This window comes from Pseudomonas sp. GW822-FHT02G04, assembly GCF_058802085.1.
In genome coordinates this window covers 1-112,408 of the sequence record NZ_JBXANU010000009.1, presented here as the reverse complement: position 1 = coordinate 112,408, position 112,408 = coordinate 1, and the positions used below count along the sequence as shown (strand labels likewise).

Here is a 112,408-nt window from a genome sequence, read left to right as displayed (position 1 = left end):
GCATTGGAAGCGCTGGGACTGCAGCGGGAAATCGTCACCGTCGTCGGCGGTTTCCCGGCCGCCCTGGCACTGGCTCGCGCCTCGGACCTGATCGCCACCGTGCCCGCCCGACACACCCGAAACCTGCGCACCGGTCTGCACAGTTTCGAGCTGCCGTTCGAGCTGCCGCCGATCACCATTTCGATGCTCTGGCATCCGCGGATGGATGCCGACTCGGCGCATCGGTGGCTGCGTGATTGCTTTCGGGCGGTGTGCGCGCAACCTTAGGGGTTAGGACGTCGGCTCAATCGCCGGTGAAGTCCCCGTCGACCTACACTGAATCATGGACAACGATATCCAGATCAGCGGGTCGGCCTGGTTCACCACGGGCCTGGGTCAGGAACTGCCTCTTTGAGTAATCCAGAATGAAGATAAGAAGAATCGTGACCGGCCACGACGAACAAGGGAATTCCGTGTTCGTTTCCGACGACTATGCCCCAAGGGCGCAATCCTTTGCCTCGATCCCGGGGCAAGCGATGGCGCAGCTGTGGACCACTCCCGCCAATCCGGTACTCCTTGAACAGGAACGCGATCCCACGCTCGATTATGCGTCGCTGATTCCTCCTCAGGGTGGCACCAGCATCGCCGTGTTTGATTTCCCGCCCGACACCGTCATGCAGAATCTCGTCGATGGCGTTAAGGCTTTTGAAGAGCTGAGCGCCGCACTGCCGGGCCTGATCGAAACGTTTGAACCGGAAAATCCGGGCATGCACACCACCGCCACCATTGATTACGGAGTCATTCTGGAGGGTGAGATGTGGCTGGAGCTGGATAACGGTCAGAGCCGTCTGGTAAAGGCAGGCGAGATCGTTATTCAGAATGGCACGCGGCACGCCTGGCGGAACAAAAGTGAGCGGATAGCCCGAGCACTTTTTGTGATGATCGGCACGTCGCGTCCAGAAAAAACCTGATGGGTAACCGAAAAGGGCAACCAGAGGAAGCAGGTAGTGTTGATGTTCAGCCAGACGCCAGTGGGCTCAAGGTTTTACGCCTGAACTGAGCGTTTAATCTGATGCTTGGTACGTGTCCAGACACGCACTCGTTGTAGCAGCCGCCGAACGCTGCGTTCGGCTGCGAAGCAGCCGTAAAACCAGAGTTTGCAGTGCATCAGGCAGATCACATACGGCCTTCAACGGGTATTCCCCTCAAACCTTCCTTTTCTGAAGCCCCTTCAACCGCACACTCGCGCGTTGCGCCGCCGCCATTTTTTCCGGGCGCTTCATGCGTTTCCATTTTCTGATGTCGTCCTTGGTGCGGCCACAACTGACACACAGCTCACCACTCAACTGGCAAACGGAAATACACGGATTTTCGATATCCTTGGCCACGTTTCAACCCCGCGTCGAGCGCTTGGGCGCCAGGCGTTGCTGCCAGTTGCCGGCATTGGCGCGCTGACATTGCTCCTCAGAATCAAACTGCACATGGGCCGCAACCGGGCTGACGAGAACGTCCGCTTCATTTAATGCTACGGCCGTCAGTTCAACCATGCGCTCGCCCTGCCCGCTAGCCAGCGCTTGGTCCTTATGGGCCTGCGTATCGAAGACCCAAATCACCCGCAGGCTGGATGGAAAGGCGTCGTAATCGATTTCGTGGGTCAACCAGCAAAACCCGACTATTTCTGCTTTGGCTGTTTCGCACGCCTCGGTCAGGGTGGCGACCAGGCGACGTTCGATGTGTGCCTGATCGCGTTTGCTTAAAGACATCGGGGGTAGATCCTTGGGTAGCAGTCAACGGAAAAGGCTCATCATACGATACCTTCCATCCCCCGAATCTTTCGCATCTGTATCAGTGCTACACGGCGCCCATCCTGCGACACCCGCTCTTCAACCCCAAACGGCACAAACCCAAGCTGCGGATACAAAAGCAGCCCCGCCGTGTTCTCGTTGAAACACGAAAGCTGCACCTCGCTTGCCCGATGACGTTCAAACGCCAGCCCCACCATCGTTTCCACCAAAAACCTCGCGACACCTTTCCCCCGAGCCCTGGGTGAAACGATCACATTGCCTATCGCGCAAACGCCATCGCGCTCAAACGCATAAAAGTTAGCAAAACCGACAACAGCGTTATCCCCTTCAACTACCGTTGAGTCCGAGCGTTGAGCTATCGATGCAAGCAGCTGAGCTTCCGTCAACGGGTACTGCGCCTTCGGGAACATGAAAAAAAGCTCTTGGGGCGTTTGAGGAAAGTCGCAAATCGTCAACACGTCTTCAGCACTGACGGGGCGGTGGGTTAGCAGCATTGGTTTGGTTCCATCCAAAGATTGATGCGACAGATTACGTTTTGCCGGTGCTGGATAAAAGAGACTCGTAACAGCGGCTCCATCTCGACGACTCAAGTAAAAGACTATTCCTATCACCCCCCAATACTCCCCCTATTAGCTGACTGCTTTATAGACGTCTACCCTTACTGGAGCGCTGGCGTCAGCCGGCCGGTTGAGACCTGAGAAGAGATACGAATGAGTCAGAAAGCGTACTAGGCTTGCCGTGGGCCACCGTGCTGGCAACTCGATTGCCGCTATCCGGATTTCCCGTGTGACCACGACGATCAATTGATCGCACGGCTACAGCCTATGTCATTGATTCCGCTCGTCGCTATTGCGTGCCCAACCCCGGGCCGGATAGCCGGATGAACACGACCAAAGGTAGCGCATACATGGCAAATGAATCGAAATGCCCGTTCAAACACGCCGCCGCTGGCGGTGGTACGACGAACCGCGATTGGTGGCCGAACCAACTGAACCTTAGGATCCTGCACCAGCACTCGCCCCTGTCCGACCCCATGGACGAGGGCTTCAACTACACCGAAGCGTTCAAAAAACTGGACTTTGCGGCGGTCAAGCAAGACCTGCATGCACTGATGACTGATTCGCAAGACTGGTGGCCTGCGGACTTCGGTCACTATGGGCCACTGTTTATTCGCATGGCCTGGCACGCCGCCGGCACATACCGCGTCGGTGACGGCCGTGGCGGTGCCGGCTCCGGTCAGCAGCGCTTTGCACCGCTCAACAGTTGGCCGGACAACGTCAGCCTCGACAAGGCGCGCCGGCTGCTTTGGCCGATCAAGCAAAAGTATGGGGACAACATCTCCTGGGCCGACCTGATCGTCCTCACCGGCAACGTCGCGCTGGAGTCCATGGGCTTCAAGACCTTTGGTTTTTCTGGCGGTCGGCCAGACGTCTGGGAACCGGATGAAGATGTCTACTGGGGCACCGAAAGCACGTGGCTGGGCGGTGACGTCCGCTACGGCAAAGATACAGAAGCCATGCAAGCACCCGGCGAACGCAACCTGGAGAACCCGCTCGCCGCCGTGCAAATGGGCCTGATCTACGTCAACCCGGAAGGCCCGGAAGGCAAGCCGGACCCAGTCGCTGCGGCGATAGACATCCGCGAAACCTTCGGGCGCATGGCGATGAATGACGAAGAAACCGTGGCGCTGATCGCCGGCGGCCACGCCTTCGGTAAAACCCACGGTGCCGGCCCTGCCGAAAACGTCGGCGCCGAACCCGAAGCCGCTGGCCTCGAACAGCAAGGCCTGGGCTGGAAAAGCGCTTTCGGCAGCGGTAAAGGTGGCGACACCATCACCAGCGGCCTGGAAGTGACCTGGACCACCACACCCACGAAGTGGAGCAACAACTACCTGGAAAACCTGTTCGGCTTCGAGTGGGAACTGACCAAGAGCCCGGCGGGTGCCAACCAGTGGACGGCGAAAGGCGGTGCCGGCGCGGGCATCATTCCGGATGCTCACGACCCGTCCAAGCGGCGTAACCCAACCATGCTGACCACGGACCTGTCGCTGCGATTCGACCCGATCTATGAACCGATTTCGCGGCGCTTCCTCGCCAATCCGGACCAGTTGGCCGACGCCTTCGCCCGCGCCTGGTTCAAACTGATCCACCGCGACATGGGCCCCCTCTCCCGCTACCTCGGCCCGGAAATGCCCAACGAAGTACTCCTGTGGCAAGACCCGATCCCGCCGGTCGACCACCCCTTGGTCAACGACAGCGACATCGCCGCGCTCAAAAGCAAGCTCCTGGCCAGCGGTCTGACCGTCTCGCAATTGGTATCAACCGCCTGGGCAGCAGCCTCCACCTTCCGCGGCTCCGACAAACGTGGCGGCGCCAACGGCGGACGCCTGCGCCTGGCCCCGCAGAAATCCTGGCAGGCCAACCAGCCTGAGCAACTGGCGAGCGTGTTGGCGAAACTCGAAAGCATCCAGAACGAGTTCAACAGCGCGCAAACCGGCGGCAAGAAAATCTCCCTGGCCGACCTGATCGTGCTGGCCGGTTGTGCCGGCGTCGAACAAGCGGCAAAAAATGCCGGCCACACTGTGACGGTGCCTTTCACACCGGGACGCATGGACGCCTCGCAAGAGCAAACGGACGTTGAATCCTTCGGCTACCTCGAACCCGCCGCCGATGGCTTCCGCAACTACCTCAAAACCCGCTACCGCGTACCAGCCGAGGCACTGCTGATCGACAAGGCGCAACTGCTGACCCTCACCGCGCCGGAAATGACCGTGCTCATTGGTGGCCTGCGCGTGCTGAACACCAACGTCGGCCAAACCCAACACGGTGTGCTCACGAAGCAGCCGGGAGCGTTGACCAACGACTTCTTCAAAAACCTGCTCGACATGGGCGTGGAATGGAAACCGGTGTCGCAGGCCAATGAAGAGTTCGAAGGGCGCGACCGCAAAACCGGCGATCTCAAATGGACAGGGACGCGTGTTGATCTGGTGTTTGGCTCGAATGCGCAATTGAGGGCGTTGGCTGAGGTTTATGCCTGCAACGACGCGAAGGAGAAGTTTGTGAAAGACTTCGTGGCAGCCTGGGTCAAGGTGATGAATCTGGATCGGTTTGATCTGAGGTGATGCAAGCGCTCAATCCAGCGTGAAAAAAAGCCCACTGACCGTTACTGGTTCAGTGGGCTTTTTATTGCTTGGCCCTCAGGTTCAATCCCAAGTGGAACCAAAGCACTAGCGATATAGGTTTTTCCCAACTAGGGTTCTCAATAGCGCATCACCGACGTAGCGAACCGAAGGAGCCAGATCATTGATGAGGTCTTTTTGTGTCGCGATCGCGTTCGTAGCGCCCATCGTGTTGTCCACCACTGTCACGGCTGAAGTACTTGCGCATAAGACAGCGCTCACGTTTGTTGCTCAAACCCATGTGGGCGACAGCCTGCCAACACTTGCCCTGTTGGCGGCAAAGAAAACACAAACCTTTGCGATGCTCATCGAAAAGTTAGGGAGTGAAAAAGCACACAGTGCCGTATCGAGCGAAATCAATGCGCTACTTCCACAGTACCAGCCGAAATGGAATCAGAATCTTGCTGCGGCTTATGAGAAGTCTTTTACTGAAGAAGAGCTGTCATCGCTCGCTTCTGAAGGCCAGGCATCCAAATACGCTGGCAAAGTGCTGGAGCGGCGAACTGAAATCGGCAGAGACATGCAGTCCAGCTCTACCCCGATACTGATTGCCCTTGTATCCGAGGCACTTAAGGCGGCCTATTCCAAACATATTCGTTGAAGCGCTCTTGTCTCCCCTCTGCTATCAGCTTGTCCGAAGAAAACCAACGCCTCCCTGTGCGGAGGCGTTGTGCTTTTTACTGATCGCAGGACGAGACTAAACGGGAGAGATCGTGGCAAGCGCACCAATCAAAATGGTCAACACCAGAAATCCACCCAGGAAAATTGCCATCTTGCCCATGGGGCCTCCTACGCTATGAGTTTGCGGTGCAGCGGTTACCGCCACTGCTGACCGTGCCGTCATTGTGAGCCGCAGGCTGATCCCATTACAGATGCAGATAGCCCAGAAAAATACGGATCAGATCCGAAGTTCTCGCCCGCGTAGGAGCTGCCGAAGGCTGCGATCTTTTGATCTTTGCTACGACTCTTTAATCGGCGCTCTCTAATCTCTTGTCGAGTGTATGGGTGAGACACAACGCCTCATCTTTCAACGAGCTGCAGAAGGCGTCGACGAAGATTGACGAGGGTCGATAGTCAGGCCTGATCAACATAACGCGATAGGGAATAGACACGTTGATCGGCCGAATGGCCAATCCTCTGCCTGACTCCTCCACGGCAGTCAACGGGTTGATAATCGCTACCCCCAACTGTTGCCTGACCATGGCGCAGACCGATGTGGCGTTGGTTGTTTCGATGACGGTATGCCGATCGACTCCGGCCCGGCGAAAGTGCTCATCGAGCGTCTGACGATAGATATCCAGACCCGAAAAGTTAATGAAATCGACACCGCGAAAGTCTTCCATTACGAGGAGTGACCTGGACAGCAAAGGGTGACCCTCTGGAAGTATGCAGACCATGTCGGCACAAAAGAGCAATTCCCCTTGGGTGCCTCGAGGCACATGCTCACCCTCGGTCAATCCGAGGTCGTAACGCTGGGCGCTGAGTGACTCTTCCAGTAAGGGGGATTCCTGTGCAGCAATGCTCAAGCCTATGCCGACATGCCGTTGCTGAAAGTGCTTACAGGCCTTGGGCAACAAGGTCTGGGACAACATCGGAAGACAGGCAATGCTCAGTTGGCCATGTTCGAAGCGACGAATCGATTGTGCAACGCTGTTGACTCGTTCCAACCCAATGTAGGACTGTTCTACCTCTTCGAACAGCATAATGGCCTGAGCCGTCGGTACCAGTCTCCCTCCCTCTCGGTCAAACAGCCGAAGGCCAGAGATACTTTCAAGCCGCGCCAGTTCTCGGCTGATCGTGGGTTGGGAAGTAAATAGTAAACGCGCTGCGCCGGTGACGCTCCCTGCCTGCATGATGGCGCGGAAGACTTCGATATGCCGTATGGAAATTCCCACATCTGGCCTCCGCCAGTTGATCAAGACCCATATCAAAACTGAATCGACCTGCAAAGAATAGATATTTTATTGAATGTCGAATGGTCGACATGATGGCTTCTCTCCTTACTTCAGATTGAATACCTCCATGCCCGATCATTCCGTTTTCCTGCCATTAGCCGAGTCTGCGAGACAGCACGGCACCCCGTTTTGGTGTTACGACGCCCAGACCATCAGGGCACGCATCGACCAACTGCAAGGCTTCGATGTCATTCGATATGCGCAAAAAGCCTGCTCGAACCTGCATATTCTCCGGTTGATCCGCGAACAAGGCGTGCGGATCGATGCCGTATCACTGGGCGAAATCGAGCGGGCGCTGCTCGCTGGATACAGCCCTGCCGGTGACCCGGCGGGTATTGTTCTGACCTGTGATCTGTTCGATGAAGCGACATTGCGACGTGTCGTCGAACTGAGCATTGAGGTCAATACCGGCTCGATTGATATGCTCCGTCAATTGGGCCAACAGTCTGCGGGCCATCGCGTCTGGCTGCGGATCAATCCTGGGTTCGGCCACGGCCACAGCCGCAAGACCAATACCGGTGGTGAAAACAGCAAGCATGGAATCTGGCATGGTCAGGTTCAGGAAGCCCTCAGCGTGATTCGGCAATTCGGGCTGAAGCTGGTGGGATTGCACATGCATATCGGTTCCGGTGTGGATTACGTACACCTTGAGCAAGTGGGCTGCGCAATGCTCTCGGCTGTGAAGGCACTCGACCACGATATCGAAGCATTCTCCATCGGCGGGGGGCTTTCCACACCTTATCGTGTGGGGGATGAGCCGGTGGATATCCAGCGTTATGCGAACGCCTGGTGCCAGGTCAAACAGGACATCGAGGCTTTTCTCGCTCACCCGGTACGGATGGAGATCGAGCCAGGCCGATTCCTGGTAGCCGAGTCAGGCTATTTGGTCACCGAAGTCCGTGCGGTAAAAAAAGTAGGCAGTCGAAACTTCGTCCTGGTGAATGCCGGCTTTAATGACCTGATGCGGCCAGCCCTCTATGGCGCCTATCACCACATGACCTTGCTGGATTCCCAAGGTGTCCCGGTCAGTCGTCCGGAGCACCTCTGTGTAGTGGGAGGTCCCTTGTGCGAATCCGGTGATATTTTTACGCAGGATGAACAGGGTGTCACACCCCGTTTGCTACCTGAAGCGCAGGTTGGCGACTTGCTGGTCATGCACGATACCGGCGCGTACGGTGCCTCGATGTCATCCAACTACAACAGCCGACCACTGTTGCCGGAAGTGTTGATCGAGCAAGGGCAAGCTAAATTGATTCGACGCCCGCAGCCATTGTCGGATTTGCTGGCCTTGGAGTTGGGGCTTTAAAAGCCATCAATCCACAATGAACAACTTCGCACCGCTGGTGGTAAACGAGCGGTGCCCCTCGGCATCGTTGCCCACCTGATAGCTCATTCCGGCAGTCAGCGTGAACTGGCGGCCATCTTCCAGTTCTGTGTGCAACTCGCCTTCCAGGCACAACAGGATATGGCCTCTCCAGCACCAATGATCGGCCAGATATCCGGGGCTGTATTCAACCATCCGCACACGCGTCGAACCAAACTGGCATGTCCGCCAATAGGCCGTGCCCGTCTGGCCGGCGTGCTCGACCGGTTCGATCTTCGACCAATCGGTAGTCCCAAAGGGGATGGCGGTAAGGTCCATTATTGCCTCATCAACTTGAAGTGAATACGGACCCTATCAATCGGGCCACGCTGCCGATAGACACAGATGGCCCGCATTTACGGAATACAGGCTTGAGAGCAAAAACTAGTTGCCCCGCCCGCCACCAAACGACCACTCATCTGCCGCGGTCGTGGTAATCACCACCATGACATCCTCAGAGTCGATGCCCGGCGCTCGGCCCAGTTTCTCGACCAGATTGCGATAGAAACGCTGTTTCGTCTCGATGTCTCGAGGGCGACCGGCAGTAATCGCGATCAGCACAAAGTCATGGCTGCGCGGACCGCCCAAGTAGTCGGGATCAAATATCAGCTCGCCCACTTCATGCTGGTGAATCACCTGGAACCGGTCGGCCATCGGCACTTCGAAGCTTTCTACCAAGGCGTCGTGCAGCCCTTGTGAAAGGGCCTGTAAATACTCGGCAGACTTTCCCCGGTGCAGTGAAATACGTGCAAACGGCATTAAGACCTACTCCTGAAAAACCAACTGACAGGGGAAAACTATCAAGTCGCGATCATTCCGAATATCAGATTAAATAGCAGCCTTAGTCCTGAATTAGTGGATGATTCGATGCGCCGTCCGACCTTCGATCTTGATGTGCTGCGTACTTTCGTGACCGGCGTGGAGTTCAACAGCTTTGCCAAGGCGGCGGATCGGCTCAATCGCTCGACGTCTGCCGTGAGCGCACAACTCAAGAAGCTTGAGGAACAGGTAGGCACGCCAGTGCTGTCAAAATCCGGTCGAGGGTTGGTGTTGACGCCGGTGGGTGAAACCCTGCTCAGCCATGCCCGCCGACTGCTTGAACTGAACGACAGCATTTTCCAGACCCTGCACGAAAGCCAGACCGCCGCCACGGTACGCCTTGGGCTCCAGGAAGACTTTGGCGAACACTTTCTCAGCGACATTCTGCGACGCTACGTCAAGATGTACCCGATGGTGAGCCTCGAAGTCAGGATCGCACGTAATACCGAACTGCTTGCATTGATCGACAGCGGTGGCCTTGACCTGGCCCTGTCTTGGGACACAGGGCACAAGTCCCCCTACGCCACGCGCCTGGGTGAAACACAGATGCACTGGATCGGGCCTCGTGACACGCCCCCCATCAGCGGTTCTGTCGATTCCCCCCTGCCATTGATCATGTTCGACGCCCCTTGCGTGTTGCGCAGCGCGGCTACCCAGGCACTGGATGAAATGCGGATTCCCTGGCGAATCGCGCTGACCAGCCCCGGCGTTGGTGGAATCTGGGCGGCCGTTGCGGCCGGTTTGGGCCTCACGGTGCGGACCCGCATTGGGCTGCCAGGGCATCTCGCCGTCATTGACGGTCTACCCCCGCTGCCGACCCTCGGCTATGTGCTTTATCGAGGAGCAGAACACTTGGCGCCTGCCACCCGACAATTGGCTGTGTTGATACAAACGAGTCTGGAAGCGCAGGCGTTCAGTATCACTGGCGGAGCCCCCGAGGCGGGTAGCGAATAACTAACGAGCCTGCGGATCAATCTGACCCAACAGTATATTGACGTCAAAAAACAGAAGTCGCGCGATTACAGCTGAGGGGTTGGGCGTGAAATATAGGCATATGATTTATATAGACTTTTAAAAAAGTCGGAATTGGTAGCGCAGAGTTATCTAGAGGCTTCTATTATTTCGTTACCGCCGAATTCGGCCCAATCATTGTTATGCGTCAACGACAACGCAAGCCCTTAATCAATAATTATGGGAGGGTAACATGTCGACAAAAAAAATAACTGCCTTACTCGTGCTGGCTTTTAGCTTTTTCGGAGTGACGAGTTGTGCCAACATAAGACATTATTCAGAAGTCTCAAGCGAAAGAAACAAGAGCATTGTTTCTGATATTGACTATTATGACCTTGCATACAATGTAGATGTTATTGTGCTTCCTGCAGAAATAAAAACCAAAGAAAATGCAGATACAGACAACAACTTTTCAGATGAATTACAAATTTCAAACTGGGGAAACACCATCAAGAATGCGACCCAGAAAGAAATTCATAACAGTGATCGCTTTATCGAATTTGGACATTACAGCGGCCGCATTGAAATAAGTGCAGAAATATCTTCAGTATCTATAAGCAACGCCCGAGGCGGGACCCGATCGAAATGCAATGTTGTTTACACATATAAAGATTTAGCGGCAGGAAAAATTCTCTCCAGGCATGACAGTGCCATTGAATTAATAGCGCCACCCTCTGCCATACCAAAAACCAGCAATAGTTTTTCTTACAGCCTTGACCAACTTACATATGCTATCGCTCGCGAGGCGATTTTTGGCCTCATTCGATTGTCGCCTGTTGCCGATATCCAGCTAACGCAGAAGCAAGTAAAATTTTATAACTCAAACATTAAAAGAAAACCCAACCAAATTATTAGCTATGTGCCGATCGACAGTCTTATTCACAAGAACAAAAAAGAACTAAACTCTGCTTTTTCAATGGCTAAGAAAACGCAAAAAAATAGTAATAAGTCGACGAAGAAAAACAAGCCAACAGTTAAAGCAGACACCGTCTCCGCTCCCGCCACCCTCCCTCTGAAATCTAACACAGCTAGTGATACACCCACCGCAAACACCGTTACATCTAGTGAAAACCCTGTCAGTCAGAATTCAAGCCAGGCTGCGCCTGAAACTAAAACAGACGATAGCAGTTCAAGCGGCATTACTAGCTCATTGGAGCCATTGAAGGATGACACCGTTAAAAACGACGCGCCAAGTTATGACACCAGCGGACCTAAAATCGATGTATCGGCAGAGCAAGAAAGAGCAATGGATGAATGTTTGAAGGCGGAAAAAGCAAAGTTACAGGGAGCGAAAGACAATGCCGCTTCACGCACCGGATATACAACCGTGCCGGGGCTCTATCAACCTCAAAACAAGGTACCGGCAGTGCAAGAAAGAGCAATGGATGAATGTTTGAAGAGGGAAAAAGCAAAGTTACGGTAAGTGACTGGCAATGCTGCTTCACGTACCGGAAATACAGTCGTGCGCCGGGACGCTACCGATCTCAAGACAAGGTAGAGGCAGAGCAAGAAAGAGCAATGGATGAATGGATAAAAAGCCTGGAATTGATGTACGACGATGAGTGAAGCCGTCCTATTCAGGGCTGCTCCGCAGCCCAACGGGAGCAAGCTCCCTCGCCACAAAAGCGTCTCCTTTTGGCGATTCTCGCAAATCATCTGCACTGAATCCCACCCACAAAAAAGCCCACTGACCGTCACCGGTTCAGTGGGCTTTTGACAGGGCCTCTAGTTACAGAGCCATATCCGTCGCAGCATTCTCTTTCACTGCCTTAGGCTTCTCAGCCGGGGCAGCAGGAGCCGCTGCCTGACCGATCACCGGCGGCGGAGTCAGCTCCAGCACCTTGGCGGTGTAAGCCCACTCTTGAGCCACTTTCTCAGGGCTGTTGTTCAGCTGAGTGCCATAGCTAGGCACGATCTGGTGCAGCTTTTCCTGCCAGGCTGGGGTGGCAACCTTGTCCTTGAACACTTTCTGCAACACGGTCAGCATGATCGGTGCGGCAGTCGATGCGCCTGGCGATGCGCCCAGCAGACCGGCGATGGTGCCGTCAGCGGAAGCAACGATTTCGGTACCCAACTTCAGCACGCCACCGGCGGCTTCATCACGCTTGATGATTTGCACGCGTTGGCCGGCTTGCCACAGGCGCCAGTCTTCGGCTTTGGCGTTCGGGAAGTATTCTTTCAGGGCGTTGAGGCGGTCTTCGTCAGACAGCATCAGTTGGCCTGCGAGGTACTCGACCAGCGGGTATTCCTTGATGCCGACGCGGGTCATTGGCCACACGTTGTGCGTGGTGGTGGTGGTCAGCAGGTCCAGGTACGAGCCTTCTTTGAGGAACTTGGTGCTGAAGGTCGCGAATGGGCCAAACAGGATGACGCGCTTGCCGTCCAGAACACGGGTGTCCAGGTGCGGAACCGACATTGGCGGTGCGCCAACGGAGGCTTTGCCGTAGGCCTTGGCCAGGTGTTGTTCAGCGATGGCCGGGTTATCGGTGACCAGGAACGAACCGCCAACCGGGAAGCCTGCGTATTCCTGGGCTTCAGGAATGCCGGACTTCTGCAGCAGGTGCAGTGCACCGCCGCCCGCGCCGATGAACACGAACTTGGCGTCGGTTTCGGTTTTGGTGCCGTCTTTCAGGTTTTTGTAGCTGACGCGCCAGCTGCCGTCTGCGTTCTTGGTGATGTCTTGCACTTCGCTAGACAACTTCAAGTCGAACTTCGGTGTGGTTTGCAGGTGCGCGACGAACTGGCGGGTGATCTCGCCAAAGTTCATGTCGGTGCCGATCGGGCTCCAGGTGGCCGCGACTTTCTGGTTCGGGTCACGCCCTTCCATCATCAGCGGAACCCACTTCTTGATCACAGCCGGGTCTTCGGAGTACTGCATGCCGGCGAACAGCGGGCTTGCTTGCAGGGCTTCGTAGCGCTTCTTCAGGAACTTGATGTTGTCATCGCCCCACACAAAGCTCATGTGCGGAGTGGAGTTGATGAACGAACGCGGGTTCTTCAGCACGCCTTGCTGAACCTGCCAGGCCCAGAACTGACGGGAGATCTGGAAGGCTTCGTTGATTTCAACGGCTTTCGCGATCTGGACGTTGCCCTTGTCGTCTTCCGGGGTGTAGTTCAGCTCGGCCAGGGCGGAGTGACCGGTACCGGCGTTGTTCCAGCCGTTGGAGCTTTCCTGGGCGACGCCGTCGAGGCGCTCAACCATTTCCATCGACAAGTCGGGTTCCAGCTCATTGAGCCATACACCCAGCGTTGCACTCATGATGCCGCCGCCAATGAGCAGCACATCGACTTTCTTTGCCTCCGCGTAAGCGGACGTGATCCCCATCGACAAAGCCAGCCCCAGCAGGGCCGTGTTCAGTTTCTTAAACATCTGTAACACCTATGATAAACGCCATCCGCCTCCAATTCCCGATCATGAGCAACCCAGGTGTACGGGTACGCAGGCAGCGTGCCGTGGGTTCCTGCACTTACAAGAGTTTGAAGGTGGGCACACAAGGCCGACGTGTCTCCATCGACCTCAGTTATATGTCCCTCGTGCACTGACTTCTTATCATTATTGGCTCAGCTACTTGAGCGACATTGATTCTGTCGCACGTCTGTGGACGTACGAACCGAATAAGTCAAACCAAGTTAATGCGACAGAATATCACGCCTCGGCCAGCCTGCGCGCCCGAAAGGACTCAACAGTCTAGACGGGACGAGGCCCGTGCTCGGCGTCCTTGCTCAAACGATCCAGCACAAACGCCTTGGCGTTGCGCGTCATTTGGTCCAGATGCCGGTCGCGCTGCTTCTCTGCATCGATCATTGCCCGCTTGCCGTGTTTATGCAGCAGATACGTATGTATCTGCCGCACCTCCAAAGAACTGTAGATCGATGTGACATCCAACAGGCCCATCAGGCCTTCGGTGCCGTGATCACGGGTGTTCATCAGCACCTGAGTGCCGCGCACGCCCAGTACTTGAAAGCCCATCGACTCGAACCAGGGCACCTTCGCGACGGTGCACGTCAACTCGGCATGCGGGTAGCGGCCGAGCATGCCTTGCAGCATTGTCCGCGCGACGCCCCGCCGCCGATGGCTGGCCTGCACCGCCATGTACGCCACGCCGCAGGCCTCGGGATCGTCCTTGACCGGCAGGTAAAGCAAAAAGCCGATGACCTTCTCAGGGTCTTCGTCGTCGGTGGCGACGATCAATTCGACCGCAATGCCTTTGGTGCCGCCGAGCGCTTCCAGGTACAAATGAACTTCATAGCCCACCGTGTATTGATAGACGTTGTACAACGGGTTGCTCGGTGCGATGCCTACCATGCTGATGTCGGTCAGGTTGTCGACGACCATCTGCAGAATCTGGCTGTTGATGGGCTCCGGGCATGGAGTGGCAAAGTGGGTGAGCTGGGGCATTGCGTTTCTGACTCCGGATCAAGGCTTACTGAGTATCAGCCCCACCATTGTCACAGATCGAGCCCCTCGCAGGAAAATCAACGCTGCGGCGCGACGATGCGGAAACGGATGTCGATGTCGTTGGAGACCACCGTATCGGCCCACTCCCCCTCCCCGATCTTGAAGTCGCTGCGTTTGAGAATGATGTTGCCATCGAAAATCCCGATGGCCTGCTCCGGCTTCAACAGCACCTTCACCTGCAACTCACGCGTCATGCCCCTGAGATTAAGTTTGCCGGTGATCAGGTAGCGTTGATTGCCCAGCGCTTTCACCCGGGTCGATTCAAAAGTCGCCACCGGATAGTCCGCCGTGTTGAACCAGGCAGGCTTTTGCAGCTCGGTATTGGCATCGCTGCTGCCGGCGTCGATGCTGGCAAGGTCGATGGTCAGTCTGGCGTGGGCCGCGGTGGGATTTGCCGTGTCGAAATCGAGCGTGGCGTCGAATTTGCCGAAAGTGCCGTACACCCTCGAACCGAATTGGTTATAGGTGAAGGAGATCTTGCTGGCGGTGGTGTTGACCCGGGTGTATTCGACGGCTTGGGCGCAGGGCAAGGCGCCGATCGTGAGGATCGCGAGCAATGCGGCTAAACGCGGGAATCGAAGATGCATGGAATTCTCCGGGTGGGGCGCCCTTCAGGGATTGAAGTGCCGCACCCGTGTGGCTGCGATAGCTGGACTTAAGCAAATAATCGATGGTTATTCCAGCCAAATGCGCAGCCGAATGCAGCCTCGCGAGCTCGGCTGCTGCTACAAGTCGCATTACAACTTAAGAACTCGTGTGTAGGGGCCGACTATGTATAAGCCCCAACTATCCACTTCACTTTCTCCAGCGCCTCTCGCAGCGCGCCCATCTCCACGGAGCCCAACGCAAGACGAAACGCATGCGGAACGTTGGCCGAAGTGGCAAACGGTTCTGCGGTTGAAACCGACACGTTTTCCCGCATCAACGCCATGGCGATCTGGTCGGCCCGTGCGTCTTCCGACAATGGCAGCCAAAGAAAATACGACGATGGGTGGCGAATACAGCGCAGCCCCGCCAGTACCTCGCCAGCCACGATTTGCCTGGCCTGCGCATCCCGGCGCTTTTCGGCTTCCAGTTGCATGACGGTGCCGTCGTCAAGCCAGGTGGTGGCAATTGCCGTCATCACCCCCGGGGTATTCCAGGTGGTCGCCTTGATCGTGCGCTCCAGCGCGGGCACGTTCTGCAGGGGGGCAGCGACGAAACCTACGCGCAGTCCGGTGGCCACGCTTTTGGACAGCCCTGACACGTAGATCGTCCTCTCGGGGGCGAGTGCCGCCAGCGGTGCGGGGGGATTCTCCGCGAGGAAGGCGTAAGCGGCGTCTTCAATGATCAGCAGCCCATGCTCGCGCGCAATCGTCACCAGATTTTCGCGTTGCTCGGCACTCATCACCCAGCCCAGCGGATTGTGCAGGGTCGGCATCGTGTACACGGCCCGCACGCGTCGATGGCGGCACAGGCTTTCCAGCGCCTGCAGATCAGGCCCGTGATCGAGCACCGGAATGGGCACGATTTCAAGGTGCAGTGTGTCGGCCAGGACTTTGAATCCCGGGTAGGTCAATGCGTCGGCTGCAATCACGTCACCGGGTTGCAACAGCGCCATCATCGTCACCGCCAGCCCTTGCTGGGCGCCGGTGACGATCAGCACTTGTTCAGCCTCAACCGTCAGACCGCGAACGCGTAAATGGCGCGCCACAGCGGCGCGTTCATGAGGGCGCCCGGCGTGTGGCTGATAGCGCAGCAACGCTTCCAGATCGCCGGCAGAGGCGAGTTGGCGCAGGGCATTGCGCAACAATTCGGCCTGCCCGGGAAGCGCTGGATAGTTGAAGTTCAGGTCGGTCATGCCGGCGGCAACGCTGTGTTGGTCGATCGCCTGGTTGGGCGACCACGACGTTTCCCTGACGAACGTCCCCCGCCCCGTCTCCCCGCTGACCAGACCCATGGCTTCCAACTCCGCATAGACCCGGCTTGCCGTCACCAGGGCCAGGCCTTCCGTGGTCGCCAACTGGCGGTGAGTCGGCAGGCGCGTGCCCGGCAACAGGCGCCCTGAACGAATATCCGCGGCAAACGTATCCACCAGTGATTTGTAGCGGGAACGAGGCATGAGCAGATGTATCCATGACAATATTTTGATTGTATTGAGTTTCATCCATACGATGCCTCCCATGCAACCTGAACATCAAGGGGCTCCAGAATGGAACGTACATCGAACCTGCAACACCACACCACGGAAAAGACCGCGAGCGGATGGCTCAACGGGTTCATCGGCGTGCTCATCTTCAGCGGCTCGCTGCCGGCGACACGGGTGGCCGTTCTGGAATTCGATCCGGTCCTCCTGACGGTCGCCCGGGCCAGTATCGCTGCCATTCTGGCGCTGTGCTTGCTGGTGCTCTTCAAGGAAAAACGGCCAGCCAGGAATCAGCTGCTCTCCCTGGCAATCGTGGCCCTGGGCGTTGTATTAGGGTTTCCACTGTTGACCGCACTGGCGCTGCAATATGTAACGTCTGCGCACTCCATCGTCTTCGTTGGCCTGTTGCCGCTCGCCACCGCAGCGTTCGGGGTCTGGCGCGGTGGCGAGCGGCCCCGGCCGGTGTTCTGGTTTTTCTCGGTGCTGGGCAGCCTGCTGGTGGTGGGGTTTGCCGTCTCCCAGGGCCTGACGGCTTCTCCGGCGGGAGACATTCTGATGTTGCTGGCCATCCTGGCGTGCGGGTTGGGCTATGCCGAAGGTGCGAAGCTTTCCAAGACACTGGGAGGCTGGCAGGTGATTTCCTGGGCCTTGGTGCTGTCGCTGCCCGTCATGGTCCCGCTGACCTGGTTGCTGGCCCCGTCTTCGCTCTCGGCAATCACCCCGCCCGCGTGGTTGAGCCTGGCTTATGTCTCGCTGTTCAGCATGCTGATTGGCTTCGTGTTCTGGTATCGCGGCCTGGCTCAGGGCGGAATCGCCGCCGTCGGCCAGCTTCAGCTGCTGCAGCCGTTTTTTGGCCTGGCACTGGCGGCCACGCTACTGCATGAGCAGGTCAGCCTTGGCATGCTGGGGGTGACCGTCGCGGTGATTCTTTGCGTGGCCGGGGCACGCAAATTCTCGAAATAGACAGCTCGGTCAGAAACCGACTGTTGGTCGGCCTTCGGGATCGCAGGAAGACTAATCTTTTAATGTAGGGACTGAATTGTCGTGGTGGACCGGCCTCCGGGATGTTACCGGTCCATCGCAGTACTGGAGAGGAGGAATGAAAATGGCCAACTTCGCGAAAAAATTGCCGGTACACACCGACGAAGACAAAACCAGTCGGCAGCCGACGGTACAAGACCCTTGGCGGCCCCTGGAAAAACTGCGTCAACAGGTCGATCACCTGTTCGAAGACTTCAATCGTGGCTCTATGCTGACGCCCTTCAGACGTGGTCTGTTCGATGTCGAACCGTTCTGGAGCCGGGATTTTATCGGCCGAAGCCTGCCTGCCGTGGACATCACCGAGAAAAATGAAAGCTTCGAAATAACCGCAGAGCTGCCGGGCATGGACCAGGATAATATCGAGCTCACACTGTCCAACGGCAACCTGATCATCAAGGGTGAAAAGAAAGAGGACAAGGAAGAAAAAAGAACAGGCTATCACCTCTCGGAGCGTCACTATGGCTCCTTTCAGCGGGCATTCAGCCTGCCTAAAGGCGTCGACACCGACAAGATCGAAGCCAGTTTCAACAAAGGTGTGTTGAGCATTTCGCTGCCAAAAAGGCCCGAAGCCATCAGCGCAGATAAACGGGTACCCATCAAATCCCGTTAACTCGCCGAGACCGCCCTTGACGCAACCAGAAGCCCCTTGTCGGGAAACCGGCAAGGGGCTTTTTTCTGAGAGGGAGCGGATCAAAAATGTGCAAGTCAGCGCGGCGCCTGGCCGTCGACATGACACTACGCAGCACTGCACGTCGACTAACCCGACATTATGGGGATGACGTTCATGAACACACCTTACCAAAACATGCTGAACCAACTGTATGGCACGCATACCCACATAGACGAGGCCTCCATCGTCCCGCTCCTGCGTCAATACGCCGAGCCCCTGCCGGCACTGAACTCACAAGCCTTTGGTGAAATGTTCGACCGCTACGCGGATGCGCGCGTGGTGATGATCGGTGAAGCCAGCCATGGCACCAGTGATTTCTATCGGACCCGGGCAGCGATTACCCAACGGCTGATCGAGCAGCACGGGTTCAATATCGTGGCCGTTGAAGCAGACTGGCCAGACGCGGGTCATGTGGACCGTTATGCCCGGGGGCTGGCGCGCTCGGCCTGGGCACGACACATTTTCAGCCGGTTCCCGACCTGGATGTGGCGCAACACCGATGTGAGAGCGTTCACCCATTGGCTGCATCGTTACAACCACAAACACGCGCCTGAACATCGCGTCGAGTTTCGCGGTCTGGACGTTTACAGTTTGCGCAATTCCATCCACGAGGTGCTGAGCTACCTGGACCGTGTCGACCCGCCGCTGGCACACGAAGCGCGGCGTCGCTATGGCTGCTTGACCCCGTGGCAGGATGATCCTGCACTGTACGGCCACTTTGTCGAACGCGACGGCATAATGCCCTGCGAGCATGCGGTAGTCGAACAGCTCAATGCCATGCTGGCCGAGCAACTGGCCGGGGCCATCAAGGATGATGAGGCGTTCTTCGATGCGACGCAGAACGCCCGGGTCATCCAGGCGGCGGAACAATATTACCGAGCGATTTATCGAGGTTCGACGACCTCCTGGAACCTGCGTGACAGGCACATGTTCGACACGTTACGCGCGTTGCTCGAACACCGCGGCCCTCAAGCCAAAGCCGTGGTGTGGGCGCACAACTCCCATATCGGCAATGCGGCCGCCACGGAAATGGGCTGGAAGGGTCAGTTCAATATCGGTCAACTGTGCCGCAGTGCCTATGGGCGCGATGTCGTTCTGATCGGCATGAGCACCGACCGTGGCCAGGTGGCCGCGGCCAATGACTGGGATGGCGAGATGCTCATCAAGGAGATCCGGCCGTCTCGGCCAGACAGTTGGGAGCGCCAGTTCCTCAACGCCGGCGTCCCGGCTTCATTGACCGACTGGCGGGATCCACAGCGAAAAGAGCTGCGCCGAGCCCTGTCCAAACCGCTGCTGGAGCGGGCCATCGGTGTGATCTATCGACCCGCGAGCGAGCGTAGCAGCCACTACTTTGAGTCAGTGCTGACCGAACAATTCGACGCCATGGTCTGGATTGAACAGACGCAACCGGTAACAGCGTTGCCCCTGCCGAAAAGCCAGGCGCTGGAACCGGAAGACGAAACCTTTCCATTCGGCATATGACAGGTGCCGATCGACATCAGCCACTCGGGAGTGAGCGGGCAGATCACCGCATCGACTTCGCTACACAGCGCCGCGATCACACCTGTCGGTTTGTATCACACAGCCTTGAGCTCTCCAGACCGCAGGAGCGCTGCAAGGCATCTGAATACTGCAAATGTTCGCGTCCTTACCGGATCCAGCATAAGCTTTCTCTAGGGTCCTCCCTGAAGTCTCCTTGTTGTTGATTTTTATCAAGAGCGCTGACATGTGCGGGAAGATCATGGCGTGTATCGGTGGCAGCGTCGCGTTCCGGCGCCTGATCCGCGTCATGCTGGTATGCGTCTGCGCACTGGCCTGGAGCGCGGACGGCGCCGCACAGAGCGCCGAACCACGCGTCACGATCCTTGTTTACCACCGTTTCTCGGACACGGCGGACGACTCGATGACCGTACGCATGAGCACCTTCGAAACCCAGTTACGCTTCCTGCACGAGCACGGCTATCACATTGTGTCGCTGCGTGAGGTGGTCGACTGGCTGCGGGATCCTGATGCGACGTTGGCGTCAAAGCCGGTGGCGATCACCGTCGACGACGGGCATCGTTCGGTATACGACAAACTGCTGCCCGTCGTCCTGCGCGAGCGTTTTCCGGTGACCCTGTTTATCTATCCATCGGCCATCTCCAACGCGTCCTATGCGCTGACCTGGGAGCAGTTGCGAACCCTGAAACAGACCGGCCTCTTCGACATCCAGTCGCATACGTACTGGCATCCCAATTTCAACGTCGAGCGCAGGCACCGCACGCCCGCGGATTTCCAGCAATTCGTCCGTACCCAACTGCAAAAATCACGTCAACGTATCGAGTCGCAAACCGGTGTACAGCAGGTCGACATGCTCGCGTGGCCGTTCGGTATCTATGACGACGAGTTGATCGCACTCGCCCGCGACGAGGGTTACGCAGTGGCCTTCACACTAGACGCGCGCAAGGCCGACCGGCACGCGCGACTACTCGCCCTGCCGCGTTTTCTGATGAGTGATGCCTACGGCGTACGCGCGTTCGCGCAGTTGCTCGGCGAGCCGAACACCCCGCCGACACCCGCAGTGGGGAACCTGCGATGACCTTCATCCGCGCATTGAGGCGCTATGCGATCCCGGCGCTACTCGTCGTCACTGCCCTGCTGACCGGGCGAGGCGCACTGGCCGTCACCGGTGTCGTGCTCGATTCGAACACGCAGAAACCGCTTGCCGACGCGATCATCACGACCTCGGCCGGCGTGATGCGTACCGACGAAAACGGGCGGTTCGAGACGGCCGAGGCGGTCGAGAGTGTCGCAGCCCGCGCCCCAGGGTATTTGCGCACCGAGGCCAAAGTGAGCGACGAAACGCCCGTGACGCTCGCGCTGACCCCGTTTCGCCCCAAAGCGGTCTATCTGTCGGTGTTCGGTGTGACCAATTCGACCCTGCGCAACAACGTTGTCAGCCTTAGTGAAAACACCGAAATCAATGCATTGGTGATCGACGTCAAGGGTGACCGTGGCCTGACGCCCTATCGCAGTGTGGCGCGCGAAACGATCGGCGCCGCGGCCCATCTGACCACACGGGCACCTCAGATGCGCGACTTTCCGGCGCTGCTTGCCAAGCTGCGCGCGCAACACCCGTACCTGATCGCACGCATCGTGGTGTTCAAGGACGATCCTTTCGCCAGCGCGCATCCAGAGTGGAGCGTGCACACCGCTGACGGCCAGCCGTGGCGGGATCTCGAAAAACTGCAATGGATGGATCCGTTTTCGCACGAGGTCTGGCAGCACAATCTCGATGTCGCCGAGGAGGCCGCGCAGATGGGTTTCGACGAGATCCAGTTCGACTACGTGCGTTTTCCCGACAAGAGCGGGCTACGCTTTGCCCTCCCCAACAACCGCGCCAACCGGACCGCGGCGATCATCGGTTTTCTGCAGGCCGCACGCGCACGGCTCGCCCCCTACAATGTATTCGTCTCCGCGGACATCTTCGGCTACGTCTGCTGGAATCAGGACGATACGGCGATCGGCCAGCAAATCGAACTGCTGGGCGCGGAGCTCGACTACATTTCTCCGATGTTGTACCCGTCCGGTTTCACATGGGGGTTGCCGGGCTTTAGCGACCCGACAGCCGACCCCGGCCAGATTGTCAGGCGTACCCTGGCAGAGGCGATGCAGCGCACCCATCTGCCGGGCGTGCGCTTTCGTCCCTGGTTGCAGGCCTTTCGCGACTATGCCTTCGATCGTCGCCCGTTTGACGAGGCCGCGATCAGTGCGCAGGTTAACGCCGCCGACGCCGCCGACACCGATGGATGGATGTTATGGAACCCACGCAATCACTACGAAGCCGCCGATCTGCCACACCATTGATCGCCGTGCTGAAGCGCTGGGCGATGCTGCTTGGCCTGGCGATGGCGGCGCAAATTGCCTGCGCCACTAATCTCGATGCGCCGGCGCGCCTGCAAGCCGCACAGATCGTCGAAGGCCAGATCGCCGCCAGACGCGTTCCGGGGGCCGTTGTCCTGATCGGTGATTCCACGCAGGTGTTCTATCGCCAGGCCTTTGGACAACGCACAACGACGCCCCCCCGCGAGCCGATGACGCTGGACACCGAGTTCGATCTGGCATCGCTGACCAAGGTCATCGCGACGACCACGGCCATCCTGCAACTGGCCGAAACGGGCCGCATCAACCTGGACGCACCCGCTGCACGGTATTGGCCTGCCTTTGGGTCGCACGGCAAAGAAGCGGTGAAGGTGCGTGACCTGCTTACGCACACGTCCGGGCTGCGGCCAGGTTTGTCTGGGCGGCCACCCCGTGCGGGCCGCAAAGGTGTGTTGAGTGCCATCGCGGCGCAGCAGCTGCGCAACGCGCCGGGTGCCCAAGTCATTTACAGTGATCTGAATTTCGTGGTGCTCGGCGAGCTGGTCGAACGCATCACCCACAGCCCGCTCGACGTCTATTGCCAGGCTCACATCTTCGGACCGCTGGGCATGCGCGACACGGTTTTTCTGCCGGATACCCCGCGAGCGATACGCAGCGCACCGACACTCGCCACCAAGGCAGGCACGCTGCGGGGGCGCGTACACGATCCGACGGCGCAATGGATGGACGGTGTCTCCGGCAACGCCGGGCTGTTTTCCACGGCGGACGATCTCGCGCGTTTCGCACAGATGGTATTGAACCAGGGGCGCGCCGGCACCCGACAAATCCTGCGGCCTGCGAGCATCGCCGCCCTCACGAGCGCCGCTTCGCCGCTCGATACCGTGCCGTGGCGCGGCCTCGGCTGGGAACTGGCCGCACCGTTCGTGCCGAACCATGATCGTCTGCCGCCGATTGGCGTCATCGGCCATACCGGATACACCGGCACGGGGCTGTGGATTGATCTGGTGACCCGCCAATTCATCGTCATCCTGAGCAACCGGGTGTATCCCGATGACAGCGGTGACGCTCGCCCGCTTCGTGCGCAATTGCTTGCACTGATGGCAAGTCGCGCAGCACCTGCGAACGGCGCGCAAATCGGCCGGTTGCTGCCCTCGGCATTGCCGGCGCTGCGTGCCGCCGATCGCCTGCCCTCCTCGACGGGCCCGGTGCAGACAGGCATTGACGTGCTTGAGGCACAGCAATTTGCCCCACTCGCCGGCCTGCGCGTGGGCTTGATCACCAATCGCAGTGGTTTTGACGCCAAAGGCCGACGCACCGTCGACGTCCTCGCACACGCCCCAGGTGTCAGGCTGGCGGCATTGTTCTCACCGGAGCATGGGCTGAACATCGACGTGGACGAGCGGGTCGGCGACACCCGCGATCCGGCGACGGGCCTCACCGTGCACAGTCTCTATGGCGCAACGAAGCGCTTCCCGGCCGGTTCGCTCAAAGGGCTGGATGCGCTGATCTTCGACATTCAGGATGCCGGCGTGCGCTTCTTCACCTATGAAACGACACTCGGCTACGCACTCGAAGCCGCAGCGGCGCAAGGCATTGTGCTGTTCGTACTGGACCGGCCCGACCCGCTCGGCGCGCAGCGCTTCGGCGGGCCGGTAATGGACAGTCGCCGCGAATCGTTTACCGGCTATTTCCCTGCACCGCTACAGCCCGGCATGACAGTCGGCGAGCTGGCGAGTCTATTCAACCGCAACAAGCACATTGGTGCGGATCTGCGTGTTGTGCCGATGCAGGGATACCGGCGCACGATGACCTTTGCCGACACCGGGTTGGGATGGGTGCCGCTCTCGCCGAACCTGCGCACGCTATCCCAGCTGGACCTGTACCCGGACATCGGTTTGCTCGAAGGCGCGAATCTGAGCGTGGGGCGCGGCACACCGCACCCCTTCGAGTGGGTCGGCGCGCCGTGGATCGACGCGACCCGGCTCGCAAACGCGCTGAACGCGTTTGACGTCGGCGCGCATTTCGAGCCGGTCGACTTCGTCCCCACCGAATCAAACTGGCATGGTCGGCTCTGTCATGGTGTGAGCATCACCCGCGTCTCAACGCCTGCGCAGCGTCCTGTAGCCAGCCTGGGGCTGGCCCTGCTCGCCACCCTGCACACGCTCTATCCCCACGTACTCGACCTGGCGGCGACCCGTGATTCGATCGGTTCGCAAAGCGTGTGGCAGGCGATTCACGACGGCGCGACACCTGACGCGGCGCAGGCGCTCGACGCGGTGCCGCTTGCGCACTTCGCGCGGCTACGGCAGGAGAACTTGCTGTATTGACCCTCTGCGCGAGGGAGAAGCTGAAGCAGGCTATCTTTATTAAACGGGTTGGCCGTTGTCTTACCGATACGCGTTCCCACTCTGAGCCAAGGCCATGAAAAAGAACGACCAGTGGAACCTGTCCTACTTGGCGATCGCTTTTATCGTCATGGGCCTCATGCAGGTTTTCTTTGTCGAGCACCAGGCTGTGCAGCCCCTCCCCTACAGCCAGTTCATGCAATTGTTGAACGAGCAGAAAGTCAGTGACTTGCAGATAGACAAGGACCGGATCAGCGGCAAATTGGTGGAGCCCATCGACGGACGCGACCGGTTCTCTACGGTGCGGGTCGATCCGTCGCTGGCGACCGAACTCTCCCAATCGGGCGTCGGTTTTACCGGGGTCAACGAAAACACCTTTATGAACAGCCTGTTGGGCTGGTTGTTGCCGTTCATAATGATCATGGTGTTCTGGAATTTCCTGTTTCGCGGGATGGCGGACAAACAAGGCCTTGGCGGGTTGATGAATGTCGGCAAGTCGCGGGCCAGGATCTTTGTCGAACGTGACACCGGGGTGACCTTCGCCGATGTCGCGGGCATTGACGAAGCCAAGGCCGAGCTGGTGGAGATCGTCTCGTTCCTCAGGGACAAGACCCGATACGCACGCCTGGGCGCACACATCCCCAAAGGCACCCTGCTGGTCGGCCCGCCGGGCACCGGCAAGACCCTGGTGGCCAAGGCCATCGCCGGTGAAGCCGGTGTGCCGTTTTTCTCGATTTCGGGGTCCGAGTTCGTCGAAATGTTCGTCGGGGTCGGTGCGGCCCGGGTCCGCGACCTGTTCGAACAGGCACGCCAGGCGGCGCCCTGCATCATCTTCATCGATGAACTGGACGCGCTGGGCAAGATGCGTGGCGTCGGCGTGTTAGGCGGCAATGATGAAAAAGAACAGACCCTCAACCAGTTACTGGCCGAGCTGGACGGCTTCGATCCCCGTGAGGGCGTGGTATTGCTGGCCGCCACCAACCGGCCGGAAGTCCTCGACCCGGCGCTGCTACGGGCCGGCCGCTTTGACCGGCAGATTGTGATCGACCGCCCCGATCGCAAAGGTCGACTGGCAATCCTTACTGTTCATCTCCAGAAAGTCACCGTGGAGCCAGGGCTCGATATCGCGCGTATCGCCGAAATCACCACCGGTTTCACCGGTGCCGACCTGGCAAACCTGATTAACGAAGCGGCCATCGTCGCCACCCGGCGCGACGCCGCAGCGATCAGCCTCAACGACTTCACTGCCGCGGTAGAACGCCTTATCGCGGGGCTTGAACGCAAAAGCAGCCTGCTCGACCCCGACGAACGCCGGGTGGTGGCCTATCACGAGATGGGGCATGCCCTGGCCGCCAGCAGCCTGCCGGCCATGGACCCGGTTCATAAAGTGTCGATTGTGCCCCGCGCCATCGGCTCGCTGGGCTATACCTTGCAGCGACCGACCGAGGATCATTTCCTGATCAGTTGCCAGACGCTCAAGGATCGGATTGTCGTGCTGATGGCCGGGCGCGCCGCCGAGGACCTGGTCTATGGCCAGATATCCACCGGGGCCGCCGACGATCTGGGCCGAGCGACCGATATCGCCCGGCAACTGATCACCCGCTTCGGCATGAGCCCCGAGCTCGGACAGTCAGTGCTGGAGAAGCAAACCCCAACGTACCTGGGAGATCGCATGGCCACGATGGGCGAAAAGGATTATTCGGAACAGACCGCTCGGGAAATCGACCTGGGTATTCGTGCCCTGCTCGATGAAGCCTACCAACGGGCCAAGGCGCTGCTCCAGAGTCGTCGGGCCGACTTGGACGAAGGTGCCCGCCTGTTGCTGGAAAAGGAAACCCTCACGCCCGAGGAGTTTCCACCGCTGATGCCCTTCAAGCCCACTCCGGCATTACCGCGCCCCTGACGCCACCGATCAATCGTGAGCCGTTCGGTGTTTTTTCCGGCACCGTCCACCAACAACGCTAGGCTTACGGATGACGTGGCGATGACTCGTCATTTTGCAGGGAGCGCAAAAAATGGAATTAATTGACCGTTGGCAGCCTCTCTTTCTCAGGACAGCCTGTATCAGGGAGGAATGCCGCCATGCAGATTTCTAATCATTACAAATGGTCTGCCTTGGCCGCCATTGCTCTGACCCTCTTCAGCGTACTGATATTTTTGCTGATCAAGTCCTACTCGTACGACACATCGACCTACTTCGAATCGCGCGACTTCGTGCGTCAACTCAAACAATACGATGCCAACTGGAACGTGAAGGTCCTGCGGGCCAAAATCGGCATGAACAACAACCTGCTGCTGGCGGCACCTCCTGAAACGGAAGAGCGCTGGGAACAGCTCGATAGCCTCAACGCGGTCGGCCCGCTCTCGACCCTTTGGCAATCTCGACGCCAGGGTTATCTGGATGCGGTAGAAAGCAAAACCCGGTTGGTTGAGCAATTCAAACAGCACAACACGGCCCTGCGAATATCATTCGAGGCCCTGCCTGAGCTGGAAGATGCCATTCGAGTGTTGATGGAAGATTCCAGCCACAAACGCTCGTCGGTGGATGCTGCGGCGGCCTCGGTGGTGTTCGATCTGACCCTGGACACCCTTGAATACGCCCTCTATGTCACCAGCGAAAGGGCTGAGGAAATTTCCGGACATCTGAAATATCTGGATGAATACATCAATCAACTGCCGCTTGAACGGCGCCCGCCTTTCACTGCCCTTGTAGACGCTGTGAATGCCATTGTTCGAGAGCAACCCATCGTCAATGACCTGGTTGATCGCATCAGTGTCATTCCGGTCGCACAGCAACTGGACAGCATCAACGAGTTATTGAACGAGACACAACGGCGCACCGCCGCGACAGATCGCCAATACCACCTTTACCTGGGGATCTGCGCCAGCATCATGGCACTGCTGTTGCTGTACCTGGCCGCCCGTCTGATTCGCAGTTATGCGCTGATCAACAAGATGAACAACCAATTGCAGACGGCAAACGAGCGACTGGAGCAACGCGTCGAGGAGCGCACCCGCGAACTGTTGGAAGCCGAGCGCGAACTGATCAACGCCGCACGGATGGCCGGTATGGCAGAGATCGCGACCAACGTGCTGCACAACGTCGGTAATGTACTGAACAGCGTGAACGTCTCCGCGGAATTGATCACCCGCAAATTGTCGACCAGCAAAACCCTCGGCCTGGGTAAAGCAGTCAAAATGATCAATGAACATGCCGAAGACCTGGGGCAGTTCATGACGCACGATGAAAAAGGCAAACTGCTGCCCCTTTACTTCAATCAACTGGTCGATTCCATCGCGGCCGAGCAATCGAGCATCGTTGACGAGCTGGCGCAACTCACCAAAAGCATCGATCACATCAAGGACATCGTCGCCACCCAACAGGCCTATGCCGGCGCCGCCAGACTGGTCGAGCCGTTGAATGTCGTCGATCTGTTCGAAGATGCATTACGCATGAATTCCGGCGCCTTGAGTCGGCACCATGTCACCGTCATCAAAGACTACCAGGCCACACCGACCATCATCGGCGACAAACATCGACTGCTGCTGATCCTGATCAACCTGATCAGCAATGCCAAGTATGCGATGTCCAGGGTCAGTGATCATGAGCGCCGTATGACGCTGGGCGTCAGGATTATCGATAACGCAACGCTGCGCTTCAGCGTAGAGGATCAGGGCGAAGGGATCGCTGCCGAGAACATGGCCCGCATCTTCAATCACGGCTTTACCACGCGCAAGGAAGGCCATGGTTTTGGCCTGCACAGTTGCGCGCTCGCAGCGGTGGAGATGAACGGACACCTTCGCGTCCATAGCGATGGACCCGGCCAGGGAGCGGTTTTTACCCTGGAGATTCCGCTGGAGACGGCGCAAGTATTGCCTGCTGCCGTAAGCCTGTAGCCGTCAACCCACCAGCGCAATCAGTTGTTGGCGTTGCGCATCCGTGAGCATCGGGCCTCCACCTGCACCGGCGTTTTCCGCCATGCAGCGCGGGTTGCCTGTGCCGGGGATGACGCAGGTCACCGCCGGATGAGCCAGCAGGAACTTGAGCGCCAGTTGCGCCCAGCTATTGATCCCCACTTGCGCAGCCCATCCCGGTAACGGTTTGCCTTTCAAGCGTGCGAGCAAGCCACCGCCGCCAAAGGGCCGATTGCAGATCACCGCCACACCGCGCTCGCGACACAGCGGCAGGATTCGCTTCTCGACAGCGCGGTCGTCCAGGGCATAGTTGATCTGCAAAAAATCCATCGGTTCGGCTTTCAACACCGCCTCCACTTCGTCGTAGGCCGACGCCGTGTAATGGCTGATGCCGATGTAGCGGATGCGCCCTTCTGCCTTCCATTGACGCAAGGTCGGCAAATGGGTTTTCCAGTCCAGCAGGTTGTGAATCTGCATCAGGTCGATCCGGTCGGTCTGCAACAGTTTGAACGAGTGCTCCATCTGCGCGATGCCTTCTTCGCGGCCACGGGTCCAGACCTTGGTGGCCAGGAAGGCCGGCGAGCGCGGCCGATGGATCGACAGCAACTCACCGGTCGTCTGCTCGGCACGACCGTACATGGGTGAACTGTCGATCACCTTTCCACCCTTCTCGAACAAGGCACTGAACACCGCGTGCAGTTGTTTGTAAGCGGCATCGGAAGGCGCGACATCAAAACCGCGATAAGTGCCCAAGCCGACGATGGGCAACGGCTCGTTGCTGGAAGGAATGGCTCGGGTCAACATGTTCTTGCCTCCTGTGTGGCGAGGGGGCTTGCCCCCGTTCGGCTGCGTAGCAGTCGTAAAACCGTTGCATGTGGTGTACCGCGATTGCAGGTTTTGGGGCCGCTTCGCGACCCAACGGGGCGATGCGGCGTTCCGACAAGCCCCCTCGCCACAGAGGTGCTCGCACCCACATGGGCATGGGCGACTCTCCTGCACAGCTGAAATTGCTGGGCTACACTCTGGCAATGCTCCAGCAATAGCTGTCCCAAGGACCGAAGCAGTCCATGTCGTCCACTAAACTTAGCCGAATGTCGCGAACCCTGGTGTCTCTCTTCGCTTTCATTGCCGTTGCATACCTGCTGCTCTGCGCCGCGCTGTTCGTGTTTCAACGGGCCCTCATCTACTATCCGCAACCTCGCGCCATCGACACACCCGAATCGCTTCTTGCCTTGTCAGTCGCCGACGCGCAGGTGCTGGTAACCGTCAGGCCGCACGACGGGCCGAAGGCGTTGATCTACTTTGGTGGCAATGCCGAGGACGTTTCCCGCAGCCTGCCCGGGTTTTCGCAGGCGTTTGCGGATCATGCGATCTATTTGCTTCATTATCGAGGCTACGGTGGCAGTACCGGGTCGCCCTCCGAGGAGGCGATTCAGCGTGATGCCATGACCTTGTTCGACTTTGTCTACAACACCCACCCCGATATCGCCGTGATCGGGCGCAGCCTCGGTTCGGGCGTTGCCGTGCGTCTGGCCAGCCAACGCCCGGCCTCGCAGCTGATCCTGATCACGCCCTACAACAGCCTTGAAGACCTCGCCGCCCGCCAGTTTCCCTGGTTCCCGGTGAAATGGCTGTTGCAGGACAAGTTCGAATCCTGGAAATACGCCGCTCACATCACCGTCCCGACGTTGTTGGTTGCGGCCGAACACGACGAAGTCATACCGCGCGCAAGCACAGACCAGCTCTACACCCATTTCGCCAAGGGTGTGGCCTCGCTGCAGGTCATACCGGAAACCGGCCACAATACGATCTCCGAGAGCCCTAAATACCTTAAGATGCTGGGTGCCGCGTTGTGAGGGCCATCACAACCGCAGGCCTATATGGAGGCGGGCATCAGATCGAAATGAACACTTAACATTTTTTTTACAATTCAACTGGCATGGTATACGGCTGCGAGTTCTGCGGCTCATGATGAGCATTGCGCAGACCTTTAACAGAACAACGGAGCGTGGCATGGAGCCATCGGTGGTATCGACTCAAAAAAATACGTTGATCAGCAAACACTTACAGGGGGTTGTCATGCAAAGGCGTCCTTTGCGCAGGATGGGAATCAGTCGTACGCAGGCGCAGGCCTCATGACGGTTCTGGTTACTGGCGCCGCCGGTTTCATCGGGTATCACACCGTCAAGCGTTTGTGTCGCGAAGGCCTTGAAGTGGTCGGTATCGACAATCTCAACGACTACTACAGCGTAGAACTCAAACACGCGCGGCTCAAAGAGCTGGAATCCTTGCCGGGCTTTCGCTTCCAGGCCATGGACATCGTCGACAAACCGGCCTTGATGGCCCTGTTCGAAACTCACGCTTTTACCGAGGTTGTGCACCTGGCCGCCCAGGCGGGTGTTCGCTATTCACTGGACAACCCGGATGTTTATGCGCAGTCCAATCTGGTGGGCTTTCTGAATGTGCTGGAAGCTTGCCGGCACCATCGCCCCGCGCATCTGATCTATGCCTCGAGCAGCTCGGTGTACGGCACCAACAGCAAAATGCCGTTCAGCGTCGAAGACGCCGTCGATCATCCCATTTCGCTGTACGCCGCCAGCAAACGCGCCAATGAACTGCTGGCGCACAGCTATTGCCATCTCTATGGCCTGAAAGCCAGCGGCCTGCGCTTTTTCACCGTTTACGGACCTTGGGGGCGCCCCGACATGGCGCTGTTCAAGTTTACCGAGGCGATCATCAAAGGCTTGCCGATCGACATCTATAACCATGGCCAGATGTCGCGCGACTTCACCTATGTCGACGACATCGTTGAAAGCGTCGCCCGCCTGCGCACCAAGCCACCGGTGCCGAACGAGCCGGGCGCTGGCGTAAACCGGATTTTCAACATCGGCCGTGGCCAACCCGTGCCACTGCTGGAGTTTGTCGACTGCCTGGAGTCGGCGCTGGGCATCAAGGCCCAACGCAACTTCATGCCACTACAGGCAGGCGATGTGATCAAGACCTGGGCCGATATTTCGGCACTGGCCGAGTGGGTCGACTTCCGTCCTCAAGTGACGGTCGAGACCGGTGTAGCAGAATTTGTGAAGTGGTATCGCCACTTCTATCAGATATGAATCGAGCCCTTGATAAACAAAAGACCAAGGAGCAAGGGGGGACTCTATGAGCCAAGACATTTTTGTATCTGTACTGATTCCAGCAAAGAACGAAGCGAACAACCTCAAACCGTTACTTGAGGAAATCCGCGTCGCATTGGCCGATGAGGCCTACGAAATCATCGTGGTGGACGATGGCAGCACCGATTCCACCTTGCATGAACTGCGGCAGTTGAAAAACAACGGCCTGGACGCGTTGCGTATCCTGCGCCATGAGCGCTCGCTGGGGCAAAGCACCTCGCTCTACCACGCGGCAATCGCCGCCCGGGGGCAATGGCTGGCCACGCTTGATGGCGACGGTCAAAACGACCCTGCGGACATCCCCGGGATGTTGGCGCTGGTGCGTGGTGAAAAGGATCTGGTCGACGTTCAGCTGGTGGCCGGGCACCGGGTCAACCGCCGCGATACCGCGAGCAAACGCTGGGCTTCGCGCTTCGCCAACGGGCTGCGCAGCCGCCTGCTCAATGACTCGACCCCGGACACCGGCTGCGGGCTGAAGCTGATCGAGCGCGCGGCGTTTCTGCGCCTGCCGTACTTCGACCACATGCATCGGTACATTCCCGCGCTGATCCAGCGTCACAACGGCCGAATGATCGTCCACCCGGTCAACCACCGGCCGCGCACCGCCGGGGTGTCCAAATACGGCAACATTGACCGCGCCCTGGTGGGGATTCTCGACCTGTTCGGCGTGTGGTGGCTGATCAAACGCACGCGGTTGAACACCAACGCGCAGGAGATCGAAGGATGAACCTCTCCCGCGAAACCCTGTGGCTGGTGGTCGGCTTTGCTGGCCAGATCGCCTTTACCGGTCGCTTCATCCTGCAGTGGCTGTACAGCGAATACAAAAAACGCAGCGTGATCCCGGTGAGTTTCTGGTACCTGAGCATTGTCGGCAGCGCCCTGCTGCTGGCGTATGCCATTTACCGGGCAGACCCGGTGTTCATCGCTGGCCAGGCCTTTGGTTCCATCGTCTATCTGCGCAATTTGCAATTGATTGCCCGCACCAAACACCTGAAGGACTGAGCCATGCGTAAATCCCTGTCGCCTGGCATTGAATGCCTGGGCCTGGTGCTGCTTGCCTTGCTGTTGATCGGCGCTGGCCTTGGGCTGCGTCAACCGCAAAACGTCGACGAGGAACGCTTCCTCGGCGTAGCGCTGGAAATGCTGCACAACGGCTCGTGGCTCATCCCACACCGTGCTGCGGAGATCTACGGCGATAAACCGCCGGTCTTCATGTGGATGGTAGCGTTCTTCGCGTGGCTCACCGGCCTGCCCGCCCTCGCCCTGTATATTCCGGGGATGTTGTCGGCGGCGACGGTCACGGCCGTGGTCTACGACCTGGGCCGCCGGCTGTGGAATCAGCGCATTGGTCGAATAGCGGCGCTGTTGTACCTGGCCACGTACCAGACTTACAGCATCCTGCGTACCGGCCAGATCGACAGCCTGTTGATTCTGTTCACCTCCCTGGGCCTGTACGGACTGGCGCGGCACCTGCTGCTCGGGCCAGCCTGGCGCTGGTTTTACGTGGGCTGCGCCGCCATGGGCATTGGCATAATCACCAAAGGGGTCGGCTTCGTCCCGGCCTTGATGCTGATTCCGTATGCCTACGCCGTGCGCAAAAACTGGTCCGGCGTGGTGGCCATGCCCGGCCAGAAGCGCAAGTGGTTCCTGGGCTTTTTGGTGGCGCTCGGCGCCATCGCGATCTGGCTGCTGCCCCTGGCACTGTCCATCGTGCTCAATGGCACCGCGGATGAAATCGCCTATGCGCGAGAAATCCTGTTGCGCCAGACAGCGGGACGCTATGCCGCCGCGTGGGACCATCGCGAACCGTTCTGGTACTTCTTCGTCAACGTGATCCCGCAATACTGGCTGCCGTTGGTGCTGACCCTGCCGTGGCTGGTGCCGGCCTGGCGCAAGCAACTGAGCAAGCACGACGGTCGAGTACTGGTGTTGTTGAGCTGGGTCGTGCTGGTGGTGCTGTTTTTCTGCCTGAGCACCGGCAAACGCAAGCTGTACATCTATCCGGCGTTGCCCGGTTTGGTGCTGGTGGCGGCGCCGCTGATTCCCTGGCTGCTCAAGCGCTGGTTCGGTAAACGTCCACGCGCTATGCGGGTATTCCGGGCGATCGTGGTGGCCTGGTTCGTTCTGTGGTTCGCCCGCGGGTTTATCGAGCCGATCAAGGAAGGTCCGAACCCCCATGAAGCGATCATGGCGCAGGCGGCGACCATGACTCACGGCGCCGATCTGGTGTTGGTCAACTGGCGCGAGGGCCACTGGTTATTCGCCCGGCAGCCGATCGTACATTTCGGGATGACCAACTCCACGGTCGAACTAGCGGCGCAGTGGCTGCGCGAGCACCGTGATGCCTATGCCTTGGTCCCGGACGAAGTGCTGAGCCAGTGTTTCAATCCCGAGGCCGCTCATGAGCTCGGCGAAACGTCTCGTGCGCAGTGGTCGATCGTCGGCGCCGATGCCGATAACGGCAAATGCCAGCCCGGACAACCCGCAAAGGTCTATCGCTTCAGCTGGGACAAGGACAAGTAATGAGCAAGAGATGGACGCTGGGAATATTTTTCATTGTTGTACTGCTTGGCGCCTACGCGGTTTCCGCACATTTCATGGTCCACCAGCAGCTGTATGCGTACTGGCAAAACCTCTGGCATGGCAATCAGGCGCCCGATAAAAATATCTGGCTACCGGACTATAAAGCCGTGATCCAGGCCAAGCCCGTAGCGGACATCACCAATTTGTCCGGCATCGCCTATGACCCGGACCACGATCGTCTGCTGGGTATCACCAATGGTGCGCCCATGCAGATTGTGGCAATGAGCCGCAATGGTGATCTGCTCGAACGTTATCCGCTGATCGGCTTCCAGGACACCGAAGGTCTTGCTTACATAGGCAACGGACGCGTAGTGATCGCCGACGAACAGTTGCAGCGACTGTACGTCGTCACCTTGCCGGACAGCCCTGGCCCGATCCATGTCGAGAACGCCCCGTTTGTTGCCATCGAGATCAACCTGAGCGAACACAACAAGGGCTTTGAAGGCGTGACCTATGATGCGGCCAATGATCGTATCTTCGCGATCAAGGAACGCGATCCGCGGCAGCTGTTTACGGTCACGGGCATGCTGGCGTCCATTGGCAGCCCGTTGCAGGTCCGCATCAAGGACTTGACCCACTGGATCGACCGTAGCGTCTTCGGCCTGGATCTTTCCGAGGGTTACTACGACCCGCAGACAGGCCACTTGCTGTTATTGAGCGAGCAGTCCAGCAACCTGACCGAACTGGACCAGGACGGCAACTTCGTCAGCTTCCGCTCTCTGCTCGGCCTGAATGACCTGAAAAAAACCATACCGCAAGCCGAAGGCATGACCATGGACACTTCCGGCGAGCTCTACATTGTGAGCGAGCCCAACCTGTTCTATCGGTTCAGCAAATCAAAGGCTGCTGTGGCGCAGAATCAGCAGAAGCAATAATGGGGTTTGTGCTGGTTTGGCCGGCCCCGACCATCTATCGGACTAGTTTCCAATCTCTGCGCCATTGAGGACATTCCGGGTCTTTAATGGTTGCAGGATTCCAAGCCAGCCCCCCAATCCCGTCCAGAAACACGACGTCCAAGCGGGGCTGACACCTCGCACCCCACTGCGTACGCATCGGGAGACTCGTCATGAAAATCGTCGTGATTGGCGGTACCGGGCTGATCGGCAGGCAGCTCTGCAAAAACCTGCAAGACCTGGGGCATGAAACCCTGGCCGCATCACCGAGCACTGGCGTCAACACCCTCACCGGCGAGGGCCTGCAAAACGCCTTGCAAGGCGCCGACGTGGTGGTCGACGTGGCCAACTCGCCCTCCTTCGAAGACGCTGCCGTGCTCGAGTTCTTCGAAACCTCCGGGCGCAACCTGCTCGCTGCCGAGAAAGCCGCCGGGGTCAAACACCATGTCGCGCTGTCGGTGGTAGGCACCGAGCGCATGCTCGACAGCGGCTATTTCCGGGCAAAAATGGCCCAGGAAACACTCATCAAGGACTCAGGCATTCCTTACACAATCCTGCGGGCCACGCAGTTCTTCGAGTTCATCGGGGCCATTTCGTACTCAGGCGTGCAGGATGGCGACGCAGTGCGCCTGACCTCCGCCGCGTTGCAACCGATTGCCGCGTTCGATGTCGCGACGGCGTTGGCGAAAGTCGCGGTGCAAGCGCCGAGCAATAACACCCTGGAAGTGGCCGGGCCTGAGCGCTGGCCGCTGGTGGAGTTCGTGCGCTTGTTTCTGCAACACACCAACGACCCGCGCCAGGCCCAACCGGACGACACAGTCCCCTACTTCGGCGCGCCGATCGATGACCACTCACTGACGCCGGGCGAGCACCCCATCGTCGGGCCGACACGCTACGAAACCTGGCTCAAGAGCAATACTTGAGGGGCCCCCTAGACCAACCGCTCGATCTTCTGATGCTGCCAGACCATTTTGTAATACAGCGTCTGCAGCATCAGCATGCCCAGATACGCCACCGGAAACGCCATCCATACCCCTTGCAGTCCAAAGTGCGCATCCAGCAAATACGCCATCGGCAACTGCATCCCGACCACGCAAACGATCGACACCACCACCGGCACCAACACCGTGCCGCTGGCGCGCATGATGCCGCCGACAATCGCCTGAAAACCAAACACCAACAGGCTCCAGAGCATGATGTGCAACAAGTGCTCCGCCATTGCCCGGGTGGAATCATCCGTGAGGAACAACCCCAGCAACCAGTGCGACAGCAGATAACCCAACACCACCAGGCCACCGGTCAGGCACACGTTGATCAACAACCCGGTACGCAAAATCGCCCCCATGCGCTCAATGCGCCCTGCCCCGATCGCCTGCGCACCAAGGATCGACGCCGTGATCGCAATCGACAGCGCCGGGAACTGCACGTAGTTGACGATCTGCGTCACCGCCCCGTACGCCGCCGTCGCCTGGGAACCGTGCTGGTTCACCAGCGCCAGAATCACCAACTCCGACAACGACAACACCACCAGCGCCAACAACGGCGACACCGTATCGCTCACTCCACGCAGCAACTGCGTGAACAACACAAACACCAACAGCGACGGCAAGATCCACATCATCACATGTGCATACGCCACCGCATCGTCCAGCACATCCCCCGGCGTGCCCAAGCCCTGCAACGCCGGCCGGGCAAACACACTGCCCAACACCGCCGCCACCAACCCGATCATCGCCCCCAACAGCAACGTCGAACCGGCGATGGCCTTCACCAGATGTGGCTCACGGGCGCCCCAAGCCTGGCCGATCAACACCCCTGCACCGGCGCCGAGGCCGATAACCAGAGCGATGAAGAAAAACACCACGGGGAACATGCCCGATACCGCCGCTAACGCCTGGGTGCCGAGCAATTGGCCGATGTAGATGCTGTTGATGGTGCCGGACATGGACTGGAGGAAGTTGGAGAGGACCATGGGGGCGAGGAATAGGAGGTAGGTTTGCCAGAGGGGGGGTTGGGGTTTGGCTGGGGTTTGCATTGAGGGTCCGTCTCGGGTGAGGGCTGGCATTTTGGAAATTCTACGCTAGGGGACTGGGAATAACGCGCTCCTATTTTGTGGATTTGGATGTGTAATGGCTGCTTCCGGGCTAGGCCGAAAGCGAACGATCGACGGATGAGTGCGTGTTCGTTAAGCTTCTATTTTTCACGGAAGGTCGAGTCAGTGACGAAGGTTTACCAGGGAAGCTGCCTTTGTGCAGCGGTCAGCTACGAGATGCTTGTTCCGCCAAAAGCGGTGAGTCATTGCCATTGCGGTCAGTGTCGGAAAAGCCACGGGGCAGCATTCGCTACTTACGGCAGTGTTCTACACAGTGAGTTTCGGATCTCGAGCGGCGCAGCTGATATCAAGTCCTACCCTTCGTCCGAATCTGTGCTTCGCCAGTTCTGTGCGCACTGTGGCTCGACCTTGTTCTGGTCAAGAATTCAAGGCGAGTACGCCGATTGGATTTCTGTAGCTCTGGCCACGCTGGACACTCCCTTCATACCGCAGAAACAGAAACATATTCATGTTGCCTCCAAGGCACCATGGTATGAGCTTCCCGAATCGTATCCGCCGTGCGAATGAGCGCTAAGCAGATACTCGACGCTGCATGCTCCGGACTCCAACTTTCAACCAAACTAATCACGCCAGCTTTACATACAAGTCCTACACCCACCTCGGAAATCGCCCCTACCCCCTACTGGCGCGAAGAACCTATAGTCACCCCGCCGCCCACGAAGCGACCAGGTTTGGCGACCTGCAGATCGGATCAGTCCCTTTAAATCTGATTCGGAGTTTCACCTATGGATAGATACATGCCCCTAACCGGAATCGACCTGATCCCGGCCTCCCTGCTCATCGACACCCAAGCCCCACTCGACGTCCTGCAAGCCATGGCCGACTACCGCGTCCGCACGGTCACGCAGGTGCTGGAAAACATCGCCTTCCGCGCCGAGATCGGTTGCGACACGGTGGTGCTGTCGGATTTTGCCAAACTGCTGGCCATTCCCCTGCGCGACGGCTGTGATTTGATGGATGTGATCGGTAGACGCTTGCGGGCGCAAGCAGCGGAGTAAATGAAAACGGGCGCCTGACTGGCGCCCGTTTTTTTGTGCCCGCAAATCGTGATGCATCAGCCGCCACCAGACACCTGACCTTTAACCAATCTGCTCGAACCGCCGCCGCTTCATGAACAATCCCATCCCTATCGCCACGGCAAAAACCGACAGCAACCCCAGATCAAACCCCAACAAGCGGATCTGGCTTGCAGCAACGCAGCCGACCGCACCTGCCGCCACCAGCACCACCCCTAGCCACTTGCGTAGCAGATACGGCTTGAGAAACCGATCGAACAGAAAGAACAGCACCAGGGCAATGACCAGTTGGGTAATTTCGGACATGTGTGTCTCCAGTCAGGTCTTGATGATCAGTGTCGAGAGGGTGCGTTGCGGGCCGATACCGCCGTTGACCTGCGCCTCTATGCTGACCAGTACGTCGCCAGCATGGTAGGTGGGCAGGATTTCATTGGCATACATGCGCACACCGGTCCCTACAGGAATACCCACGTAAGAGGAGGCCACGGCGGTGGTGGCGGCAGCGAAGGCCGTGGCTGCAAGGTTGGCGATCTTGGTGCGTTGGGCATTGAGGGCATCGCCCTGTTGCCGGGTCAGCGGTTTGGAGATACCGATCATCATCACGCACGGCAAGCTCTTGGCCTGCATCTTGTCGTACACCTCGACGACCTTGCTGTTGACCTCATAGTGGGCGCTTTTCGCTTCGCCAAAATGCAACTCGCGCAGGCGTCCGCGTTCGCTGTCGGTGAGGGTGATCTGCGAGACGTTGAAGACGATCCCGTGAGTGCCCATGTATTGGAAAGTCCCTTCGAACTTCATCCCGCGCATCCTTTCGAGGCAAAGAGGGCGATTCTCTACAAGGTGCGCATTGGATTCAAATCATTTCACCTTGCTGGCAAGGTGTGTACTCGGTTTGTCAGCACTTGAATGATATCAGCGCCTCGTCAGGCGCCCGTTTTGTTTTTTTCGAACCCGGCCAACACGCAGAGGTCGAAACAAGTGATGGCATCGCCACTGATCACAGGCCGCTGGCCTGCTTCATTCAAGGGCGAAGCCAGTAGCTCACACCACTGTAGGGTGCGCCGGATAATTTCAGCAGGCCCGGATTCTGCCGGGGCAAGTGCTGGCTGCTGCTGACATCCAATGCTCCCGTATTGGAGTACCTGACATGACTCAGTCAATGCGGTTCTTCTTATCGATCGTCCTTGCGACAGCTTCACTGGTATCGGCAAGTTTCCTGAACACCGCAGGTGCGGCAACTGCTGAGGATCTGAATGCCGACTCTCAACAAGCGTTGCAAACTCTTTACAAGTCCACACCGTTGGCCGAATCAATTTCGCACAATGCCAAAGCGATTCTTGTCTTTCCGAATATCGTCAAGGCAGGCCTTGTGTTCGGCGGCAGCTACGGTGAAGGCGTATTGTTGAAGAGCAAGAAAGTAGAGAATTATTACAACTCCGTAACCGGGTCCTGGGGGCTACAGGCAGGCGCACAGTCGTATGCCTATGCGGTATTCCTGATGACCGACAAAGCCGTGGACTATGTACGTAAAACCAAGGGTTGGGAAATCGGCGTAGGCCCCACTGTTGTATTGGTAGATGCGGGGGTAGCGAAAAATCTGTCCAGTACGACGCTGAAGGGCGATGCCTACGCGTTCATTTTCGACCAGCAAGGGTTAATGGCTGGGGTCAGCATCGAAGGCACCAAGATTTCCCTGATCAAGCGTTAGAACCGGTCGTTTGGCGCTTACGCGCGCAAGCGGTGGAGTGAAATGAAGACGGGCACCTGAGGGGCGCCCGTTTTTTGTGCCCGCGATTGGTGATGCATCAGCCACCCTGGAGCGCTACTGCATGCTTTCGATCAAGGCCTTCACCAAAGCCACGGATCATCTCCAGCAACGACTTCACCCGCAGCGGCAGATTCCCGGCCGGGTACACCGCGTGCATCTGCGGGCTCTCACCGCTGCTGGAGGTGAGTTTGTACTCGGGACACACCCGCAGCAGGCGCCCCGCTTCCACTTCGGGCTCCGCCAGCCAGTCCGCCAGACGGGCGATGCCGAGGCCCGCCAGGGCCGCCTGGAAAGCCGCCGAACCGGAGTTGAAGCGAAACTTGGGATCAGCCCGAAAGCTGATGGCCTGCGCCTCACTGCGAAAATTCCACTCCTTGAGAATCCGCGGCGCCGTGTGCAGGATCAGCGAGTGCGCCTCCAGCGCCTCAATGGAGTCGGGCACCCCGCGCCGCTCCAGGTACCCGGGGCTGGCGTACAGGTAACGTGAATAACTCCAGAGCGCATAGCCAATCAGATCACTGGATTGCGGATACCCGCCACGAATCGAGAAGTCCAGTTTGCTCTTGGCCGGGTCGATGGTTTCATCGGTGAAAATCACATCGACGTTCACATCTGGATAACGCTCGCCGTACTGCGCGATCAACCGGGGCAATACGCCATGCCCGAGAAGCTCGGGGGCGGAAAAGCGAACCCAGCCGCAGGCCTGGCCGCTGATTCCTGCCAGGTCTTCATCCGCCTCACGTTGCAGATCCAGCATTTTGTAGGCGTGCGGCAACAAGCGCTCACCCGCCTCGGTCAAGCTCACGGCATTGGAGGAGCGATTGAACAACTTGCCCCCGACACTTTCCTCCAAGGCCTGAACCGCGCGGGTCAGCGCGCTGGGAGAGCGCCCCAGAGTACGTGCTGCCGCGATGAAGCTTCGCTTGCGAGCCACCGTTGCGAAGGCCTCAAGTTCCCCCAACATATTCAATGCCACTCACCCACCTCATTGCACTTTTCACAACGTGGCATTGCAACACAAAAAAGGCCCTTCCGTTAACCTTCCCGTTCAACCCACAAGGATGTAGGCAACAGGAGCAGAAGGACGTGTCGAAGCTGGATGAAATCGTCGGGAAATCCGAGGCTGGTATCGGTGAAGAAGTTCGTGAATGGCTACGGGAAAAATCAGCGACTTCAACCCGACAGGAGATACTGCAAATTCATGTGTCGCTCGAAGAACAGCGCACACTTCAAGCCGGCCTGGCATCGCTGACCGTGACCGACAGCGCCTCGGGTATCCGCCACATGCCGGCCTTGGGGGAGTTGCTGGAGCGTGTACTGTGCGCTGAGAAAATCCAGCAGTTGCGCAACTTTCCTCAGGCCCGAGAGGTGGCGATGATCGTCAGGGGGCTGCCGCTGGGCCCGCAACTGCCCGCCACGCCCTACGACATGGAGCCGGGTATCGAACACCTGTCGGTTCTGGCCGGGGCTATCTTGTCCGTGCTGCAAACCCTGCAAACCCATCCGCTGGCGTACGAGGGTGAAAGCGACGACACGGTGTTCCGCCACGTATCGCCCAAGCACAATCGAGAGAGCGAAAAGAGCTCCTATGGCTCACGCACTGACCTGGACATGCATGTCGACAACCCTCACCTGCCCTTGACTTGCGAACCCGTCTCGCAGCTGTCGGCCTGCCCGGAGTATCTGACCCTGACCGGCCTGCGCTGCGAGCTCGACGTGCCGACGCGCATCGTCGCCATTGAGGACGTACTGGCCATGCTGCCGGCCGGCGTCGAAGAAGAATTGTCACGACCGCACTTCGCCGTTCGCCGACCAGCCTCCTTCGGCAAACAGGGGAATGTGCTGGAAAACGTTCCTCTGCTGTACAGAAGCGCAACCGGTGGCCTGTATTGCCGCTACAACAAGGCAAGTGTCGAAGCGACCTGCGTCGACGCGCAGTTTGCCCTGCAACTGTTCACCGCTGCCGCCAATCATCCCGATGTCGTGCGCCACATACTGCTGCAACCGGGGGACATGCTGATCTTCAAGAACCAGCAAACCCTGCATGCCCGGGACGGTTTTACCCCCCGCTACGACGGCCGCGACCGCTGGATGCTGCGCGTCTTTGGAGTCAACGACCCGGCACGCGTGGTGCCGGTGGCCCCTCACCAACCCTTCATCGGCAGAGCCTGATTTCATGATCGATATTGTCATCCTTTGCGTGTTCGCCTTCTCCGCCGGCCTGATCGATGCGGCGGTGGGCGGCGGCGGACTGATCCAGATACCCGCGCTGTTCAACGTGCTGCCCACGGCACAACCGGCGGCGCTGCTGGGTACCAACAAGGTTGCGGCAGCCTGCGGCACCGCATTCGCGGCCCGGTCCTTCGTGCGCAAGGTGGTGATCAACTGGAGTCTGGTGATCCCCGCCGCCTGTGCGGCGTTTGTCATGTCCTTCTTCGGTGCGGCCACGGTGTCGTTCGTTCCCCAGTCGGTGATCCGGCCAGCGGTACTGGTGTTGATCGTGCTGATGGCGATCTACACCTTCTGGAAAAAGGACTTCGGCGCCCTGCACAAACCCATGCACATCGGCACCAAGGAAAAACTGCTGGCGATCGTCATCGGCGGTGCCATCGGCTTCTACGACGGACTTTTCGGTCCCGGCACTGGCAGCTTCCTGATCTTCCTGTTTATCCGCTGCTTCGCCTTCGACTTCCTGCATGCCTCGGCGTCGGCCAAGCTGGTGAACATCGCGACCAACGTAGCGGCGCTGATGTTCTTCATTCCGACCGGTAACGTGCTCTACCTGATCGCCATCCCCATGGCGGCATTCAACATCCTCGGCGCGCTGACCGGCACCTGGCTGGCGGTTCATAAAGGCGTGCCCTTTGTCCGGGCGCTGTTCCTGGTGTTGCTGGTGATCCTGATCAGCAAACTGTCCTACGACCTGTTCATGTATACCTGAGGAAACCTACATGTATCCCATGTTCGATCGCCTGGTGGCGCTACTCGATGCCCGCGCAGCCTCCTACCGGGTATTGATGCACGATGCCGAGGGCCAGTCGGCGCGGGTCGCCGAGATCCGTGGCACCGAGCCCGGCCAAGGCGCGAAGGCCATGCTCTGCTCGCTCAAGGGGCAGGCCGAACCCTATGCCCTGGTGATATTGCCGGGGGACCAGAAGCTCGACATGAAGAAGGTTGGAGCGGCTCTGGGTGGGAAAAAAGCCGAACTGGTGAAGGCTGAAACCGCTATGGAACTAACCGGGTGCCGGATCGGTGCCATCCCTCCTTTCGTCTTCGATGAGCGGATTCAATTGATCGTCGATCCGGCCCTGACCACAGGCTATAGCGAAATCGCCTTCAACGCCGGTCGGCTGGATGCGTCGATGGTGCTCGATACGCAGGATTATCTGGCGATTGCCAAGCCTCGATTGCTGGATATCAGCCAGGCCTGAGCACATCGCTACTGCGTGGGGGGATGCGGTTTCAACCATTGCTGGCGTCGATAGTCACCATCACGTCAATGAAGTTCTCATAAAAAATCCTCGGCGTAACATCCGCTCCATACCCAACCAATAACACCCCGGAGCACACCATCATGAAACGCCAAACCCTTCTCAGCATCGCTTTCTCGGTTTTTGCAGTAAACGCTTTCGCTGCTTCCCCTGCTCACCCGGTCGTCGCTGAAGGCGGCTCGGATCGATTGATTGAAAGCCGTGTGGCTGAAGGCGGTTCGGATCGTCTGATCGAGAATCGCGTTGCTGAAGGTGGCTCGGATCGTCTGATCGAGAATCGCGTCGCCGAAGGTGGCTCCGATCGCCTGATCGAGAACCGCGTTGCTGAAGGTGGTTCGGATCGTCTGATCGAAAACCGCGTTGCTGAAGGTGGCTCCGATCGCCTGATCGAGAATCGCGTTGCTGAAGGTGGTTCGGATCGTCTGATCGAAAACCGCGTTGCTGAAGGTGGCTCGGATCGTCTGATCGAAAACCGCGCTGCATGAATGAGTGGCTTTAGCGCAACACTCGACCAAAGAACCCGGCCTCATCAGCCGGGTTTTTTCATGCGCTTTTTTTGCCTGACTGAATTAGCCCAGCCATCACGTCCTCACACCCTGTTTGATCCGAATAGCACAGCTTTCTATTGCAGCAGCGTCATTCAGTGCCTGGACATCAGGCCGTGAAGAACGCCCAACCTTAAGCCCGGCTCGGAAGGACTCATGTGCGAGATGCCGAATACCTTGAACGCCGCCAGCATGAGCACCAGACCACCGGGCAAGATACTCAGGCGATGGGGTGGCAAGCCCGCCAATTTGAGTTGTTTAACATGCCCCACCTCCAGCAGACGCAATGACAAGCGCAGCAGACCGCCGTAGGTGATACCGCTTTGACCGTCGTCATTCAAGCCATTGGCCTTGAGCACTTTGGCCAGCATCCGTGCGGTGCCTGAAGAGCCGATAGTCTGCTGCCAACCCATTGCACGATAACGACGGGTAACTTTTTCAAACTGTAGAGTGGCCATTCGCTCAGCCTCCAGGAGTGCTTGGGCCGTGATACAGCCCCCCTGAAAATAACGCGCGCCAAGGGTGCCGCTGCCAATGGCAATGCTCTCGGTCAACAGGGGCTGCGTGCCCTGCCCCAGAATCAATTCAGTGGAGCCGCCGCCGATATCCACGACCAGTCGCATACTCTCTGTATTGGGTATCGTATGGGCAACACCGGCGTACACCAGTCGGGCCTCTTCATGCCCGGAGATGACGTCGATACGAAAACCCAGGTGCTGCTCCGCGCTGGCCAAAAATAATTGCGCATTGTCGGCTTCGCGCACGGCACTGGTCGCCACTGCCCGCACGCGACCCGCCTCAAAGCCGCGCAGTTTTTTGCCAAACCGCGCGAGTGCTTGCCATCCCCGATCCAGCGCCAACTCGTCCAGCGCCCCGCCCTGAAACCCCTCCGCCAAACGGACAGGCTCACGCAGGGTTTTCACTTCCTGGATAACGAACCCCTGATTACGCCTGACCGACTGGCCAATCATCATGCGAAACGCATTGGACCCCAGGTCAATGGCCGCAAACAGGGAGGCGTCTTTCATAGGGGGATTCCTGGCAAATTCATCAGCCCGCAGACGGAGTTCCGCTGAGCGCTCAAGACGGTTTGCGAGGATCTTGCCATCAGGTCGATGACACGAAGATGACACCCTCTGAATAGACTGGTGGTCGAGCTGTCTTAAGGAGCTTTCTTGAGGAGCTTTCTTCGATGCACAAAGAAACCGTCATCGTTCTGTAACCTTCCGACAGCAATACTCAGGCTATTCGCTACGTGCTGTTTTTTTTGCTGCCCCTTCGGCAGCTTTTTTTTGCCTGTTGATTTGGGCAGCAGCTTGGCCAAGCCTTTTCCGGCGGACGCAGGTCGGCTTCGATCAGCGCCTTTTGGCACCTCCAATAAAGTGCCTGCCTGCCCTTTCGCCTCGCCTCTGAATCATCAACAACGACCGTCCGTAACCCCGCCCCGACGGCCTCTCACCCTTCGCTATTCTTAACCACACACACCGCGGGCACGGCTTGCGGCATCAGAACCAGGAGTAAGGATCCGGGTAAGGAGTGCGCCACTTCTAACAGAGTATCGAATGATGAAAATGCTACTGATGGTCGAGTTTCCCCATGAGCCGTTCAACGCGTTTGTCCGGTCGGGGAAGATCGGCGAAATCATGAACCGTATCCTGGACACCATTAAGCCCGAGGCGACTTATTTCACTGAGCAAGATGGCATGCGAAATGGGATTTTTCTGATCGATATCGTGGATCCCTCCGAAATCCCCGGATATGCGGAACCCTTCTTCCTCAACTTCCAGGCCAACTGCAAATTCCGTGTGGTCATGAACCCGCAGGACCTGCAAAACGCCGGTCTGGAGGAACTCGGAAAAGCGTGGGCGTGAGGCTCGATCAATGAGTGAGAAACCTGTGGCGAGGGAGCTTGCTCGCTCGCCACAAAGGCGAAGTACTGACGCTTACTGAACGGTTTTCAGCTTGACCACATCACCGGAGATTTTGGTGGTGTAACCGGTCAGGACCCAGGCCCAGAACCAGTTTTCCTGCACTTGGGTGTTGATCATGGCGTCGCCGCCCTTGGCCTGGATCGCCGCGTTCTGAGCGCGGATGAAACGGTTGTTCTGCTGGATCGGGATGACGCCGAACAGCAGCAGGCCAGTGGCAGTCGCTTCACTGTGGCCGACAACGGTGTACTGGCTGCTGTCGTATTGCTGGGTCTTCATCGGGGTGCCGGTGCAACCCGCCAGAACCAGGCCAAACAGGGCTACGGCAACCACTTTGCTGAGGTAATTCACTGTGTCACTCCATTAGAAATGCCCGGGATCCATCTCTCGGGCGGCGCATACTCTAACGGATGAAGTGGCTCATTGATATCACGCAACACTGAAAAAAACGGATCGATGAGGCACCGATCATTGCGGCTGAAACGTCTGCAGATAGGCCAACAGGTTTTCGATCTTTTCCGGATCGCTGAGGCCCCAGAAAATCATGCGGGTGCCGGGGACCACTTCCTTCGGTGCCTGAATGTAGGCGGTGAGTGTTTCGCGGGTCCAGACGACGCCTGATGATTTCATCGCGTCTGAGTACTGGTAGTCCGTCGTGCTGCCCGCGGGGCGCCCGAAAATCGCATTGAGTTGCGGACCAAAAAAACCTCGCGCCGAACTCCCTACTTGATGGCAGCCGCCGCAGATTCGCTTGAACAGTTTCTCACCCGCCTCAGCATCGCCGGCCGCTGCTGCTTGCGTGCTGAATAACCCCGTATTGAGCATCAAGGCGAAGGTGAGTACGGCGGCGTTTTTCATGTTCGGCTCCAAATCAGGTGTTGCTGACAGCAAAAGCGGGCGGCTATTTCATCATGACTGGCTGCTACGTCGAAACACTGATCTGGACCAGACGTGTCAATCAACCCACACTCGCTTGAAACTTCTTCCGGTAAGCCGCCGGTAACAGGCCCACTCGTTGCTGGAAAAGCCTGCGAAATGAGTTGCTGTCCTCGTAGCCCACTTTGTAGGTGATGCTGTCCAGGGTCATTCGCGTGGACTCGAGCAGTTGCTTTGCCTTCTCCAGACGCAGCGTTTGCAGGTAGGTCAGCGGCGTATAACCGGTGGCTTCCTTGAAACGCCGTTTGAAGTTCCTGACGCCGAATCCGAATCGCTCGGCCATGTCATCGATCAGCAGCGGCTGATGGAAGTGATCTTCCAGCCACGCTTGAACCCGCAGGATTTCGCCATCCCCATGGTTCTTCGGCATCGACCACATGACGTAGACTGATTGCTCGCTGCGTACGTTGTCGGCCAGCAAGTATTTGCCGCACTTCTGCGCCAGCTCCAGTGACGCGAAGCGGCGGATCAGATGCAGCAACAGATCCATGGCGGCCGTCGCGCCACCGCTGGTGATCACACGATTGTCTTCACAGAGTATCTGCGCCTCCTCCAGACAAGCCTCTGAGTACCGACGACGAAAAAGATCGGCGAAGGCCCAGTGCGTGGTGGCACGAATGCCGTTCAGCATGCCCGCTTCGGCGAGCATGAACGCCCCCGTACACATGGAAGCCACGACGGCACTCTGGGCGTGCTGTTGACGCAGCCACGGTCCATAACCGGGAAATGCCGGCAAGGCGTCCTTCAGGGTGAAGAGAAACCCCGGGATCAGCACCAGATCGGTTCGGGAAATGTCGACGATGGATCGGTCCACGCGCAGCACCTGCCCTCCCCATGCGGCGACATCGGCGCCATCCAGGGAGGCGGCAACCACTTCAAACGGCGCGCTGGCGGTGTCGGCGAACAGGTTGGCGGCACTGAGCACCTCCAGCGCCAGGGTGGCGCTGGCGGCGGAACATTGATCAGCCAGTAGCAGGGTGACGTGCATGAATGATCCAGATTGCGCATTTCGCATGAAAAAAGTCATTTGTGCACCTACCTTATCCGATTTCCGCCCCCTAAAGTTCACCGGTCATTCAATCCTCGGCGTACTTATGAATCTCTGGTTCCGACTTATCCTCATGCTGTTCCGTCGCCCGTGGCGCAAACCGGTGGACGGCCTGGCCACCACCGTCATCCGTATGCGCGTCTGGCCGCTCGACCTCGACCTCAACCGGCACGTCACCAATGGCCGCTATTTCACCCTGGCCGATATAGGCCGCATGGATTTCGTACTGCGCAGCGGCGCCTTTCGAGTGGCCTTGCGCAACAAGGCCGTGCCGATCGTTGGCGATACCTGGGGCAAGTTTCGGCGTGAGCTGAAGCTGTTCGAATCGTTCGAGATTCATACCCGCATACTCGGCTGGGACGATAAGTGGAGCTTTATGGAACATCGCTTCGTGAGCAAAGGACGGGTGATTGGCGTCGTTATCATGCGGGGGCTGTTCCGCGCGGCCAAAGGCACGGTTGCACCGGTCGAGTTCGTCCGCGAACTGGGATTGGCCGAACAGTCACCCGAGATGTCGATGTGGCTGACGGCCTGGTCGCAAAGCTGCGACGACATGAGCCGTCAGCTGCGAGGGGAAGAAGGCCTGGTTGCCCAACCGCCCCTCTGATCAAGCGAAATCCCTTGTAGGAGCGGGCTTGTGTGGCGAGGGAGCTTGCTCCCGCTCGGCTGCGAAGCAGTCGTAAACCCTTTGCATGCGGTTCAACTTTGAAATGCCGGGGTCGCTGCGCGACCCAACGGGAGCAAGCTCCCTCGCCACACAAGCCCGCACACACTTTTTGAGCTGCATGGCCCCGGCTACTTGGACTCGAGATATGCCCCTTGTGGGAGCGAGCCTGCTCGTGATGAGGCCATCGCGCTGGCTGGCGTCGATGCAGCAATCGCAATAACGTCCGCCTGAACCACCTCGGGCTTTTCCTCCGCGCCCTCCCCGTTCAGCGCCTTGTTCATCTTTACCGTGTCCAGCGCGCCGACCCATTTGGCAATGGCCATGGTGCCGACGCCGTTGCCAATGGTGTTGGTAATCGCGCGTGCTTCCGACATGAACCGGTCGACGCCCAGCAACAGCACCATGCCCGCCACCGGAATGGTGCCAAGGGAAGACAACGTCGCCGCCAGGATGATGAACCCCGAACCCGTCACCCCCGCCGAGCCTTTGGAGGTGAACATCAGCACCGCCAGCACGATCAACTGGTCCATGAGGGTCAGCGGCGTGTTGGTCGCCTGGGCGATGAAGATCGCGGCGATGGTGTAGTAGATCGCCTGGCCGTCCGGGTTGAAGGTCAAGCCCGAGGGAATGATCATCCCGGCGACGGGTTTGGAAACGCCGGCCTTTTCCATCTTGGAAATCATCTGCGGCAGCACCGACTCCGAAGAGCTGGTGCCCAATACGGTGAACAGTTCTTCTTTGATGAATTTCAAAAACTTCCACAGGCTGAAACCGCTGTAGCGGCAGATCGGCCCGAGCACGAAGATCACGAACAACGCGCAGGTCAGGTACACGCACGCCATCAATTTGCCGAGGGAGAACAGCGAACCGAAGCCGTACTTGCCGATGGTAAAGGCAATCGCCCCGAACGCGCCGATGGGGGCCAGACGCATGACCATGTTGACGATGCGAAACATCCCTTGCATCAGGCTATCCAGCGTGTCGACGAACACTTTTGCGCGCGGCCCGACATGCGCCAGGGCCACGCCCAGCAGAATGGAGAACAGCAAGATTTGCAGGACGTTGCCCTTGGCGAAAGCATCCACGATGGTGTCGGGGATGATGTTCATCACGAAGTCCATGAACGACGCATGCTTCACTGCCGTGGTGTAGGTCGCCAGGCTGGAAGTATCCAGCGAGGCGACATCGATGTTCATGCCCGCGCCGGGTTTGAACACATCGACCACGACCAGGCCGACCACCAGCGCCAGTGTGGACACCACTTCGAAATAGAGCAGAGCCCGGAAGCCGACACGCCCCAACTCTTTCATGTTCTCCATGCGAGCAATGCCCGTCACCACCGTGAGGAAAATCACCGGGGCAAGGAGCATTTTGATCAGTTTGATGAACGCGTCACCCAAGGGTTTGAGCGCGGCTCCGGTCTCGGGAATGAACACCCCGACAATGGCGCCGAGAATGACCGCGATAAGCACTTGTACGTAGAGTTTGCCAAATATTCTTTTCATGACAGGGCCCTGATTTTTTATTGTTGTCAGGAAATGCCAAGGGACCGGATTCAGCGATCTGCCCCTTGGCGTTGTGCCGCAGTACTACCTTGAATCGGGGGAAAATATCAGCGGTTGATCAACGCAATGACTGCATCGGTGATCTGCCGGGTGGTGGCCGTGCCGCCCAGATCCGGGGTATGCAGACCGCTTTCGGTCACGGCTTCGATGGCCGACATCAGCTGTTTCGCCGCGGCCGCTTCGCCCAGGTGTTCGAGCATCATTGCCGCGGTCCAGAATGTGGCGATCGGGTTGGCCACACCTTTGCCGGTGATGTCGAAGGCCGAGCCGTGGATCGGTTCGAACATCGAGGGGAATTTGCGTGACGGGTTGAGGTTGGCGGTCGGCGCAATGCCCAGGCTGCCGGACAACGCGGCGGCCAGATCGGACAGGATGTCGGCGTGCAGGTTGGTGGCGACGATTACGTCCAGCGTCGACGGTTTGAGCACCATGCGCGTGGTTACGGCGTCGACCAGTTCCTTGTCGATCTTCACATCCGGAAAGTCCTTGGCGACTTCGTAGAAGATCTCGTCCCACAACACCATGCCGTGACGCTGAGCGTTGGATTTGGTGACCATGGTCAGGTGCTTGCGCGGACGGCTGCGCGCCAGTTCGAAAGCAAAACGGTGAATACGCTCGACCCCGGCACGGGTGAACACCGACACTTCGGTGGCGACTTCCTCCGGCAGGCCCCGGTGAACGCGACCGCCGTTGCCGGAGTATTCGCCCTCGGAGTTTTCCCGCACCACCACCCAGTCGATCTGATCCCCGTTGTGCAGCGGGCTTTTTACCCCTGGCAGTACGCGGGCCGGACGCACGTTGGCGTACTGGTCGAAGCCCTGGCAGATCGGCAGACGCAGGCCCCACAGGGAAATGTGATCCGGCACGTTGAGCGCACCGACCGCGCCGAAGAAAATCGCATCGAAGGTTTTCAGTTCTTCCAGGCCACCTTCCGGGATGTAGTAGCCGTTTTTCAGGTAGTTATCCGAGTTCCAGTCGAAGTGTTTGAAGGCCAGTTCGAAGCCGGACTTTTTCGACAAGGCTTGCAGCACCTCGACGCCCGCAGCGATCACTTCCACGCCGATGCCATCACCTGGAACCGCAGCAATTTTGTATGCGCTCATCATCAACTCCACTCTCGTTACGTTGTTGTTGTACCTGTCGAACGGGGGTGTTCAATCAGGGTGTGAGCGGAGTATATGTAGTGAGTAAATGAGCGTGAGTTACTCCAAATCACTACATAGATGAATTTGAGTTACCAATGAGCCAGACCCTGGATTTGTCATTTTTCTACCTGCTGGCCAACAAAGGCAGCCTCGCGGCGACGGCTCGAGAGCTGGGCGTGACCCCGCCGGCGGTGAGCAAACGCCTGACCGCGCTGGAAGCACGGTTGGGCATCCGCCTGGTCAACCGCACCACGCGCTCGATGAGCCTCACTTCGGAAGGTGAACTGTATTTTTCCCATGCGGCCCGCATCCTGACGCAGATCGATGAGGTCGAGCAGTTGATCAGCAGCAGCCGGGCAACCCCGAAAGGCCTGATTCGCGTCAACGCGTCTTTGGGTTTCGGTCGTCGCTACATCGGCCCTGCGTTGGGCGCGTTCTTCGCGCAATACCCGGAGGTGGAAATACAGCTGGAAATCAGCGATCACCCGCTCGACCTGGCGACTCACGGGTTTGACCTGGGCATTCGTTTTGGCACGCTGCCGGACGCGGCCTTTCATGCGCGCAAGATTGCGTCCAATCGCCGTCTGCTCTGCGCCTCGCCGCTGTACCTGGAAAAGCATGGCGTGCCGCAACGCCTGGCGGATTTGCAGCAACACAACTGCATCTTCCTGCGGCAAAACGAAACGCCCTACGGCGTATGGAGCTTTACCAACGGTGGGCGCACGCAAAACGTCAAAGTGCGTGGCGCGCTAGGCTGCAACGACGGTGAAGTGGCCCTCAATTGGGCGCTGGAAGGTCATGGGATTCTGCTGCGGGCCGAATGGGACATCGCCCGCTACGTGCGCAGTGGCCGCTTGCGCCTGGTGCTGGAGGACCAGACGCCGACCCGCGCCGATGTCTATGCCATCTACCCGCAACAGTTGCACCTGTCGGCACGAGTGCGCAGCCTGATCGATTTTCTGGTCGAGCGCTTCAAGCACATCGATCACCTGGATGAACCGGAATCTGTGCTCGACTGAACAGCGTTACGACATGTTGAACGCCACGGCGGCGCGAATCAGCGCCTTCAAGGCCGTTTCATCAATCCGGTCACCCTCATGAATATCGATGGCACGCCGGGTATTGCCATCGAGGCTGGCGTTGAACAGTCCTGAAGGGTCTTCCAGCGAGGCGCCCTTGGCGAACGTCATCTTCACCGCATTCTTGTACGTCTCGCCGGTGCAGATGATGCCGGCATGCGACCACACCGGAACGCCCCGCCACTTCAACTCCTCCACAACATCGGGGTCGGCCTGTTTGATGAGCGCTCGAACCCGAGCGAGCGTCTCGCCCCGCCAATCATCCAGCGCCTTGATTTTCGCCTCGATCAGCGCAGAAGCAGAGCCTTGCCCCTCAGTGTCCTTTGAACCGGCCGTCTCCTTGGTCATGGTGGTTATCCCTCTTCATGATGAATGTCGCCCGCCTCTTGAGTATCGCTTACTGGAGCGCGACGGCCTATCGATTGAATCAGCCTTAAGGCACGACGACCGCCCACAGACTGAATCCCGGCGCCCTGGCTGGTGGTCAAATAAGAGCTAATATTCATCTGTATTCCCCTGCAAAGGACTGCAATCATGAGCCGGCTCGAGTTACTGACCAAATGGAATCGCATGATCGTGCGGTTGCAGATCGAGCACGAAATCAGTGCCCGGGATTTCGAGAAGTTCAGCTGGAAACTGGGCATCCCTTGCGTGGTGCTGTCGGCGATAGTCAGCGCCAGCGTCTTTGGCTCAATCAGTGACTCATCGCCACCATGGCTCCAATATGCAGCCGGTATCCTTTCACTACTGACCCTGGTGTTGAGTTCAGTGCAGACCTTCCTGAACTTTGACACCCGGGCCGCCGGGCACAAAGACACCTCCGAGAAACTCGGTGCGATGTCTCGCGAGATTCAGGACGAAATCGCCAGCGGCAAGGACGAGGCTATCCTGGGCCCGATCGTTCTGGACATCCGCAAGCGCATTGATTCGATTCTGCTGGATGCCCCGACCCTGCCCAAGTCAACGATAAGGAAACTGGGGGATGTTCGCGTCCACCCGGAGACACAGCCAGAGGAGCAAGAGATCGTCCCGGCTTGAATAGAGGCCCGATGCTCCGCGACATCGTGACAGGAGGCGTTTGAGATGCAACTCATCACGTTGAAAATCGACAAGCCGGAAGCGACGAATTTCATTTTTGGTCAGACGCACTTCATCAAATCCGTCGAAGACCTCCACGAAGCGTTGATAAACGCCGTGCCAGGTATCCAGTTTGGCGTGGCTTTTTGCGAAGCCTCCGGCAAATGCCTGGTGCGATGGTCTGGCACCAATGCCGCCATGATCGAGCTTGCGCAGAAAAACGCGCAAGCCATTGCCGCCGGCCATAGCTTCATCATTTTCCTCGGCGACGGTTTCTATCCGCTGAACGTGTTGAACGCCGTCAAAATGGTGCCAGAGGTGTGCCGCATTTTTTGTGCAACAGCCAATCCAACCGAAGTGATTCTTGCCGAGACGGAACAGGGACGCGCGATCCTGGGCGTCGTGGATGGCTTCTGTGCCAATGGCATTGAAGGCGACGAAGACATCCTGTGGCGCAAAAATCTGTTGCGACAGATTGGCTATAAGTTGTGATCGACCGATGGGTTAAATGCAATCAAATCAAGATCACGCTAATAGCCGACAGTACTATAACTACATCAACCTACCGTTCGTCTCCATTTTTAAATTTTCTCAAGCCGCAAAGTTGACTAAACACTTTTAAGATCTAGAGTTCATTCACGATCTGCGGGAGGCACACTCAACGACACTAAATCCAGTGAAGGTATTTTCAGCAATCCGCAATCGTATAACCTGAACTTATGCTGCACCTGGCTTTAGCGCCAAGGTTCTACTGCAACAACAAGGAGCTGGACATGTCTAACGACACAATGGATATACTGGTCGCAATTGATACAGACACCATACTTGACAGTGTTGGCAAAAGTTTTAACGGCAATATATTTACTCTCAGCAATGACTCAACCAAGCCCAGCCAGCTTTACAGCTTTGCCAACAGCTTTGGCAGGCTTGACCAAAGCGTCATCTACATGATCGCCCCACGCAATAGCGTCATCGGCAATTCACAGGGAGGCAGCGAGCTGAACGTTCAGGTTAACCTCGGCGATACCATCCGCTGGCGCGCCACAACGCTGTCCAAGGGACTGGACCATGCGGTTGTCCTCTATCAATACTCTCAAACCGACGGCAAAGGACATATTGGCCATCAAAATCAAGATGGGCCTGCACCTTCTCCAGTCTATGGATCGCCATTGCCGATTATTAACTTTGACAACTACCCAGGCACGCCAACCAAACAGGCTGTTGAAAACTACTACTGGGAGGGCGACGCCCAAGTCCAAGGCAGCATCAGATATTCCTGGGCCTTCATGATTGTAGACAGCCAGAACAAAGTCCTTGGTTACTGTTCATGGGACCCGTACATCCAGATCATCTAAGCATGTCTTCTCCCTGCTCAACCAATGAGTAGAGATAACATAAAAACCCCGGAGACCAACGTCCGGGGTTTCTATTTATAACCCAACAAGTTTACTGGCCGGAATTCTGCACAAGTTGCTCAACGAAGAACTCCACATGCCCTCTCGGATGAGTCGGCAAAGGCCAGGTGTCGACGTTGTGAGCAAGTGCCTGGAAAGCTTGAGCGCACCTGGAGCGCGGGAAGGCTTCCAACACTGCGCGCCCCTTCTGCACGGCCTTGTGTGCACATTCGTCGTTCGGCACCGCGCCGACGTATTGCAGCGAGACATCCAGGAACATATCGGTAATCTTTTCCAGCTTGGCAAACAGGTTGCGACCTTCCGCCGGACTGCCCGTCATGTTGGCCAGCACGCGAAAACGCTGCAGACCGTAGTTCAGGTTGAGCAATTTGATCAGCCCGTAGGCGCCGCTGATCGAGGTGGGCTCATCGCACACCACCACCAGCACTTCCTGAGACGCGCGGATGAAATTGATCACTGAGCCACCGATACCGGCGGCCGTATCGATGATCAGCACATCCAGTTTGTCACTGATATCGCTAAAGGCCTGGATCAGCGCGCGGTATTGGGCAGGCTCCAGATGAGTCATGTTCTGCAAACCAGAAGAGGCCGGGGCGACACGAATGCCTCCAGGCCCTGGCATGAGTGCTTCGGACAGCTCGCAACGCCCTTCGAGAACATCGGCCAGTGTGTAGCGCGGGGTCAGCCCCAGCAGAATATCGATATTCGCCAGGCCGAGATCGGCATCCAGCAATACGACGCGCCGCCCCATTTTCGCCAACGCCAACGAGAGATTAACCGCTACCGTGGTCTTGCCCACACCGCCCTTGCCGCCGGTCACAGCAATAACTTGCACGCAATGCACATCATCCATTTTGTCTTTCCTTTCCCTGCGCATCGTGTGCCAGCACGTAATGGCACCCTCCAGATGCCGGAAGAATAGCTGAAAAGCGCGCAATTGCTGCCTTGCCTCCCGACGAGAGGCATTTTGCCGGCCTCCATCGAATCGTTTCAACGAAAAGGCCGGCAGAAACCATTGAAACGTCTAAATCCACACATCATTCATTGCGGTTCTTTCCCCGGCTTGATCGCCGGTATTCAGCACGCCTCGCGGCTCGATCAGCAACAGCTTCACCTCGCGTTCAGCATAAGGCTTGTGTTCGACGCCCTTGGGGACGACGTACATTTCTCCCTGCCCAACCACAACGGCCCCCTCCCGAAGATCGATGCGAAGTTCACCTTCAAGGACGATGAAGGCTTCATCGGTATCGGCATGGGAATGCCAGACAAAGTCGCCTTCGATTTTCACCACCTTGAACTGATAGTCGTTCATTTCGGCAATCACCTTGGGCGCCCATTGCTCGCTGAACAAGGCATATTTTTCGGCAAAGTTAATCGAGTTGCAGGCTTGGGAATTCATGTAAGTCACCCTCATTGGACTAGATATCGAGCCCTGACTCTAGGGATGACCTAACGCTGCGTATTGCATGATTGTGCAAGTTGGCCGGGACCATGCTCAATCAAGGCCCAACCTCTTCAGCCACCGCCCGGGGGAGACGCCGTAGGTCTGGACGAATTGACGCGTCATGTGGCTTTGATCGAAAAACCCTGCGCATACGGCCGCTTCTGCCATCGAGTAGCCGCCGCACATCAATGCTCTTGCCAGATCGAGCCGGCGTTGAGTCATGTACCGATAGGGGCTGGTGCCGTACAGCGCCCGAAAGTCACGGCTCAGGCTCCAGCGGTCGCGACCACTCGCCTGGGATAATTCATCCAGGGTAATGACTCGATCCAGCGAGTCATGAATCAGCGCACGCGCGCGCTCGGCTGCTGCAAAATCAAACGACTTGCGCCGCCCACGCTGACCCGAGAGCGTATCCAGCGCCTGCGCGAGGTCGTAAATGGCATCGTCTTCTTCCAGGGGCTCGATGCAAGTGTCGAGATTTTGCAGCAGCACCTGGGTCGCGGCACACAGCCTGGGGTCGCTGGATAATCCACCCTCGATAAATGGCAACGGCTTGCCGCCCAGCACCTGCTGAATCAAGGCCGGTTCGATGTAGATCATCCGGTAATGAAAACCCGCTTCGGTACCGGCCTCACCGTCGTGCACCTCGTCCGGGTGCAAGACGATGGTTTTCCCGGGCAGGCTGTGACGCTGGGATTTGCGGTACTGGAAACTTTGTACACCCGACAGCGTTCGCCCGATGGCGTAAGTATCGTGGCGATGCGGCGTAAAGCCATGGCCGCCAAAAAAGGCTTCGATGCGCTCTATCTTCAACGGCTGAGCCGAGCGCTTGACCCAATCCTTGTCGCCCTTGGTTTTAGTCATGTCCCTGTACCACCTGGATGATGTCAATACGTTACCAGTGCGAGCGTCTGCTGTCCCAGACTCGTGCCCCGTCTGAATCAGCCCTCTCGGCGTAGCCGCCAAATATGTCTGTTCCCCTCGTGAACCAGTTTTGAGACCCGCAGTCTTAGCCGTGCCGTAAAAGAAGCTCGCCCAACGAAGCGCTCGTGCGGTTATTGCTCATCTTTATCCCACCCTTATCGTCGTCAACTCATCAGAGCTGTCTGTTCATGCGCCCAACCGTCCGCTGCTGCCGCTTTATTTCGCTGTGCCTGATGCCTTTGTTTCCGCTGTTCGCCAGCCCCGCCCATGCCAGCGGGGAACGGCAACTGGTGGAAGTCATCAACGACTATCGCGCCGATCCCGACCGCTGCGCGGGGCGGACGGTCAAGCCATTGCGGCCGTTGTCGCTGAAATCGGACCTGTCCTTGCCGATCGGCGATGGCGGTGGTTTGCGGGACGCGTTGAAGGCTAACGGCTATCAGGCCGTGACGGTGCGGACCATCCGCCTGGTCGGCGCGCAAGATGCCGATGAGGCGTTTGACATGCTTCAGAGCGATTACTGTGGGGCGCTGCTCGATACCCAATACGCCGACATCGGCGTTACTCGCGCCCGCAGCGAATGGCGGGTGGTGCTGGCGCAACCGGTGCTCGACGGGCGTATCGGCGATTCGCGCGCCGCGGGCAAGACGTTGCTCGCGCAGGTCAACGCGGCACGGGCCAGGCCACGTATGTGTGGGCGCCAACGCTTTGCCGCCGCGCGGCCATTAACCTGGAACGCCGCCCTGGGCACCGCCGCTCAAGGGCACAGCAAGGCAATGGCCTACGGCAACTATTTCGCCCACCAGGACCCCGACGGTGACATGCCGGCGGATCGCGCCAGAGCCGCCGGTTACCGCGGCCGGCAGATCGGCGAGAACATCGCCGCCGGGCAAGGCTCCCCCAGCCAGGCGATGTCCGGCTGGCTGGCCAGCCCCGGGCATTGCGCCAACCTGATGAACCCGATGTTTACCCAGGTCGGCGCGGCGTATGCCAGCGATTCGCGCAGCAACAAAGGGGTTTATTGGACGATGCTGTTTGGGGCGCCTTGAGTGAGGGTTTCGAACCTTGCATAGAAAATGGCTGGCGCTTGGGTCAGTCAGTTAGGGGCTTGAACACCGCAGACCTGTGTGGCGAGGGGGCTTGCCCCCGTTGGGTTGCGAAGCGGCCCCAAAACCTGCAATCGCGGTATATCAGGTACACCGCATGCAATGGTTTTACGACTGCTGCGCAGCCGAACGGGGCGATGCGGCGTTCCGACAAGCCCCCTCGCCACACAGGCTCGCTTCCACAAGTTTGCGCCTACTTCAAGTCGAGACAGTAGGTGTAGTAACCCGTATCGCGCACATAGCCCAATGACTCATACAACCGTTGCGCGAGGTGATTGTCCGTGGCCGTTTCCAGCACCATGCCCTTGGCGCCGGTCAACAGCGCGAAGGCTCGGGCGGTGTTCATCAGCAACGTCCCTACCCCTCTGCCTCGGGCGGCAGGTGTGGTGAAGAGGTCGTTGAGCAGCCAGGTGCGGTGGGCGTCGATAGAGGAGAATGTCGGGTACAACTGGACAAAGCCGAGCGCTTCGCCCGTGGAGTCCTCGGCGAAGAAAATCACCGATTCATCCCTGGCGATGCGCTCTGCGATGAAATCGCGGGACTGCATCAGGTTCGAGGGCTGGCCGTAAAAGCCTCGATAGGCGTCGAAGAGACTGGCGACTTTGTCGATGTGGGTTGCATCAACGCGCAGGACCTGGACGGCCATGTGGGTGGTCTCCGAACAAATGGGTTACTTCGGCTGCGCCACGGTGCGCAAATAAGGTTTCAGCGTCTTGAAGCCATCCGGGTATTTCTTCCTGGCGTCCTCATCAGAGACCGAAGTGGGAATGATGACGTCCTCGCCCGGACGCCAGTTCACCGGCGTGGCAACGGTGTGCTTGGCGTTCAGTTGCAGAGAATCGAGCAGACGCAGCACCTCATCGAAGTTGCGCCCGGCACTCATCGGGTAGATCAGCATCGCCTTGACCTTTTTGTCCGGGCCGATGAGGAACACTGAACGCACCGTGGCATTGTCCACGGCAGTCCGCGCGCCACCACTGGCATTCGGATGAATCATGTCGTAGAGCTTCGCCACCACCAGGTTCTCGTCGCCGATCATGGGATAGTTGACCGCATGTCCCTGGGTTTCTTCGATGTCTTTGGCCCAGGTCTGATGATTGCTGACAGGGTCGACGCTGAGCCCGACGATTTTGGTATTGCGCTTATCGAACTCCGGCTTGAGTCCCGCCATGTAGCCGAGCTCAGTGGTGCACACCGGGGTGAAGTCCTTGGGATGCGAGAACAGAATCGCCCACTTGTCACCAATCCACTCATGGAAATGCAGCGGGCCTTCGGTGCTTTCAGCGGTAAAGTCCGGTGCTTCGTCGCCAATACGGATTGCCATGTTCGTTCTCCTTACTGTTGAGTCGTAGGGAAGTCGCCGGAACGCTGGCTGCTGTTCCGGCGGCATTCGGTGTCTGTGTTGAACCGTCAACGCGGATCAGTATAGGAGACGCTTGAGGACCCGGTAGTTAGCCGCGCGCCCGCCCTGCCTCCTTTGATGACCGGGCACTCAAGCCTGCGAACTGCGCTCGACCGACACCGCAAGCGCTGATGTCCTGGCCAGCCAGTAATAGAGCATGCCCGGCACCACCAGCCCGACGATCCAGGAAATATCGACACCGCCGAGCTGCGCGACCATTGGTCCGGAGTAGAAGTGAGTGTCGACAAAAGGCAGCTGGACCAACACACCGAGCACATACACGCTGACCCCCAACACATTCCAGCGGCCATAACGCCCCGCCGGGTCGGACAACGCGGGAATGTCATAACGCTCCTTGTTGATGAAGTAATAATCCACCAGGTTGATCGCGCTCCACGGCGTGAAGAACGTCAGCAGAAAGAGGATGAAGTACTTGAACGTACTCAGGAACGAGTACTGCCCCAGCAGCGCGAGCGTGGTGGACGCGCCGACAATCGCCAGCACAAACAGCATGCGTTTGCCGGCGGATATTTCGAAGCCACGACGAAAGCCACTGATAATGGTGGCCACGCACATGAAGCTGCCATAAGCATTGAGGGTCGACACCGTGACCTTGCCGAACACCACGCTCAAGTACAGCAGGGAGGCCATCACGCCGGTACTGCCCAACCCGACGATGGTAGCGACTTCATGCCCACGAAAATTCGCGCCCGCCAACGCAGCGGCGAACACTCCCAGCACCATGGAAGCCTGGGCGCCCAGCACCGTCCCCAGGCCTACGGCGGTGAACGTCTTCCAGGACGAGGTCTTGCTCGGCAGGTAGCGCGAGTAGTCAGCCACATAAGGGCCGAACGCGATCTGCCAGGATGCGGAAAGAGACACCGCCAGCAGGAAAGTACTCCAGCCGAAATGGCGGTTTTCCAGCAACAGGCCGATGTCGTTGAGCGTCATCAGCCGGGTAAACAGATAGACGAAGGCGATGATGCCCAGCACGCTGGCCACCCTGCCCACCAGGTGGATGACCCGATAACCGAAGAGAGTCAGAAACGCGATGCAGGAGGCGAAAATCAGGATGCCGGCGCTGTCGCTGACATGGGCCAACTGAGCAATCGCCTGCCCCGACAGTACCGCGCCGGTGGCGCTGAAGCCGAGGTACATCAGGCACACCAGCACAATCGGAATCGCCGCCCCATAGACACCGAACTGCACGCGACTGGAGATCATCTGCGGCAGCCCGAGCTTCGGTCCTTGTGCAGCGTGCAGCGCCACCACCGCACCGCCGAGCAACTGGCCGATCAGCAAACCAATGAGTGACCAGAACACATCGCCACCCAGCACCACGGCCAGCGCGCCCGTCACAATCGCTGTGATCTGCAGATTGGCGCCGAGCCACAGGGTGAACTGGCTGTAGAGGCTGCCATGGCGCTCGGCCTCGGGAATGTAATCGATCGAACGTGTCTCGATCAGGGGACTTCGCTGCTGGGTATCGCTGATCTTGGTCATTTTTTTGTTCTCTTCTTATGGGGTAGACGCTAATGCCAGTGAGTTAAAGGCAAATCGAACATGTAGGAGCCAGGCTTGCCGGCGAAAGCGTCCTTAAGTGCGCCTTCGCCGGCAAGCCTGGCTCCTACGAAAAACGTGCTTTATTTTTGTTGTTCAAAACCAACGAACGGCGCCTTGGCCCATACGACCTTGCCGCCGACCACCGTCAGCAGCACGTCATTGCGGGCCAGTTCATCCTCGGGCACCTGCATGAAGTTCTTGTCCAGAACGATCACGTCAGCAAACTTACCCACTTCTATCGAGCCAACGACCGAGTCTAGACGTAACTGCTCGGCAGCGTTCATCGTGATGGCTTTCAACACATCAGTGCGCGACAACGCCGGGTCGGCATTCAACCTGCCTGCATACTTTGGACCATAGCTGTGCGGGTTCAGCGGATCGCCTGAGCGGGTGACCCCGATCTTCAGTGCGAGGAATTCGTCGAGCGGGTCGACGGGCCAGTCGCTGCCATACGCCACCCGGCCACCGGCACGCCTGATGCTGCCCGATGGCTCCATGCGCGCAAAGCGATCGCCCCCCAGATGATCGCTGGTGCCGTCGTCCGTGGACGGCGCCTGCTGGGCCCACTGGAAGGACATGTTGGCAGTCACGTCGAGCGCCTTGAAGCGCCCATAGTCGGCAGGGTCCACCGACTCGGCGTGAGTTATGGTCGGACGAAAACCATTGCCCGGCAGTTGCCGGCGCACGTACTCGATACCGTTCAACGAGTCACGCACCGCCCGGTCTCCGGTGGCGTGAAGGTGCGGATCGAGGCCGGCCTGGACAGCCTTCAGCAGCAGCGGATTAAGTACTTGCGCAGGGAAATACAGCTCGCCGACGTTGTTGCCGGGCGTCCACTTGGGCGCGGCATCGGTGCCGGTATTGCGCAAGTACGGGGTCAACATTGCCCCGGTGTCCGCTGGCGCGTTGATGATGCCGTCCATGAACAATTTGACGTGACGCATGCTCACCCCCGGCGCGACTTTGGCTTCGCCCTGATCATAGGTGTTGGCCAATGCCTTGGCCTCGGCAATGGTTTTCGCCGGGTCTGCCGCGGCGGCGGCAGGGTCGAGTTTGATTGCCAGCAAGGCCCGTGCGGTCAACTCGCCCGACTGCTGCAAGGTGGTGAACGCTTTGCCATTTTCCGGCCCCGACAAGGCATCGAAGAAACTGGTAATGCCTTGCCGGCGCATGGCATCGAGCGCTGCGCGGGTCTGGTTGAGCTTCTCGGCGTCGGTGGCTGGCGGCACCACGGCGGCCATGGCATCGGCGGCACCGTCTTCGCAGATCCCGGTCGGGTTGCCGGCGCTGTCACGCACGTACTTGCCATCCCCCGGATTGGCCGTGTGCCTGTTGATGCCAGCGACCGCCAGGCCGCGGGAGTTTGTCAGCACGGTGTGGAAATCGGTGGAGCGGACCTGGATCGGGCGAGTGGTCTTGAGCGCGTCCAGCGTTGATTTGTCGGGATCGCCGTCAAGCCCGGTCATGCCCATGCGGTCCCAACTGCCCACTTCAAGCCAGACATCGGGGCCTTTGTCCTTGTCGGCATCCAGACACGCCTGAATGGTTTGCTGGAAAACCTTACGGGTCATCGTCTGGTATTTCAGGTCGCACAAGGTCATTGCGCGACCGCCGTCCCCCGGGTGCATGTGTGCATCAACGAAGCCGGGCATCAACATGCGTCCCGCTAGATCGATCATCCGTGTCTGCGTGCCGATGTACGCAGCAACCCCTTCATCGCTGCCCACGTAAACGATCTTCCCACCCGTGACGGCAATCGCCTGCTGCACGGAATTCTTGCCATCGACGGTGTAGACATAGCCGTTGCGCATCACCATGTCAGCCGGTGTCGAACCGTGTGTCTGACACCCCACCAGCGCCATGCAAGAAAATGCCGTTGTCGTCGCAACGGCCATAAACAACCGGGAAAGTTTCAACTGCCTCACCTCTGTTTTTATAGTTCTGGAAGTGGCCCGAACGAACTGCCGCAAGCCCCTGATATGCAGGGCACACGATATAGAGCGCAGCGGTTGGATGGACCTCTGCAAATGAGGAGGGTGAGGCAACTTGACCGCACCTAATCGCGGCGCGTTGCATCCGCAAACGAGGTCGGCGAACGCAGCACAGAACCCAGCTCCACCTTGCTCTTCACGCCGAGCTGCAGGTAGCAGTTGCGCAGGTAGGTGCGCACCGTCGCAGGACTCAAGGCAAGGATTTTGGCAATCTCCTTGTAGGAATGGCCGGCGGCGAACAGCATCGCAGCCGTCCGCTCGCGAGGCGCAAGCACCGCCCCCCGCGACTGCGCTTCGAGCGACAGGATGACGTGCTCGGCGTTAGGGCTCAGTGTCAGTGCACAGCGACCCAGGCGCATCACGCAGGGTGCCTTTGGCAGTTGCGCGATCACCTGCGCGGGAAGCATTGAACCGCCCCACCCTGGCAACTCACGCTCAATCGCGGCGCACAGCGTGGCCCCCACGTACAGCAGGCTGCCGTCCATACGCGCGACGCCAAAGTCAGACGCCCCGTTGCCCGTATCGAAGCGGATCATGTCCTGCACCTGAAATCGCCAGAGCTGCAACAGATGGTCGCAGAAGGCCGAAAACAGCTCCGCCTCACTGTCGTTGAACGCCGGAGCTTCAATGCCTCGGTAAAGGCAGACGAAGAACATCAAGCCGCTTTCGGGTAACTCGAAAGTGATGCACATCAGGTGGTAGAGGGCGTGGCGCCGGGCGAACGCGTCCACTTCTACATCGGGGTCGGTGAACCCGCTGTCGCGCACGACCTCACCGGGTCGGCTCAGGGTGTCATGGGAAAATCTGTCGCTGCCCGCACTCTTGTGCCATTCGGCGGCAAACGACTCGGGCAGATTGATTCGCCCGTGCATCCAGCTTCTGGGCGGAGCATCGATGCCCAATGCGGACATCTCCCCCCACCAGGCCGAAGCGAAGGGCAGCAGTTCACGGAATGCCTGCAGGCCTTCGGCGATGAACCGGGAGGCACCGCGATCCCGAGCAAGGCGACCAAGGTGCAACACGCAATGATTGAATGCTTTCAGCGTTGCCATCGACGTCTTGGCGCCAACCTCATCACCCTCCTCCATCGTGCTGATCTCACTCGCTTCATGGCCTGTCATTTCGACCATGCCATAGGCGCGGTAATGGCGTCCAGCACGAGTCGACTATCCAAATATGACCTTCCCCGAATTGATAACTGGGTATGCTTGGCAGCCTCTGAATCGCCCATAGAAAAGGAGTTCAAATGAAAACGGATTGGCAACAAATTCGAGAAATGATGAACACTGTCATCGACAGTTGTGAGCAGATCGAAGCGGCGGGTTACCGCGAAGAACATCGCGCCGCGACCGTGGCCATCAAAGGCGTCGATTACTCCGTTCAGGAGTTCTTGATCAGTGCCTGGACACTGCCTGAGAATATTCGCTATCAGATTATTCGTGAGCGTCATGAGGCCGGGAGTGACCTTCCTTATGTACCAGAAGCGGCTCGTATTCTGGTCGCCATGGCGCAGGCCTGCGCGGAGCTTGTCGGGGCTCGAGATATCGCTCCCGCCAAGAAAGCCATTGAAGGCATGAATAATTGGTACAAGGGCTATGCCGTGCCGCATGTGATAACGGCCATTGAGCGCGCAATGAACCGACCTGACGCCTAGCTTCAAAATCAGTGCCAACGAGGTCTGAATATGACTCATCCATCGTCCCCGCCACTACGGGAAATTTATCTCTCGGAGACCTCCGACCGGGATTTGTTCAATCGCATCGCCAGTGAATTGGCACGAGAGCTGGGCGGGACCTGGACGGCACAGATCAATGGGTTGGACCAGCGTTATTGGGACCTGGCCGTCGAGGGGCAGACGATTACGCTGCATCTGGAACACTACCTGGGGATCATGCTGCTGGTGGAGGACGCGGATCCGGACTGGATTGCGTCGGAGCGTTTTCAGGCGGTGGTGCGGCGGTTGCAGACGGATTGAACGATAACGGGCGCCTGATCGGCGCCCGTTTTATTTGAAACGAGAGGGAAATACATCCAGGAATCACCGATGCTTTCAGATATTGATTTCGCTGGCCGGCACGACATCGATCCGCGCCACGGAACCGGTCAGATGCGCCAGATCCTTGTTGTGTTCAGTGATGATGTCTTCGGCGCTCATCGTGCCATTGTCGATCGTGGTATGGGCGTCGGCCGCCAGCACTACGTCATAGCCTCGCGATAAAGCCTCACGGACCGTGGCGTTGACGCAGTAATCGGTTTGCAGGCCGCAGATGATCAGGCGATCGACGTCCCGCTCTTGCAGATGTTCATGCAGGTGAGTCTGGTAGAACGAATCCGGGGTGGTTTTGCGCACGCGCAGGTCTTGGGGTGACGTCTTCAGGCCGTCGGCCAGTTGCCAGCCTTCGGTGTCGTATTGCAGCAGGTCGCCCTCTTCTTCGTGCTGGATCAGGATGACCGCAATATTGGCGGCTCGGGCTTTGGTGCCGAGGCCGTTGATGGTTTCGATGACGCGCTGGATGTCGAAGCATTCATACTCGCCGGTGCACAGCGCGCGTTGGACATCGATGATCAGGAGTGCGGTGCTCATGGCTTCCTTCCTTAGAGAGGTCGCTGGAACGATGGATTTCAACTCCCTTCTAGCCTGTGTAGCAGCTGTCGAGCTTGCGAGGCTGCGTTCGAGCGCGCAGCGCTCGCCATATCAGCGAATGCGGTTTGCCCGAATGAACGGGCTAACCGACTTTACGACTGCTACGCAGCCGAACGCAGCCTCGCGGGCTCGGCAGCTGCTACCCGGGATCGAGGCCACCCAGGGAGTCGGGGTGGCCGATGATCGCCTGTTTCAGTAACCGAGCGACAACCCGGTATTACGCCGTGGGTCGTTCGCCCCATAGAAGCGGTTCTTGCCCACGGGTTTGCCTTCCAGCGAAGGCGCACCTACCAGAATAGCCGCAATGTGGTTGGGGTCCTGCGGGCCAGCAAACTTGTGCCCCCAACTTTCGAGCATCTTCCTGGTGTCCGGACTGGTGGCGAAGTTCTCCAGGTTGGTTTCTTCCGGCAGCCATTGCTGGTGGAAACGCGGCGCATCCACCGCTTCCTGGATGTTCATGCCGTAGTCGATCACGTTAAGGATGGTCAGCAGGGTCGCGGTGATGATACGGCTGCCACCGGGCGTGCCGACGACCATGACGACTTTGCCATCCTTGGTGACGATGGTCGGGCTCATGGACGACAGCGGCGCCTTGCCGGGGGCGATGGCGTTGGCTTCGCCCTGCACCAGGCCGTACATGTTCGGCACGCCGATTTTCGAGGTGAAGTCGTCCATTTCGTCGTTGAGGATGACTCCGGTTTTGCTCGCCATCACCCCGGCGCCGAACCAGTCGTTGAGGGTGTAGGTCACCGACACCGCGTTACCCCATTTGTCGACGATCGAGTAATGGGTGGTGTTGCTGCCTTCGTGGGGCGCCACGCCGGGTTTGAGCTCGCGGGACACGCCGGCCTTTTGCGGATCGATGGCAGCGCGGATTTTGGTCGCGTAGTTTTTATCCAGCAAATGGGCGATCGGATTTTTCACGAAGTCCGGGTCGCCGAGGTAGCTGTTGCGGTCCACATACGCATGGCGCATCGCTTCGATCTGGTAATGCATGGCCTGAGCCGAGCGGTAGCCCAGTTCTTTCATCGGGTAGCCGTCGAGGATGTTCATGATCTCGCAGATCACCACCCCGCCGGAGCTTGGCGGCGGCGCCGAGACCACGTGGTAGCCGCGGTAGTCGCACTCGATGGGTGCCAGTTCGCGGGTTTGGTATTTGTCGAGGTCGACCTGAGTGATGATGCCCTTGTTGGCCTGGCTGGAGGTGACGATGGCGTCGGCCACCCAGCCTTTATAGAAACCGTCGGCGCCCTTCTCGGAAATTTCCCGCAGGGTTTTGCTCAGGTCTTTTTGTACGAGTTTCTGGCCGACCTGCATCGGCTCGCCATTGCTCAGGAAGATCGAGCCCGAGTCGCGCATGTCTTTCTTGAAGACGTCTGTGGCGTACTCCAGCAAATCGACATCGCCCTGCTCCAGCACAAAACCATCTTCGGCAAGTTTGATCGCCGGCGCGATCACTTCCTTACGGGGTTTGGTGCCATATTTCTTCAGCGCCAGCTCCATGCCAGACACAGTGCCCGGCACGCCAACGGCCAGGTGGCCACGGGTGCTGAGATCAGGGATGACGTTGCCCTGCTTGTCGAGGTACATGTCGGCCGTGGCGGCCAGCGGGGCTTTTTCACGGAAGTCGAGGAAGGTCTTGCGCCCGTCCGCCAATTGAATCGTCATGAAACCGCCGCCGCCCAGGTTGCCTGCCGCGGGGTACACCACCGCCAGCGCGTAACCCACCGCAACGGCAGCATCGACGGCGTTGCCGCCATTCTTGAGAACATCGACGCCGACATGGCTGGCCAGATGCTGGGCGGTGACGACCATGCCGTTTTCGGCCGAGACCGGGGCAACGGAGGCCGCATGAGCCATCAGGCAGCTCAGCGCCAATGAGGTCGCCATGAGCGATTTGGAAAAAGGTTCAAACTTCATGGGTCGGTCTCTTTTTTGTTTTTAGGCTCTGTGCAAAAACAGAGGGAACGGTTCAAAAGCAGTTGGCAAGTATGGCTGCAATTGCGTATTGCGCCTCCCCGGCGAGGCAGTATGCTGGGCCCCTGTTCAGCACGTGTGCGGAGTCCGCCGGCATGACCTACACCTTCACCACCCTGGCGTCGCCGGTCGGCGAGTTGAAGCTGGTCGCGAAAGACTCGCGTCTGGCGGCCATCCTCTGGGAAAACGACAAACCCGGCCGGGTAAGACTGGGGCCGATGAGTGAAGCAGCGGACAACCCGATCCTGATGCGCGCCTCACAGCAGTTGCAGGAATACTTTGCCGGCACGCGTAATCATTTCGAGCTTGAGCTGGATTTTGCCGGGACGGATTTTCAGAAGCAGGTGTGGCAGGCGTTGCTGACGATTCCGTTTGGCGAGACGCGCAGCTACAGCGAAATAGCCCGACAGATCGGCAATCCCAGCGCGGTTCGGGCGGTTGGCGCGGCCAACGGCAAAAATCCGATATCGATTGTCGCGCCGTGTCATCGGGTGATCGGTGCGTCGGGGAAATTGACGGGGTTTGCCGGGGGGCTTGAGGCGAAAGAGCGGTTGCTGACGCTGGAGGGGTGTGAATGGTCGGGGGCCGGCAGGATGGGGGATTTGTTCTGATTATCGATAACCACGAGCCTGCACGTTGAACAACTGCGCATAGCGCCCACCCGCCGCGACCAGGCTGTCGTGATCGCCCCGCTCAAGGATCGCCCCCTGATCCAGCACGATGATGTGGTCGGCATTGCGCACGCTGGAGAAACGGTGAGAAATCAGCAACGTCATGCGCCCTTCGGTGTGTTGACTGAAATGCTCGAAAACCGCCGCTTCCGCCGCCGGGTCCAGGGCCGAGGTCGGTTCATCCAGAATCAGGATATCGGCGTCGCGGCGCATGTAAGCGCGAGACAAGGCGATCTTTTGCCATTGCCCACCGGACAGCTCCTGCCCACCGGCAAACCACCGCCCCAACTGCGTGGCGTAACCGCGATCCAGACGCTCGATGAAGGGCGCTGCCATCCCTTCGGCGGCTGCTTGCTGCCAACGGGTTTCATCGTTGAACGCCAGGGTGTCGCCCACACCGATGTTCTCGCCGACGGAGAACTGGTAGCGAATGTAATCCTGGAAGATCACACCGATGCGCCGTCTCAGCGCCTCTTCTTCCCAGGCCTGCAAATCGCTGCCGTCCAGCAGAATACGGCCCTGATCGGGACGATACAGCCGAGTCAGCAACTTGATCAGCGTGGTTTTGCCCGAGCCGTTTTCTCCCACCAGCGCGACACTGTGTCCGGGCAACAGATGTAGATCGATGCCCTGCAAAGCAGCGCGGCTCGCCCCCGGATAACGGAAACCGACACTCTCGAAACGCAACCCATCACCGGGCACCGCACCCACGGTAAGGCTTCCGGCATCGGCCACCACCGGCTCAGCCAAATACTCATAGAGGCTCGACAAGTACAGACCATCCTCATAGAGACCGCTGATCGCGCTCAAGCTGCTGCTCACCGCCGTCTGCCCCTGCTTGAACAGCACCAGATACATGGTCATTTGCCCGAGGCTGATGCTGCCGTGAACGGTATCGACCACGACCCACGCATAGGCCAGATAAAACGCCGCGGTGCCCAGCAGTCCCAGCACAAATCCCCAGCCATCGCGACGCAACGTCAGACGCCGGTCTTCGGCGTAGAGACGAGCAAACGTGTCCCGATAACGCTGCAACAACAGCGGCGCGAAGCCGAACAGCTTCACCTCTTTGATGTAGCCCTCATGGGAGAGCAGTGTCTCGATGTAGTTCTGCTGCCGACTCTCCGGTGCCCGGCGCGTGAACAGCCGAAAGGCATCCCCGGAAAAGTGCGCTTCGGCGAAGAACACCGGCAACGCCCCGACCACCAGCAGCACCAGCGCCCAGGGCGAAAAATGCACCAGCAACACGCCAAAGCTGATCAACACGATCAGGTTCTGGATCAGCCCCAGCGACTTCATCACCAGCGCCAATGGCCGGGTCGATGCCTCGCGCCGCACCCGAACCAGCTTGTCGTAGAACTCGGAATTCTCGAACTGCACCAACGATAACGTCTGGGCCTTCTCCAGAATCATCGTGTTGACCTTCTGCCCCAACTGCACTCGCAACAACGACTGCTGCACCGACAGTGCGCGCTGCGTCCCGGACAGCAACGCAAGCACGCCCGCTTCAAACAGCACATAGCGCACGACCGGCCACAATGGCGCGCTGCCCTGTTGCGCGTGCAACTGCATCGCGGTAACGACCGCGTCGACAATCCGCTGCCCCAACCAGGCTGCCAGTGCCGGCAGCACACCAGCGATCAGCGTCGCCAGCACCAACCCCAGAAACAGCCCGCGGGACGTTCCCCAGACCAGCAGCAAGGCACGCCTCGCCTGGTCGAGCAAAGAGGCGAAACGGGTAAGGACAGGCATAGGGCGATGGACTCGGTGGCGGATGTAAAGGGGCGCGGCACGTCATACGGTATGTGGAATGAGCGACGCCCACTTTACGTGGATATGAGGCGATAAGCCTCGCCTCGCCCATAGTAAAAACATCCAAAAAAAGTATCGTCGCTCACCACGTTTTAGCGCTTTGCTATGAGGAGTCAATGCCTATCGGGATTGGCAGACGAACCTGAACGTCCAACCAATGTGCCCCACTCCATCACCGGGAGCAGAACATGAAAATCAACCCCTACCTGATCTTCAACGGCGACTGCCAGGATGCCTTCAACTTCTACGCCCAAAGCCTGCCTGGCCAGATCGAAGTCATGATGACCTTCGGCGAAACTCCAGCTCGCGACCATGTGCCAGCGGACTGCCACAACCTGATCATTCATACGCGCCTGTTGGTCGGGGATCAGTCGATCATGGGGTCGGACACCACACCCGATCACCCCAGCGCCGGCATGAGCGGTTGTTCGGTGTCATTGAATGTCGACAGTGTGGTTGAGGCAGAGCGAGTGTTTGCGGCATTGGCGCAAGGCGGGAGTATTCAAATGCCATTGGAGACGACGTTCTGGGCGGCACGCTTCGGGATGCTGGTCGATCGGTTTGGCGTGTCATGGATGATTAATTGCGAAAAAGACCAATGACCGGCTCTCCCCCTCAGACTAATACTTAAGTATAATGGCCATCTAATATCATCCCTGGCTTTTTGAATTCAATAACCGGACGGAATAACTACACCGTTCACAAAATCAGCTCTTGACATAAAATATTACGAATATAATGCAAAAGGAGTCAATTAATATACCCCCCGCTCTCATTTGCCCTAAAAAGAGGCGACAGTTGAACTGGCGCCTTTCGAGCGCGCACCTAAACTGCCATAGAACACCGTGGAATATCCTTATAAATCAACTCCAGATATCAAAAATGCGGACTTTCGCACAATTTATACGCAAGACTTCTCAGTGATGCCTCGTTCTGTAGCCCGATCCGCGGATCAGCCACGCTTCAGTGTTGATCATAGAAAAGTCAACCTAGAGGGCCTAGTCCGACGCAAAAGCGCTCACCAACTAAATCGGATATCAGAAAATCAAATTGGCTAAAGCCGCCACAGTCGGCTATGTCATTGAATCAACTGAAACTACTGACGATGGAACGGCACCTGTTGACAAGCTCAAAATGTTATAAAAAGTCAGATAACTCCAGTATTTTGTGTATTAAGATTGCAACGCCAGCACATATGAGTAATTTGCATGATGAGTACTGAGAGCAAAACCGAAAATAGCCAGAGGGGTATTCTCGCTATTGGGCGCACTTGGCGCTCGGCAGAGAAACTTCGGCAGTTATTTGTACCCAATCTCACGCATATATATACATTAGATTACACAAACCCGTTAAACCCAGATAGCGAAGCTCAAGCCCACGATGCCGTACTAATCGATATTGAAAGCCCTTCCATTCTTAATGACTGCCTGGCGCTCATTAAGAAATTACGTACGAGCCCAACAGAACTGTCCATTATCGTTGCAATCAATTTTCGTGCTCCGCAAACAAAAATTGAATGTTACCTGGCCGGTGCCGATCACTGTATCAATGTACCTAACGACCAGGATGAAAAAGCCAGGTTAATTTCAGAGTTGCTCGAAACACCTGAATGGCAGCCCACCATCAAGTTGACCCTGGACCAAACATGCCTGCACTTATACAACGATGAGTTCAAACTGGATCTGGCTTATCAGGAAATGAAAGCCCTGGATGCGCTTATTAATGCAGAAGGTAATATCCTGCACCATGATTGCATGGCCGAATCCATGGGTTTGAATATCAAGCTCTATGACTCACGTGTTCTGGAGAAATCCATAAGCCGCCTTCGAAACAAAATCAAAAAGCACTTCGGCATTAACATTATTCATAGTGTTCGCGGTTATGGCTATCGATTGCTTCGAGGGGTCGTTTCGGTAAAGCAAGCAAACTTTCATTCTTAAAGGGACTAAACGATGGAGTCCAGCAGGCAATATACCGTGCAAGATAATTTCGCATTGGTTTTCTTCAGGCAATCAATTCTCAAGCGAAACGATGAATTGTTCGGCAGTGAGATTTATGCCAAAGCGACCAAACAGCAGACACCTCTGAACAAGGGGTATCAGCCATTGCATCCCGATCACCCACTGGCGATTTATCGTGAAGTGCTGATGCGGATCCAATTAAATGCCCTTTCACAGATCGAGGCCACACCCTCCCCATCCGTACAGACACCCAATAAACTGTTCGTGACCATGCACCAATCCGCGTTGTTGGATAAGGCGTTCATCAGGGAACTGAACGACGCTCAAACGACACTCAAGAAGCATGAACAACAGTTAATCCCCAGTATTAATGGCAGTTCGTTACATTCGTTCAACATCAAAGAAAAAAGAACCATTATCAATCACATTCATTTATTGAAAGACAACGGGGTCGAAATCGCTTTCGATGGCTATGACTTAAGCGATGACAGCGCTGAAAAACTGATCAGCCCGAAGCTGTTCGATTACATAAAAGTGGACCTGACCCGATCCAATTTCGACATCATGGTCGATAACAGTCAGGACTTTTTCAACAGGTCTTACGACTGCCTGAGCAGCATGATCCATGACAGCAAGATCAAGTTCATTGCGGACCGGGTCGAGCACAAAGCACTGCACACACTGGCCCGCAGCATGCCTTTCGATTTTTTCCAGGGGAGGTACTACTCGCCGACTGAGGTTATTTAAGCTTTAAAAATTTCACCAAACTAGGAAGGAGCCTTATTGTGAATACGTCAAACAACAGCTTTCTAATTTTCACCCGAGATCAACTGGCACGACAAGCAATAGAATCGCTTCTCGCACAACGCCTGTATTTATCTTTTGAAATCGAATCTGGCAAACTCAGCAGCGAACGCATCCGAAAGAGTCGATTCACACACATCCTGCTCGACCAGGCCGATATCTCGCTGAGCGATGTCAGCTTTATCCGCAAGAATCAAAAAGATGCGGAAATCATACTCATAACTCCCAACTCGGAGCATTCAGAACTCCATCACTTCTCGCACTTCGGGGTTGATGGCTTTCTCAAGAAACCGGTGGCAGACGAAGAGTTCATCTCTGCAGTCAGCCGGGTTAAAGAGTCGCAAGGTAACCCCGACATCTGGTGGTTTAATGCCGACGACAGAACATTAATCAAGGAAGATATAACCATCCCATTGACTGGCACCGAATCGTTAATGCTCACCCAACTGGTCATCAGTGATCGACGGGTACTCAGCAAGAACGACCTTATTCTACGCATCGATAAAGACCCGGAGAATTACAGCGGCCTTGAAATGTGCTTGAGCCGGTTGCAGAAAAAATTCAAAACTGCCGCCAACGGGGAACGCCTGATTCGCTCGGTCAGAAACCGGGGTTATTGCCTGGCACAAAGGATAAGAATCGCTTACTAAGCGAGATCGCAAAAACAATAACAATAAATGCGATTTCCTGCCCCACCCGATACCGCTTGACTGCCTAACCACCTCGCCTTGTACTTCCCGCCGCCTATCCCTCGCACATCTTTCTCTCCATAGTTCCTGCCCGGGTTCCTCCCCATGGCGGGCAAGCGCTTATCGGAATGCTGCAATTATATAGACGATTTAGCGATCCCCCCCTAATAAAAGAGCACGACTTTTTATAACAGGGGCACTGGAAGTGGTGTCCGTTATAATTCGTCAGACACCCACAAAGATTAAGGTACTAGTATAAAAACCGGACACTGAGACAACCGTATCAGCTGACTGAAAACAACATTTGGATGGCCAGCCATAGCCCGCGTTATTCCCTTCCAATAATAAAAATAACTTCTGACCGAACTGCGCTCGCTCAGCCTTTGCGCGCGGCTGCCATTTATTAACCGTCGACTGATACACAACGTGGCGCACGCCCGAGGGACACCGCGATGGTACATAATCGTATTAATCGGAACAGCATATCCAAAGGACTGACCTTCTGGGGGCAATGGATAATTGCCATCACTTCGGTCAATGCGTTGTTATTTGCTCTGGCGTTGTACCAGACAGGAGAAATCGAAGCTCATTATCGCGTGCTTGCAGTGCTGACTTTTCTGGGCTCGGTCCCTTCTTACTCCCTGCTGCTGGTCTATCACAAGCAACATGGATACCTCTCCGGGCTGGGTCGACTGCTGCTGGGGTGGCTGCTGCTGCTGGCCGGGATGACCAGCATTGGCTTTCTCAGCAAGACCAGCGAATTGTTCTCCCGGGAAATCATCATGGTCTGGGCTGTGGCAGGTTATTGCGTGCAGGCATTGCTGTACCTGCCTCTGCACAGTTTTTCCAGGCACTACCACCGGCAACTGCACAGCCAATACAACACCCTGATCATCGGCACCGACCAATTGGCGGTGAATCTGGCGGACAAACTGGCCAAAACCGAGTTTCCACCGTTGGTCGGCCTGATCAGCTCAAAACCCAACGAGCTGTCGACCAACGTCAATACCCACCGGATCGTGGGCCAGCTGCAGGAACTGCGCGAGCTGATCCGGGTGCACGATGTCCGGCGGTTGTACATCGCGCTGCCCTTGAGCGAAGCCAAACAGGTCGAAGCACTGTATATCGACCTTCTCGATTCGAATGTGGATGTGGTCTGGGTTCCCGACCTGGGCAGCATGACCTTGCTCAATCACTCCGTCAGCGAGCTGGATGGCCTGCCCGCCATCCACCTCAATGAAAGCCCGCTGACCAGTTACCCGACGGCAGCACTGAGCAAGACCCTGCTGGACAGAGGTCTCGCCGCCCTGGCGCTGATCGCCTTCAGTCCGCTGCTTCTGCTGATTGCCGTAGCGGTGAAGATTTCTTCCCCAGGCCCGATCATCTTCAAACAGGAGCGTCACGGCTGGAATGGCAAGATCATCAAGGTCTGGAAGTTCCGCTCCATGCGCCTGCACGACGACCATCAAGTCCGCCAGGCCGGCCGTGAAGACCCACGCATTACCCCGGTTGGCCGTTTCATTCGACGCACGTCCATCGATGAACTGCCGCAGTTCTTCAACGTACTGCAAGGCCATATGGCGCTGGTCGGGCCGCGGCCGCATGCGATTGCCCATAACGACTACTACACCGGCAAGATCCAGGCCTACATGGCCCGTCATCGAATCAAACCGGGCATCACCGGGCTGGCCCAGATCAGTGGCTGCCGTGGCGAAACCGAGACCCTCGACAAGATGCAAAAGCGCGTGGAGATCGACCTCAACTACATCAACAACTGGTCGTTGTGGCTCGACATCAAGATCCTGATCAAGACGCCCTTCACGCTTTTTTCCAAGGACATCTATTAATCGCTGCGATTCGCCCCCCGCCTGTTCTTCAGCTTGTGGCTAACAGAGCCGCAGTCCGGGCAGTCAGATCTCTGACTGCCCGATCCTCTCTCCCCGCCTCACCCCATTCGCCCTCTGTTTTGTAGCAGCTGCCGACGGCTGCGTTCGCCTGTAGCAGCTGCCGAGCCTGCGAGGCTGCGTTCGTCTGCGCAGCAGTCGTGAATCCGGCTGACGTGATTTGCCTGATGCACCGCAAGTTCTGGTTTGACGACTGCTGCGCAGCCGAACGCAGCCTCGCAGGCTCGACAGCTGCTACAGATTGCATTACGGAACATATGCCGGATGGAGTGGCAAGAGAGGTGTTGCTGGAGGGGGATATAGCGAGGATCAACGGTTACAACAGGCCGACGAACTGCCAGGCGCCTAACGTCTTTTCAGCGTACCCAGTACCTTGAAATCAATAACCCCATCAACACGCCGATACTATTTGCCAGCATGTCGTAGGGCGAAGCCGTGCGCAGCGGCATCAAACCTTGCGCAAGCTCAATGAGTACACCGGTGAGCAAACACCCCAAGGCTGTCCAGACAAACTTCACATTGGGGAAAGCCAGACGGCAACTGCACGCAAACACCAGAAAGCGTATCCAGTGCTGCGTTCGACTGCGCAGCAGTCGTCCAGCCAGAACTTGCGGTGCATCAGGTAGATCGCGTCAGCCGGATTCACGACTGCTGCGCAGCCGAACGCAGCCTCGCAGGCTCGGCAGCTGCTACAGATTGCATTACGGAACATATGCCGGATGGAGTGGCAAGAGAGGTGTTGCTGGAGGGGGATATAGCGAGGATCAACGGTTACAACATGCCGACGAACTGCCAGGTGCCTAACGTCTTTTCAGCGTACCCAGTACCTTGAAATCAATAACCCCATCAACACGCCGATACTATTTGCCAGCATGTCGTAGGGCGAAGCCGTGCGCAGCGGCATCAAACCTTGCGCAAGCTCAATGAGTACGCCGGTGAGCAAACACCCCAAGGCTGTCCAGACGAACTTCACATTGGGGAAAGCCAGACGGCAACTGCATGCAAACACCAGAAAGCCTATCCAGTGATGGATCTTGTCCTCTTCGGCGAAAAACTCGGGGATTGGCTGAGAGCGCAATCCCGCGAACAGCAGAATCGCCGTCACCAAGGCAAAGGCCAGGCCCCTGAGCCAGAACGGCAATTCGATCAAGCCTTTGAGCCATGTGATCATTCGGTAATTTTCTCGAAGTTGTTGTAGAACAGGCTGCTGTCACGCCCGTCGGTCATGGTCTGCAATGAGTAGGCACGGTTCAGGCGCGCACCACCATCGCGAGTCAGTGGTGCCCAGACGATATTGGCCCGGCGCATGGTGGAGGTACTCATCATCTCGTCGAAAGGGATGGAAATGTAGATGCCTTTGTCAAAGCTGCCCTCGCCATATTCCGCCTTCGACGCAGTGGTCAGGGTGACCCAGCCGCCAAACTTCACGCCGTTCTTGAACTCCCGCGACAAGTCGACGGTGGTGCCCCAGTCCCGTGCCAGATAACGCCCGACGCTGACCGCTGCAAGCATGTCATTGGGCAATTCAGTATAGCTGGTGACATGACCCGTTATGGTCTGGTAATCGCGCAGGCCAAAGCCCTGATCAAAATCCCGCTGGCGCACAAAATTCAGATCGGCGCCCAATGACCAGCGCTTCCCCGTGCGTCGATACAGCACTTCGCTGCCGACCCCGGCATACATGGATTCCAGATAGCCGCCATAGACCATGCCATACCAGTCCCGATCCAGCTGCGCCGCGTGATTGAACTGGAACGTCGGCATCGTCACATCGGAGGTGGTCAGGTATTGACGCAAATCGGTGCGCACTCGCGGCAACCCGCTCGGTGCGTCGTAGGTGAACTTGTCGTAGTTGTTCAGCAGGTTGGCGCTGAGCAGACCGCTCCACCAGGTGTTGCGGGTAAAACGGTACTCCGCGTCGGCATCGGCAGTGAACTGATAGAGCAAACCGTCGGGGCCGCCGATGTTCTGTTTGTAGCCCAGGCCCAAACCATAGCTGAATGGCTCCAGCGCCTGGGTATAGAGCGTGGTTTCCCGGTGTGCAGTCGCCGGATTGACCTCGGTCGTACGGTGCAGATCCTTCAGCGGTTGGTCGTTGTTCACCACCGCGCGGAAGGTTTCCCGCGGCACGCTGGTTTCTTCGATAGACATGTCATAACGCTGGTTCACCAGGGTGAACCAATCGATGTCCTGATTGACGCTGTTATCAAGAATCCGGCTGGCTCGCCCGACGGCCTTGGCCGAATAAAAATAGCGAGATTGCTCGCCATACACCATCAACTCCGAACCGCGTTGGGTGATCCGTTTGACCTTGTAGCCGGCATTTTGCTGCAGCCGGTTGGAGACATCGGCCCAGTTGACTTGATCGGGCGGAGTCGAAGGTGCCTGCGCGGGTAGCCGTTCGGCGGGAGGATCATAGGTCTTGGCCGGTGCCTTGCGGCTGACAAAGTTGGTGTGCAGGGTGATGCCGAACATCGCCGTATTGCCACGCTCCCAACCGGCGCTCAGGTCGACGCTGTCGGCCAGCTTATAGACCACACCGAAGTTGATCGGCAGGTCTTGCTTGAGCGGGTTGTTCAATGGCTCATTCTTGTAATCGTTGCCCTCGTACTCAATCTTCAGGCTCAGTGGCTCCCAGGGCGTCTGATAGGCAATCCCGCCAAACAACGAAGGGTGGCCCCTGAAGTAAGCGTTGGTGTTCACGTCCCCTGCCCTGGCCACAGCCGCCGTGCTCTGCGGCCGGTCATTGAATTGGCTGCCCAACACCGATAGCGGGTTACTGAAATCCCCACGATTACCCAGATAACCCCAAGCAATGCCGAGGCTGAAATCCAAGTCGCCATAACGCTTGTTGGCGACGAAATATTCGCTGGAAAACAGCCCGGTACCGCCGATGTCCCGGGCGCCGATAGCGACTTGCGGCGCCCAGTGAGTTTCTTCCCAAAGCCGCGCTTTCAAGTCGATGGCCTTGTCTTTAAAGCTCTGGTTGCCGCTAAAATCCTCGGGGCCGTAATTGCGGTTGGTGATCGCAGTGTAACGAAACGAGCCCTCCAGCCAATCAAGCGGCTGCAAGGAAAAACTGTAGCGCGAGTAAGGATCGGTACGACTGGCCGTGGCGCTCAACTCCCCCGCGGGCGCCATGCGCGCGGTAGGGGTCTGTAACAGACCGACGCCACCAAAATCACTCTGGGTGTAGCGCGGCTCACCGTGAGCCAATCCGCAGGGCAGGAGCAATGCAGCAGCAAAACGTAACTTCAACGGGCACTTCAAGGGGCCACCTCAGCCAGCGGTTGAGTGGCGAGAAACTCGGCCAGTTGTTGATTGAGCTCAGGGGTCGGCGTCTCGAGATCGTCGCTCCTGATCGGCACCACGATCTTGCTGCCGGGCGCCACAACGATGCCGTCCTCACGATTCCATGCCGCCACGCCCACGCGCCGAACCTGGCCGTCGGGCTGGATCAGCCACAAATAATCACCCTCGGCGTCGCCAAGAATGGCGCAGTCACGGGCATAGGCACGCACTTCCTGCAGGGCTCGGTAAGGCACCTGACAGGGCTGCGCGACCGCCCCGAAAACGTCCACGGTGGACGGCCGCTGGGGGTAAATCAGATGATCGCCATCATCCAGCAGCGCGTTGCGGGCGAACCCCGTTTCCACAGCGATCGGATCGAGCACCGCGACCTGACGTCCGGTGACCGGCAGTTGCGCGACCTGCTCATATAGGCGCGCACTCAATTCTGCTCGTGTGTTTTTGCCATCGAGCAAGGCCCCCCGTTGCAGCAGTTTCAGATCGAACAGGACACCCGCCTTCAACCGCGTCTGCTTGTCCACTAATGAACGGTGCAGCCACGCCGCGCCCAGCCAGTAACTTTCGGCATTGGGTTGGGCGTTACGAATGACATCCAGCAAGCGCGCACCGGGCTTGATTTCGAATTGGCCGGGGCTGCGCACGTCACCGCTGACCGTGACGGCCGCCAGGCCCACGCCCGGGCCGATCAACAGCAGGCCAAGCAAGAAAAGGTTTGAACACTTCACCGGGCAGCTCCCCGATCACGGCGTACCTGCACGATTTTCAGAAACAGTTGCGGCGTCAGATGCTGCTCGCTGCGCAGGATGAAACCGTCCTGGGGGTCGACCCAATAGCGGTTGGTGGCGCGGAAATTCAGGGTGGGTGCATCCACCTGCTCGTCGATGCGCAGCAAGGCGTAATCCTTGTCCAGAATACTGATGGTCTCGATACCGCGAGGGCTGAAACGGCTGTTGACCGCGATACCGATTCGGTTGCCGTTATAGATGTCGATCCAACGCGTGCTGGTATAGCCATCGGGCAAATGCTGAAGGCCGCGCTTGAAGGGCGATTCTTCATTGAAGCGAGTGCCATCCAGGGAAACGCCCAGCCCGACAGTACGCACCACCAGGCCGTCGCGCATCATCAGCACTTGCTTGCCAGAAGCGACCCAGAATTGCAGGTCGCCCCGCCGACGAGCCATGGCCATCACGCCCTCACTGGAGGGGGTGGTGACCAGAATCTGCGGATACGGCACGGCGTCGACCTGAGCACGGGTCAAATTGATGGAGGCAGGCCCCGCGACGGATGTCTCAAGGGTGTCCCAGGAGGCCTTCATCAACGGGTTACACCCGCACAACAAGAGCGCCATCGTCAGACCGGCGCAGGTAGGCAAAGTTTTCACGGCGGGATTGAGCCTTATCTGCTGTTGGCTTCGCTGAGATCGTTAAGTGAGCTGGCACCGGTCCCCAGGATAGTGGCCGTAGGCAGAAGCTGGCTGATCAGACGGTTCCAGCGCGTCACGCCGGCCGGGCCGACATAGACGATGTCTTGCGGTTGCAAATCGAAACGGGTGGCCAGTACCAGGGCCGAAGGGGATTCGGCATCGAGCTGGAACACCTTGGCCGGTTCGGTTTCCAGGTGGTCGGCGCCACGAATCACGTACACCGCATTGCCGTTGGAGGTGGTCTGGTTCAAGCCCCCCACTGTGCCCAGCGCATCGGTCAGGTTGATCGATTTGCCTTTGAAGCTCAGCGCGCGAGGCGCGTTGACCTCACCCATGACATAGATCCGCTTTTGGTCGTTATAGGGCAAGTACAGCCGGTCACCGCCCTTGAGGTAAACGCCTTGCAGCTGTGAGTCCTGGCGATTGAGGGTGTCCAGATCCAGCTTGTATTCGCGCCCGTCCCGGGTCAGCGTCAGGCCTGACAGGTCTGCGTTCGAGGGGTCCACACCGGCCGCGCCAACGGCCTCCACCACGCTCAGCGGCGTGGTAGTGATCGGCTGCTGCCCAGCTTTGAGCACCGCACCGGAAATCACCACGGTCTGGCTGGCGAAGCGCAATACGCTGACGTCGACCTGGGGGCTTTCGACAAATTGCGACAAGCGCTCGGCAATAAAGGCTCGCAACTCTTCGATGGTTTTACCGGCGGCCGGGATATTACCGATGTAGGGATAAAACAACGTGCCGTCCGGACGAACCAGACGCCCGTTGGCATCGATTTGCTGTTGCGGCCCCGAAGGCGCCGTCAACTCGGGGTGATCCCAGACCGTGATAAATAGCAGGTCGTTGGCACCCACGCGATAACCGCCTGGAACGTAGGACAACAACGCTGGGGGAACGGATTCGCGAACTTGCGTGGCCGCATCCATGGCAATCAGTTTAGGCGTGATGGGAATAAGCTCCACCCGGCTACTTTCCGGAGAGCCGTCACTGACCATTTGACTGGTGTCCATATGTTGACCAGGCGAAAACATACAGCCGTGCAAGCTGATACTTGCCAGCATAACAACAGATAATCTACGGATCATAAGGGCACTACGCTAGTCGAGGGCAAATCTAAAACAAGATCACCCAGAAAGCTCTGAGTGATCTTGAACAACATACTTCTTTGGGTTTAGTTGGTACCCGTCGTACCGGTTGTGCCACCCGTTCCAGAGGTACCGCCATTGGAACTGCCTCCAGAGTTTGAAGCGGCCGCCGCAGCGCCGACAATGGCCGCGCCAATCACCACGGTTTCGGCGACCGTCACTCCCCCGACCAGCGGGGTATTCATGGACAATGGCTCGCTCACTTCTTCGCTAGCCGTTTCGCTTGTCGTTTTGCTCGGCGGTTCATCCGCCGCCAACGTTGCAGTGCTCATGACAGCCAGCAAGCCGGCCGTAAGTAGTTTCTTCATATCAGACTCCTTCTCGACATCAACTCTGCATTAGATTTGATACTAAGGGACCGGGAATTGAACAGCAGGTGAATGAACTGACACCCGTAAATTTAACGAGACAGTTCATGCACATTGCCTCCTTTGGAGAATGTCATTTATAGGGAGTGCATGCCATACGCCAAACCTCATCACGTCATGGACAAAAGCGCTTGCACCGGGCAGGACTTATTGACGGAAAAAGGTGATTTTCCAAGATGTTTGCGACATGACAAGGCATTTTCGGCACAAACTCCCGATTGAAAATCACTCACTCCTCGCGCCTATTGTTATTATTAGTCAGGATTTTCCCGGTGTCTTGTCCCGCAAGGTTCTATTGTGACTGAACATTCAAGCCTAAATAACATCAGGTCATAAATAGTTAATGTTAACTATAGACCATTATTAACCCGTCATTCCCCGTTCAACACCGCGCGCAAGCGTGGGTTGCGCAAGTCCTTTTCCGAGAGTTGAGGCGATTCAATGGGCCAGGTAATGCCCAGGTCCGGGTCATTCCAGAGCAGCCCACCCTCATCCTCGGGGAAATACAAATCGGTGCATTTGTATTGAAAATCGGCGGTATCGCTGAGCACGCAGAAGCCGTGGGCATAACCCGGCGGCACCCATAGCTGCAGATGGTTGTCGGCGGTCAACTTGACCCCTACATGTTCACCGCAAGTGGCCGATTCGGGATTGATGTCCACCACCACGTCGTACACCGCACCTTGAGTAACCCGCACCAACTTGCCCTGGGGGCGGGTCCGCTGGAAGTGCAAACCACGCAGTACGCCATACTGCGAGCGTGAGTGATTGTCCTGGACGAAAGGCAACTCGATGCCGGCATCGCGATAACGCTGTTCGTGATAACTCTCGAGAAAGAACCCACGGGCATCGCCAAACACCTTGGGCTCGATAATCAGTACGCCGGGCAACCGGGTGTTGATGACATTCATTTCGAAGGCTCCATCGTCAGTACGCGCGCCAGATATTGTCCGTAACCGGTTTTATGTAACGCGGTGGCTTGTTTATCCAGTTCCGCAGCTGACAACCAACCCTGGTGATAGGCCACTTCTTCAAGGCAGGCCACTTTCAAGCCCTGCCGCGCTTCGATGGTCTGGACGAAATGCCCGGCCTCCATCAACGAATCATGGGTGCCGGTGTCCAGCCAGGCAAAACCACGCCCCAGCACGCTGACGTGCAGATCCCCGCGTTGTAGATAAGCGTTGTTCACGTCAGTGATTTCGAGCTCGCCGCGTACCGACGGTTTGACTTGCTTGGCAATGCTCACCACGTCTTTGTCGTAGAAATACAAACCAGTGACAGCATGGTCGGACTTCGGATGTGCAGGCTTCTCCTCGATCGAGATCGCCTTGCCGCTCTCGTCGAACTCGACAACGCCAAAACGCTCCGGGTCGCTGACCCGGTAACCAAAGACGGTGGCACCGGTTTGTCGTTGAGACGCTTCGCGCAACAAGGCGCTGAAGCCATAACCGTAGAAGATGTTGTCGCCCAGGATCAGCGCCACATTGCTGTCGCCGATGAACTCCTCGCCGATCAGAAAGGCTTGCGCCAGACCATCAGGAGAAGGTTGCTCGGCATAGCTGAGTTCAATGCCGAAAGAAGAACCGTCACCCAGCAAATTCTGGAAGTTGGGCAAGTCCTGCGGCGTGGAAATAATCAATACCTCGCGAATGCCCGCCAGCATTAATACCGACAGCGGATAATAAATCATTGGCTTGTCGTAGACCGGCAGCAGCTGTTTGGACACACCACGGGTAATGGGATGCAAGCGGGTGCCGGAGCCTCCCGCCAGAATGATACCTTTCATAGGGGATTCCCTTCGAAGTTAAATAGAGGCAGGTTTTGAATGTTTCAGCCAACGTGGCCAAGACGCTCGGACCGGTATTGGCCGTTGAGTATCCGTTGCCACCAACCTTGATGGTCCAGATACCACTGAACCGTTTTGCGTATACCGCTTTCAAAGGTTTCCTGTGGTCGCCAACCAAGTTCACGCTCGATCTTGCCTGCATCGATGGCGTAACGACGATCATGCCCAGGGCGGTCGGTGACGAAGGTGATCAGCTCCTTGTAAGAGCCCTGCCCTTCATCGCGGGGGCGCAACTCATCGAGCAGCTCACAGATGGTTTCCACCACTTGCAGGTTGCGCTTCTCGTTGTGCCCGCCGATGTTGTAGGTTTCGCCCACGATACCGCGCGACACTACTTCGAACAGCGCTCGGGCATGGTCCTCGACAAACAGCCAGTCGCGGATCTGCGAGCCATCGCCATACACCGGCAACGGCTTGCCGTGGATGGCATTGAGAATCACATGAGGGATCAACTTCTCGGGGAAGTGGAAGGGCCCGTAGTTGTTCGAGCAGTTGGTGACCAGCACCGGCAGGCCATACGTGCGGTGCCAAGCGCGCACCAGATGGTCGGAGCCGGCCTTGGACGCCGAGTACGGCGAGCTCGGCTCGTAGGGCGTAGTCTCGGTGAACAGGTCGTCGGTGCCTTCCAGATCGCCATAAACTTCATCGGTGGAGATATGGTGGAAGCGAAAGCCCTGTTTCTGCTCCGCAGCCAGCCCTGACCAGTAGCGGCGGCTGGCCTCCAGCATGCTGTAGGTGCCGACGATGTTGGTCTGGATGAAATCCGACGGGCTATCGATGGAACGGTCCACATGGGACTCGGCCGCCAGGTGCATCACAGCATCGGGCCGGAAACGCGCGAACAGCTCGTGCAGCGCCGCCGTGTCGCAGATATCCACCTGCTGGAATTCATACCGGGGGCTGCCAACCACCGACGCCAGGGACTCGGTATTGCCGGCGTAGGTGAGCTTGTCGATATTGAGCACGCTTACATCGGTGTTGTCGATCAGATGGCGAACGACGGCGGAGCCGATAAAACCAGCACCGCCGGTGACGATAATACGTTGGGTCACTTGCTGTACTCCTTGGGATACCACTGGATCAGTAATTTTTCGTACTGGGAAAGGATGTTTTCCCAAGTGAACTTTTCGTTGAAACGGCGGGTACTTTCAGCCTTCATCGCCGCGATCAAATGGTTGTGGTCGTCGCGCAGGTATTTCTCGAACAACTTCGCACAGTCGTGCTCGTCGTCGAAGTACACCGCTGCATCACCGGCAACCCAACGATTGAAATGGTTGTTATGGGCAATCACCGAGCAGCCGGCGCCCAATGCCTCCACCAGCGAAGGGTTGGTGCCTCCTACTTGATGGCCATGAATGTAAAAGCGGCTGAAAAACCGCAGCGCCCGAACCACCGCAGCCTCATAGATCGCGCCGGGGAAGATCACTTCCTCGCCTGCCGCGTCCATCACCCGCTTGTGGTACTCGTTCTTCTCTGGCGTGAAGTTACCCAGCACCACCAACTTATGGTTACGGCGCTTGCTGCTGAAAGCCTTGACGACCTGCAGAAAGGAGTTCTCCGGCTCCGGCCGGGCGATAACCACCGAAAAACCATGGGGCTCCAGGTCATAAGCGGCCAGGGCGGCCGGGTCTGCCTCGTTCACCCGATCCCCGCCATAAGGGATCATGGTGATCTTCGAATCATTGACCCGGGTGGCCAGGTGATCCTTGATTTTCGGGTGGTCGGCCACCAGGTGGTTACCGACCCAGCACCCTGCCCGCTCATTTAGCCAAAACCAGGTTTTGGCAATCAAACCCCACTTTTCGCGCTTCCATTCGATGCCATCCATATTGATGACATTTGTTTGACCCTTCATGCGTTGAAGAATATTGAAGACAGCTGTGTTGTAACCGAGGGTCAAAAAAAGACCATCCTGGCCCAATGCGTGGATAGTGGCTTTCCAGTCGAAGATCATGGTTCCAGCGACCCCCGTATTGGCGGACGGGATATGTACTCGTTTAACGCCACGCCATTCGGTAGTGGAGATCCCACCTGTGCCTTCTTCTTGGCAATAAACGACGACCTTCCAACCGTTATTAGTTAAGTAAAGTGCGAGTTTCTCTGCGAAGGTTTCGAATCCACCATGCTGGGCTGGAATACCTCGTATACCCAATATATGAATTTGTTTATTACCCCCCATACACCCCCCAAAATTATCGACATAAACAACAAACCTTCATTTTAAAAAATTTCTTTTTATCGCATCCAAATATCTAAACCTATACTTCTTCGTTGGCTCTATATACGAACCCTCACCATACTCATTCCAACAACATATAATCACAGTATTGTGAGTTTTCTCTTTATTGGAGCGAGCAGTAGTTATAGCTTCATGCATATGATGATCAAATTCTTCTGGCGTACTGATAGAACTATCGTGTAAAGGATCAATACTCCCACCCCACGGTCTTCGATCCCAGCCGGAGGTAGCTGGCACAAGGTACGGCAGCGGCGAATTGTTAATCATCCAACTCCAATTTTCCTGATAAGCATCAGACAACTCAGCATAAGAGCGAGACTGCTTATATAAATTCTGCCTTAACGCAGGAGCAGATTGGTAGTTATAAGCAGTTAGTGCATCATAAGTTGCATCAGGTAATATTTTCTTAACAACGTTATCAATCGGCGCCGTATTGGATATAAAATATATGCCCTTAAAGCCTTCATTTCTTGCTTGTTGCCGAGCTCGGGCCAACAAGCTTTTGGTAGTCTCTCCAAATTGTTTTGCATGTTTTTCAAGAGACTCTGGTGAAAAAATTACTACGACCGGTTCATCATTGATTTTCTTATAATTACTGTTGACGAAATAGTTTTTTAGCCAATATGCAACAACCTCATCAAACTGCCTTAAACTTGATGGTGTATCAGTGTGGTTTGCCCATAAGATCGCAAAATCAATGCCTGTTGTTTTGCTGTGCTCTATAAATGAATCAATGGCATGATTTAGAGTCACCCCATATTTCGGGACCCAATACCAGTCATAGACTACGAAATCAATGTGATTGTCTTTCATCCACATCAACTGCTTAGAAGTCACATTTTTCGATCCATCCTTATACCAGCCAAGCAATGGTTCTTTATCAGGGAACCTTTTTATTAAATCCCATGGCGGACGCTTGATCAATGGAGCCTCTTGCTTCCAACCTGGAAAATAATACACGCCTATACTGGTAACATCTTCACCAAAGCAACTGTTGAGCAAAATAAAAAAGATCACGACAGCGCGAAAAAACTGTTTCGCAAAAAAACTAACAGCCCTTGCACCAAATCTTTTCACAGGCTAACTCTCCACAGTCTTCCGGTCTTCCAACCTTCCGAAAACAAAGGACAATAGCAGAGCTACATTTCGATCTAGTTTATGCATACTAATACCAGAGAAAAAACATCTCGATAAACCTAAAACAACTGAACCACTTCTCAACTCAACAATTAAAGATAACAATTTCTGCTGAGAAGGTATTACTCTCCAACCGTAACACTCATTAAAACTAGCAGCCTGCAATACAACCCTGTTTAGATATTTTTGAGCTTTTAACCAAGGCTTTTGATTATATAGAAGTCGTAGATAATGCCGAAAGCCGGAGTCTTTGGCACCTAGACAATTACCTCCATGCTGGCGATAAAGAATAGTAGGCTTATCCAAATAAGTGATTTTACCTAAACTAGATGCGACCAACGCCAGCCACCAGTCGTGCATCATTATGTTATTCGGTGTAGCAGATGCGGATAGTTTACTTTCTTCAAGTAGTTTTCTATTCGCCGCAATCGTGCACCCAACAACGACGTTCTGAATTAGTAGTTTTGAGAAATTGACTCCTTTTATAGGATCAAATCTACTTTTGTCCATAAAAGAGCTTGATATTTCCCGCAAACGCTCGTCCACGACCTTTAGATCAGTGAATACCAAATGTGGCCCATCATAGGACTTAAGAATTTTTATGCTGTCACAAACCTTATTCGGCAACCAAACATCATCTTGATCGCAAAACATAAAATATTCTGTTTCAACACAAGCCAAAAGTTTAATAAATGACCCGGCTGGGCCTTGATTTCCATAATCATCAGCAATTATCTGCACCCGTGCATCTTTTGCCGAATAAGATTTCACAATTTCAAGCGTGCTATCAGAAGAACCATCATCCCTTACAAGCAACACCCAATCTTGGTATCGTTGTTGAACAATAGAATCTATCTGCTCTCTTAAATACTTCTCACCGTTATATGTTGAAAGCAGAATAGTCACAGAACCACTTGAATTAGCCATCTCGTCGCCCCTTACTAAAAAATTATGAACCTTTGTTTTTTTGAAAGACTTCAAGTTTAGTTAGAAGCGCAAAATATACATATGCCAACGTAAACACCTCAAAGGTGCTTAATACAGCACAAAATATTAAAAACCCAAACAACGATATTGAAAGACCGTCCGACACACTGCTATACGGCGACTCCAACTTAGCCGTAAGCTTTCTTGCCTTCCGATAATAAGCTACCACTATACAAACAAAAAATATAAACGCAGGCAATCCGGAATCAGCTGCAATTGTTAGATAGTAGTTATCAACTGACTTTTCACCCGTTGTGACATTTGAACTTGCAACATGATCCACAGCCAACCCAGGCCCCCATCCTACCAGTGGATGCTTCTCAAATGTATCCAGCCCAAGATTAAACTGATCAATTCTTGCTTGAGTGCTCATTGATTCAGAATTACTTTGCCCTTCAAGTGCAAGACTCGCAAAATTATATGCGACTGGAATACCCGCAAACAAAACAGCAATCATAAAAAACGATCTAACAATGGGCATTATCTTTCGTTGATTTTTTAGGTCCCGGATCAATTTAAACAGAAACATAAGCCCAAGCTGAAGTACAAAAATAAGGACTCCAGCTCTCGACCCAGTAGAAATCAGCGTATATATCCCAAGCAACAAAACCGTGACGGAAGCAAGTTTTATATGCCTACTGATTTTTGTTTTTAAAAACAAAATCGCTATTGGAATAGTTAATATCAAGTACTCAGCCAATACTAACGGATGCAAGAAACCAGCCTGAGCCCTGTAAGTCCCCCTAATTTTTTCCGTTAACGCCGATGCAACATACCCCGTTTCCATTGCGCTTCTAGGAACCAAACTATAAAACATATTAGCTTTAATTAAAGACTCAACAACCCCAATCACAGAAACTATGACCGCACCATATAACACAAACTTAAGCGCCTCAATTATCTTCTGCTTACTTGTCACCAACAAAATAGTTATTACAAAAAAAGAATACTGTAAGAGAACATCTAAAGCAGCAATAAAAACTGAATATATAGGATCTTCCGAAAAAACAGATGATATTAATCGCCACAAAAAAAATGAACTTACAAGAACTACCGAGCGGGAGCTTTCGCGAAAACTTCTATACGCGATCGTCATATTTTTTGGCGAAGCCAATATTGAAAACACCGTCAACACTATTAACAGTAAGGCGTACACCCTCTGAATATTAAGTATAGGTAGACCCGAAACTTTAAGACCCGCATACGTTGGCCACAAAGTAAATAACGTGAGGTATGCCAAGTATAGTCTATATAACATACTCAGACATTCTTCCTATTTTCTCTCATCTTGAGTCCACGCTTTACTGTACCTGCAAATGATCTTAATAAAGATACAGGCGTAGCGAGCATAGTTGCCTTCAACAGAAGACTTGTATTATATTTTGGAACGACCAAGCCAATCAGCCTTAGAGCCAAGAACCTAAACAACAATGTTTTCTTTCTATATGCTTGATGAAACTGAACCTTTTCTACTCTAGTACAATCCACTTCACTGGAAATGTTTATATATCCACTTTTAATACATTGCTCCAAGAGATTTTGCCCTGCTTTATTTCTAGAAATAATAAAGCTCTGGCCATCCCTTTCTGAGAAATCAGGCGATCCATCCTCCGCAACATGCCAGGCATCAGCACCTGTAATATCTGAAAATTCACCTGTGCCATCGGGACATAACTTACAACGCCATTGTACTCGCGGACTAAGAACATATCTCCATGACTCCTCATAGGACATAGATCTTGTGGTATCGTCCTTGAGTGTGACTGTAGCAGACCCTGGCCAACCATCACCTCTGTATCTAAAGTCTTTAACTTCAGATTCCTCTACTCCTAAATCTTTAACAATTTTCAGAGTACCTTTTTTACTGGGAACACCGGCACACATGAACGACAGCATATATTTAATTTTGTCGTTTACTCGCTTGTCGTGCTTTGCCAATCTTCTCAAAGCTGCCACATCACAAGGCTTTCCGACGAAAGCAAAGGTTCCCGGCCTGTCTAACAAACTAACAATAGTATTTAAAGGGGCCGAGGGAGAGTATCTAGAACCAGTAGCGCTTAATATTTCAGCTCTATTTTTTGCTATATTAACTTGTGTATCGAACGGATTCTCATCACCCACACAAGTATTCACGACGTAATCTACTATTTTTTCCTCTAATAGATATATTTGAAGTGCACTCAAGACTCCACCAGATGACCCTTTTAGACGAACCTCGCTATCTGACGCAGCACCAATAGAAATGGTATCGACAACGCCCCACAATGGGTGATGATCTTTACTAGCAGTAGCGTGACTAACATTCAATCCTGGACAAACATCTTTTATAACCATTGAATCCGACAGCTTCAGCTCGTTATAAATTGTCGGCCTTAAATATCCTTCATCATTCATTGCAACCTTAATATTACTGGCACCCGCGATACTTTCACACAGCCCGCACCCAGTACATAGATTGTTTTTCTCTACTAACTTAATGATATTTGAGCTCATTTATTCATAGCTCTCAAATTTTCTTTTCAGGAAAGTTTTATATACACCGAGCTTAGTTTGTGCCAAGACATTACTCTTGTTTATTTCTTTGGCAAGATTTTCTCTATCAGCGTAACCTTCTAAAATTGCATCAATAGCGGCTTGAGTTGTATCAGATTGACCATCTACTAAATTTTTGTACCCTAATGTCCCATACAACCCGCTAAACTTACGACTGTACGCCACAGGCACTACGGGCACCCCGCTAGAAAAGGCCGCAATTGTTGCATGCATACGCGCACCGGTAAAAAAGTCCAAATTCGAAATATAACTTTTTGCCTCTACAGGTGAAGAAAATTTAGGCGCCAATACACACTCAGGAAATTTATTCTTAACACTCAAGCTAGCGCGATAATCATCTTCAATCGCATACCTATCAGTTATGACATGCGAGACTAAGTGCACTCTAACATTGCCATCCTTCGAAAACTCTTTAATAACACTCTCGATCAAGTTCGGATAGTTAATCGTCAATCCGAATTGATTCTCCCCGTTGTACCCTCCATTCATTAGCAACCCGGAAATATTGATCCCTACATCTATATTTTCTTTTGCTTTTTGAACATTTTCACGGTTATACGGTAGTGCAAAAGCCAGGTCGGTTACTACGCTTGAGTTACGCTGATGTCCATTTTCTACTAGATAACGATAGGACTGCTCATCTCGAGCAAACACAGCACTCGCTTTCTTTAGAATGAAATTTGATACAACCTTTCCATACCCCTTGTTAAACGGCCCAATAGTTTGGGGGCTAAGCACAAGTTCTTTACCGCAATTAATCACTAGTGCCTTACTCAATGCCTGCTGAAGAAATCTTTTAAAACCATATATATCCGTAAAACTATCACCCTCACTCAAATCAAACACAATAAAGCACTCAGATATCGCCTTCTTTATCTCAAGTAGCTTTAACGGATTTTTAGCTATTTGCCTTATCGAAAATTGAGAATAACTTACTTTGCGTGTCGTCGCTTTTTGAAATTCATTATCCGTCGACGGCATCATTCCAATGACGTGGTAACCGACATCTAAATTAAGGTCTTTAAGAGCCTCTTCAATCAAACAAAAATGACTGTAACTTAAAGCTCCCACACCTAAATTTTCAGAGGGATAATTATGCCATAAAAGTCCAATTTTTTTCATTGCGCAATTCTTTCAAAGTGATTAATAAAAAAGATAGCTATAAGCATATAGAATCCGATGGTTAGCGCTATGTTTTGTTTCGACAGCCCCAATGGTACGTTACTGCTAATTAGCCTAAAAATATAAAGCACGTGCAGCACCAAAATAGAAACCAGAAGAGAAACTATAATCCCCTTTATTCCCAAATATGGCGCAACCAATACAGATAGCGCTAAAAAAATTAGCATGCTTAAAACGTTGTAAAAAGCCCGATAACTTTGATGCCCTAAGCTAGATAAGACTATCCCGTGTGCTGCCGCCAAATATCTCTGCATCAGCAAAACACCTATAAGAGGAAGTAAGCTTACTAGCTCTACATATTTATCTCCGTAAATGACGCTTGTCATTAATGCCGAGCCATATATGAACAGCACCGCTCCTAGACCGCCTAACAACTGCATCTTAAAATACAGCCGGACTATCAGAGCTTTTAACTTGTCGTCATCAGCGTTATGCCTTGAAAGACTCGGGAGATAAACATTAGACAAGACTTGCGCCCCCGTATTTGCACCTTGTAATAGGCGCATTCCTGCCTGATATATACCCACTGCGTTGTGCCCTAGCAAATATCCCACAATAAGAGTATCAACACTGGTCACCAAGTTAGTTAAAAACGCATCTATTCCAAAAGCCGTATTTCTTTTTATATCGTTTATGGTCTTTTTCAGACTACCCCGGATCATCTGTTGGTAGTCTATAAACTTATAGATAGTACAGGACAAAGCAAGCTGTACCACTTTGCAAAAGAGCATACCCAATGCAACACTTTCCGCCCTCCCTCCCACAATCAAAATCATCATGAGCACAGAAAAATATACACAGTTACTGATCAGTGTAATTGCAGCTTCGTAATGGTACTTATTAATGCCCCTATACACCGCATTCATAGATTCAGAAAACGAGGTCATAACACATGAAGCTAAAACAATAAAAAACAAAATCACCTGGTACATATGAAGCTTCAAGTACATTACCGTTAGCGCTGAAACAAGGAGCAATACCAATGACAACGCCAACTTAGCCTTTATAACATCAGCGAGTATCTGCCCTTCTTGACCTTTGTTAACCCCTATATCACGCAAGATACTTTGAGTGAACCCAAAATCCACAATCAAACATGCTATCGTTGCCGCTGTATATATGTATATGAATTCACCAAACTCAGATACATTCCAATAACGCGCCATAAAAACGAATAGCGCGACGTTAGTTAACAGTCGAACAAATACGGTAAAACCCATGAAAAATATTTTTCGAATCACTGACAAACCCTTTGGCCTTTACAAGCTCTCTAGAGAGCGCGGGCACGCTACCGCCCCAGGATTTTTCGTCTTATTCCTCAGGACGTGATGTTTCCATGAAATATCGGTTTGATCATGCCTATTGGCTAATGATCCGGAGCAGCAGTGAACGATAAAACCCAAGAATAATAGCAACGCTATCAAACATCTGAACTTATGACGCGACCTATTCGATACTCATCAACTTTTGTCGGAGGCGTAGGCATAGTGGTAATAACCATAATCACTGTAGCCATATCTGTTGGAGGCTTTTTTCTCCACGCCGTTGAAAATCGCACCTTTAATGACAACGCCATTCTGGGAGAACCGACGGACCGTCAACTCGATTTCTTTCGCCGGATTCAGGCCATAGCGCGTCACAATCAGGTTGGTCCCGGACAGGCGCCCGACAATCGCCGCATCTGTCACCGCCAGTAGTGGCGGCGTATCGAGAATCACCAGATCGTATTGCTTGCTCGCCTGCTCCAATAGCGCACTGAAATTGGCGTGCATCAGTAGCTCGGAAGGATTGGGCGGGATTTGGCCTCGACTGATAAAGTCGAAGTTGTCGATTTCGGTCTTATGGACAGCCGTGGCCACATCACAGCGCCGGGCCAGGATATCGGAGAGCCCATTATCTGAAGTAGCACCCAACACTTTGTGCAGATAACCCTTGCGCATGTCGACATCGATCAACAATACCCGCAGACCGGTTTGTGCTATCACCACCGCGAGGTTGACCGACACGAACGTTTTACCCACTTGAGGACTGGGCCCGGAAATCATCAAGCGGTTATTGTCGGCCTCATGCATGGCGAAGTGCAGACTGGTACGCAAACTGCGCAGTGCCTCGATTGCCAGATCGGTAGGATGAGTGACGGCCAGTAATGAAGTCCCATTGGAACGCCCTCGTCCACGGGAGACTTTGTCTTCTTCGGTTTTCTGCAGAATGCTGTAGGGGATCGATGCGTAGACCGGCAACCCCAGTTGCTCGATGGCTTCCGGGCTTTCGAGCCCCCGGTTCAGAGCCTTGCGTATCAGCACCAAGGCCACTGCCAGGAAGCCGCCAAAAATCGTAGCAACCAATACAATCAAGGCTTTTTTCGGTTTGACCGGTTTGAGGAAATTAACGTCCGCAGTATCGATCACACGCACGTTACCCACGGTCCCCGCTCGCATCACATCCAGCTCCTGAGACTTGTTCAGCAACTGGGTGTAAATGGCCGTACCGACCTCTACATCCCGGGTAAGGCTCAGCAGTTCTTGCTGGGTGGAGGGAAGGCTCTCCACCTTGGACGCCAAATTTTTCTGCTTGCTGCTCAACTCCCCGATCTGGGTCAACAATGCGCGATAGGCAGGATGTTGGCGGGTGAATTTGCGGTCCATCTCGGCTTGCTGCAACTTCAGCTCTGAGATGCTGGTATCAAGCCCGACAATCTGATCGAGAATGGCTTTGGTTTCGAGCGTGATGTCCACAGACTTGCTGCGCGTCTGGTATTCATTCAAGGCATTCCCGGCTTTTTCCAGGTCCTGCTTGACCACCGGAAGTTGCTCTTTGAGAAACGCCAGGCTCTGCGCCGCCTCAGCAGAAGTGCGCTCTACGTTTTGCCGCACATAAATAGCGGCAATTTCATTGAGTGTTTCAATGGCCTGATTCGGATCTGTGCTTTCCAGCGCCAGCCCGATCATGCCCGACTCTTTTCCTCGCTCGGTTACATCCAAATCCTCTTGGTAGTCGAGGATGCTGGTCAGGCGAGAATTGCGGATGATTCTGAAGCGAGTCCCAGGATTGGCATGCATTTCCTCTATCTGAAACGTAACGCCATTTTTTTCGAAAAGTTGTCCCGCCTGACTGGAGACCAGTAGATTGTCGTCTTCGTCCACCAAAGTGTAATGGCCATTTTCACCCGTGGTCAGGGTTAACTTCTTGCCCAGTTGCGAGTCGGGAAGATCCAGTTTGAATATCTTCAGCGACTCCCCTCCCCAGGCGAAACTGTTCAACCCCAACAAGGGGTCGGCTATTTCACCGGGTTTTTTATTCTGGAATCGACGCGCCAGGAACTCACCGACAACCGGGAAATACTTCGGCTGTATGACAATATCAAGTTTCAGGTTATCGACCGTTTTACCAATCACCGCACGAGACTTGATCAGCTCGATCTCGGTCACAGAAGGCGACTCTTTTCCCAACATGCTGCTGACATCGGAGAAACCTAACAGATCGTTCTTCTTCGCTTCGACCTGCAACAACGCATTCGCCTGGAATACCGGTGTCGCCAGCACCGCATACGCGGCCCCGGCCACCATGAAGGCACCGGTAATCGCGGCAATCAGCCATCTATGGTCGATGAGTGTTCCAAACAGGCCGAGAAGATCAATCTCGTCATTGTCGTCGTCCCGCACGTTGACTACCGGTGCTTGCTGCATAAGTCGGATTCTTTGCCTTGATTACGATTCAAAAAGGAAGTGGCCATCAGCGTGCTAGACGCTGTGCCCATGCGTGTACGGCTTCTTCGATCAACGCATAAGCGTGCACAAAAGCAGGTTTGCCTTGACGGTAGGGGTCGCTGATCTCTCGATCGTCCTGCCATTTGCCCAACAACAACACCTTGCCCCGCGCTTCAGGGGCAATGTTGAGCACGCCACTGACATGCCGCCGCTCCATCACCAGAATCAAGTCCGCCTCACTGACGGCTTGAGAAGTGAGTTGAACGGCCTGGTGCTCATGGGGCAGATGACCATGCTCCGTGAGTACGGCGTGTGCCGTCGCCTCGATGGGCTTGCCCGTCAGGGCGGCAAGGCCGGCTGAACTGACCTGAATATCGGAATGGACGAGTGCCCCACGCAGCAAATGCTCCGCGGTGGGACTGCGGCATATATTGCCAACACAGACAATCAAAACCCTTTTAAGCAAGATGACCTTCCCCGTCTTGTCAACATTGGCGGTGACCTAGCACTTGCCGAACATAAGAGCTTTAAATTACGAATGAGCCCGGTCATTTATAATGACCAGGAACTGCGACTGAAACTTTCAAACAGTCAATGCGTATTTATTACCATGGCGCTTGAACAGCCCCCAACTTTTTATCCAGACAAAAAATAACATCACACTCTTCAAAGTGTGAAAATAACAGTTGGTAAATTTATCCAGACAATTTCTAACGGTTGTCGTTTTCTAGCGATCGTTCAATCTAAATTACACTGAAATAGCGAATGACTAATGTATAGCCGTTCCGCTAGTGCATTGCCAGGGTGTCGAACATTTGGTTAGTAGTTGGGTAAGGGACGCCTTGGGCAATAACTCTATTTACAGCGGGTTACGTCACGAGCATGCCGTGGAACAACTGGGCATGCTCGCCGGGCAATCGGTTGCTCGATGTCTCCCTTGCCCGCGCCTGGCGAGAAGCTTGGTGTGCAGAACTTTCGCAGCCCCTGGCGCGTTGCGAACATTTTTCTCGAGTGATCGGGCCGTTCAGAGCCCGCACTCCCCAGCGTGACCGGCTCCGCCATCTTTCCTACTGCCATTAGCCACTCCATCAGTCTACTTTCAAGGACGCTTCCATGATTCGTAAATGCCTGTTCCCCGCCGCCGGTTATGGGACCCGCTTTTTACCTGCCACCAAGGCCATGCCGAAGGAGATGCTGCCGATTGTCAGTAAGCCGCTGATCCAGTATGCCGTCGAGGAAGCGCGTGACGCCGGTCTGCAACATATGGCCATCGTCACCGGCCGCGGCAAGCGCGCGCTGGAGGATCATTTCGATACCAGCTACGAGCTGGAGCACCAGATTCGTGGCACCGATAAGGAAAAGTTCCTGCACGGCACTCGCGAGCTGATCGATACCTGCAGCTTTTCCTACACCCGTCAGGTGGAAATGAAAGGCCTGGGGCACGCCATTCTCAGCGGCCGCTCGTTGATCGGTGATGAGCCATTCGCCGTGGTGCTGGCCGACGACCTGTGCCTGAACCTGGAGGGGGATGGAGTTCTGGCGCAAATGCTCAAGCTTTATGAGCAGTTCCGCTGTTCGATCGTGGCGATCCAGGAAGTACCCCGCGAGCAGACTCAGAAATACGGCGTGATTGCCGGCGAGTTGATTCGCGAGGGGATTTACCGGGTCAACAGCATGGTCGAAAAACCCCGTCCGGAAGACGCCCCGTCCAACCTGGCGATCATCGGTCGATACATTCTGACCCCCGACATCTTCGACCTGATCGCTGACACCGAACCTGGCAAGGGCGGTGAAATCCAGATCACCGATGCGCTGATGAAGCAGGCCCAGAACGGCTGCGTACTGGCTTACAAGTTCGAGGGTCGACGCTTCGACTGTGGCGGTGCCGAAGGTTATATCGAAGCCACCAACTTCTGCTTCGAGCATCTGCATCAAAACGCCCTGTGATGTTGCTGTCCCCCGATATGGTCTTTATCACCTTATGGACGAAGCCTCTATGAATACGTTGAGCGGTTTCAAGGCAGATGACAGTTGCCACCCGTATAGCGCTGACCTTAAGCACAACCTCGCGTACCGCATCGTGCGCGCCTATGCGTCGGAACTGATTTTCCCCCGAGTGCGAAAACCACCGGTACTACTGGTGGAACGCATCGGCGCGTTTCCCTCCTCCGGGGAGATCCGCCGCCAAGTCAAGGATGGTCCGGCGCTGCTGGCGAGCATCAAGCAGCGTTACGCCCGCGATGCCCTCGACCTCAACGAGAGCAGCGGGCTGAACCTGGTCTTTGCCGACTGGCGCTTCAGCTTGCGCCTCTCGGGCGAGGGTTGCGTAGCTTGCCTGACCGTGGAAAGTCGGGGCGACAGCTCGCTCCTGCAGCGCAAAACCGCCGAACTGCTGGAGCAGATCGATGCAGGGAGGGCATTTGAATGAACGCGATTGCAGAACACGCCACCAAAGCCTGGTACCTGGTCCAGTGCAAGCCCAAACAAGATGAGCGCGCCGAAGAACATTTGCAGCGCCAAGGCTATGCCTGCTTTCGCAAGACCTACAGACGTGAGCGCATGTTGCGCGGGCAACGTCGAGTGATCAGCGAGTCGCTGTTTCCGGGCTACCTGTTTATTCAACTGAGCCTTCAGGATAGCTGGGGTCCACTGCGCTCGACCCGCGGCGTTTCGCGGGTCGTCGGGTTCGGCGGTCAGCCACTGCCGATCCGCGATGCGCTGATCGACGAGCTCCAGGAGCGGGACAGCCAGGCGATCGTGACCACGCTGTTGAAACACGGAGATGCAGTGCGTATCACTGAAGGCCCGTTCTGCGATCTCGAAGCGGTGTTCCTGGCCATGGACGGCGAGGAACGGGTGCTGCTGATGATGAATTTCCTGCAGCGTGAACAGCAAATCAGCCTGCCACTGGCGCGGGTCAACAAGCTTTAGATTCTTTTAGATGCTCACACAAAAACGCCGCTCAACAACAAGCGGCGTTTTTTATCAACACAGGAAAACCTACGCCCCTTCCGAGAGGTGATTCCAGTCGATCCAACCCAAAAACCACGTCGCCAGAATCAGTAAACCGAAGGCGATCCGGTACCAGGCAAACACCGCATAACTATGGTTGGCGATGAACTTGAGCAAACCGCGCACGGCAATCATCGCAAAGACGAAAGCGGCGACAAACCCTAGGGCAAACACCGGCAAGTCTGCGGCCTGGAACAGATCGCGATACTTATAGCCCGAGTACACCGCGGCACCCACCATTGTCGGCATCGCCAGGAAGAACGAAAACTCGGTGGCCGTCTTGCGTGACAGGCCAAACAGCAACCCGCCGATAATCGTCGATCCCGAGCGCGAAGTGCCGGGAATCATCGCCAGGCATTGCGCGCAACCGACTTTCAAGGCATCGGTCCAGCGCATCTCGTCCACGTGATCGATCACCACCACATGCTCGCGTTGTTCGGCCCACAACATAATGATCCCGCCAATCACCAGCGCCACGGCCACGGTGATCGGGTTGAACAGATACTGATGGATTTTGTCGGCGAACATCACACCCAGGACCACCGCCGGCAAGAAACCGATCAGCAAATTCAGAGTGAAACGTTGCGCATTACGCTGGGTCGGCAAACCCGTGGTGATGTCCAGAATCTTGCGACGAAACTCCCAGACGACCGCCAGAATTGCTCCCAACTGAATAATGATATTGAACGCCATGGCTCGCTCACCGCCAAAGTCGAGCAAGTCCGCGGCAATAATCTGGTGCCCCGTACTGGAGATCGGCAAAAACTCTGTGAGTCCTTCAACCAGCCCTAGAATCGATACTTGCGTGGTGGTCCAGAAGTCCATTAATCCCCCGTTAACCCCTTTCGGCTGAAAGGTCTGTTGTTGATTCCGAGCAGCTGTCGGATCAACGGAGAATTAAAACGCATTATCCACCGGCTTGAGCCAAACGTTATAAAACGACCATGACCAGGGCGATGACCACTTCTACGACTCCGTCCGCCTGCTACGCTTTGCGTTCATGACTGGAGGACTCACCACTCATCGTCAGCTCGTTGACGTTTTGAGTTTGGACGCGCGCAATGTCTACCCCAAAAAATGATCGCCCAGAGAGAACACTCCACATGGCAAAGATCATAGTGCTCGCCGGTGATTTCCCGCAGTGCGATGGGGAGTATCACTCGGGAACCATCACGCTCAAAACAGCCCTTAAACCACGACAGGGGAAGAGTTTCTCCGTCTCGGAACTTAAGGATCTGACGGTCCAGAGCACGGACTCCAGTAAAAATCTAACGAGCGCCATCGGCTTTGGCATTGCGGGCGCTATGTTGCTGGGTCCGGTCGGAGCCATCGCCGGCTATCTGCTGGCCGGCAAGAGCACCGAGGTGACCTTCATGGCCACCCTGAAGGGCGGCGGCAAGCTCCTGGCGGCAACCGATAGCGATACCTACCGGGATATCTCGGAACGAGCCCTCAAAAAATCCCGCCCCAGCCGCCGAGACACCCTTTCCGAGTCATTTGATAACGGATTCATTCACTGATCCGCTGGCCCCGTGACCGCGAAGATGTTGCAGGGCACTCGATACAGAACATGCTCCGTCGTACTGCCCACCCACTTGCCCAACCCCTTGCGATGCGCATTGCCCATGACGATCACATCGGCCCGGTGATGCGCGGCAAAGTCAGCCAGCGCTTTGCCGGGCGGCCCCGCAACGAAGTGTTGTCGCTCGGTGGGCACGCCGTAGTGGTCGGCCAATGCGATAAATGACTTATGCAGAGACTTGCGCACGTCAGTGTTGAAGCCTGGCATCGTCACCGCCCCCGCACCTGCGTCGGATATATGTGTCAGCGACAGATCATAGGCATGCAGCAGATGCAGTTCTGCGTTGCATTGCATGGCCAATCCGTTCGCTGCCTGGATGATGCGGTCGTTGATGCCGGTGATCTGCGTCTCGGGTTGCGACGGATCGACCGCTGCCACGATCACCCGCGGCAGCGGACACCTGACTTCACTGACCAGATGCACAGGCACCGGACATTCGCGCAACAGGTGCCAATCCAGAGGCGTAACGAAAACACGCTTGAGTGCAGACTCGTGCTGCACATCCTTGATCACCAGATCCGGCTGCATTTCTGCCACATGCCGAAGGATCTCTTGCAACGCGTGGCGCGTTACAAGCACTTCGGTGCTCACCGTGACTCCGCGCCCGCGTATCAGATCTGCTTCATCCTTCAGCCACTTTTCGTTCTCTTGCTCACAGGCCTCACGAAACCGCGCACCGGCGCTCATCAAACCCAAAAGGTGAGAGTCTTCGATAAACACCGTGACGTGCAGCGCTGCGCCAGTGGCTTCAGCAATGGCGACAGCTCGCTCCAACGCCGGAGTGTGACGCATGGCTGGGCCGGCTATCAGAAAGAGTCGTTGATATTGGCTCATGTAACACCTCCAAACGTTCCGGGATATCTAACTCCCCCAACGCTCTCGTCTGTCACACCACCGACGATTGGCTATCGCCTCAACTAACGGGATCGACACTATCAATATACGCCTGGATTCAATAAGCGAGTGATAAACGTGCCACGTCACACCGAATCCGATGTTCCGGATTCGGTGATGACCCAACGCTACTTCTGCGCGTATTTCGTGCCGTGCGAATCGTTAAGCTGTGCCTGCATCAGCCCCCACTCACGCTGAATGATCGAGTAAGGAATAAAGATACTGATCCGCTCAGCGCCCTTTACCCCAGGGTGAAAACTCACATCGTGAAGTGTGGTGGAGAAAAATCCGACATTAATACCGACAATGCTGCCGTCATTGGCGATAACGGGCCCACCCGACATACCCTTGATCATCGGGGCATCATGGATGGCATAGCGTTCGCCGCTGCCTTCATCACTGTTGATGAAAGGCGCCGGATACACCTTGCCTTGCCCGCTGACCGTTGTCATATACGGGCTCGTCCCCACGGCAGTGATGTGCTCACCCACGCGCGGTGCGCGCCATGACGGATAATGGCCGTCGGCCTTGTGCTTGATGAAGACCAGGTCGCAGCCGGTGCTGCAGCTGTATATCACGTTGCGGATGAGGGGGGTGTGGCGGGTGGTGACGGCGTAGTCCTCGTTCCATTGCACCGCCGAGGCTGTGTACAGCCAGGGCAAGGGAAAGCCCGAGAAGACTGAGAAATATGAATCATTGGCAGGTCCCGACACGTCGGGTTTTACCATACCGTTGCATCCTGCAATACCAGCTCCTATTAAAAAGTAGGCCATGATTTTAATCATGATGTTCACCGACTTATAAGGAGGTTTTAGTTTTTGTTGTGTCATTTCTTTAGTGATGGGATTGTTGTATTTCTTCCTCGCTGCCTGTTCTGGTGGGTAATGTATGGCTTAGGTTGTAAGTGTGTGTATGAATTAATTGCGCTAAGAACAATCGCTTTTCGTTACATATAAAAAACTTCAAATATTTGGCGCCTGAAAAATGTCACACACGCCAAAATAAATATAAATGGAAGTTGCACTTAATAAGTGTAAAACGCGTAAAACAGCACTTTTAGAGCGATTTAGAGCACTTTGGAGTGCCTCGGCAACCTAACAGAAATCAGTGCCGCGAAAATAACAAATGCACTGGATATCCATAAACACGCTTCTAGCCCGAAGACCTGAAAAACCCAACCGGAGAGCACGGTGCCGATCAGCCGTCCCATGGCGTTGGACATGTAGTAAAAGCCCACATCCAGCGATACGCCGTCTTCCTTGGCGTAGGACACGATCAGGTAGCTGTGCAGCGAGGAATTCACCGCGAACAACGCACCAAAGACCATCAGTCCGCCCAACAGCACCCACTGTGGCGACAATCCGGAGTTCAGCCCCAGCGCGATTACCGCGGGCAGGCCTGCCAAGGCAACCGCCCAAAGAAACGCCGCGCGGCCATCCGGGACATGCCCTCGTTGCTTGCCGGTGATCCGCGGCGCGAGCGATTGCACGATGCCGTAGCCGATCACCCAGGCCGCCAGGAATCCACCGACCTTCCAGAAGTCCCAGCCAAACACGCTACTCAGGTACACCGGTAAAGCCACGACGAACCAGACATCGCGGGCACCGAACAGGAACATCCGTGCCGCCGACAAGATGTTGATGGCCCGGCTCTTGGAGAGGATGTCGCGAAACCTTGGCTTGGCTTTCGCCTTGCCCAGGTCCTTTTTCAACAGGATCAAGCTGCCGAGCCAGATCAGCGAAAGAACGCCTGCCATGGCCAGCAGCGCCCCTCTGAAACCGATCAGGGCGAGCAATGCCCCGCCGAGAAAGAAACCGACGCCCTTGAGGGCATTCTTCGAGCCGGTGAGGATGGCTATCCATTGATAAAGCGTGCCCTGTTGCCCGTCAGGCACCAGAAGTTTGATCGAGCTTTTGGCGCTCATCTTGTTCAGGTCTTTGGCGATCCCCGACAGTGCTTGCGCCCCCATCACCCAAGGGATCGTCAGCCAGGTGACTGGCACCGTCAGCATCAACAGCGCCACCACCTGCATCCCCAGCCCGATGTTCATGGTCCGGTTCAGCCCCAGTCGCGCGCCGAGATAACCGCCCAGCAGGTTGGTGATCACGCCAAAGAGTTCGTAGAACAAGAACAACGCCGCGATTTGCAACGGGCTGTAGCCCAACCCGTGAAAGTGCAGCACCACCAACATGCGCAAGGCACCGTCGGTGAGGGTAAAGGCCCAGTAATTGCCCGTAACAAGCAGGTATTGCCGCACTGACGGCGCGAGGGCTGACAAGGCTTTCATCAACGTTCCTTAAACGGCCAGACCGACCATCCTGGCCAATTCGACGGTGCGGTTCGCGTAAGCCCATTCGTTGTCGTACCAGGCATAGAGTTTGACCTGGGTGCCGTTGATGACCAGGGTCGACAGCGCATCGATGATCGATGAACGCGGGTCGGTGCGGTAGTCGATGGACACCAGCGGACGCTCCTCGAAACCGAGAATGCCTTTGAGTTCGTTTTCAGACGCGTCCTTGAGAAACCGATTCACTTCTTCAACTGTGGTGACGCGCTCGACCTCGAACACACAATCAGTCAGCGAAGCATTGGCCAACGGTACGCGCACGGCGTGACCGTTCAGACGCCCGCGCAGCTCAGGGAAAATTTCCGCGATGGCGGTGGCCGAACCAGTGCTGGTCGGGATCAGGCTCATGCCCGAAGCCCGCGCCCGGCGCAGATCCTTGTGGGGTTGGTCGAGAATGCTTTGGGTGTTGGTCAAGTCGTGGATGGTGGTGATCGAGCCGTGGCGAATGCCCAGCGCTTCATGGATTACCTTGACCACTGGCGCGAGGCAATTGGTGGTGCACGACGCGGCGGTGACGATGCGATGTTCCGCCGGATTGAACAGTTGATGGTTGACGCCCATGACGATGTTCAGCGCGCCCTCTTCTTTCACCGGAGCGCTGACCACTACGCGCTTGACGCCCTGGTCGAGGTACGCCTGAAGCATCGCAACAGTCTTCATCTTGCCGCTGGCTTCAATCACCAGATCACAGCCCGACCAATCGGTATCGGAAATTGCCTTGTTGGTGGTGACCTTGATGCGCTTGCCGTCGATGACAATGCAATTACCTTCGGCGCTTGCTTGATCATTCCAGCGACCATGCACCGAATCGAAGTTCAGCAAATGCGCATGCGTCGCCGCGTCGCCTGCCGGGTCGTTGATCTGCACGAACTCAAACTCCGGCCAGTGCCAGGCGGCGCGCATGGCGAGACGACCGATGCGGCCAAAACCATTGATGCCCACTTTGATAGTCATGTTGAGGTGCTCTGTAGCGGTTGTCAGGGAGGGTGCTTTGGCAATCATCAAGCCGGACAGCAGGCGGCTGCCCGTTCAGGACGGTCACCCATTTGTTCGAGGCGTTTGGCATCGGGGCTCAACCAGTGCGTGTTGGCTTGAAGCGCCACGATCAGCATCTGATTCACCCAGTCAGGAAGAGTCGGGTGCAATCGGTAGTAAACCCATTGACCTTGCCGACGGTCCACCAGCAATCCGCAGGTGCGCAACTGCGCCAGGTGCCTGGAGATTTTCGGCTGGCTCTCGTTCAACGCGCAGGTCAGCTCGCAGACACATAACTCTCCCTCACGGGCGATGAGCAGCATCATGCGGACGCGGTTGTCGTCAGCCAGGCATTTGAAAACGGTGGTCGGCGTCAGAGGGGCAGACATTTCGGTTCTCGCTGGTTTGGGCTGTGCGTCACAGTGGAGCATCAGCTTATATGCGCTTTACCGAATATATGTTTTTCCGTATGTGCGGTAAAGCGCCAGCGGTCAATCTTCATAAGCGCCAGACCGCCCGCCCCCTCTCCATCACGATAGAGGTTGCAGCAGGCACCGCGCGCTCAACACATCAATCTGCGGACGGCCGAATAGATAACCTTGCCCCCACTCGCTACCGCAGGCGGTGACAAGCGCGCGGTCGGCTTCGGACTCAATCCCTTCGATAATCACGCACGGCACCAGGGTCTTGCACAGCTGCACCAGGTGGCCAAGGGTCTGAGCGTTGTTGGTCTCCAGGCGTGCACGCTGCAGGTAACCCTGATCGATCTTGACGATGTCCGGTCGGGTCTGGCGGATGAATTCCAGGGTGCCGAGGCCCGCGCCAAAGTCGTCGATAGCCACCCGGCAACCAAGTTCGCGCAAGCACAGGACGAACTCGATCGCCGCCAACATACTGGGCGGTGTCGCGCTTTCGGTGATTTCAATCACCAGTCGCGCGGCCACCGAGGGGGCGTCACGCAACTGCGCGATGATCTCCCGCCAGTAGTGGTCGACGATGGCGCTTTGCGCGGAGATGTTGCAGCCCAGCCGCAGGTGTTCGTCCAGCAGCAAGCTGTCGATCACGCCATGCACCACGCTGCGGTCGAGTTCACGCATCAGTTGGTGTTTCTCCAGCATCGCAAAGGGATAGACCCCTTCCCCCAGCGCATCGACATGCCGCAACAACCCTTCCTGATACAGCACCAGGTTGCTGTCGGGTAACCAGACCACCGGCTGAAACGCCAACACCAATCGGCCGAGCGCCAACTCACTGTAAAAGCTTCTGACTCTGTGCATGACACATCCGTGGACAAAGCAGCAGTCTGCCGCCGGCTGAGTGTAACGCCGCCGAGCGGGCGCTCCTGCAACTGCAAAGGGTTGACTGCCGGCCATAATCCCCTCGCCTCATGCCGTCAGGAAGTGTTCCCGGATACCTTTCGTTTGTCCTTGGAAACGTGGTTGTGCCGTTAATCGACTGTGCTCATTTGTTTATTGCGATCATGCGCCGGCTTGCGCGATATCACTTAGCTATCAGTCCAGGAAGAACTATGCACAAAATGACTAGCGCCAGTTTTCGGGTGCTTGCCGATGTCTTGACCGACGGAGGTGCAAACGTAGAAGCCTTGCTCAAGCAGTTCGACAGCAGCGAAGAGGTCTTTGCAAACCCCAAGGGTGTCGGGCTGGAGCTGGTCTATAAGGTGATGGAAGAAGCGGTAAAGCGTACCGGTAATCCGGACATCGGCCTGCTGGCCTATTCCCGGGCGCACCCTTCCAATCTGGAGGTGCTCGGTTATGCCATGATGTCCTGCGCCACGCTGGGCACTGCCCTGCAACGCCTGGTGGACTATCACTCACTGATCAGCAATGGCTTTTGCATGTGCCTGGAACGCAAACCCCGGGCGCTGAGGCTGATCGGTTTCGACATCAGCATGGAGCCGTCGCTGACGCCCCGCCCGTTCATCGACGCGGGTGCCGCGCAAACCCTGGGGCTGGTCCACTGGCTGTTGCCCAAGCACAAACCCCATCCCCTGGCAGCGACCTTTACCTACCCCGAACCTGCGGACACCACCCGGCTGGAACACTTGCTGGGCAGCAACCTGCTGTTCGGTGCACCGTACAACAGCCTGTCGTTCAGCATCGACGACTGCTCAATTGCCTTGCCCACCGCCGATCCGGCACTGGATGTCTTGCATGTCGAGTACGCTCGCGCGCGTTTGAACGTGCTGCTCAACGACTCGATGACCGCGCGGGTTCGGCGCGTGCTGTCCGAACGCTTGGCCCAAGGCATGCCCAGCGACCTCGACAAAATCGCCCAGGTGGTCGGGGTCAGCGCGCGCAGCCTGCAACGGCGCCTGAGCAATGAAGACATGCACTTCTCCGCGTTGCAGGATGAGGCGCGGCTGATGCTCGCGCACAACTTCCTGCGCAACTCGGTGCGCAGCGTAAAGTACATCGGCGCGTTGCTGGGTTTTCGCGATCAGAGCAGCTTTCATAAAGCCTGCCTGCGCTGGTTCGGCATGACCCCAGGGCGCTATCGCGAAGAGTCCTGAGGTTCATACGGCCCAAGGAAGATCAGCGAAAGGATTTCGTATACCATATCGCTATCTCACTCCAAACGATCGCCGCCGTGAACCTACCCAAACTCAACGCTCCCGACCTTGGCAATACGCCTTCGACCTCGGAAATCATCACCCGTCATCTGCGCGACGCGATCGTCGCCGGGCATTTCGCCGAAGATGAGCCGATTCGCCAGGACGACATTGCTCGCCAGTTCAACGTCAGCAAGATTCCGGTGCGCGAGGCCCTCAAGCGGCTGGAGGCCGAAGGGCTGGTGATGTTCCAGCGCAATCGCGGGGCGATGGTCACACGGGTTTCCGATGCCGAGCTGGCGCAGATGTTCGAAGTGCGCATGTTGCTGGAAGACAAAATACTGCGCCTGGCCATTCCCAACATGACCGAAGAAACCTTCGCCCGTGCCGAGCGTATCTGTCAGGAGTTCATCGGCGAGGACGACGTGGGCCGCTGGGCCGAGCTCAATTGGGAGCTGCATGCCTGCCTCTACGAACCGGCACAACGGCCGTTTCTGGTCAGCCTGATTCGTTCGGTCAACGACAAGCTGGAGCGCTATTTACGCATGCAGATGAGCCTGTCGGCCGGCAAGGAACGCGCTGATCACGAACACCGTGAAATCCTCGCGGCCTGTCGTGCAGGCGATGTGGAGTTGGCGGTGAAGCTGTTGGACGAGCACATTGCCGGGGTCTGCAAAACCCTGTTCGAGCACCTGCCCCACGCCCACTGACGGTTCAGGATGCTGTGCCGATTTCGTCATCGGCACAGGATAAATCCATCAAGCCGGCACCGCGCCGCACAGGCCACTCTTGCGTTCACTCATCTGAACGGACGTGGCCCTCCCATGAAACGCATCACCGTGATCGACTCCCACACCGGCGGCGAACCGACTCGCCTGGTGACCGCCGGTTTTCCTGACCTGGGCACCGGCAGCATGGCCGAACGGCGCAAGCTGCTGGCCGACCATCACGATCAATGGCGCGCGGCCTGCGTGCTGGAACCACGAGGCAGCGACGTACTGGTGGGTGCCCTGCTCTGCACACCTGTGGACCCGAGCGCCTGTGCCGGAGTGATTTTCTTCAACAACACCGGTTACCTGGGCATGTGTGGCCACGGCACCATCGGCCTGGTGGCGTCGTTGGCGCATTTGGGCAAAATCGGCCCCGGCGTGCATCGTATCGAGACGCCGGTGGGGACGGTGCAGGCGACCCTGCACGAAGACCATTCGGTGAGCGTGCGCAATGTGCCGGCCTACCGTTACCGCAAGGCGTTGGTGTTGCAGGTGCCGGGCATCGGCCAGGTGGTCGGCGATATCGCCTGGGGCGGCAACTGGTTTTTCCTGATTGCCGAGCATGGCCTGCGGGTGGCCGGCGACAACCTCGACGCGCTGACCGCTTATACCTACGCCGTACAGCAAGCGCTGGAAGCCCAGGGCATTCGTGGCGAAGACGGCGGGCTGATCGATCATATCGAGCTGTTTGCCGAGGACGATCACGCCGACAGCCGCAACTTTGTCCTATGCCCCGGCAAAGCCTATGACCGCTCTCCGTGCGGCACCGGCACCAGCGCCAAACTGGCCTGCCTGGCGGCCGACGACAAGTTGCAGCCGGGGCAGATCTGGCGCCAGGCCAGTGTCATCGGCAGCGAGTTCGAAGGCTCTTATGAACGGCAAGGCGAGCGCATCGTGCCGACCATTCGCGGCCGTGCCTTTATCAGCGCCGAAGCCAGTTTGATCATCGAACAGGATGACCCGTTCGCTTGGGGCATTCGCCCATGAGCGAGGGCCTGGTGGCCGATGTGATCGTGATCGGCGCCGGCATCATCGGCGCCGCCTGCGCCCAGGCGCTGGCCCGTCGTGGCTTGCAGGTGCTGGTGCTCGACGCCGGCCTGCACGGTGCGACGGCGGCAGGCATGGGCCACCTGCTGGTGCTCGACGACAACCCGGCCGAACTGGCCCTGAGCCAATATTCCCTGCAGCGCTGGCGCGAACTGGCGCCGGACCTGCCCGACGGCTGCGCTTACCGCAACAACGGCACACTGTGGCTGGCGGCCAACGCCGAGGAAATGGCGGTCGCCCATAGCAAATACCTGAACCTGAAAGCCCAGGGCGTGGCGTGCGAATTGATCAGCGCCAGCGCTTTGCGTCAGCGTGAACCGGAACTGCGCGAGGGTCTGGAAGGCGGCTTGCTGATCAATGGCGACGGCATTCTGTATGCGCCGGCGACGGCCCGCTGGATGCTCGACACACCGAACATCCGTCAGCACCGGGCGCGGGTCAGTGCGGTCGATGGCAATCGCGTATGCCTCGATGACGGCCACTGGTTGCGAGCCGAAGCGGTGGTATTGGCCAACGGCATTCAGGCCAACGAACTGTGCCCGGAATTGCCCATCGAGCCGAAAAAAGGTCACCTGCTAATTACCGACCGCTACCCCCACGCCGTCACCCACACCCTCGTTGAACTGGGTTACGTCACCAGCGCCCACAACGCCACGGGGCCGTCGACCGCTTGCAATATTCAGCCGCGCCCCACCGGGCAATTGTTCATCGGTGCCTCGCGGCAATTCGGCACCACCGACCCGCAGGTCGAAGGCTGGATGCTGGCGAAAATGCTCAAGCGTGCCGCCGAGTACATGCCAGGGCTGGCCCGGCTCAACGGCATCCGCGCCTGGACCGGCTTTCGCGCCGCCAGCCCCGACGGCCTGCCGCTGGTTGGCCAGCACCCACAACACCAAGGCTTGTGGCTGGCGGTCGGGCACGAAGGGTTGGGCGTCACCACGGCCCCCGGCACCGCCGATTTGCTGGTGGCGCAGCTGTTCAACGAAACCCCGCCACTGGCTGCACAACCCTATCTGCCCCAGCGTTTCCTCGGAGAACCTGTCTATGCCTGAATTACTGCTGGACGGCCGCGCCTTGAAGGTGGCCGAGGGCACCAGTGTCGCCGCAGCCTTGGCGCTGGGCAGCGACGGATGCACACGCACTTCGGTCAGTGGCCAACGCCGCGCACCGCTGTGCGGCATGGGCATTTGCCAGGAATGCCGGGTGACCATCGACGGTCGGCGACGCCTGGCCTGCCAGACTCTGTGCCGCGACGGCATGCAGGTGCAAACATGCCCATGAACGAATACGCCGATCTGCTGATCATCGGAGCCGGCCCCGCTGGCATGTCCGCTGCTCTTGCCGCTGCCCCCAGTGGCGCACGCATCGTCATGCTCGACGACAATCCGCTGCCGGGCGGGCAAATCTGGCGTGACGGTCCGCAAGCCAATGTGCCTGATCAGGCCCGTCGTCTTCGTGAACGCTTGCAGGCTTGCAGCAACATCCGCCGCCACGCTGGCACTCGGGTGATCGCCAGTCCCGGTCCGAAACAACTGTTGGTCGAAAATGACGATGACGGCTGGCTGATCAGTTATCACCGATTGATTCTGTGCACCGGCGCCCGCGAGTTGCTGCTGCCCTTCCCCGGCTGGACGTTGCCTGGCGTGACCGGGGCCGGTGGCTTGCAGGCGCTGATCAAGGCGGGTCTGCCGGTGCAGGGTGAACGCGTGGTGATCGCCGGCAGCGGCCCGCTGTTACTGGCGAGTGCCGCCACCGCGAAAAAACACGGCGCGCAGGTCCAGCGCATCGCCGAGCAAGCCTCGCGCACCGCCGTCGCCGGTTTCGCCGCGCAACTGCCCCGCTGGGCTGGCAAATGGTTGCAATCGTTCAGCCTGTTCGACCGCCATTACCGCACCGCAACTCATGTGCTGGCCGCCCTTGGCACTGACCGTCTGGAAGGTGTGCGCCTGCAACAACAAGGCAAAATCGTCGAACTGGCCTGTGATCGGCTGGCCTGTGGTTTCGGCTTGATCCCGAACATTCAATTGGGCCAGGCACTGGGTTACGCCATCGAGGGTCAGGCGTTGGCCGTGGATGCCTGGCAGGCCAGTCGCGCCGATCATTATGCGGCGGGTGAATGCACCGGGTTTGGTGGCAGTGAACTGGCGTTGGTCGAAGGTGCCATTGCGGGCCACGCGGCGGTCGGTGACCTTGAAGCGGCACGCCGGTTGTGGCCACGCCGGGCACGCTGGCAGGGTTTCGCCAAGGCACTGAGTCAGGCCTTCGCCCTCGATCCGCAACTTAAATCCCTGGCCCGCCCCGACACCCTGGTCTGCCGCTGTGAAGACGTGCCCTACGGCGCATTGACCGGGCACACCGGCTGGCGCGAAGCCAAACTGGCCAGTCGCTGCGGCATGGGCGCCTGTCAGGGCCGGGTATGTGGTGGCGCAGTGCAGCACCTGTTTGGCTGGCAACCTTCGGCACCCCGCCCGCCCTTCAGCCCGGCACGAATCGAGACCTTGATGTGCCTGGACGACACCCCGCCAGCCTGAAACCCCCTCGGGGGTTTCAGCCGCGCTGTCGAGCCTCTATGATCCCGGGGTCGCCACCAGACCCCAGCGCCATGTACCCCTCGCTCAGCACCTTCAAACCCTGCGACCTGCCAACGCTGCTGAACAGCCTGCAGCCGATAGCGCCGCTGCTCGACACCCTGGCGGACGTGGTGTTTTTCATCAAGGACCGCGAAGCCCGCTACGCCTTCGTCAACCAGACCCTGGCCCGACGTTGCGGTTTCAAACATCGCGAGGATCTGCTGGGGCTCACCGCTGAAATGGTCTTCCCGGAACGCTTCGGCCCGCTGTACACCGAACAGGATCGGCGGGTGCTGTCCAGCGGCCGCGAACTGGCCGACCAACTGGAGCTGCATCTGTATTACGGCAACCAGCCGATCTGGTGCCTGACCCACAAACTCGCCTTGAAGGATGAACAGGGTCACATCGTGGGCCTGGCCGGGATCTCCCGCGACCTGCAATCGCCACAGTCCAATCACCCCGCGTTCCAGAAACTCGCCGCCGTGGATGCGCACATCCGCAGCCACTTCGCCCGCCCCGTCAGCCTCGCTGAATTGACCGCCATCGCCGGTTATTCCGTGGCGCAACTGGAGCGTCACTGCAAACGAGTCTTCCAGCTCACGCCACGGCAGATGATCAACAAGGCGCGCCTGGAAGAAGGTTCGCGGCTGTTGCTGCACACCGACCTGCCGATCACCGAGATCGCCTTGCGTTGTGGTTATACCGATCACAGTGCGTTTAGCCGGCAGTTTCGTGCGTTGACCGGTTTGTCACCGAGCCAGTATCGCGATACTCAGCGTTAGGCGGGATAAGGATCGTTCCCACGCTCCGCGTGGGAATGCCTCAACGGACGCTCCGCGTTCGGCTTTAGAGGGTGGGACGCGGAGCGTCCCGGGCTGCATTCCCA

The 112,408-nt window shown here is 56.8% G+C and carries 114 protein-coding genes and 1 pseudogene (1 of these 115 cut by a window edge); 55 read left to right on the top strand and 60 right to left on the bottom strand.

All coding sequences use genetic code 11. The features are described from left to right. Positions 1-267, top strand: the 3' portion of a protein-coding gene (locus AC1RO5_RS14315; protein WP_493175689.1) for a LysR family transcriptional regulator. The gene continues 627 nt to the left of window position 1, outside the view; the window shows 267 of its 894 coding nt (coding positions 628-894); its start codon lies off the left edge, out of view; the stop codon is at positions 265-267. 137 nt (positions 268-404) lie between these two features. After that, a complete protein-coding gene (locus AC1RO5_RS14310) occupies positions 405-950 on the top strand; it encodes a cupin domain-containing protein (RefSeq protein ID WP_493175688.1) in 546 nt (181 codons plus the stop codon). Positions 951-1,184: 234 nt separating this feature from the next. Here AC1RO5_RS14310 and AC1RO5_RS14305 read toward each other — a convergent pair whose 3' ends face one another. Genes AC1RO5_RS14305 through AC1RO5_RS14295 form a run of 3 tightly spaced genes read right to left on the bottom strand, consistent with a single transcriptional unit; the run spans position 1,185 to position 2,278 of the window. Further along, entirely contained in the window at positions 1,185-1,367 is a 183-nt protein-coding gene (locus AC1RO5_RS14305; protein WP_081628231.1) for a DUF1289 domain-containing protein, read from the bottom strand. 3 nt (positions 1,368-1,370) lie between these two features. Continuing rightward, positions 1,371-1,742: a hypothetical protein gene (locus AC1RO5_RS14300; protein WP_493175685.1), complete on the bottom strand. Its 372-nt coding sequence runs from the start codon at positions 1,740-1,742 to the stop codon at positions 1,371-1,373. Between the two features lie 41 nt (positions 1,743-1,783). Beyond that, the gene (locus AC1RO5_RS14295; protein ID WP_493175683.1) at positions 1,784-2,278 is read right to left on the bottom strand and encodes a GNAT family N-acetyltransferase; all 495 of its coding nucleotides are present in this window, start codon (positions 2,276-2,278) and stop codon (positions 1,784-1,786) included. Between the two features lie 386 nt (positions 2,279-2,664). Here AC1RO5_RS14295 and katG point away from each other — a divergent pair, with 386 nt between their 5' ends. Together katG and AC1RO5_RS14285 are read left to right on the top strand one after the other, a co-directional pair. Further along, positions 2,665-4,905, top strand: a complete 2,241-nt coding sequence (gene katG / locus AC1RO5_RS14290; RefSeq protein ID WP_493175681.1) for a catalase/peroxidase HPI — start codon at positions 2,665-2,667, stop codon at positions 4,903-4,905. 184 nt (positions 4,906-5,089) lie between these two features. Next, a complete protein-coding gene (locus AC1RO5_RS14285; RefSeq protein WP_493175679.1) occupies positions 5,090-5,563 on the top strand; it encodes a hypothetical protein in 474 nt (157 codons plus the stop codon). A gap of 367 nt (positions 5,564-5,930) precedes the next feature. On the opposite strand, the gene AC1RO5_RS14280 is transcribed toward AC1RO5_RS14285, so the two are convergent. After that, positions 5,931-6,857 (bottom strand): LysR family transcriptional regulator, encoded by a 927-nt coding sequence (locus AC1RO5_RS14280; protein WP_493175676.1) that lies wholly within the window; start codon positions 6,855-6,857, stop codon positions 5,931-5,933. 127 nt (positions 6,858-6,984) lie between these two features. Between AC1RO5_RS14280 and lysA the strand changes: the two genes are divergently transcribed. Next, positions 6,985-8,223, top strand: coding sequence for a diaminopimelate decarboxylase (lysA, locus tag AC1RO5_RS14275; RefSeq protein WP_493175834.1), 1,239 nt, complete (start codon positions 6,985-6,987; stop codon positions 8,221-8,223). A 6-nt stretch (positions 8,224-8,229) separates the two neighbouring features. On the opposite strand, the gene AC1RO5_RS14270 is transcribed toward lysA, so the two are convergent. Together AC1RO5_RS14270 and AC1RO5_RS14265 are read right to left on the bottom strand one after the other, a co-directional pair. Beyond that, positions 8,230-8,559, bottom strand: a complete 330-nt coding sequence (locus AC1RO5_RS14270) for a DHCW motif cupin fold protein (protein WP_007935309.1) — start codon at positions 8,557-8,559, stop codon at positions 8,230-8,232. 105 nt (positions 8,560-8,664) lie between these two features. Beyond that, positions 8,665-9,039: a tautomerase family protein gene (locus tag AC1RO5_RS14265; protein ID WP_493175674.1), complete on the bottom strand. Its 375-nt coding sequence runs from the start codon at positions 9,037-9,039 to the stop codon at positions 8,665-8,667. Between the two features lie 108 nt (positions 9,040-9,147). On the opposite strand from AC1RO5_RS14265, the gene AC1RO5_RS14260 reads away from it, so the two are divergent. Together AC1RO5_RS14260 and AC1RO5_RS14255 are read left to right on the top strand one after the other, a co-directional pair. Continuing rightward, positions 9,148-10,053 carry a LysR substrate-binding domain-containing protein gene (locus AC1RO5_RS14260; RefSeq protein ID WP_493175673.1) on the top strand — a complete coding sequence of 302 codons (906 nt, stop codon included), beginning with the start codon at positions 9,148-9,150 and terminating at the stop codon, positions 10,051-10,053. 250 nt (positions 10,054-10,303) lie between these two features. Next, entirely contained in the window at positions 10,304-11,533 is a 1,230-nt protein-coding gene (locus tag AC1RO5_RS14255) for a hypothetical protein (RefSeq protein WP_493175672.1), read from the top strand. A 306-nt stretch (positions 11,534-11,839) separates the two neighbouring features. Here AC1RO5_RS14255 and mqo read toward each other — a convergent pair whose 3' ends face one another. The 4 genes from mqo to AC1RO5_RS14235 form a co-directional block, all read right to left on the bottom strand. Further along, entirely contained in the window at positions 11,840-13,480 is a 1,641-nt protein-coding gene (mqo, locus tag AC1RO5_RS14250) for a malate dehydrogenase (quinone) (protein WP_493175670.1), read from the bottom strand. Between the two features lie 318 nt (positions 13,481-13,798). Next, entirely contained in the window at positions 13,799-14,509 is a 711-nt protein-coding gene (locus AC1RO5_RS14245) for a GNAT family N-acetyltransferase (protein ID WP_493175668.1), read from the bottom strand. A 77-nt stretch (positions 14,510-14,586) separates the two neighbouring features. Next, entirely contained in the window at positions 14,587-15,156 is a 570-nt protein-coding gene (locus AC1RO5_RS14240) for a YceI family protein (RefSeq protein ID WP_493175666.1), read from the bottom strand. Positions 15,157-15,338: 182 nt separating this feature from the next. Beyond that, positions 15,339-16,670, bottom strand: a complete 1,332-nt coding sequence (locus tag AC1RO5_RS14235; protein ID WP_493175664.1) for an aminotransferase-like domain-containing protein — start codon at positions 16,668-16,670, stop codon at positions 15,339-15,341. A gap of 90 nt (positions 16,671-16,760) precedes the next feature. On the opposite strand from AC1RO5_RS14235, the gene AC1RO5_RS14230 reads away from it, so the two are divergent. From AC1RO5_RS14230 to AC1RO5_RS14195, 8 genes are all read left to right on the top strand, one after another. Further along, a complete protein-coding gene (locus AC1RO5_RS14230) occupies positions 16,761-17,657 on the top strand; it encodes a DMT family transporter (RefSeq protein ID WP_493175662.1) in 897 nt (298 codons plus the stop codon). 142 nt (positions 17,658-17,799) lie between these two features. Beyond that, complete coding sequence (locus AC1RO5_RS14225; RefSeq protein WP_026345838.1) at positions 17,800-18,345, top strand: Hsp20/alpha crystallin family protein; 546 nt, start codon at positions 17,800-17,802, stop codon at positions 18,343-18,345. A 174-nt stretch (positions 18,346-18,519) separates the two neighbouring features. Continuing rightward, a complete protein-coding gene (locus AC1RO5_RS14220) occupies positions 18,520-19,887 on the top strand; it encodes an erythromycin esterase family protein (RefSeq protein WP_493175660.1) in 1,368 nt (455 codons plus the stop codon). A 214-nt stretch (positions 19,888-20,101) separates the two neighbouring features. Beyond that, positions 20,102-20,983: a polysaccharide deacetylase family protein gene (locus AC1RO5_RS14215; protein ID WP_493175658.1), complete on the top strand. Its 882-nt coding sequence runs from the start codon at positions 20,102-20,104 to the stop codon at positions 20,981-20,983. Further along, the gene (locus tag AC1RO5_RS14210) at positions 20,980-22,251 is read left to right on the top strand and encodes a putative glycoside hydrolase (RefSeq protein WP_493175656.1); all 1,272 of its coding nucleotides are present in this window, start codon (positions 20,980-20,982) and stop codon (positions 22,249-22,251) included. The genes AC1RO5_RS14215 and AC1RO5_RS14210 overlap by 4 nt, the downstream gene beginning before the upstream one ends. After that, positions 22,203-24,593: a serine hydrolase gene (locus AC1RO5_RS14205; RefSeq protein ID WP_493175655.1), complete on the top strand. Its 2,391-nt coding sequence runs from the start codon at positions 22,203-22,205 to the stop codon at positions 24,591-24,593. Before AC1RO5_RS14210 ends, AC1RO5_RS14205 begins: the two co-directional genes overlap by 49 nt. Before the next feature lie 94 nt (positions 24,594-24,687). Continuing rightward, positions 24,688-26,514, top strand: coding sequence for an ATP-dependent zinc metalloprotease FtsH (gene ftsH / locus AC1RO5_RS14200; RefSeq protein ID WP_493175653.1), 1,827 nt, complete (start codon positions 24,688-24,690; stop codon positions 26,512-26,514). A 179-nt stretch (positions 26,515-26,693) separates the two neighbouring features. After that, positions 26,694-28,508 carry a DAHL domain-containing protein gene (locus AC1RO5_RS14195; RefSeq protein ID WP_493175651.1) on the top strand — a complete coding sequence of 605 codons (1,815 nt, stop codon included), beginning with the start codon at positions 26,694-26,696 and terminating at the stop codon, positions 28,506-28,508. A 3-nt stretch (positions 28,509-28,511) separates the two neighbouring features. On the opposite strand, the gene AC1RO5_RS14190 is transcribed toward AC1RO5_RS14195, so the two are convergent. Further along, entirely contained in the window at positions 28,512-29,330 is an 819-nt protein-coding gene (locus AC1RO5_RS14190) for an aldo/keto reductase (RefSeq protein WP_493175649.1), read from the bottom strand. Between the two features lie 263 nt (positions 29,331-29,593). Here AC1RO5_RS14190 and AC1RO5_RS14185 point away from each other — a divergent pair, with 263 nt between their 5' ends. The 7 genes from AC1RO5_RS14185 to AC1RO5_RS14155 all read left to right on the top strand — a co-directional run bounded on the left by AC1RO5_RS14185 (position 29,594) and on the right by AC1RO5_RS14155 (position 36,098). Beyond that, positions 29,594-30,382: an alpha/beta hydrolase gene (locus AC1RO5_RS14185; protein WP_493175647.1), complete on the top strand. Its 789-nt coding sequence runs from the start codon at positions 29,594-29,596 to the stop codon at positions 30,380-30,382. Positions 30,383-30,661: 279 nt separating this feature from the next. Next, the gene (locus tag AC1RO5_RS14180; protein ID WP_493175645.1) at positions 30,662-31,639 is read left to right on the top strand and encodes an NAD-dependent epimerase; all 978 of its coding nucleotides are present in this window, start codon (positions 30,662-30,664) and stop codon (positions 31,637-31,639) included. Between the two features lie 46 nt (positions 31,640-31,685). Continuing rightward, the gene (locus tag AC1RO5_RS14175) at positions 31,686-32,426 is read left to right on the top strand and encodes a glycosyltransferase family 2 protein (protein WP_493175643.1); all 741 of its coding nucleotides are present in this window, start codon (positions 31,686-31,688) and stop codon (positions 32,424-32,426) included. Next, on the top strand, positions 32,423-32,701 hold the full coding sequence (locus AC1RO5_RS14170; RefSeq protein ID WP_018928220.1) for a lipid-A-disaccharide synthase N-terminal domain-containing protein: 279 nt from the start codon (positions 32,423-32,425) through the stop codon (positions 32,699-32,701). The genes AC1RO5_RS14175 and AC1RO5_RS14170 overlap by 4 nt, the downstream gene beginning before the upstream one ends. A gap of 3 nt (positions 32,702-32,704) precedes the next feature. Beyond that, a complete protein-coding gene (locus tag AC1RO5_RS14165; protein ID WP_493175642.1) occupies positions 32,705-34,222 on the top strand; it encodes an ArnT family glycosyltransferase in 1,518 nt (505 codons plus the stop codon). Beyond that, positions 34,222-35,157, top strand: a complete 936-nt coding sequence (locus AC1RO5_RS14160) for an SdiA-regulated domain-containing protein (RefSeq protein WP_493175640.1) — start codon at positions 34,222-34,224, stop codon at positions 35,155-35,157. The genes AC1RO5_RS14165 and AC1RO5_RS14160 overlap by 1 nt, the downstream gene beginning before the upstream one ends. A 191-nt stretch (positions 35,158-35,348) precedes the next feature. Further along, the gene (locus AC1RO5_RS14155) at positions 35,349-36,098 is read left to right on the top strand and encodes an SDR family oxidoreductase (protein WP_493175638.1); all 750 of its coding nucleotides are present in this window, start codon (positions 35,349-35,351) and stop codon (positions 36,096-36,098) included. An 8-nt stretch (positions 36,099-36,106) separates the two neighbouring features. Here AC1RO5_RS14155 and AC1RO5_RS14150 read toward each other — a convergent pair whose 3' ends face one another. Beyond that, positions 36,107-37,210, bottom strand: coding sequence for an MATE family efflux transporter (locus AC1RO5_RS14150; RefSeq protein ID WP_493175637.1), 1,104 nt, complete (start codon positions 37,208-37,210; stop codon positions 36,107-36,109). A 183-nt stretch (positions 37,211-37,393) separates the two neighbouring features. Here AC1RO5_RS14150 and AC1RO5_RS14145 point away from each other — a divergent pair, with 183 nt between their 5' ends. Further along, entirely contained in the window at positions 37,394-37,795 is a 402-nt protein-coding gene (locus AC1RO5_RS14145; RefSeq protein WP_493175635.1) for a GFA family protein, read from the top strand. A gap of 218 nt (positions 37,796-38,013) precedes the next feature. Next, the gene (locus AC1RO5_RS14140) at positions 38,014-38,286 is read left to right on the top strand and encodes a hypothetical protein (protein ID WP_493175633.1); all 273 of its coding nucleotides are present in this window, start codon (positions 38,014-38,016) and stop codon (positions 38,284-38,286) included. An 81-nt stretch (positions 38,287-38,367) separates the two neighbouring features. Here the strand turns inward: AC1RO5_RS14140 and AC1RO5_RS14135 are convergent, their stop codons facing one another. Further along, positions 38,368-38,610, bottom strand: a complete 243-nt coding sequence (locus AC1RO5_RS14135; protein WP_493175631.1) for a hypothetical protein — start codon at positions 38,608-38,610, stop codon at positions 38,368-38,370. Between the two features lie 12 nt (positions 38,611-38,622). After that, positions 38,623-39,102: a hypothetical protein gene (locus tag AC1RO5_RS14130; protein WP_493175629.1), complete on the bottom strand. Its 480-nt coding sequence runs from the start codon at positions 39,100-39,102 to the stop codon at positions 38,623-38,625. Positions 39,103-39,451: 349 nt separating this feature from the next. On the opposite strand from AC1RO5_RS14130, the gene AC1RO5_RS14125 reads away from it, so the two are divergent. Next, on the top strand, positions 39,452-40,012 hold the full coding sequence (locus AC1RO5_RS14125; RefSeq protein WP_493175627.1) for a lipid-binding SYLF domain-containing protein: 561 nt from the start codon (positions 39,452-39,454) through the stop codon (positions 40,010-40,012). Between the two features lie 97 nt (positions 40,013-40,109). On the opposite strand, the gene AC1RO5_RS14120 is transcribed toward AC1RO5_RS14125, so the two are convergent. Next, positions 40,110-41,048, bottom strand: a complete 939-nt coding sequence (locus AC1RO5_RS14120; RefSeq protein ID WP_493175625.1) for a LysR family transcriptional regulator — start codon at positions 41,046-41,048, stop codon at positions 40,110-40,112. A 110-nt stretch (positions 41,049-41,158) separates the two neighbouring features. Here AC1RO5_RS14120 and AC1RO5_RS14115 point away from each other — a divergent pair, with 110 nt between their 5' ends. From AC1RO5_RS14115 to AC1RO5_RS14100, 4 genes are all read left to right on the top strand, one after another. Then, positions 41,159-42,244 carry a TauD/TfdA family dioxygenase gene (locus AC1RO5_RS14115; protein ID WP_493175623.1) on the top strand — a complete coding sequence of 362 codons (1,086 nt, stop codon included), beginning with the start codon at positions 41,159-41,161 and terminating at the stop codon, positions 42,242-42,244. Between the two features lie 4 nt (positions 42,245-42,248). Then, positions 42,249-43,013: a sulfite exporter TauE/SafE family protein gene (locus AC1RO5_RS14110; RefSeq protein WP_493175622.1), complete on the top strand. Its 765-nt coding sequence runs from the start codon at positions 42,249-42,251 to the stop codon at positions 43,011-43,013. Between the two features lie 10 nt (positions 43,014-43,023). Beyond that, positions 43,024-43,503: a YbaK/prolyl-tRNA synthetase associated domain-containing protein gene (locus AC1RO5_RS14105; RefSeq protein ID WP_493175620.1), complete on the top strand. Its 480-nt coding sequence runs from the start codon at positions 43,024-43,026 to the stop codon at positions 43,501-43,503. Between the two features lie 143 nt (positions 43,504-43,646). Then, positions 43,647-44,048: a hypothetical protein gene (locus AC1RO5_RS14100; protein ID WP_007935404.1), complete on the top strand. Its 402-nt coding sequence runs from the start codon at positions 43,647-43,649 to the stop codon at positions 44,046-44,048. 155 nt (positions 44,049-44,203) lie between these two features. Here AC1RO5_RS14100 and AC1RO5_RS14095 read toward each other — a convergent pair whose 3' ends face one another. Further along, on the bottom strand, positions 44,204-45,136 hold the full coding sequence (locus tag AC1RO5_RS14095) for a Ppx/GppA phosphatase family protein (protein ID WP_493175618.1): 933 nt from the start codon (positions 45,134-45,136) through the stop codon (positions 44,204-44,206). A 134-nt stretch (positions 45,137-45,270) separates the two neighbouring features. After that, a complete protein-coding gene (locus AC1RO5_RS14090) occupies positions 45,271-45,432 on the bottom strand; it encodes a hypothetical protein (RefSeq protein WP_493175616.1) in 162 nt (53 codons plus the stop codon). Positions 45,433-45,673: 241 nt separating this feature from the next. Between AC1RO5_RS14090 and AC1RO5_RS14085 the strand changes: the two genes are divergently transcribed. Then, on the top strand, positions 45,674-45,979 hold the full coding sequence (locus AC1RO5_RS14085) for a hypothetical protein (RefSeq protein ID WP_007935408.1): 306 nt from the start codon (positions 45,674-45,676) through the stop codon (positions 45,977-45,979). 72 nt (positions 45,980-46,051) lie between these two features. Here the strand turns inward: AC1RO5_RS14085 and AC1RO5_RS14080 are convergent, their stop codons facing one another. The 3 genes from AC1RO5_RS14080 to AC1RO5_RS14070 all read right to left on the bottom strand — a co-directional run bounded on the left by AC1RO5_RS14080 (position 46,052) and on the right by AC1RO5_RS14070 (position 47,960). Continuing rightward, positions 46,052-46,387 (bottom strand): hypothetical protein, encoded by a 336-nt coding sequence (locus AC1RO5_RS14080; protein ID WP_007935421.1) that lies wholly within the window; start codon positions 46,385-46,387, stop codon positions 46,052-46,054. A 117-nt stretch (positions 46,388-46,504) separates the two neighbouring features. Continuing rightward, positions 46,505-46,894 carry a c-type cytochrome gene (locus AC1RO5_RS14075; RefSeq protein ID WP_493175614.1) on the bottom strand — a complete coding sequence of 130 codons (390 nt, stop codon included), beginning with the start codon at positions 46,892-46,894 and terminating at the stop codon, positions 46,505-46,507. Between the two features lie 100 nt (positions 46,895-46,994). Then, positions 46,995-47,960, bottom strand: a complete 966-nt coding sequence (locus tag AC1RO5_RS14070) for a GlxA family transcriptional regulator (protein WP_493175612.1) — start codon at positions 47,958-47,960, stop codon at positions 46,995-46,997. A 106-nt stretch (positions 47,961-48,066) separates the two neighbouring features. On the opposite strand from AC1RO5_RS14070, the gene AC1RO5_RS14065 reads away from it, so the two are divergent. Continuing rightward, positions 48,067-48,627 (top strand): acyl-CoA thioesterase, encoded by a 561-nt coding sequence (locus AC1RO5_RS14065; protein ID WP_493175610.1) that lies wholly within the window; start codon positions 48,067-48,069, stop codon positions 48,625-48,627. Positions 48,628-48,815: 188 nt separating this feature from the next. Here AC1RO5_RS14065 and AC1RO5_RS14060 read toward each other — a convergent pair whose 3' ends face one another. Both AC1RO5_RS14060 and AC1RO5_RS14055 read right to left on the bottom strand, forming a co-directional pair. Then, positions 48,816-50,192 carry a dicarboxylate/amino acid:cation symporter gene (locus AC1RO5_RS14060; protein WP_493175607.1) on the bottom strand — a complete coding sequence of 459 codons (1,377 nt, stop codon included), beginning with the start codon at positions 50,190-50,192 and terminating at the stop codon, positions 48,816-48,818. Between the two features lie 107 nt (positions 50,193-50,299). Further along, on the bottom strand, positions 50,300-51,355 hold the full coding sequence (locus tag AC1RO5_RS14055) for a tartrate dehydrogenase (protein WP_007935426.1): 1,056 nt from the start codon (positions 51,353-51,355) through the stop codon (positions 50,300-50,302). Positions 51,356-51,492: 137 nt separating this feature from the next. Here AC1RO5_RS14055 and AC1RO5_RS14050 point away from each other — a divergent pair, with 137 nt between their 5' ends. Continuing rightward, positions 51,493-52,416: a LysR family transcriptional regulator gene (locus AC1RO5_RS14050; protein ID WP_019649489.1), complete on the top strand. Its 924-nt coding sequence runs from the start codon at positions 51,493-51,495 to the stop codon at positions 52,414-52,416. A 6-nt stretch (positions 52,417-52,422) separates the two neighbouring features. Here the strand turns inward: AC1RO5_RS14050 and AC1RO5_RS14045 are convergent, their stop codons facing one another. Continuing rightward, on the bottom strand, positions 52,423-52,824 hold the full coding sequence (locus tag AC1RO5_RS14045; RefSeq protein ID WP_493175605.1) for a DUF1801 domain-containing protein: 402 nt from the start codon (positions 52,822-52,824) through the stop codon (positions 52,423-52,425). Between the two features lie 186 nt (positions 52,825-53,010). On the opposite strand from AC1RO5_RS14045, the gene AC1RO5_RS14040 reads away from it, so the two are divergent. The 3 genes from AC1RO5_RS14040 to AC1RO5_RS14030 all read left to right on the top strand — a co-directional run bounded on the left by AC1RO5_RS14040 (position 53,011) and on the right by AC1RO5_RS14030 (position 54,908). Continuing rightward, on the top strand, positions 53,011-53,514 hold the full coding sequence (locus AC1RO5_RS14040; protein WP_493175603.1) for an SLATT domain-containing protein: 504 nt from the start codon (positions 53,011-53,013) through the stop codon (positions 53,512-53,514). 45 nt (positions 53,515-53,559) lie between these two features. After that, positions 53,560-54,045 carry an adenosine-specific kinase gene (locus AC1RO5_RS14035; RefSeq protein WP_007935436.1) on the top strand — a complete coding sequence of 162 codons (486 nt, stop codon included), beginning with the start codon at positions 53,560-53,562 and terminating at the stop codon, positions 54,043-54,045. Between the two features lie 281 nt (positions 54,046-54,326). Further along, positions 54,327-54,908 carry an AidA/PixA family protein gene (locus AC1RO5_RS14030; RefSeq protein ID WP_493175597.1) on the top strand — a complete coding sequence of 194 codons (582 nt, stop codon included), beginning with the start codon at positions 54,327-54,329 and terminating at the stop codon, positions 54,906-54,908. A gap of 91 nt (positions 54,909-54,999) precedes the next feature. On the opposite strand, the gene AC1RO5_RS14025 is transcribed toward AC1RO5_RS14030, so the two are convergent. The 3 genes from AC1RO5_RS14025 to AC1RO5_RS14015 all read right to left on the bottom strand — a co-directional run bounded on the left by AC1RO5_RS14025 (position 55,000) and on the right by AC1RO5_RS14015 (position 57,276). Further along, positions 55,000-55,821 (bottom strand): MinD/ParA family ATP-binding protein, encoded by an 822-nt coding sequence (locus tag AC1RO5_RS14025; RefSeq protein ID WP_493175592.1) that lies wholly within the window; start codon positions 55,819-55,821, stop codon positions 55,000-55,002. Positions 55,822-55,992: 171 nt separating this feature from the next. Then, positions 55,993-56,367 (bottom strand): cupin domain-containing protein, encoded by a 375-nt coding sequence (locus tag AC1RO5_RS14020; RefSeq protein ID WP_493175589.1) that lies wholly within the window; start codon positions 56,365-56,367, stop codon positions 55,993-55,995. Between the two features lie 96 nt (positions 56,368-56,463). Next, the gene (locus AC1RO5_RS14015) at positions 56,464-57,276 is read right to left on the bottom strand and encodes an AraC family transcriptional regulator (protein ID WP_493175587.1); all 813 of its coding nucleotides are present in this window, start codon (positions 57,274-57,276) and stop codon (positions 56,464-56,466) included. Between the two features lie 248 nt (positions 57,277-57,524). Here AC1RO5_RS14015 and AC1RO5_RS14010 point away from each other — a divergent pair, with 248 nt between their 5' ends. Beyond that, a complete protein-coding gene (locus AC1RO5_RS14010) occupies positions 57,525-58,385 on the top strand; it encodes a CAP domain-containing protein (RefSeq protein WP_493175585.1) in 861 nt (286 codons plus the stop codon). A 250-nt stretch (positions 58,386-58,635) separates the two neighbouring features. Here the strand turns inward: AC1RO5_RS14010 and AC1RO5_RS14005 are convergent, their stop codons facing one another. From AC1RO5_RS14005 to AC1RO5_RS13985, 5 genes are all read right to left on the bottom strand, one after another. Further along, positions 58,636-59,088: a GNAT family N-acetyltransferase gene (locus AC1RO5_RS14005; protein WP_493175583.1), complete on the bottom strand. Its 453-nt coding sequence runs from the start codon at positions 59,086-59,088 to the stop codon at positions 58,636-58,638. Between the two features lie 24 nt (positions 59,089-59,112). Continuing rightward, positions 59,113-59,766 carry a peroxiredoxin gene (locus AC1RO5_RS14000; protein WP_007935451.1) on the bottom strand — a complete coding sequence of 218 codons (654 nt, stop codon included), beginning with the start codon at positions 59,764-59,766 and terminating at the stop codon, positions 59,113-59,115. Positions 59,767-59,934: 168 nt separating this feature from the next. Further along, entirely contained in the window at positions 59,935-61,347 is a 1,413-nt protein-coding gene (locus AC1RO5_RS13995; RefSeq protein ID WP_493175579.1) for a purine-cytosine permease family protein, read from the bottom strand. Between the two features lie 140 nt (positions 61,348-61,487). Further along, on the bottom strand, positions 61,488-63,323 hold the full coding sequence (locus AC1RO5_RS13990) for an amidohydrolase (RefSeq protein WP_493175577.1): 1,836 nt from the start codon (positions 63,321-63,323) through the stop codon (positions 61,488-61,490). Positions 63,324-63,463: 140 nt separating this feature from the next. Then, the gene (locus AC1RO5_RS13985) at positions 63,464-64,486 is read right to left on the bottom strand and encodes a helix-turn-helix transcriptional regulator (RefSeq protein ID WP_493175831.1); all 1,023 of its coding nucleotides are present in this window, start codon (positions 64,484-64,486) and stop codon (positions 63,464-63,466) included. 158 nt (positions 64,487-64,644) lie between these two features. Between AC1RO5_RS13985 and AC1RO5_RS13980 the strand changes: the two genes are divergently transcribed. Both AC1RO5_RS13980 and AC1RO5_RS13975 read left to right on the top strand, forming a co-directional pair. Next, positions 64,645-65,052 carry a hypothetical protein gene (locus tag AC1RO5_RS13980; protein ID WP_493175576.1) on the top strand — a complete coding sequence of 136 codons (408 nt, stop codon included), beginning with the start codon at positions 64,645-64,647 and terminating at the stop codon, positions 65,050-65,052. Between the two features lie 30 nt (positions 65,053-65,082). Beyond that, the gene (locus AC1RO5_RS13975; RefSeq protein ID WP_493175574.1) at positions 65,083-65,373 is read left to right on the top strand and encodes a DUF3630 family protein; all 291 of its coding nucleotides are present in this window, start codon (positions 65,083-65,085) and stop codon (positions 65,371-65,373) included. Positions 65,374-65,448: 75 nt separating this feature from the next. Here the strand turns inward: AC1RO5_RS13975 and AC1RO5_RS13970 are convergent, their stop codons facing one another. Further along, on the bottom strand, positions 65,449-65,982 hold the full coding sequence (locus tag AC1RO5_RS13970) for a cysteine hydrolase family protein (protein WP_493175572.1): 534 nt from the start codon (positions 65,980-65,982) through the stop codon (positions 65,449-65,451). A gap of 252 nt (positions 65,983-66,234) precedes the next feature. After that, positions 66,235-67,962, bottom strand: coding sequence for a gamma-glutamyltransferase (gene ggt / locus AC1RO5_RS13965; protein WP_493175571.1), 1,728 nt, complete (start codon positions 67,960-67,962; stop codon positions 66,235-66,237). Positions 67,963-68,114: 152 nt separating this feature from the next. On the opposite strand from ggt, the gene AC1RO5_RS13960 reads away from it, so the two are divergent. Further along, on the top strand, positions 68,115-68,630 hold the full coding sequence (locus AC1RO5_RS13960; RefSeq protein ID WP_493175569.1) for a methylated-DNA--[protein]-cysteine S-methyltransferase: 516 nt from the start codon (positions 68,115-68,117) through the stop codon (positions 68,628-68,630). Here AC1RO5_RS13960 and AC1RO5_RS13955 read toward each other — a convergent pair whose 3' ends face one another. Next, a complete protein-coding gene (locus AC1RO5_RS13955) occupies positions 68,631-70,442 on the bottom strand; it encodes an ABC transporter ATP-binding protein (protein ID WP_019581993.1) in 1,812 nt (603 codons plus the stop codon). Between the two features lie 248 nt (positions 70,443-70,690). On the opposite strand from AC1RO5_RS13955, the gene AC1RO5_RS13950 reads away from it, so the two are divergent. The 5 genes from AC1RO5_RS13950 (at position 70,691) to AC1RO5_RS13930 (ending at position 75,803) form a co-directional block, all read left to right on the top strand. After that, positions 70,691-71,104, top strand: coding sequence for a VOC family protein (locus AC1RO5_RS13950; RefSeq protein WP_493175567.1), 414 nt, complete (start codon positions 70,691-70,693; stop codon positions 71,102-71,104). Between the two features lie 606 nt (positions 71,105-71,710). Further along, the gene (locus tag AC1RO5_RS13945) at positions 71,711-72,442 is read left to right on the top strand and encodes a winged helix-turn-helix domain-containing protein (protein WP_493175565.1); all 732 of its coding nucleotides are present in this window, start codon (positions 71,711-71,713) and stop codon (positions 72,440-72,442) included. A 12-nt stretch (positions 72,443-72,454) separates the two neighbouring features. Then, the gene (locus AC1RO5_RS13940; protein ID WP_493175563.1) at positions 72,455-73,210 is read left to right on the top strand and encodes an EAL domain-containing protein; all 756 of its coding nucleotides are present in this window, start codon (positions 72,455-72,457) and stop codon (positions 73,208-73,210) included. A gap of 38 nt (positions 73,211-73,248) precedes the next feature. Continuing rightward, entirely contained in the window at positions 73,249-73,917 is a 669-nt protein-coding gene (locus AC1RO5_RS13935) for a winged helix-turn-helix domain-containing protein (protein ID WP_007934179.1), read from the top strand. 491 nt (positions 73,918-74,408) lie between these two features. Further along, on the top strand, positions 74,409-75,803 hold the full coding sequence (locus tag AC1RO5_RS13930) for an undecaprenyl-phosphate glucose phosphotransferase (protein WP_493175559.1): 1,395 nt from the start codon (positions 74,409-74,411) through the stop codon (positions 75,801-75,803). Positions 75,804-76,216: 413 nt separating this feature from the next. Here the strand turns inward: AC1RO5_RS13930 and AC1RO5_RS13925 are convergent. The 19 genes and pseudogenes from AC1RO5_RS13925 to AC1RO5_RS13835 form a co-directional block, all read right to left on the bottom strand. Continuing rightward, positions 76,217-76,441, bottom strand: a pseudogene (locus AC1RO5_RS13925) (VanZ family protein); the annotation flags it as partial. A 230-nt stretch (positions 76,442-76,671) separates the two neighbouring features. Further along, positions 76,672-77,031 carry a VanZ family protein gene (locus AC1RO5_RS13920; protein WP_493175557.1) on the bottom strand — a complete coding sequence of 120 codons (360 nt, stop codon included), beginning with the start codon at positions 77,029-77,031 and terminating at the stop codon, positions 76,672-76,674. Continuing rightward, positions 77,028-79,118, bottom strand: a complete 2,091-nt coding sequence (locus tag AC1RO5_RS13915) for a YjbH domain-containing protein (RefSeq protein WP_493175555.1) — start codon at positions 79,116-79,118, stop codon at positions 77,028-77,030. Before AC1RO5_RS13915 ends, AC1RO5_RS13920 begins: the two co-directional genes overlap by 4 nt. Positions 79,119-79,126: 8 nt before the next feature. Continuing rightward, positions 79,127-79,894 carry a capsule biosynthesis GfcC family protein gene (locus AC1RO5_RS13910; protein ID WP_493175553.1) on the bottom strand — a complete coding sequence of 256 codons (768 nt, stop codon included), beginning with the start codon at positions 79,892-79,894 and terminating at the stop codon, positions 79,127-79,129. Next, positions 79,891-80,550 (bottom strand): YjbF family lipoprotein, encoded by a 660-nt coding sequence (locus tag AC1RO5_RS13905; RefSeq protein ID WP_493175551.1) that lies wholly within the window; start codon positions 80,548-80,550, stop codon positions 79,891-79,893. Before AC1RO5_RS13905 ends, AC1RO5_RS13910 begins: the two co-directional genes overlap by 4 nt. Positions 80,551-80,564: 14 nt before the next feature. After that, positions 80,565-81,677 carry a polysaccharide biosynthesis/export family protein gene (locus AC1RO5_RS13900; RefSeq protein WP_493175549.1) on the bottom strand — a complete coding sequence of 371 codons (1,113 nt, stop codon included), beginning with the start codon at positions 81,675-81,677 and terminating at the stop codon, positions 80,565-80,567. An 86-nt stretch (positions 81,678-81,763) separates the two neighbouring features. Further along, positions 81,764-82,045, bottom strand: coding sequence for a hypothetical protein (locus tag AC1RO5_RS13895; protein WP_493175547.1), 282 nt, complete (start codon positions 82,043-82,045; stop codon positions 81,764-81,766). A gap of 431 nt (positions 82,046-82,476) precedes the next feature. After that, positions 82,477-83,016, bottom strand: a complete 540-nt coding sequence (gene rfbC / locus AC1RO5_RS13890; protein ID WP_018928272.1) for a dTDP-4-dehydrorhamnose 3,5-epimerase — start codon at positions 83,014-83,016, stop codon at positions 82,477-82,479. Further along, complete coding sequence (gene rfbA / locus AC1RO5_RS13885; RefSeq protein ID WP_493175545.1) at positions 83,013-83,891, bottom strand: glucose-1-phosphate thymidylyltransferase RfbA; 879 nt, start codon at positions 83,889-83,891, stop codon at positions 83,013-83,015. The genes rfbC and rfbA overlap by 4 nt, the downstream gene beginning before the upstream one ends. A 44-nt stretch (positions 83,892-83,935) precedes the next feature. Then, positions 83,936-85,003, bottom strand: coding sequence for a dTDP-glucose 4,6-dehydratase (rfbB, locus tag AC1RO5_RS13880; protein WP_493175544.1), 1,068 nt, complete (start codon positions 85,001-85,003; stop codon positions 83,936-83,938). Continuing rightward, positions 85,000-86,130 carry a DUF1972 domain-containing protein gene (locus tag AC1RO5_RS13875; protein WP_493175542.1) on the bottom strand — a complete coding sequence of 377 codons (1,131 nt, stop codon included), beginning with the start codon at positions 86,128-86,130 and terminating at the stop codon, positions 85,000-85,002. Before AC1RO5_RS13875 ends, rfbB begins: the two co-directional genes overlap by 4 nt. A gap of 36 nt (positions 86,131-86,166) precedes the next feature. Then, positions 86,167-87,267 carry a glycoside hydrolase family 99-like domain-containing protein gene (locus tag AC1RO5_RS13870; protein WP_493175540.1) on the bottom strand — a complete coding sequence of 367 codons (1,101 nt, stop codon included), beginning with the start codon at positions 87,265-87,267 and terminating at the stop codon, positions 86,167-86,169. 3 nt (positions 87,268-87,270) lie between these two features. Beyond that, the gene (locus AC1RO5_RS13865) at positions 87,271-88,254 is read right to left on the bottom strand and encodes a glycosyltransferase family 2 protein (RefSeq protein WP_493175538.1); all 984 of its coding nucleotides are present in this window, start codon (positions 88,252-88,254) and stop codon (positions 87,271-87,273) included. Positions 88,255-88,276: 22 nt separating this feature from the next. Continuing rightward, positions 88,277-89,428, bottom strand: a complete 1,152-nt coding sequence (locus AC1RO5_RS13860) for an O-antigen ligase family protein (RefSeq protein ID WP_493175537.1) — start codon at positions 89,426-89,428, stop codon at positions 88,277-88,279. A gap of 146 nt (positions 89,429-89,574) precedes the next feature. After that, entirely contained in the window at positions 89,575-90,807 is a 1,233-nt protein-coding gene (locus AC1RO5_RS13855; protein ID WP_493175535.1) for a Coenzyme F420 hydrogenase/dehydrogenase, beta subunit C-terminal domain, read from the bottom strand. Continuing rightward, on the bottom strand, positions 90,808-91,989 hold the full coding sequence (locus AC1RO5_RS13850) for a polysaccharide pyruvyl transferase family protein (RefSeq protein WP_493175533.1): 1,182 nt from the start codon (positions 91,987-91,989) through the stop codon (positions 90,808-90,810). Beyond that, positions 91,986-93,269, bottom strand: coding sequence for an oligosaccharide flippase family protein (locus tag AC1RO5_RS13845; protein ID WP_493175531.1), 1,284 nt, complete (start codon positions 93,267-93,269; stop codon positions 91,986-91,988). The genes AC1RO5_RS13850 and AC1RO5_RS13845 overlap by 4 nt, the downstream gene beginning before the upstream one ends. Positions 93,270-93,509: 240 nt before the next feature. After that, a complete protein-coding gene (locus tag AC1RO5_RS13840; RefSeq protein ID WP_493175529.1) occupies positions 93,510-95,735 on the bottom strand; it encodes a polysaccharide biosynthesis tyrosine autokinase in 2,226 nt (741 codons plus the stop codon). A 46-nt stretch (positions 95,736-95,781) separates the two neighbouring features. Further along, positions 95,782-96,222, bottom strand: coding sequence for a low molecular weight protein-tyrosine-phosphatase (locus AC1RO5_RS13835; protein ID WP_493175526.1), 441 nt, complete (start codon positions 96,220-96,222; stop codon positions 95,782-95,784). Positions 96,223-96,869: 647 nt separating this feature from the next. On the opposite strand from AC1RO5_RS13835, the gene galU reads away from it, so the two are divergent. The 3 genes from galU to rfaH are packed head-to-tail and all read left to right on the top strand — an operon-like array spanning position 96,870 to position 98,687. Then, on the top strand, positions 96,870-97,703 hold the full coding sequence (gene galU / locus AC1RO5_RS13830) for a UTP--glucose-1-phosphate uridylyltransferase GalU (RefSeq protein ID WP_018928284.1): 834 nt from the start codon (positions 96,870-96,872) through the stop codon (positions 97,701-97,703). Positions 97,704-97,752: 49 nt separating this feature from the next. Then, positions 97,753-98,184, top strand: coding sequence for a phosphomannomutase (locus AC1RO5_RS13825; RefSeq protein ID WP_493175524.1), 432 nt, complete (start codon positions 97,753-97,755; stop codon positions 98,182-98,184). Then, a complete protein-coding gene (gene rfaH, locus AC1RO5_RS13820; protein ID WP_493175522.1) occupies positions 98,181-98,687 on the top strand; it encodes a transcription/translation regulatory transformer protein RfaH in 507 nt (168 codons plus the stop codon). Before AC1RO5_RS13825 ends, rfaH begins: the two co-directional genes overlap by 4 nt. 69 nt (positions 98,688-98,756) lie before the next feature. Here rfaH and AC1RO5_RS13815 read toward each other — a convergent pair whose 3' ends face one another. Next, complete coding sequence (locus AC1RO5_RS13815; RefSeq protein ID WP_493175521.1) at positions 98,757-99,593, bottom strand: undecaprenyl-diphosphate phosphatase; 837 nt, start codon at positions 99,591-99,593, stop codon at positions 98,757-98,759. Between the two features lie 278 nt (positions 99,594-99,871). Between AC1RO5_RS13815 and AC1RO5_RS13810 the strand changes: the two genes are divergently transcribed. Next, on the top strand, positions 99,872-100,288 hold the full coding sequence (locus tag AC1RO5_RS13810) for a hypothetical protein (protein ID WP_493175520.1): 417 nt from the start codon (positions 99,872-99,874) through the stop codon (positions 100,286-100,288). On the opposite strand, the gene AC1RO5_RS13805 is transcribed toward AC1RO5_RS13810, so the two are convergent. The 6 genes from AC1RO5_RS13805 to AC1RO5_RS13780 form a co-directional block, all read right to left on the bottom strand. Further along, positions 100,282-101,184: a universal stress protein gene (locus AC1RO5_RS13805; RefSeq protein WP_493175518.1), complete on the bottom strand. Its 903-nt coding sequence runs from the start codon at positions 101,182-101,184 to the stop codon at positions 100,282-100,284. The two genes, AC1RO5_RS13810 and AC1RO5_RS13805, sit on opposite strands and share 7 nt — an antisense overlap. Before the next feature lie 188 nt (positions 101,185-101,372). Next, on the bottom strand, positions 101,373-101,972 hold the full coding sequence (locus AC1RO5_RS13800) for a trypsin-like peptidase domain-containing protein (protein WP_493175829.1): 600 nt from the start codon (positions 101,970-101,972) through the stop codon (positions 101,373-101,375). Positions 101,973-102,310: 338 nt separating this feature from the next. Next, positions 102,311-103,531 (bottom strand): organoarsenical effux MFS transporter ArsJ, encoded by a 1,221-nt coding sequence (gene arsJ, locus AC1RO5_RS13795; RefSeq protein WP_493175516.1) that lies wholly within the window; start codon positions 103,529-103,531, stop codon positions 102,311-102,313. A 9-nt stretch (positions 103,532-103,540) separates the two neighbouring features. Continuing rightward, positions 103,541-104,545: an ArsJ-associated glyceraldehyde-3-phosphate dehydrogenase gene (locus tag AC1RO5_RS13790; protein WP_493175515.1), complete on the bottom strand. Its 1,005-nt coding sequence runs from the start codon at positions 104,543-104,545 to the stop codon at positions 103,541-103,543. 47 nt (positions 104,546-104,592) lie between these two features. After that, complete coding sequence (locus AC1RO5_RS13785; protein ID WP_493175514.1) at positions 104,593-104,955, bottom strand: metalloregulator ArsR/SmtB family transcription factor; 363 nt, start codon at positions 104,953-104,955, stop codon at positions 104,593-104,595. Between the two features lie 141 nt (positions 104,956-105,096). After that, a complete protein-coding gene (locus AC1RO5_RS13780; RefSeq protein WP_493175512.1) occupies positions 105,097-105,843 on the bottom strand; it encodes an EAL domain-containing protein in 747 nt (248 codons plus the stop codon). A gap of 251 nt (positions 105,844-106,094) precedes the next feature. Between AC1RO5_RS13780 and AC1RO5_RS13775 the strand changes: the two genes are divergently transcribed. The 7 genes from AC1RO5_RS13775 (at position 106,095) to AC1RO5_RS13745 (ending at position 112,304) form a co-directional block, all read left to right on the top strand. Further along, positions 106,095-107,096 (top strand): AraC family transcriptional regulator, encoded by a 1,002-nt coding sequence (locus AC1RO5_RS13775; protein ID WP_493175510.1) that lies wholly within the window; start codon positions 106,095-106,097, stop codon positions 107,094-107,096. Positions 107,097-107,173: 77 nt separating this feature from the next. After that, the gene (locus AC1RO5_RS13770; protein ID WP_007935506.1) at positions 107,174-107,845 is read left to right on the top strand and encodes a GntR family transcriptional regulator; all 672 of its coding nucleotides are present in this window, start codon (positions 107,174-107,176) and stop codon (positions 107,843-107,845) included. Positions 107,846-107,959: 114 nt separating this feature from the next. Next, positions 107,960-108,892, top strand: coding sequence for a 4-hydroxyproline epimerase (locus AC1RO5_RS13765; protein ID WP_493175508.1), 933 nt, complete (start codon positions 107,960-107,962; stop codon positions 108,890-108,892). Then, positions 108,889-110,004 carry an NAD(P)/FAD-dependent oxidoreductase gene (locus AC1RO5_RS13760; protein ID WP_493175506.1) on the top strand — a complete coding sequence of 372 codons (1,116 nt, stop codon included), beginning with the start codon at positions 108,889-108,891 and terminating at the stop codon, positions 110,002-110,004. The genes AC1RO5_RS13765 and AC1RO5_RS13760 overlap by 4 nt, the downstream gene beginning before the upstream one ends. Further along, positions 109,997-110,233: a (2Fe-2S)-binding protein gene (locus tag AC1RO5_RS13755; RefSeq protein ID WP_008074690.1), complete on the top strand. Its 237-nt coding sequence runs from the start codon at positions 109,997-109,999 to the stop codon at positions 110,231-110,233. Before AC1RO5_RS13760 ends, AC1RO5_RS13755 begins: the two co-directional genes overlap by 8 nt. Further along, the gene (locus AC1RO5_RS13750; RefSeq protein ID WP_493175826.1) at positions 110,230-111,483 is read left to right on the top strand and encodes an FAD-dependent oxidoreductase; all 1,254 of its coding nucleotides are present in this window, start codon (positions 110,230-110,232) and stop codon (positions 111,481-111,483) included. Before AC1RO5_RS13755 ends, AC1RO5_RS13750 begins: the two co-directional genes overlap by 4 nt. Positions 111,484-111,554: 71 nt before the next feature. After that, positions 111,555-112,304, top strand: a complete 750-nt coding sequence (locus tag AC1RO5_RS13745; protein WP_493175504.1) for an AraC family transcriptional regulator — start codon at positions 111,555-111,557, stop codon at positions 112,302-112,304. Positions 112,305-112,408: the final 104 nt, after the last annotated feature.

Excerpts from the sequence above, each read along its gene's own strand:
- AC1RO5_RS13980 (WP_493175576.1), top strand. The coding sequence starts at position 64,645 with ATGAAAACGGATTGGCAACAAATTCGAGAAATGATGAACACTGTCATC.
- AC1RO5_RS13805 (WP_493175518.1), bottom strand. The coding sequence starts at position 101,184 with ATGAGCCAATATCAACGACTCTTTCTGATAGCCGGCCCAGCCATGCGT.
- AC1RO5_RS14235 (WP_493175664.1), bottom strand. The coding sequence starts at position 16,670 with ATGCCTCGTTCCCGCTACAAATCACTGGTGGATACGTTTGCCGCGGAT.
- AC1RO5_RS14185 (WP_493175647.1), top strand. The coding sequence starts at position 29,594 with ATGTCGTCCACTAAACTTAGCCGAATGTCGCGAACCCTGGTGTCTCTC.
- rfbC (WP_018928272.1), bottom strand. The coding sequence starts at position 83,016 with ATGAATGTCATCAACACCCGGTTGCCCGGCGTACTGATTATCGAGCCC.
- AC1RO5_RS14070 (WP_493175612.1), bottom strand. The coding sequence starts at position 47,960 with ATGCACGTCACCCTGCTACTGGCTGATCAATGTTCCGCCGCCAGCGCC.
- AC1RO5_RS13785 (WP_493175514.1), bottom strand. The coding sequence starts at position 104,955 with ATGTCTGCCCCTCTGACGCCGACCACCGTTTTCAAATGCCTGGCTGAC.
- AC1RO5_RS13800 (WP_493175829.1), bottom strand. The coding sequence starts at position 101,972 with ATGGTAAAACCCGACGTGTCGGGACCTGCCAATGATTCATATTTCTCA.
- AC1RO5_RS13930 (WP_493175559.1), top strand. The coding sequence starts at position 74,409 with ATGGTACATAATCGTATTAATCGGAACAGCATATCCAAAGGACTGACC.
- AC1RO5_RS13765 (WP_493175508.1), top strand. The coding sequence starts at position 107,960 with ATGAAACGCATCACCGTGATCGACTCCCACACCGGCGGCGAACCGACT.
- AC1RO5_RS14060 (WP_493175607.1), bottom strand. The coding sequence starts at position 50,192 with ATGAAAAGAATATTTGGCAAACTCTACGTACAAGTGCTTATCGCGGTC.
- galU (WP_018928284.1), top strand. The coding sequence starts at position 96,870 with ATGATTCGTAAATGCCTGTTCCCCGCCGCCGGTTATGGGACCCGCTTT.
- AC1RO5_RS14135 (WP_493175631.1), bottom strand. The coding sequence starts at position 38,610 with ATGTCCGAAATTACCCAACTGGTCATTGCCCTGGTGCTGTTCTTTCTG.
- AC1RO5_RS14000 (WP_007935451.1), bottom strand. The coding sequence starts at position 59,766 with ATGGCAATCCGTATTGGCGACGAAGCACCGGACTTTACCGCTGAAAGC.
- AC1RO5_RS13850 (WP_493175533.1), bottom strand. The coding sequence starts at position 91,989 with ATGAAAAAAATTGGACTTTTATGGCATAATTATCCCTCTGAAAATTTA.
- AC1RO5_RS14105 (WP_493175620.1), top strand. The coding sequence starts at position 43,024 with ATGTATCCCATGTTCGATCGCCTGGTGGCGCTACTCGATGCCCGCGCA.
- AC1RO5_RS13865 (WP_493175538.1), bottom strand. The coding sequence starts at position 88,254 with ATGGCTAATTCAAGTGGTTCTGTGACTATTCTGCTTTCAACATATAAC.
- AC1RO5_RS13970 (WP_493175572.1), bottom strand. The coding sequence starts at position 65,982 with ATGAGCACCGCACTCCTGATCATCGATGTCCAACGCGCGCTGTGCACC.
- AC1RO5_RS13750 (WP_493175826.1), top strand. The coding sequence starts at position 110,230 with ATGAACGAATACGCCGATCTGCTGATCATCGGAGCCGGCCCCGCTGGC.
- AC1RO5_RS14190 (WP_493175649.1), bottom strand. The coding sequence starts at position 29,330 with ATGTTGACCCGAGCCATTCCTTCCAGCAACGAGCCGTTGCCCATCGTC.
- AC1RO5_RS14300 (WP_493175685.1), bottom strand. The coding sequence starts at position 1,742 with ATGTCTTTAAGCAAACGCGATCAGGCACACATCGAACGTCGCCTGGTC.
- AC1RO5_RS13875 (WP_493175542.1), bottom strand. The coding sequence starts at position 86,130 with ATGGGGGGTAATAAACAAATTCATATATTGGGTATACGAGGTATTCCA.
- AC1RO5_RS14270 (WP_007935309.1), bottom strand. The coding sequence starts at position 8,559 with ATGGACCTTACCGCCATCCCCTTTGGGACTACCGATTGGTCGAAGATC.
- AC1RO5_RS13995 (WP_493175579.1), bottom strand. The coding sequence starts at position 61,347 with ATGACCAAGATCAGCGATACCCAGCAGCGAAGTCCCCTGATCGAGACA.
- AC1RO5_RS14140 (WP_493175633.1), top strand. The coding sequence starts at position 38,014 with ATGGATAGATACATGCCCCTAACCGGAATCGACCTGATCCCGGCCTCC.
- AC1RO5_RS14005 (WP_493175583.1), bottom strand. The coding sequence starts at position 59,088 with ATGGCCGTCCAGGTCCTGCGCGTTGATGCAACCCACATCGACAAAGTC.
- AC1RO5_RS13920 (WP_493175557.1), bottom strand. The coding sequence starts at position 77,031 with ATGATCACATGGCTCAAAGGCTTGATCGAATTGCCGTTCTGGCTCAGG.
- AC1RO5_RS13745 (WP_493175504.1), top strand. The coding sequence starts at position 111,555 with ATGTACCCCTCGCTCAGCACCTTCAAACCCTGCGACCTGCCAACGCTG.
- AC1RO5_RS13780 (WP_493175512.1), bottom strand. The coding sequence starts at position 105,843 with ATGCACAGAGTCAGAAGCTTTTACAGTGAGTTGGCGCTCGGCCGATTG.
- AC1RO5_RS14210 (WP_493175656.1), top strand. The coding sequence starts at position 20,980 with ATGACCTTCATCCGCGCATTGAGGCGCTATGCGATCCCGGCGCTACTC.
- AC1RO5_RS14040 (WP_493175603.1), top strand. The coding sequence starts at position 53,011 with ATGAGCCGGCTCGAGTTACTGACCAAATGGAATCGCATGATCGTGCGG.
- AC1RO5_RS14265 (WP_493175674.1), bottom strand. The coding sequence starts at position 9,039 with ATGCCGTTTGCACGTATTTCACTGCACCGGGGAAAGTCTGCCGAGTAT.
- AC1RO5_RS14025 (WP_493175592.1), bottom strand. The coding sequence starts at position 55,821 with ATGGATGATGTGCATTGCGTGCAAGTTATTGCTGTGACCGGCGGCAAG.
- AC1RO5_RS14055 (WP_007935426.1), bottom strand. The coding sequence starts at position 51,355 with ATGAGCGCATACAAAATTGCTGCGGTTCCAGGTGATGGCATCGGCGTG.
- AC1RO5_RS13960 (WP_493175569.1), top strand. The coding sequence starts at position 68,115 with ATGACCTACACCTTCACCACCCTGGCGTCGCCGGTCGGCGAGTTGAAG.
- AC1RO5_RS13790 (WP_493175515.1), bottom strand. The coding sequence starts at position 104,545 with ATGACTATCAAAGTGGGCATCAATGGTTTTGGCCGCATCGGTCGTCTC.
- AC1RO5_RS14150 (WP_493175637.1), bottom strand. The coding sequence starts at position 37,210 with ATGCAAACCCCAGCCAAACCCCAACCCCCCCTCTGGCAAACCTACCTC.
- AC1RO5_RS14245 (WP_493175668.1), bottom strand. The coding sequence starts at position 14,509 with ATGCCCCAGCTCACCCACTTTGCCACTCCATGCCCGGAGCCCATCAAC.
- AC1RO5_RS13810 (WP_493175520.1), top strand. The coding sequence starts at position 99,872 with ATGGCAAAGATCATAGTGCTCGCCGGTGATTTCCCGCAGTGCGATGGG.
- AC1RO5_RS14125 (WP_493175627.1), top strand. The coding sequence starts at position 39,452 with ATGACTCAGTCAATGCGGTTCTTCTTATCGATCGTCCTTGCGACAGCT.
- AC1RO5_RS14195 (WP_493175651.1), top strand. The coding sequence starts at position 26,694 with ATGCAGATTTCTAATCATTACAAATGGTCTGCCTTGGCCGCCATTGCT.
- AC1RO5_RS13840 (WP_493175529.1), bottom strand. The coding sequence starts at position 95,735 with ATGCAGCAAGCACCGGTAGTCAACGTGCGGGACGACGACAATGACGAG.
- AC1RO5_RS14175 (WP_493175643.1), top strand. The coding sequence starts at position 31,686 with ATGAGCCAAGACATTTTTGTATCTGTACTGATTCCAGCAAAGAACGAA.
- AC1RO5_RS13945 (WP_493175565.1), top strand. The coding sequence starts at position 71,711 with ATGATGAGTACTGAGAGCAAAACCGAAAATAGCCAGAGGGGTATTCTC.
- AC1RO5_RS14295 (WP_493175683.1), bottom strand. The coding sequence starts at position 2,278 with ATGCTGCTAACCCACCGCCCCGTCAGTGCTGAAGACGTGTTGACGATT.
- AC1RO5_RS13815 (WP_493175521.1), bottom strand. The coding sequence starts at position 99,593 with ATGGACTTCTGGACCACCACGCAAGTATCGATTCTAGGGCTGGTTGAA.
- AC1RO5_RS13900 (WP_493175549.1), bottom strand. The coding sequence starts at position 81,677 with ATGATCCGTAGATTATCTGTTGTTATGCTGGCAAGTATCAGCTTGCAC.
- mqo (WP_493175670.1), bottom strand. The coding sequence starts at position 13,480 with ATGTTTAAGAAACTGAACACGGCCCTGCTGGGGCTGGCTTTGTCGATG.
- katG (WP_493175681.1), top strand. The coding sequence starts at position 2,665 with ATGAACACGACCAAAGGTAGCGCATACATGGCAAATGAATCGAAATGC.
- AC1RO5_RS14075 (WP_493175614.1), bottom strand. The coding sequence starts at position 46,894 with ATGAAAAACGCCGCCGTACTCACCTTCGCCTTGATGCTCAATACGGGG.
- AC1RO5_RS13855 (WP_493175535.1), bottom strand. The coding sequence starts at position 90,807 with ATGAGCTCAAATATCATTAAGTTAGTAGAGAAAAACAATCTATGTACT.
- AC1RO5_RS14095 (WP_493175618.1), bottom strand. The coding sequence starts at position 45,136 with ATGAAAGACGCCTCCCTGTTTGCGGCCATTGACCTGGGGTCCAATGCG.
- AC1RO5_RS13955 (WP_019581993.1), bottom strand. The coding sequence starts at position 70,442 with ATGCCTGTCCTTACCCGTTTCGCCTCTTTGCTCGACCAGGCGAGGCGT.
- AC1RO5_RS13755 (WP_008074690.1), top strand. The coding sequence starts at position 109,997 with ATGCCTGAATTACTGCTGGACGGCCGCGCCTTGAAGGTGGCCGAGGGC.
- AC1RO5_RS14180 (WP_493175645.1), top strand. The coding sequence starts at position 30,662 with ATGACGGTTCTGGTTACTGGCGCCGCCGGTTTCATCGGGTATCACACC.
- AC1RO5_RS14205 (WP_493175655.1), top strand. The coding sequence starts at position 22,203 with ATGGAACCCACGCAATCACTACGAAGCCGCCGATCTGCCACACCATTG.
- AC1RO5_RS14010 (WP_493175585.1), top strand. The coding sequence starts at position 57,525 with ATGCGCCCAACCGTCCGCTGCTGCCGCTTTATTTCGCTGTGCCTGATG.
- AC1RO5_RS14285 (WP_493175679.1), top strand. The coding sequence starts at position 5,090 with ATGAGGTCTTTTTGTGTCGCGATCGCGTTCGTAGCGCCCATCGTGTTG.
- ggt (WP_493175571.1), bottom strand. The coding sequence starts at position 67,962 with ATGAAGTTTGAACCTTTTTCCAAATCGCTCATGGCGACCTCATTGGCG.
- ftsH (WP_493175653.1), top strand. The coding sequence starts at position 24,688 with ATGAAAAAGAACGACCAGTGGAACCTGTCCTACTTGGCGATCGCTTTT.
- AC1RO5_RS14310 (WP_493175688.1), top strand. The coding sequence starts at position 405 with ATGAAGATAAGAAGAATCGTGACCGGCCACGACGAACAAGGGAATTCC.
- AC1RO5_RS14255 (WP_493175672.1), top strand. The coding sequence starts at position 10,304 with ATGTCGACAAAAAAAATAACTGCCTTACTCGTGCTGGCTTTTAGCTTT.
- AC1RO5_RS14165 (WP_493175642.1), top strand. The coding sequence starts at position 32,705 with ATGCGTAAATCCCTGTCGCCTGGCATTGAATGCCTGGGCCTGGTGCTG.
- AC1RO5_RS14035 (WP_007935436.1), top strand. The coding sequence starts at position 53,560 with ATGCAACTCATCACGTTGAAAATCGACAAGCCGGAAGCGACGAATTTC.
- AC1RO5_RS13985 (WP_493175831.1), bottom strand. The coding sequence starts at position 64,486 with ATGGAGGAGGGTGATGAGGTTGGCGCCAAGACGTCGATGGCAACGCTG.
- AC1RO5_RS14110 (WP_493175622.1), top strand. The coding sequence starts at position 42,249 with ATGATCGATATTGTCATCCTTTGCGTGTTCGCCTTCTCCGCCGGCCTG.
- AC1RO5_RS14170 (WP_018928220.1), top strand. The coding sequence starts at position 32,423 with ATGAACCTCTCCCGCGAAACCCTGTGGCTGGTGGTCGGCTTTGCTGGC.
- AC1RO5_RS14030 (WP_493175597.1), top strand. The coding sequence starts at position 54,327 with ATGTCTAACGACACAATGGATATACTGGTCGCAATTGATACAGACACC.
- AC1RO5_RS14020 (WP_493175589.1), bottom strand. The coding sequence starts at position 56,367 with ATGAATTCCCAAGCCTGCAACTCGATTAACTTTGCCGAAAAATATGCC.
- AC1RO5_RS14130 (WP_493175629.1), bottom strand. The coding sequence starts at position 39,102 with ATGAAGTTCGAAGGGACTTTCCAATACATGGGCACTCACGGGATCGTC.
- AC1RO5_RS14045 (WP_493175605.1), bottom strand. The coding sequence starts at position 52,824 with ATGACCAAGGAGACGGCCGGTTCAAAGGACACTGAGGGGCAAGGCTCT.
- AC1RO5_RS14100 (WP_007935404.1), top strand. The coding sequence starts at position 43,647 with ATGAAACGCCAAACCCTTCTCAGCATCGCTTTCTCGGTTTTTGCAGTA.
- AC1RO5_RS14160 (WP_493175640.1), top strand. The coding sequence starts at position 34,222 with ATGAGCAAGAGATGGACGCTGGGAATATTTTTCATTGTTGTACTGCTT.
- AC1RO5_RS14230 (WP_493175662.1), top strand. The coding sequence starts at position 16,761 with ATGGAACGTACATCGAACCTGCAACACCACACCACGGAAAAGACCGCG.
- AC1RO5_RS14260 (WP_493175673.1), top strand. The coding sequence starts at position 9,148 with ATGCGCCGTCCGACCTTCGATCTTGATGTGCTGCGTACTTTCGTGACC.
- AC1RO5_RS13895 (WP_493175547.1), bottom strand. The coding sequence starts at position 82,045 with ATGAAGAAACTACTTACGGCCGGCTTGCTGGCTGTCATGAGCACTGCA.
- AC1RO5_RS14155 (WP_493175638.1), top strand. The coding sequence starts at position 35,349 with ATGAAAATCGTCGTGATTGGCGGTACCGGGCTGATCGGCAGGCAGCTC.
- AC1RO5_RS14220 (WP_493175660.1), top strand. The coding sequence starts at position 18,520 with ATGAACACACCTTACCAAAACATGCTGAACCAACTGTATGGCACGCAT.
- AC1RO5_RS14225 (WP_026345838.1), top strand. The coding sequence starts at position 17,800 with ATGGCCAACTTCGCGAAAAAATTGCCGGTACACACCGACGAAGACAAA.
- AC1RO5_RS13940 (WP_493175563.1), top strand. The coding sequence starts at position 72,455 with ATGGAGTCCAGCAGGCAATATACCGTGCAAGATAATTTCGCATTGGTT.
- arsJ (WP_493175516.1), bottom strand. The coding sequence starts at position 103,531 with ATGAAAGCCTTGTCAGCCCTCGCGCCGTCAGTGCGGCAATACCTGCTT.
- AC1RO5_RS14085 (WP_007935408.1), top strand. The coding sequence starts at position 45,674 with ATGAAAATGCTACTGATGGTCGAGTTTCCCCATGAGCCGTTCAACGCG.
- AC1RO5_RS14050 (WP_019649489.1), top strand. The coding sequence starts at position 51,493 with ATGAGCCAGACCCTGGATTTGTCATTTTTCTACCTGCTGGCCAACAAA.
- AC1RO5_RS13950 (WP_493175567.1), top strand. The coding sequence starts at position 70,691 with ATGAAAATCAACCCCTACCTGATCTTCAACGGCGACTGCCAGGATGCC.
- AC1RO5_RS13845 (WP_493175531.1), bottom strand. The coding sequence starts at position 93,269 with ATGGGTTTTACCGTATTTGTTCGACTGTTAACTAACGTCGCGCTATTC.
- AC1RO5_RS14065 (WP_493175610.1), top strand. The coding sequence starts at position 48,067 with ATGAATCTCTGGTTCCGACTTATCCTCATGCTGTTCCGTCGCCCGTGG.
- AC1RO5_RS13825 (WP_493175524.1), top strand. The coding sequence starts at position 97,753 with ATGAATACGTTGAGCGGTTTCAAGGCAGATGACAGTTGCCACCCGTAT.
- AC1RO5_RS13975 (WP_493175574.1), top strand. The coding sequence starts at position 65,083 with ATGACTCATCCATCGTCCCCGCCACTACGGGAAATTTATCTCTCGGAG.
- AC1RO5_RS13760 (WP_493175506.1), top strand. The coding sequence starts at position 108,889 with ATGAGCGAGGGCCTGGTGGCCGATGTGATCGTGATCGGCGCCGGCATC.
- lysA (WP_493175834.1), top strand. The coding sequence starts at position 6,985 with ATGCCCGATCATTCCGTTTTCCTGCCATTAGCCGAGTCTGCGAGACAG.
- rfaH (WP_493175522.1), top strand. The coding sequence starts at position 98,181 with ATGAACGCGATTGCAGAACACGCCACCAAAGCCTGGTACCTGGTCCAG.
- AC1RO5_RS14015 (WP_493175587.1), bottom strand. The coding sequence starts at position 57,276 with ATGACTAAAACCAAGGGCGACAAGGATTGGGTCAAGCGCTCGGCTCAG.
- rfbA (WP_493175545.1), bottom strand. The coding sequence starts at position 83,891 with ATGAAAGGTATCATTCTGGCGGGAGGCTCCGGCACCCGCTTGCATCCC.
- AC1RO5_RS14240 (WP_493175666.1), bottom strand. The coding sequence starts at position 15,156 with ATGCATCTTCGATTCCCGCGTTTAGCCGCATTGCTCGCGATCCTCACG.
- AC1RO5_RS13775 (WP_493175510.1), top strand. The coding sequence starts at position 106,095 with ATGCACAAAATGACTAGCGCCAGTTTTCGGGTGCTTGCCGATGTCTTG.